Below are 112,503 nucleotides of genomic sequence, written 5' to 3'. Positions count from 1 at the left end.
GCTGCGGCTTACCAGGTCTGGGTGGCCTTGAACTTCTCGATACCCGCCTTGATACCGGCGTCGATCTCGTCGTTGAAGTCGCCCTTCACGTTGATCTTCGCCATCAGGTCGGCGTGATCGCGGTTGAAGTAAGCAATCAGCGCCTGCTCGAAGCTTCCGATCTTGTCGATTTCGACGTCGGTCAGGAAGCCACGCTCGGCCGCGTACAGCGACAGGGACATCTCGGCGATGGACATTGGCGCGTATTGCTTCTGCTTCATCAGCTCGGTAACGCGCTGACCATGCTCCAGCTGCTTGCGGGTCGCTTCGTCCAGGTCGGAAGCGAACTGCGCGAACGCAGCCAGTTCACGGTACTGGGCCAGCGCGGTACGGATACCACCGGACAGCTTCTTGATGATCTTCGTCTGAGCGGCGCCACCTACGCGGGATACCGACACACCGGCGTTGACCGCCGGACGGATGCCCGAGTTGAACATGCCCGATTCCAGGAAGATCTGACCGTCGGTGATGGAAATCACGTTGGTCGGTACGAACGCCGAAACGTCACCGGCCTGGGTCTCGATCAGCGGCAGCGCGGTCAAGGAACCGGTCTTGCCGGTGACAGCACCGTTGGTGAACTTCTCTACGTATTCCTCGGACACGCGGGAAGCGCGCTCCAGCAGGCGGGAGTGGAGATAGAACACGTCGCCTGGGTACGCTTCGCGTCCTGGCGGACGGCGCAGCAGCAGGGAGATCTGGCGGTAGGCCACGGCCTGCTTGGACAGGTCATCGTACACGATCAGCGCGTCTTCACCGCGGTCGCGGAAGTACTCGCCCATGGTGCAGCCCGAGTACGGCGCCAGGTATTGCAGGGCTGCCGATTCGGACGCCGAGGCGGCGACGATGATGGTGTTGGCCAGCGCGCCGTGCTCTTCGAGCTTGCGGACGATGTTGGCGATGGTGGACTGCTTCTGGCCGATAGCCACATACACACAGAAGACACCGCTGTTCTTCTGGTTGATGATGGCGTCGATGGCCATGGCGGTCTTGCCGATCTGGCGGTCACCGATGATCAGCTCACGCTGGCCACGGCCTACCGGGATCATGGCGTCGACAGCCTTGTAGCCAGTCTGCAGAGGCTGGTCTACCGATTTACGCCAGATTACGCCAGGCGCGACTTTCTCGACCGCGTCGGTTTCGGTGTGGCCCAGTGGGCCCTTGCCGTCTACCGGGTTGCCCAGCGCGTCCACGACGCGACCGAGCAGGGCCTTGCCCACCGGCACTTCGAGGATGCGGCCGGTGCACTTGGCGCTCATGCCTTCGGCCAGGGTGTTGTAGGCACCCAGCACGACGGCACCGACGGAGTCCTGCTCCAGGTTCAGCGCCATACCGAAGACGCCACCTGGGAACTCGATCATTTCGCCGTACATGACGTCGGTCAGACCGTGGATCCGCACGATACCGTCAGAAACGCTGACGACGGTACCTTCGTTGCGGGCCTGAGAGGTAACATCGAGTTGTTCGATGCGCCCCTTGATGATTTCGCTAATTTCGGAAGGATTGAGTTGCTGCATTGCTCTGCTGCCCCTTCAAACTCAAGATTTCAGTGCTTCGGCCAGTTGCGCGATCTTCCCGCGCACCGAGCCATCGATTACCAGGTCACCGGCGCGGATGACGACACCACCGATCAGGCTGGCATCCTCCGCAACGTGCAGTCGCACTTCCCGGCCGAGCCGTGCACTGAGAACCTTGGCGAGTTTGTCTTGCTGTTCTTGGTTCAATGCGAAGGCACTGGTGACTTCCGCATCCACGGATCTTTCCTGTTCGGCCTTGTACAGGTCGAACAGCGCCGAGATCTCCGGCAATAGCTGGAGACGCTCGTTTTCCGCGGCCACGTGAATGAAATTACGTGCCTGTGCATCAAACTTGTCACCGCACACCTGAATAAAGGCGGCGGCCTTTTCTGCGCTCGTCAGTCGCGGGGCCTTGAGCAGTCGCTGCATGGTGTCGTCTTGCGACACCGCTGCAGCCAGGCCGAGCATGGCTGACCAATTGGCCAGTTGCTGGTGGGCCTGCGCATGCTCGAAGGCCGCCTTAGCGTAAGGTCGGGCCAACGTGGTCAGTTCTGCCATGATCGCCCTCGCTTAAATTTCAGCAGCCAGTTTGTTTACCAGCTCTGCGTGCGCGTTCTGATCAACGGAAGACCCGAGGATCTTCTCGGCGCCAGTGACAGCCAGCAGGCCCACTTGGGCACGCAGCGCGTCCTTGGCACTGTTGAGTTCCTGCTCGATCTCAGCCGAAGCCTGCGCCTTCACGCGCTCAGCCTCGAGACGAGCCTGTTCACGGGCTTCGTCAACGATCTGGGCACTGCGCTTCTTGGCCTGCTCGATGATCTCGGCTGCCTGGGCCTTGGCTTCGCGCAGTTGTTGACCCGCTTTGTCTTGGGCCAATTCCAGGTCGCGAGCAGCACGGCTGGCAGCATCCAGGCCATCAGCGATCTTCTTCTGGCGTTCCTGCAGAGCCGCGATGACCGGAGGCCATACGCACTTCATGCAGAACCACACGAAAATGAAGAACGCAACGGACTGGCCTATCAGGGTTGCATTAATGTTCACGCCAACACCTCGCTCGTTCTTTGTACATCACACCCACTCACTCGGGAGTGAGTGATCAGCCAGCGATTTGACCAACGAAGGGGTTCGCGAAGGTGAAGAACAGAGCGATACCAACACCGATCATGGTGACGGCGTCGAGCAGACCAGCGACGATGAACATCTTGACTTGCAGCATGGGAACCATTTCCGGCTGGCGAGCAGCACCTTCCAGGAACTTGCCGCCCAGCAGGCCGAAGCCGATAGCGGTACCCAGTGCGCCCAGGCCGATCAGCAGAGCAACAGCGATAGCGGTCAGACCAACTACAGTTTCCATCTTTCCTCCCGACTTTTACGTCGTATTGGTTAGGTTTTCTTAGGTTTAAAGCGGTAAAGCAAGTTTTCACAGAGCCGTCACGGCACAGGCGCCGGGTTGCGGCTCTCTTCCCCAATGGCCGCTAGGCCACCGGGAAAGACTAAGACGCGCCAGACGAGCCTTAATGGTTATCTTCGTGTGCCATCGACAGGTAGACGATGGTAAGCATCATGAAGATGAAAGCCTGCAGCGTGATGATCAGGATGTGGAACACTGCCCACGCCCATTGCAGCGCAACCCCCAGGCCACTGAGCCAGAGCAGGCCGCTGCCGAACATCACGGCGATCAGGATGAACACCAGCTCGCCGGCGTACATGTTGCCGAACAGCCGGAGCGCCAGGGAGATCGGTTTGGCGATCAGGGTCACGAACTCGAGCAGGAAGTTGACCGGGATGAGCAGGATCTGCACGGCCATGTTCTTGCTGCTGAAGGGGTGCAGGGTCAGCTCGCCGATGAAACCGCCAAGGCCCTTGACCTTGATGCTATAGAAAATGATCAGCGCGAAGACCGAGAACGCCATGCCCAGCGTAGCGTTCGGGTCCGTGGTGGACACGGCGCGGAACGGGATCTCATGGTCGCCGGTCAGCTTGGCGGCGATCTGTGGAATCCAGTCCACGGGGATCAGGTCGATGGCGTTCATCAGGAACACCCAGGCGAAGATGGTCAGCGCCAGGGGAGCGATGACCGCGCTGCGACCATGGAAGCTGTCCTTCACGCTGCCGTCGACGAACTCGACGAGCACTTCGACGAAGTTCTGCAGACGGCCTGGCTGGCCGGACGTCGCCTTGCGCGCCGCCAGGCGGAACAGCAGGACAAAGATCAGGCCCAGGGCAACGGACCAGCCGAGGGTGTCGACGTGGAAAGCCCAGAAGCCCATGGCCTTGGCTTCCGCGGCGCTGTGGGCGAAGCCCCAGCTACCGTCAGCGAGCTTGCCGAAGGTCAGGTTCTGAAGGTGGTGCTGTATATAGCCCGAAGCGGTTTCTGCTGCCATGGTTGCCTCAAACGCCCTAAGGTCTCGAAAATCTTGTTCTCATGAGCAAGGGTGCGAACCAATTGACCACCTGGGTCAAGAAGAACACGCCGAACAGCGCCAGCGGCGCCAGTGGCTTCACCCCTACGAACGCCAGTGCGAACAGCACTGCCGTCAAAATCAGTTTGCCCGCCTCGCCGGCATAGAAAGACCGGACGATGGCTTGTGCCGCTCGGGCGCCGCTGAAGCGGAACGCCTTCATGGCGAAATAAACATTTGGCAACCAGCCAATCAGGCCCCCACACAAGCCTGAATACCCGCTGGTCGGACCCTGCCACTGCCAGAGCACCAGGGCAGCGACCAGAAGCGTGATCAATTGCGCAACGAGGACGGGGAAAACCACCCAACGATGGAAGGGCAAGCGGTTTGGCGTGCGGGTTTCCATCAACATGACTCCTCGGTGTCGGCCTGCCGTACATCGACGACTTGGCATAGAATGTGCCGACAAAATGCGCGCAGAGTATAGGGGCGGTTCAGCCCCTGTTCAACTGCCGGCGAGGCTTTTCCGACTGTTCACCCCAAACTCAATTGTTTCAGCGAATGTGGGCGAGGACGCCTTGCAGTTCATCTAGGGAGTTGTACCGGATCACCAGTTGCCCCTTGCCCTTCTGACCATGGCGTATCTGCACCGCAGAGCCCAGCCGCTCTGCCAGGCGCTGTTCCAGACGGGCAATGTCCGGGTCCATGCGGGAAGGCTCCTGGGGCGCCTGCGGAGCGCTCAGCCATTGGCGTACCAGCGCCTCGGTCTGGCGCACGGTCAGCCCACGTGCGACAACATGTCGCGCCCCCTCGAGCTGTCGCGACTCCGGTAAGCCCAGAAGCGCCCGAGCGTGGCCCATTTCCAGATCCCCATGCGCGAGCATGGTCTTGATGCCTTCCGGCAGGGTGATCAGTCGCATCAGGTTGGTTACCGTGGCACGAGACTTACCCACAGCCTCCGCTACCTGCTGTTGCGTCAGCTGGAATTCCTGTTGCAGTCGCTGCAATGCGATCGCTTCTTCCAACGGATTCAGGTCTTCGCGCTGGATGTTCTCGATCAAGGCCATGGCAATGGCGGCTTCGTCCGGCACTTCACGGACCATGGCGGGAATACGCTCCAGTCCGGCCTGCTGGCTGGCGCGCCAGCGTCGCTCGCCCGCGATGATCTCGTAACGTTCGTTACCGATCGGGCGCACCACGATCGGTTGCATGAGGCCCTGGCTGCGGATGGACTGTGCCAGCTCTTCCAGGGCCTGGGGATCCATGTCACGCCGCGGCTGATACTTGCCTCGCTGGATGACGTCCAGAGGCAGGTGCTGCAATTCCTTTGGGTCGACTTTTTCAGCCTGCGCTTCCAGCGCGGACGCCGTCGGCCCGCTCAGCAGTGCATCGAGGCCTCGGCCAAGCCCTCGTTTCTTCACAGCCATTGCTATTCCTTAAACCGCGGCAGCGGTACGAGCCTTTCGGCGTTGACGGCGAACCATTTCATTGGCCAGTTCCAGATACGCCAGCGCACCCCTGGACTGCTTGTCATACGCCAAAGCTGGCATGCCGAAGCTCGGGGCTTCAGCGAGGCGGATGTTGCGTGGGATTACGGTATCGTACAGCTGTTCACCGAAGTGGGCCTTGAGCTGCGCCGACACGTCGTTGATCAGGCTCAGCCTAGGGTCGTACATGGTGCGCAGGAGGCCTTCGATCTTCAGTTGTGGATTGATCGCGGCACCGATTCGCTTGATGTTGTCCACAAGGTCGCTGAGCCCTTCGAGTGCGAAGTACTCGCACTGCATGGGGATGATCACGCCGTCGGCTGCCACCAGGGCGTTGAGGGTCAGCATCGAAAGCGACGGCGGACAGTCGATCAGGATGAAATCGTAGTTTTCCCGGATAGGCGCCAGAGCATTGCGCAGGCGGCTTTCCTTCATCTGCATTTCAAGCAGGTTAACCTCGGCCGCGGTCAGGTCCCGGTTCGCCGGAAGCAACTGATAACCGCCGTGTTCTGAAAATTGCATGGCTTCGCCGAGGTCGCACTCACCGATGAGCAGGTCGTACACCGAACGCTCCAGCGCATGTTTATCCACACCGCTGCCCATGGTGGCGTTGCCCTGCGGATCGAGGTCGATCAGGAGCACTCGCCGTTTGGTGGCAACCAGTGAAGCCGCGAGGTTGATACAGGTCGTGGTTTTGCCGACCCCACCCTTCTGGTTCGCGATCGCGAATACCTTAGCCATTGTCGCTCGTGTTCCCCGTCATGCCTTGCGGCGCAGTATCAGTAAATGCCTTTGGCCCTGGCAACCAGGCACGGCCAGAGCATGCGCGCTATCCACTTCAAAGTCAGCAGGCAATGCTACCAGTTCTTCCGTCGGGTGCAGCCCTTTCATGGCCAGCCAGTGGCTGGCGGGATCGCCCAGATGGCGGGTCCAGTTGGCGAAGTCCTCCAGGCTACTGAAGGCCCGGGAAACGATCCCTTCATACGGCTGTGCCGGCTGATGAGCTTCGACCCGGCTGTGGACAACTTCCAGGTTCGGCAGTTTGAGTTCAAGCTTGACCTGGGTCTGGAAGCGCGTTTTCTTGCCATTACTGTCGAGCGTGGTGATACGTTTTTCCGGAAACATGATAGCCAGGGGGATGCCTGGCATGCCTCCTCCGCTACCTACATCCAGCCAACGTTGAGCCTGACCGATGTAGGGAACAACGCTCAAGCTGTCGAGCAGATGACGAGAGACCATTTCGTCCGGGTCGCGAACAGCGGTGAGGTTGTAGGCTTTGTTCCATTTGATCAACAGGGCCAGGTAGGCCAGCAGCTGTTCCTCTTGCTTTCCCGTCAATGCCAGGCCAAGGGCCTGGGCACCTGTGGACAACTCGTGACGCTGGTGGTCCGTGATGGTAACGCTCAAGCGCTGTGCTCCATTTCCCGCGCGGCGCCGCGCTTTTTCAGGTGAATCATCAACAGAGAGATGGCTGCTGGGGTCACGCCAGGTATGCGAGAAGCCTGGCCGAGGGTTTCCGGCCTGGCTTGGCTGAGCTTGGCCTGGATCTCCTTCGATAGGCCGGAGATGCCGGGATAATCGATATCCACAGGCAACTTGATATTCTCGCTGGCCCTGAGACGTGCGATCTCCTCTTGTTGACGCTCGATGTAACCAGCGTACTTCACCTTGATCTCTACCTGTTCAGCCACCTGTGGATCGATTTCAGGCGCGCCGGTCAATGCGGTAAGCCCGGCATAATCGATTTCAGGCCTGCTCAACAGGCTAAGCAGGTTGTACTCATGAGCCAGAGGGGTGCCGTAATGCTCGGCCACCGCCTGACCGGCGACCGTACCGGGCCGTACCCAGGTGGATTTGAGGCGCTGCTCCTCCCGCTCGATGGCTTCGCGCTTGGTACAGAACGCTGCCCAACGGGCATCGTCAACCAGACCCAGCCGGCGACCGGTTTCGGTAAGCCGCAGGTCAGCGTTGTCCTCTCGCAGAATCAACCGATATTCAGCCCGGGACGTGAACATCCGATAGGGTTCCTGGGTGCCCAGTGTGATCAGGTCATCCACAAGCACGCCGATGTAGGCTTCATCACGGCGCGGACACCACGTGTCCTGTCCTTTGGCTTTCAATGCGGCATTGGTGCCTGCGAGCAAGCCTTGCGCGCCTGCCTCTTCGTAACCGGTAGTGCCATTGATCTGGCCCGCGAAGAACAGGCCGGCGATCGCTTTGGTTTCCAGGCTGTACTTCAGGTCCCGCGGGTCGAAGTAGTCATATTCGATGGCATAGCCCGGACGCATGATATGGGCGTTTTCCATCCCGCGGATGGACCGTACGATCTGCAGCTGTACATCGAAGGGCAGCGAGGTGGAAATTCCGTTGGGGTAAAGCTCGTGGGTGGTCAGGCCTTCCGGCTCGATGAACACCTGGTGGCTGTCCTTGTCGGCGAAGCGGTGGATCTTATCCTCGATCGAAGGGCAATAACGCGGCCCTACTCCTTCGATCACACCCGAGTACATGGGCGAACGATCAAGGTTCGCGGCAATGATCTCATGGGTGCGCGCGTTGGTATGGGTGATCCAGCAACTGACCTGGCGCGGATGCATCTGTGCAGTGCCCATGAAGGACATCACTGGAATAGGCGTATCCCCAGGCTGCTCGGTCATGACCGAGAAATCCACAGACTTGCCATCGATGCGCGGAGGCGTGCCGGTCTTGAGACGACCGATACGAAGCGGCAGTTCACGCAGGCGCTTGGCCAAGGCAATGGATGGCGGATCTCCCGCCCGCCCGCCTGAATAACTGTCCAGTCCGATGTGGATAAGACCACCCAGGAAGGTACCGGCAGTCAATACCACTGAGTCGGCCAGGAAACGAAGGCCCATTTGAGTCACCACGCCCCGTACTTCATCCGCTTCGACGATGAGGTCATCACAGGCCTGCTGGAATATCCACAGGTTGGGCTGGTTCTCAAGGATATCGCGCACCGCGGCCTTGTATAACACCCGATCCGCTTGGGCGCGGGTAGCACGCACCGCGGGGCCCTTGCGGTTATTCAAGACCCGGAACTGTATACCGCCTTTGTCCGTGGCCAGTGCCATGGCGCCGCCGAGCGCATCGATTTCCTTGACCAGATGGCTTTTGCCGATGCCGCCAATGGCCGGATTGCAGCTCATCTGGCCAAGGGTTTCCACGTTGTGCGTGAGCAACAGGGTTTTCGCGCCCATACGCGCCGAAGCCAGTGCCGCTTCGGTACCTGCATGGCCTCCGCCGATGACGATCACTTCAAAACGGGAAGGGAAATCCACCACGCACCTCGTGCCTGTTCATATGGGTAATTGGGATAGCTGCGCAGTATAGGGAATTTGGCCTGTGGAAAGAAACCGCCTGTGCAAAAAATAGCCAGGTGTAGACAGACGGTGCCAACAGAAACATAAAAGAAGAGAAATTTATAAAAGCTTTATTTTTATGTTTATTCTTAGGCAGCCAGGTATCTGTGCATAAGCTATTCAAGCCCAGTAAATACAAGGCCTGCAAGGATGTGGAAAACTGTCGATAGGTAGGCTTGGGCGCTTTTGATAAGCTCGAATAAGTTGTGGATAGATTGAGCTTTATCCACACGAGCTTTTCAAGAACAGCTTTTGCCAGTGGTTATCAATAGAGCTTTTGCCCACTTATGCACAGGGCTCATTTTCAGGCGAGCAAAAAAAACCGGCCTTGTGGCCGGCTCTTTGGCAGCGCTGGATCATTTGCCGATACAGAAGCTTGTGAATATCCGACCAAGCAGGTCATCGGAAGTAAAGGCGCCGGTGATTTCGCCCAGGGCGTGCTGAGCCAAGCGCAAGTCTTCGGCCAGAAGCTCGCCAGCGGCAGCCTGCACCAGTTGAGACCGTCCATGGTCGAGATAGCGTTGCGCCTGACGCAACGCATCCAAGTGGCGTCTGCGAGCGCTGAAATGCCCCTCGGCGGTATGTTCGTAGCCCATGATGGTCTTGAGGTGGCTACGCAGCAGCTTCAACCCATGATGGTTGTCCAGCGCGCTCAAGGTCAGCGTGGCCTCGCCACTGGCGGCTACGTCCAGGCCTGTAGGCTCGCCGGAGAGGTCCGCCTTGTTACGCACGACGGTAATTTTGCTCCGAGGCGGCTCTCCATCCATGAATTCTTGCCAGAGGCCATGTGGGTCTGCGGCTTCAGGGCTATGAGAATCCACCACCAGCAGGATGCGATCGGCCGATTCGATGGCCTGCACTGCCCTTTCTACGCCAATGCGTTCAACGATATCCCCAGTGTTTCGGAGCCCCGCGGTATCGATAACGTGCAGTGGCATGCCATCGATGTGGATATGTTCCTTGAGCACATCCCGGGTGGTACCGGCGACATCTGTGACAATAGCCGCCTCGCGCCCGGCGAGCAGGTTCAGTAGACTGGATTTGCCAGCGTTGGGACGCCCGGCGATCACTAGAGTCATTCCTTCGCGAATGAGCGCGCCCTGGCCGGCTTCGCGTTGTACTTCGTTCAGGTCAGCACGCAGCGCATCCAAACGGGATAACACCAGCCCGTCACCCAGGAAGTCGATTTCCTCCTCGGGAAAGTCGATGGCCGCTTCCACATAGATTCGCAGTTGAACCAACCCTTCGGTCAATGCCTCGACCCGCTTGGAGAACGCGCCCTGGAGCGAGCGAACCGCATTGCGCGCTGCTTGCTCGGAGCTGGCCTCGATCAGGTCAGCGATGGCTTCGGCCTGGGCCAGGTCGAGCTTGTCGTTGAGAAAGGCGCGCTCACTGAACTCACCTGGGCGAGCAAGACGGCATCCAAGCGCCACGCAGCGGCGTAAAAGCATGTCGAGCACCACTGGCCCTCCATGGCCATGCAGTTCCAGGACATCTTCGCCGGTGAACGAATTAGGACCTGGGAAGAACAATGCCAAGCCTTCGTCCAGGTGCGTGCCATCCTCATCGTGGAAGGGCCCGTGATGCGCATATCGAGGCTGTAGCTCGCGGTGGGTGATGGCATTGGCCAGCTGCCGTGCCGTTGGCCCGGACACGCGTACGATTCCTACGCCTCCCCGTCCTTGGGCAGTGGCGATAGCGGCAATGGTGTCTTTGGAAAGGTTCATGAGTTATCCACTGTCCAGTAATGCAAACGCCCCTATGAAGGGGCGTCGGCAAAGCAAGTGTAGCGGGTCAGTTCGCCGCGCTGGCGTTGGCGCGCTCAATGTTCCGGGTAATGAACCACTGCTGCAGGATCGACAACGTGTTGTTGGTGATCCAGTAGAGCACGAGGCCGGCCGGGAACCAGAGGAAGAAGAAGGTGAAGACGATCGGCATCAACTTCATGACCTTGGCCTGCATTGGATCAGGCGGAGCCGGGTTCAGGCGCTGCTGAATGAACATGGTGGCGCCCATGATGATCGGCAGGATGAAGAACGGGTCCTTGATGGACAGGTCCGTGATCCAGAACATCCAGGGTGCCTGGCGCATTTCCACGCTTTCGAGCAGTACCCAGTAAAGGGCCAGGAAGACTGGCATCTGCACCACGATGGGCAAGCAACCACCCAGCGGGTTGATCTTCTCTTTCTTGTAAAGCTCCATCATCGCCTGGGACATCTTCTGGCGATCGTCGCCGAATTGTTCCTTCAGAGCAGCTAGACGAGGCGCTACCGCGCGCATGCGAGCCATGGACTTGTAGCTGGCGGCCGATAGCGGGAAGAACAGCAGCTTGATCAGGACTGTCAGGCAGATGATCGACCAGCCCCAGTTACCCAGCAGGCTGTGGATATGTTTCAACAGCCAGAAGATAGGCTGAGCGATGAACCAGAGGAAGCCGTAGTCCACGGTCAGTTCCAGGCCCGGAGACAAAGCCTTCAGTTTGTCCTGGACCTTGGGACCCGCATACAACGTGGCGCCGGTTTCAGCTTTGCCGCCCGGTGCGACCGTCATGGTGGGCCCGGTGAAACCAACGATGTAGTTACCTTGGCTGTCCTTGCGGGTCATGACATTGTTACTGTCATCCTTGGCAGGAACCCATGCTGTCACGAAGTAATGCTGGAGCCAGGCGACCCAACCACCCTGCACGGTCTCCTTGAACTGGCCCTTGTCGACGTCCTTCATGGCCACCTTCTTGTAGGGCTCTGAAGGTGTCCACAAGGCGGCGCCCAGGTAGGTCGCGGTACCGGTTGCCGTGCTGGACGAAGGATCGGAACTGGCGTCGCGCTTGAGCTGAGCGAACAGGTTACCCACCCAGGCCTGGTTGCTCTGGTTGTCGATCAGGTAGCTGACCTTCAGGTCATACTCGCCCCGCTGGAAACTGAAGCGCTTGATGTAATTGACCCCGCCCTGGCTATAGGAAAGGTCGACCACCAGCTCGTTCTGCCCATCAGCCAGTTGATAACTCGGCTTTGACGTACTGTACACAGGACGGCCGGCAGGTTGCACATCTGGACCATTGGCGCCGGTCAGGCCACTTTGAGCCAGGTAAACGCGCTCACCGCCGTTATCGAACAACTGGAATGGAATTTCCGGATGGTCTTGACGCCGAGGATATTTTGGCAGCGTCAGCTGAACGATGTCTCCGCCCTTTGGATCGATGGCCAGGTCGAGCACATCCGTACGGACGCGGACAAGTTCCTGGGTAGCGGGAGCGCTCGGGGTCATGGTCGCTACCGCGGGTGCAGCGGTGTCAGGCACATCCGAAGTAGTGGCATTGTTGCCAGGCGCTTGCGGCAGATCCGAAGGGATAGTTCCCTGGGTCGCGACGCTCTGGGTTGGCAATGCAGCCTGCCCGTAATCCTGGTTCCACTTCAGGACCAGAACGTAGGCCACGACCGCCAGGGCACCCATCAGGATCGTACGTTTTATATCCATGATTACTCGGCTATCGAATTATTACGAAGGGTGGACACGGGCGGGACGGGATCGAAACCGCCTGCATTCCAGGGATGGCAACGCCCAATCCGGCGGAGGGTCAGCCAGCTTCCACGCCAGACGCCGTGTTGGCTGATGGCTTCGTGGGCATAGCAGGAACAAGTGGGATAGAAACGGCAGTGGCTGGCCATCAGGGGGCTAATGGCATAGCGGTAAAACTGGATCGGAAGGAGGACCAGTTTACGCATCTTGGCTTTGCTGTTCCTTGGTGTCGGGCTGGACTGCTGGTCTCGTCTTTGCCAGACGCTTCCAGAGCTTGGCGAAATGCTGGTGCAACTCGGGGTTGTCGACATCACCCAGCCCCTTTCGGGCCACGATGACTATGTCCCAACCAGCCAATGCAGCCTGGTTGTGGCGAAAGGATTCGCGAATCACGCGTTTGATGCGGTTGCGCTGCACCGACAACTTGACACTTTTCTTGCCGATCACCAGCCCGAGGCGTGGATGATCGAGCTGGTTATCCCTGGCAAGGATCAGAAGACTCTTCCCCGGAACCTTGCCGGTCGGGGAGTCAAAGACTGCCTTGAATTGCTTCGGAACGAGCAGTCGCTTGTCCCGGCTGAAGTCCTGACTCACCTACCTGTGCCGGCAAATCAGACAGCCAGACGCTTACGGCCCTTGGCGCGACGACGCGACAGGACGGCGCGGCCGTTCTTGGTAGCCATGCGAGCACGGAAACCGTGGGTGCGAGCGCGCTTGATGGTGCTGGGTTGGAAAGTACGTTTCATGGAAGGTTACCTGGTTGGTCGGCTGGGCCCCAATGGCCCGGTTTTCAAGAGACCGGCGATTCTAGTGAAAGCCTGGGCTTAGGTCAATTTCCGACCAACCTTTCCTTACCTATAGCCGACATCCGGAGCACAGGAGGCCATGGCCACATCACAAATAAAAAAGAAGCGTATAAAAAGCTTTCTTGAAGAACTTATAAAGCTTGAGGAAGCCATCTCTTGTGGATAACCTGGCATGGGCCAGTAATTACGGGCTCCTGAGGCTTTTGAAAAGTTGTCCACAAGCTTGGCGCTTCCTGTTCTTCATGTGGATAAAAGCTGTGCATAAATTCGTCATTTTTCCACAGGGCACTTATCCACAAGGCTTAAGGGTCATCTGTGCACTGTGCTCCTTGTAAGTTTTCCACAAGGCTTATGGCGCCGGTTCCAATACGATGAATTGGTGACTTATCCCCTATGAACAGGGGCGTGCTAGCACCGCCTGCCGGTCCGATGTGGATAACTCCCGCTCCGATGGGTACAATGCTCAACGATCATTTGCCCTCTGGGCTCATCAATTTCTGGGGATTCCTGTGTCAGTGGAAATCTGGCAGCAGTGCGTGGAAATGCTCCGCGAGGAACTGCCTGCTCAACTGTTCAATACCTGGATACGCCCGCTTCAGGCCGAAGCGGAAGGCGACGAGCTGCGCATCTACGCTCCGAACCGTTTTGTTCTTGACTGGGTGAACGAAAAATACCTGGGCCGGCTTCTCGAACTCATGGGGGAACGGTTGGACGGGGCAGTTCCAGCGATTTCACTGCTCATTGGTAGCCGTCGTAGCTCTGCGCCCCGGGCTGCGCCCAGCGCACCCTTGCCTGCCGCTGCTTCCCAGGTTGTGTTGCCTTCTCAGGTGCCTGCTTCGGCCACGCTGTCGCCCGCTGCGCCTATCCCTGCTGTCGAGGCGTCTGAACCCGAGCCTTCTCGTGACAGCTTCGATGCCATGTCTGCCCCTGTCTCGGCACGTGGAGAGGCCCGCACCGTTCAAGTCGAGGGAGCGCTCAAGCACACCAGTTATTTGAACCGGACCTTTACTTTCGAAAATTTCGTCGAAGGCAAGTCCAACCAGCTGGCTCGTGCCGCTGCCTGGCAGGTCGCCGATAATCCCAAGCATGGGTATAACCCGCTCTTCCTTTATGGGGGTGTAGGCCTGGGTAAAACGCACCTCATGCATGCGGTGGGCAATCATCTGCTCAAAAAGAATCCGAACGCGAAGGTGGTGTACCTGCATTCGGAGCGTTTCGTGGCGGATATGGTCAAGGCTCTCCAACTCAACGCAATCAACGAGTTCAAGCGTTTCTACCGCTCCGTGGACGCACTGCTGATCGACGACATCCAGTTCTTTGCCCGGAAGGAGCGGTCGCAGGAGGAGTTTTTCCACACCTTCAATGCCTTGCTCGAAGGCGGGCAGCAGGTGATTCTGACCAGCGACAGGTATCCAAAGGAAATCGAGGGCCTGGAAGAACGTTTGAAGTCTCGTTTCGGATGGGGCCTGACCGTGGCCGTGGAGCCTCCGGAACTCGAGACCCGTGTGGCGATCCTGATGAAAAAGGCCGACCAGGCCAAGGTTGAGCTACCTCACGATGCGGCTTTTTTCATTGCCCAACGCATTCGATCCAATGTGCGTGAGCTGGAAGGAGCGCTCAAGCGGGTGATCGCTCATGCTCATTTCATGGGCCGTGACATCACTATCGAACTTATCCGCGAGTCGCTCAAGGACCTTCTGGCGCTGCAGGACAAGCTGGTCAGCGTGGATAACATCCAGCGCACTGTGGCCGAGTACTACAAGATCAAGATCTCTGATCTGCTTTCCAAGCGTCGTTCGCGGTCTGTAGCGCGGCCGCGTCAGGTTGCCATGGCGTTGTCCAAGGAACTGACGAATCACAGCTTGCCGGAAATTGGTGACGTATTTGGCGGACGGGACCATACGACTGTTCTTCATGCCTGTCGAAAGATCAATGAACTCAAAGAAACCGACGCGGATATCCGCGAGGATTACAAGAATCTGCTACGCACACTAACCACCTGATGCGTGTAGCCGCCATGTCAAAGGCCAGGAACTGACGCCATGCATTTTTCCATTCAACGTGAGGCTTTGCTCAAGCCCTTGCAACTGGTGGCCGGGGTTGTGGAACGCCGCCAAACGCTGCCTGTATTGTCCAATGTCCTGCTCGTCGTCCAGGGGCAGCAGCTGTCTCTGACCGGTACCGACCTGGAAGTAGAATTGGTCGGCCGCGTGCAGCTCGAAGAAGGCGCGGAACCCGGTGAAATCACTGTCCCGGCCCGCAAGCTCATGGATATCTGCAAGAGCTTGCCCAACGACGCGCTGATCGATATCCGCCTCGACGAGCAGAAGCTGCTGGTCAAGGCGGGTCGTAGCCGCTTCACGCTCTCTACCCTCCCAGCCAATGATTTTCCTACTGTTGAAGAAGGCCCAGGTTCGCTCACTTGTACCCTTGAACAGGGCAAGCTTCGTCGTCTTATCGAGCGTACCGGCTTTGCCATGGCCCAGCAGGATGTTCGCTATTACCTCAACGGCATGCTGCTGGAGGTATCTACCGGGCTTATCCGCGCCGTGGCTACCGATGGTCATCGTCTGGCCATGTGCTCGATCAGTGCCGACCTAGGTCAGGCAGACAAGCACCAGGTGATCGTCCCTCGTAAGGGTATCCTCGAGATGGCTCGCCTGCTCACGGACCAGGACGGAACTGTAAGTATCGTCCTGGGCGCTCACCACATCCGCGCTACCACCGGTGAGTTTACCTTCACCTCCAAGCTGGTCGATGGCAAGTTCCCGGACTACGAGCGTGTCTTGCCCAAAGGCGGTGACAAGCTGGTGCTCGGTGATCGGCAGGCTCTGAAGGAAGCCTTCAGCCGTACTGCTATTCTGTCCAATGAAAAGTATCGCGGCATCAGGTTGCAGTTGGCCAATGGGCAGTTGAAGATCCAGGCCAACAACCCTGAGCAGGAAGAGGCTGAGGAAGAAATCGGTGTTGACTATAACGGCGCCAACCTTGAGATCGGATTCAACGTCAGCTACCTGCTGGACGTCCTTGGCGTGATGACCACTGAGCAAGTCCGTCTGGTCTTATCTGACTCCAATAGCAGTGCCCTCCTGCAAGAAGCTGATAATGACGATTCCTCGTATGTTGTCATGCCAATGCGGCTCTGAGCCGACTGAATGTCACTTACTCGCTTGACGATCACCGGGGTGCGCAATCTGCACCCGGTGACTTTCTACCCCTCCTCTCGCATCAACCTCCTGTACGGTGCCAACGGCAGCGGCAAGACCAGTGTCCTGGAAGCTATTCATCTTCTGGCGCTGGCACGGTCTTTCAGAAGCCTGCGGTTGCAGCCGGTCATTCATTACGAGCAACCGAGCTGCACGGTCTTTGGACAGGTTGCATTCGAGCATGAGCGGGTTTGCAACCTGGGCGTGGAGCGTCAACGCGACGGTGATTTCACCATTCGTATTGATGGCGAGAACGCTCGGAGCACTGCCCAGCTGGCGGAAGTGATGCCCGTCCAACTTATCAATCCAGACAGTTTCAAGCTTCTGGAGGGTTCTCCCAAGGTCCGTAGACAGTTCCTCGATTGGGGTGTGTTCCACGTGGAACAAAGATTTCTTGGAACTTGGCAGCGCCTGCAGAAGGCGCTGAAGCAGCGTAACTCGTGGCTGCGGCATGGTACACTGGACTCCGTTTCCCAAGCCGCATGGGACCGCGAGTTATGCCTGGCAAGCGCTCAAATCGATGATTTCAGGCGCAATTATATTCAGTCACTCAAGCCGGTATTCGAGCGTACTCTTGCGGTGCTGGTGGATCTTCCAGGGCTCGTCCTCAGTTATTACCGGGGCTGGGATAAAGATCGGGAACTAGGTGAGGTACTGGCAGGTTCTCTGGCACGAGATAGACAGCTAGGTCATACCCACTCAGGCCCTCAACGTGCCGATCTCAGGCTCCGACTCGGTGGCCATAATGCAGCAGACATTCTTTCCCGTGGCCAGCAGAAGCTCGTCGTATGCGCGCTTAGAATTGCCCAGGGCCATTTATTAGGGCAAGCGAGGCGAAGCCAGTGCGTCTACCTTGTGGATGACCTGCCATCCGAACTCGACGAGAAGCATCGTAAAGCCCTGTGTGGGCTACTCGAAGAATTGAATTGTCAGGTGTTTATCACCTGCGTAGATCAAGAAGTGCTGAGCGATGATTGGAGTGAAGACACCCCACTCGCGTTGTTCCACGTGGAACATGGTCGTATCGCTCAGCTCGCGAAACATCAGGAGTGACCATGAGCGATAACCAAACGTATGACTCCTCAAGCATCAAGGTACTGAAAGGACTTGATGCCGTTCGCAAGCGTCCTGGCATGTACATCGGTGACACCGATGACGGTAGCGGCCTGCACCACATGGTTTTCGAAGTACTCGATAACTCTATCGACGAAGCGTTAGCCGGCCATTGTGACGACATCACCGTTACCATCCATCCGGATGAGTCCATCACGGTTCGGGATAATGGCCGTGGCATTCCGGTCGATGTACACAAAGAGGAAGGCGTTTCAGCGGCAGAGGTCATCATGACCGTGCTGCACGCCGGGGGTAAATTTGACGACAACTCCTATAAAGTTTCAGGCGGCCTTCATGGGGTTGGGGTATCGGTTGTAAACGCGCTCTCCGAGTCGTTGTTATTGACGGTGCGCCGTAGCGGAAAGATCTGGGAACAGCACTACGTCCATGGTGTGCCTCAGGCGTCCATGAAGGTGGTAGGTGACAGCGAAACCACTGGAACCGAAATTCACTTCAAACCGTCGGCCGAAACCTTCAAGAACATCCATTTCAGCTGGGACATTCTTGCCAAGCGTATTCGAGAACTCTCGTTCCTCAACTCCGGAGTCGGTATCTTTCTCAAGGATGAGCGCAGCGGTAAAGAGGAATTCTTCAAATACGAAGGTGGACTGCGCGCGTTCGTTGAGTATCTGAATACCAACAAGACCACCATAAACCAGCAGGTCTTCCACTTCACGGTACAGCGTGAGGATGGCGTGGGTGTCGAAATCGCTTTGCAATGGAACGACGGTTTCAACGAAAACCTGTTGTGCTTCACCAACAACATTCCCCAGCGCGACGGTGGTACGCATCTGGTGGGCTTCCGTTCCGCGTTGACTCGAAACCTGAACGCCTATATTGAGCAGGAAGGTTTGGCGAAGAAGAACAAGGTGGCCACCACCGGTGATGACGCTCGCGAGGGGCTCACCGCCATCATCTCGGTCAAGGTGCCTGATCCCAAATTCAGCTCGCAGACCAAAGACAAGCTGGTGTCGTCGGAGGTCAAGACAGCCGTCGAGCAGGAAATGGGTAAGTACTTCTCTGACTTCCTGCTGGAAAACCCCAACGAAGCCAAGGCTGTCGTAGGCAAAATGATCGATGCGGCCCGCGCCCGGGAAGCCGCGCGCAAGGCTCGTGAGATGACGCGCCGAAAAGGCGCCTTGGATATCGCCGGACTGCCTGGGAAGCTGGCCGACTGTCAGGAGAAGGATCCTGCTTTGTCTGAACTATACCTGGTGGAGGGTGACTCCGCCGGAGGTTCGGCCAAGCAAGGCCGGAACCGTCGGACACAGGCTATCCTGCCTCTGAAAGGCAAGATCTTGAACGTGGAAAAGGCACGCTTCGACAAGATGATCTCCTCGCAAGAGGTCGGTACGCTCATCACCGCGCTGGGCTGCGGCATTGGTCGTGATGAGTACAACATAGAGAAGTTGCGTTATCACAACATCATTATCATGACCGATGCGGATGTCGACGGCTCGCACATCCGTACCCTCCTGCTCACGTTCTTCTTCCGGCAACTGCCGGAGTTGATCGAGCGGGGTTATGTATATATTGCCCAGCCCCCGCTCTACAAAGTGAAGAAAGGCAAGCAGGAGCAGTACATCAAGGACGACGAGGCCATGGAGGAATACCTCACCCAAACGGCCTTGGAGGATGCCAGCCTGCACCTCGGTGAGGAGGCTCCGCCTGTGAAAGGCGAAGCGCTTGAGAAGCTGGTCAATGATTACCGAATGGTGATGAAAACCCTCAAGCGGCTGTCGCGGCTGTATCCACAGGAAATCACCGAGCATTTCGTTTACCTTCCAGCCGTATCAGTGGAGCAACTAGCCGATCAGGCGGCGATGAATGAATGGCTGGTACGGTTTGCCGAGCGCTTGAAGACTTCGGAGAAGTCCGGTCTGGCCTACAAGGCGACGCTTCGCGAAGACCGGGAACGTAGCCTGTGGCTGCCAGAAGTGGAAATGATCTCCCATGGATTGGCCAGTTATGTAACCTTCAACCGTGATTTCTTCGGTAGTAACGATTACCGCACGGTAACGGCCCTGGGAGCGCAGCTGAGCAGCTTGCTGGACGATGGGGCGTATGTACAGCGCGGTGAGCGCAAGAAGCCCGTAGGAGAGTTCAAGGAGGCTCTGGACTGGCTGATGAATGAGACGGCCAAGCGCTATACCATTCAGCGCTATAAGGGGCTCGGAGAAATGAACCCTGATCAGCTGTGGGAAACCACCATGGACCCCACTGTACGTCGTATGCTCAAAGTAACCATCGAAGACGCGATTGCTGCCGATCAGATCTTCAATACTCTGATGGGGGATGCGGTAGAGCCGCGTCGAGACTTCATTGAGAGCAATGCGCTGGCAGTGTCGAACCTGGACTTCTAAGCCACATTCTCTCCTCCCTCCCCTGCCCTTGACTGGGCAAGCAAACCCCGGCTCGTATCGGGGTTTGCTTTTTGAATGACACAGTCAAGACGCCTGCCGTGTCAGGCGTTGTTCAGATCGTCCCGTATAGTCACTTTTGGGCTCCCAGGCCAAGTGCCCGTAATGTCGAGATGCATCTCCCCCTTCGGCCATTGGCCTAGTGGCATATCCCAAGACATCACCCGCTTTTCATCCCTGAGCACGCCTTTGAAGACAAGCTCAAGGGTCATCCTCGTGGCCGACAGAGGTATGTCTGCGAATGCACCAGAAAGACCGCCTGTAATGGTAATCACCGGTTCCTGATGCCGTTTGCCATTGAGGTAGTAGCTCAGCTTCGCCTTCACCACATAGGTGGTGATCTTGCTTGCCTTGCTATCGAGATAGATCGCCAGGCGCTCTACCCTACATCTCCAGCTGGGCAGCAAGGTAGTGCCTTCGAATGAGGAAAAGGCAAATGCGATAGGAATCACTGAGGACGGCACCGTACCTTCGGCAGCGGGCCAAAGGTGTTTGTCCAGAGAACGGGTTTCGCGGCCATACCCATAGGAAGCCTTGAGCCTCCCGGCTGGGCCTTTATCTCCAAGGAGCGCATGAAGACCCTCTGCTGTACCACCGAGGGTGTAGCTGGCGTCCTGCTCATTCGCGCCCAGGTTGACACCGCTATTGGCATAGACAACACCGGTGATGACTCCGAAGCCTTGAACAATGCGACCGTCTCGAGCAAAACCAACCTTTTGTGCCTGCCGAAGGAGCCATTCATATTGCCCGCTAAGCACACCGAGATCGCTGATCACTGATTCATGAGCGATAGCAAACTCTGAAACCAATGACTGTTTTTTCTGGAATTTCCAGGTGTAAGCAAGCTCGGGCTTTACCTTCAAACCGGTATTCGGATCGACGAAGGCAGCTTCTGCCCGAGCATCGGCTTGGTGACGTGACACACCCTCACTGGACAGCTTCCAGGTAGAAGACGCCGCTCTATCTAAAAAACGTGCTTGCGGCACCGCTTCGGCAACCAGCTTGAAGCTACCGCTCGAGGGGTCGAGTACCCCCACTGCTCCGGTTTGCAGATGAGGCGCCAGGGCCCAGTTTCCCCAAAGGTCGGGCCGACTTCCGCGGATAAGATGAGTAAAGCGTTTATTCCATTCAGACATGGCGCTCTCCTTGCGCTGTTAAAGGCGCACCCAAGCTATCGCTCAACTGGGCGCAAAAAGAGCTGGAACCGCTTCCGCCAACCTTCCTAGCCACCAATTACCAAGCCATTGGCTGGCAGAGGAAGCGCGGTTTTGTAGCGCACCTGCTTGAGCGCAAAGCTGGAGCGAATATTGGCCACGCCCGGGAAGCGCGTGAGGTGGTTAATGATGAACCGCTCCAACGCATGTATATCGGGCACCAGCACCCTGATCAGGTAATCGGCATCTCCACTCATGAGATAGCACTCCATTACCTCCGGACGTTGGGAAATGGCCTCTTCAAAGCGCGCTAAGGCGCCTTCTACCTGTTTCTCAAGACTGACGTGAATGAAGACATTCACATGCAGGCCGAGCATTTCGGGAGCCAACAAGGTGACCTGTTGCTTGATCAACCCGAGCTCCTCCATCACCTTGACTCGGTTGAAACAAGGTGTAGGTGTCAGGTTGGCCGCTTTGGCCAATTCTGCATTGGTAATACGAGCATTGCTCTGCAGAGCATTGAGAATGGTGATGTCGGTTCGATCAAGTTTACGCATGGGATTACCTGTCTAGAAAGCGGTATAACGACCAGTGATCTCATCCGGCCACTATGCCCAGCTACTGGAAAAGGGTCGAAACAGAATGTGTTACGTAATACGTTAAATAAATTAATGTCTCTAAACCTTGGGATTTGGCAAAAAAATTAGAACAGTAGTACGTAATCAAGCTTCCATTAGGACGGCGGCCTCGGTATTGCAGAGTTCCATGAGGAAATCCCAGACAATCCGTAGGCGTACTGACTTGTGAAGCTCCTTGCGCGTACTGATCCAGTAGGTACGCTGAATAGCTTCGCCGGGAAGTACCCGTTGCAGTAGAGGGTCTCTAGCCGCCATGTATTGAGGGAGCACAGCGATGCCAAGCCCTGCATGGGCTGCCTGTTGCTGGGCCAGGACACTTGTGCTTCGGTAAACCACATTGGCAGCGCGACAGAAGCTGTTGATAAGTAGAAGCTGTTGGCTGAAAAGCAGATCATCCACGTACCCAATCCAGCTGTGCTGGCTTAGGTGTTCACGCTGCTCTAGCCGGGGCGCTTTCGCCAGATAGGCTGGGCTGGCATACAGGCCCAAACGGTAATCGCTGAGTTTGCGAGTGATCAGTACATCAGCGTCCGGACGCTCCAAATGGATACTGATTTCAGCTTCTCGGTTAAGGATGCTCACGAACCGGGGGACGGCCACCATTTCAACCTGCAGGCCAGGGTAACGGCTGAATAGCTGGGGCATGCGGGGAGTGAGGAAACAGACACCGATGCCCTCGGCTGTGCCGAGGCGAATCTTGCCCAGCGGCATGATGGCCTGGGTGATCTCCTCTTGGGCCAGCAGCGCGGTGTTCTCCATGGCTTCGGCGTGCCTGAGCAAGGCCTGGCCCGCCGGGGTGAGCTCATAGCCTTGGGCCTGCTGAACGAAGAGGGCCACACCCAAGTGATGCTCGATCCGCTCGATATGTCGCGCCACGGTGCTATGGGTGGTATTCAAGCGCTTGGCAGCGGTCAGCAGCCGTCCGCTGCGCTGAAGCTCCAGAAAAAAACGCAGGTCATCCCAGTCGAACATGGCCGCTCCGTTATTTATCGTTGTAAATCAGCAGGCTGTTTCGGTGTGCAAAATCGCACAGGCAGTGGGCGAAAACTATCGTTTTCAAAACGCCTTCAATCAATACCATTAGGGTTCAACAACAAGAAAAAACGCGAGGCTAACCCATGGCACCCGCTCAAGAGTCCTATGACTACATCATCGTTGGCGCCGGCCCGGCGGGTAGCTTGCTGGCCAATCGTCTTTCAGCTGACCCCTGTTGCCGTGTGCTGCTGCTCGAAGCGGGGAGGCCTGATAACTATGCCTGGATTCATATACCGGTCGGATATCTGTTCTGCATCGGCAATCCTCGAACCGATTGGTGTTTCAAGACGCAGCCTCAAACAGGGCTGGCTGGCCGGACGTTGAATTACCCCCGAGGAAAGGTGCTGGGAGGCTGCTCATCCATCAACGGGATGATCTATATGCGCGGCCAGGCGCTGGATTACGACAACTGGGCGGCCGCTGGCAACGAAGGATGGAGCTGGCAAGACGTGCTGCCGCTGTTCAAGAAGACCGAGCGGCATATGGGAGGTGAAAATGCCTGGCATGGCGCAGAGGGAGAATGGCGCGTAGAGCACCAGCGCTATCGCTGGCCTATCCTCGATGCTTTTCGAGCAGCGGCTGAGCAGTCGGGAATTGCGCCTGTGGACGATTTCAATCGTGGCGATAACGAAGGCTGTGGATATTTCCAGGTGAATCAAAAGGCCGGCGTTCGTTGGAACGCTTCCAAGGCTTTCCTGAAACCTATACTCAGTCGACCGAACCTGCGCGTACTCACCCAAGTAACTGTGGATAACGTGCTTCTGGAGGCGGGGCGCGCCATCGGCGTAAGCGCCGTGTGGCTTGGTGCGCGGCATGTGTTCAAAGCGCGGCGGGAAGTAATTCTTACCGCCGGCTCGATCGGCTCTCCGGCCATCCTGCAACGCTCAGGCATAGGGCCGCGGTCGTTGCTGGAACGGCTGAACATACCGGTACGCGTGGATGCCCGGGAGGTCGGCGGCAATTTGCAGGACCACCTGCAGTTGCGTCTGATCTATCAAGTATCCAATGTGCGCACGCTTAACCAGGTTGCCAACAGCCTATGGGGTAAATGCGGCATGGGGCTGCGTTACCTCTATGATCGCAGTGGCCCCCTGGCGATGGCGCCAAGCCAGCTAGGCGCCTTCGTACGGTCCGATCCCGGCCAACCGAGCGCCAACCTCCAATACCATATACAACCGCTGTCACTGGATCGATTCGGAGAGCCCTTGCATCGGTTTCCGGCCTTCACCGCTTCGGTGTGCAATTTGCGCCCGAAAAGCCGGGGCCGGGTGGAAATCACCAGTGCGGACCCAAGCCACGCGCCATCGATCGATCCGAACTACCTGAGCCACCCGGACGATCTGAAGGTAGCGGCTGACGCCGTGCGCCTTACCCGTCGCATTGTCCAGGCGCCGGCATTGCAGCCTTATGCTCCCAAGGAATACCTGCCTGGAGCCGAGCTGAGCACCGAAGACGATCTACAAAAAGCAGCGGGCGCCATTGGAACGACTATATTTCATCCCGCGGGCACCTGCCGCATGGGGCCGGACGTAGCCTCGGTAGTGGACCCTCAACTGCGGGTACGAGGCGTACGTGGCCTGCGAGTCGCCGATGCCTCGATCATGCCCGCCATTGTCTCGGGCAATACGTGCACCCCCACGTTGATGATTGCGGAAAAGGCCGCGCAATTGTTGATGCAAGCCAAACCGGAAGGGTTGGCCAGTGCTCCTCGAGGAGCCAGGGAGGTACTCACCGAATACTGAGGTACAACGCGTAACAGCGTCCTGGCGCAGTCTTCCAGGGCGAACAGTGGAAAAAAATAACAATCACTGTGCCCTAAGGGCCGAGGACAAGACAATGACGGACTACATTGAGCCGCAAACCGTCCATGCGGTGACTACCACGGCACGGGAGGAACGCAAGATCATCTTCGCGTCATCCCTGGGGACGGTTTTCGAGTGGTATGACTTCTTCCTCTACGGCGCCTTGGCTGCCGTTATCAGCAAGCAATTCTTCGCCGGTGTCAACGACACCACAGCCTTCATCTTCGCACTCATGGCCTTTGCCGCCGGGTTCCTGGTCAGGCCCTTCGGCGCGCTGGTGTTCGGTCGATTGGGCGACATGATCGGCCGCAAATACACCTTCCTGGTCACCATCGTCCTCATGGGCGTTTCCACCTTTGCCGTCGGCCTCTTGCCGACCTATGCGAGCATAGGTATCGCCGCGCCGGTCATCCTGATCGTGCTTCGCATGCTGCAGGGTCTGGCCCTCGGAGGGGAATACGGCGGCGCGGCGACTTATGTCGCCGAACACGCCCCGGCGAACAAGCGCGGCCATCACACTGGATGGATACAATCCACCGCGACCCTGGGCTTGCTGTTGTCCCTGCTGGTGGTCGCCGCATGCCGGTACATCAGCGGGGATCAATTCGAAACCTGGGGCTGGCGCCTGCCGTTCCTGCTGTCCATCGTACTGCTGGGAATATCCACCTGGATTCGCATGAGCCTGCATGAATCCCCTGCCTTCACAAAAATGAAAGCCGAAGGCAAGACCAGCAAGGCACCCATACGCGAGTCCTTCGGTTCGTGGGCAAACCTGAAAATCGTGCTGACGGCCCTGTTCAGCATCAACGCCGGGCAGGCGGTAACCTTCTATACCGCCCAGTTCTACGTGATGTTCTTCCTTACCCAGATGCTCAAGCTAGACGCGGCCCAGGCCAATAACCTGATGATCGTCAGCGTGCTCATAGGCGCGCCCTTCTTCGTCTTCTTTGGTTGGCTATCGGACCGTATCGGACGCAAGCCCATTCTGATGACAGGGCTGCTTCTGGCTACGCTGTGCTATTTCCCACTGTTCAAAGCATTGAGCCAGTACGCCAACCCGCAAATCGCCCAAGCGAGCCAACAGGCGCCGATCACAGTGCTGGCTGACCCGGCGACCTGTACCTTCCAGTTCGATCCGGTAGGCAAGGCTCGCTTCGACAGCCCTTGCGACAAAGTGAAGACGCTATTGGTCAAGGCAGGCGTACCCTACAGTTCCCAGGCGGCGGAAGCCGGTAGCCCCGTCGTGGTGACCGTGGGTCAGACCCGCTTGGAGGGCTATGATGAAACCGCCCTTCGGGGCGCCATCACCGCAGCCGGTTACCCGACCAAAGCCGAACCAGCCCAAGTGAACCAGCCTATGGTGGTCGGGATCATCGTGGCGCTCATCCTGATCGCGACCATGACCTACGGTCCATTGGCCGCCGTCATGGTTGAACTGTTCCCTACCCGGATCCGCTATACGTCCATGTCCTTGCCCTACCATATTGGTAATGGTTGGTTCGGGGGCTTCCTGCCGACGGTGTCTTTCGCGCTGGTGGTCTATACCGGAGATATCTATTACGGACTTTGGTACCCGATTCTGGTAACCGCGGTGAGCCTGGTAGTGGGCTTGATCGCTCTGAAGGAAACACGGCACGTGGATCTCGACAAAGCATGAACGAGCGCGCCGGCATCATGCCGGCGCGCTCCTTAAAAAGTTATGCACGTTTTTCGGGTCAATCAGGCTTTTTGGATTAAGCTTGTTATTCAATCGGTTGCGTCATTATCGAGCAATCCTTTCGAAAAACTGCTCACAAGTTATCCACAGCTAGAGGGCTTTCGAGGTATCCACCGAGGCTGGGGAAACCAGCGCTCCCATCGATCGCTGGGCTTCGGTAATCCACGCAGCGGCCCGGTCGTTAAGCTCAGCGGTCGCGCGCGGCCCGCTACCTTCAGCGAACATGGGCGGCCCAATCATCACCTCGATGATTCCCGGGCGTTTGCCCCAACCATCCCGGGGCCAGAACTTGCCTGCATTATGAGCGATCGGTAGCACAGGCAAGCCCGCGTTGACTGCCAGCGCAGCGCCGCTACGGGTGAACTTACCCACAGTTCCGTAAGGCACCCGGGTGCCTTCAGGGAAAATAAGTACCCACACGCCATCCTTTAACAGTACATCGCCCTTGCTGGCGACTTCCCGCAGGGCTTCTTTGGGATTCTCCCGGTCGATGGCGATCGGACGCAACATCGCCATGGCCCAGCCGAAAAAGGGAACATACAGCAGCTCTTTTTTCAGGACCTGGCTCAGCGGCTGGAAATATGCCGAAAGGAAGAAGGTCTCCCAAGTACTCTGGTGATTGGAGAGGATGACACAGGGAGTGGCCGGCACGTTTTCGGCGCCTGTGACCTTGACGTCGATACCCAGGAACAGGCGAGTCAGCAGCAAGGCGAACCGGCACCAGTAAACATTGATGAAGCGGTAGCGGGCAGGGAATTTCAGGAAAGGGCAGACGAAGAAACCGAGCGTGCACCACAGGAGCGCGCTCAAGCCCAACAAGCAGTAGAAAATGGCGATGCGAATGGCCAGCACTGTGGACATGAATAGGTTACCGTGCGGGGCCGGCCCCGTTGATGAGTGACACTTGCCCCAGGCCGGCGCCAGGTTCAGGGGGCAGTGGCGGTGTGGATAAGTGCACTGGCCACAGAAGCCAGGTTGTCGAAAACCAGCGTGCCGGGGGGCAAGGGCTCTTTGGCGGTCTTTTCACCTTTGCCGGTGCGAACCAGGACGGGCTGAGCGCCCACTGCCAAGGCCGCGGCGAGATCGCTCGAAGTATCCCCGACGAACCAGATGCCCTCGAGCGCTACCCCATAGTGCCTGGCGATACGTCGTAGCATTCCTGGCTGCGGCTTGCGACATTCGCAGCCTTGCGAGGGGCCATGGGGGCAGTATTCGATTACCCCCATTTCGCCGCCCGCCTCGGCCACGAGGGCCCTTAACCGTGCATGCATGGCATCCAGGGTTTCCAGCGAGTAATACCCGCGTGCAATACCGGACTGGTTGGTGGCCACCGCCACGGCCCAGCCTGCCTGGTTCAGCTGGGCGATTGCCTCGATCGAGCCCGGAATCGGTATCCACTCTTCCACGGACTTGATGTAGGCGTCGGAGTCCTGGTTGATGACGCCGTCTCGATCGAGGATGACCAGCTTGACCATCAGCCCAGTACCGAGATGTCAGCCACGCCTAGGAACAGACCGCGCAAGCGGGCCAGCAGCGCATAGCGGTTGGCTCGCACGCTTGGGTCTTCGGCATTGACCATCACTGCTTCGAAGAAGGCGTCCACAGGCTCGCGAAGAGCTGCCAAGCGGGTCAAGGCTTCGTTGTACTGACGTGCCTGGGCCATGGGTTGCACGGCATGGTCGGCCTGCTGGATCGCCGAATACAGCGAGAATTCATGGGCGTTGTCGAAGTACTTGGGTTCGACCTGGCTGGCGACCGCGCCTTCGGCCTTGCCCAGAAGGTTGGACACCCGCTTGTTCACCGCCGCCAGGGCTTCGGCTTCAGGCAGCCGGCGGAACGCCTGCACCGCTTGTACCCGCTGGTCGAAGTCCAGCGCCGAGCCTGGTTTGAGGGCACGCACGGCCAGGTAGCTGGCCACATCCACGCCCTCGTCTTCGTAGCGCGCGCGCAAGCGATCGAAGATGAATTCGAGCACCTGATCGGCCAGCGTGGCGGAATCCACCTTGCCGGCATACAGGGCAACGGAGAACCCGACGGCTTCTCCCAGATCCAGATCCAGCTGTTTTTCGATCAGGATGCGCAGTACTCCCAAGGCAGCTCGACGCAGCGCGTACGGGTCCTTGCTGCCGGTAGGAAGCATGCCGATGCCGAAGATGCCCGTCAGGGTGTCGAGCTTGTCGGCGATGGCCACAGCCGCGCCAGTCAGCGTCTGCGGCAACTCCGCGCCGGCGCCGCGGGGCATGTACTGTTCGTTCAGTGCCAGGGCTATGTCTTCGGCTTCGCCATCATGCTGGGCATAGTAATAGCCGGCGATCCCTTGCATCTCCGGGAATTCGCCGACCATCTCCGTGGCCAGGTCGCACTTGCTCAACAGGCCGGCGCGTGTAGCGCGCTGGGCATCGCCGCCGATGCGCGGCGCAATGAATGCCGCCAGCTTGGACACGCGAACGGCCTTGTCGTAGACGCTGCCCAACTGCGCCTGGAACACTACGTTCTGCAAGCGCTCGTTGAAGCTTTCCAGGGATTGCTTCTTGTCCTGGTTGAAGAAGAATTCGGCGTCAGTCAGGCGAGGCCGCACGACCTTCTCGTTGCCCTCGACGATCTGACGCGGATCGCGGCTTTCGATATTGGCGACGGTAATGAAGCGTGGTAGCAGCTTGCCGTCGGCGTTCAGCAGGCAGAAGTACTTCTGATTGTCCTGCATGGTGGTGATCAGGGCTTCCTGAGGAACCTGCAGGAAGCGCTCTTCGAAAGAGCACACAAGCGGTACAGGCCACTCGACCAGCGCGGAAACTTCATCGAGCAGGGTCGCAGGCACGACCGCTGTACCTTCCTGCTGTACAGCCAGTTCATCCACGCGCTTGCGGATGATCTCACGGCGCTCCTGGAAATCGGCCAGTACGTAGGCCTTGCGCAGGTCGTCGGCATAGCTGGCCGGAGAGCTGATACGCACGGCTTCCGGATGGTGGAAACGGTGCCCGCGGGAGTCACGCCCGGCCCGCTGGGCCAGCAGCGTGCAGTCGACCACGTTGTCGCCGAACAGCATCACCAGCCATTGGGTCGGCCGCACGAATTCGTCCTTGCGCACACCCCAGCGCATGCGCTTGGGGATGGGCAGGTCGTTGAGCGAGTCTTCGACGATGGTCGGCAACAGGCTCAGCGTGGGCTTGCCAGTGATGGTCTGGCTATAGCGCAGCTTGGGGCCGCTCTGGTCGATCTCGGAAATGTCCACGCCGCATTTGCGCGCGAAGCCCAAGGCTGCCTGGGTCGGGTTGCCGTCGGCATCGAAGGCCGCCTGGCGAGGTGGGCCATCCAGGTTCACGCTGCGGTCGGCTTGTTGCACGTCCAGGCCGCTGACCAGCACCGCCAGGCGACGAGGCGCGGCGTAATACCGGCTGGCGCTGTAGTTCAGGCCGGCGCTGGCCAGGCCCTTCTGGATACCGGCCAGGAAGGCTTCGCCCAGGGTTGCCAGGGCTTTGGGTGGCAGCTCTTCGGTGCCCAGTTCAACCAGGAAATCTTGCGCACTCATTGTGCTGCCTCCAGCTTAGCCAACACTTCATCTCGCAATTCAGGGGTTGCCATGGGGAAGCCCAGGCGCGCCCGCGCCTGCAGGTAGCTCTGCGCCACGGCGCGGGCCAGGGTCCGCACGCGAAGGATGTAGCGCTGGCGCTCGGTGACCGAAATCGCCCGGCGCGCATCCAGCAGGTTGAAGGTGTGCGAAGCCTTGAGCACCATTTCGTAGGTCGGCAATGGCAGCTGCAGCGCGATAAGCCGATTGGCTTCGCTTTCATAGAAGTCGAACAGCTCGAAGAGCTTGTCTACGTTGGCGTGTTCGAAGTTGTAGGTGGATTGTTCCACTTCGTTCTGGTGGAACACGTCGCCATAGGTCACCTTGCCAAAGGGACCATTGGTCCAGACCAGGTCATAGACCGAATCCACGCCTTGCAGATACATGGCCAGGCGTTCCAGGCCATAGGTGATCTCTCCGGTGACCGGGTAGCACTCGATACCGCCTACCTGCTGGAAATAGGTGAACTGAGTCACTTCCATGCCGTTGAGCCATACCTCCCAGCCCAGGCCCCAGGCGCCTAGGGTTGGCGATTCCCAGTTGTCCTCGACGAAGCGCACATCGTGCACGGTCGGGTCCAGCCCGATATGGCGCAGGGAGCCCAGGTACAGTTCCTGGAAGTTCTCCGGGTTGGGCTTGAGCACGACCTGGAACTGGTAGTAATGCTGCAGGCGGTTGGGGTTTTCGCCATAGCGACCATCGGCGGGGCGGCGACTGGGCTGCACATAGGCGGCGTTCCAGTTTTCCGGGCCTACGGCGCGCAGGAAGGTCGCGGTGTGAAAGGTGCCCGCGCCCACTTCCATATCGTAAGGCTGAAGCACCACGCAACCTTGCTCCGCCCAGTACTGTTGCAGGGCCAGAATCAAGTCTTGGAAGGTACGCACGGCTGGCGTAGGCTGGTTCACAAATTCACCTGTATCTTGGGCTGCGAATGTAAAAGGCGGAAGTATAACCCGAATCGCCGCGCTCACTAGGTCCTGCACGAAATAGGAAACATCACCGCCAGGGCCGCTTCTTTTCCCCATTTGCCTGGAGCCTTATGCAGCGCTGTTACTGGTGCACCTCAGACCCCCTCTATCAGGCCTACCATGATCACGAGTGGGGCGTGCCGTTGCGTGACCCGCAGCGCCTGTTCGAGCTGCTCGTGCTCGAAGGTTTCCAGGCCGGATTGTCATGGATCACCATTCTCAAGAAGCGCGCACGCTACCGTGAAGTGCTGTTCGGCTTCGATGCTCGGCGGCTGGCAGCCATGACCGACGCTGAAATCGACATACGCATGCAGGACCCGGGCATCATCCGCAACCGAATGAAACTCAACGCAGCCAGGCAAAATGCCCAGGCCTGGTTACGCCTGGAAGACCCAGTAGCCTTACTTTGGTCTTTCGTAGGTGGAGCGCCACTGATCAACCACTTCGCCAGCCGCGCCGAGGTTCCGACCCAGACGCCCCAGGCTCAGGCCATGAGCAAGGCCTTGAAGAAGGCCGGCTTCAGTTTCGTGGGCCCGACCATCTGCTATGCCTACATGCAATCGAGCGGCATGGTGATGGACCACACCACCGATTGCGGGTGTTATCCACAGCTGAGCCAGGCGCGCTCAGGCGAGACGGCGCCGGGCTGAGGTAGAATGCTCGGCTCCATAGCAAGGGAAACGAATTGTGGAAAAGTTAAAGGGCGCCTTGATGGTGGGCTTGCTCAAGGCGTTCGCCTTGTTGCCCTGGCGCGGCGTGCAAGGGGTAGGCGCGGCGATCGGCTGGCTGATGTGGAAGCTTCCCAACCGCTCGCGTGACGTAGTGCGTATCAACCTGGCCAAGTGTTTTCCGGAATTGTCAGCCACCGAGTGTGAACGGCTGACCGGTGCGAGCCTGAAGAACATTGGCCGTTCGTTCACTGAGAGCGCCTGCGCCTGGATCTGGCCGCCCGAGCGGTCTCTGGCGCTGATCCATGAGGTCGAGGGGCTGGAAGTGCTGGAGCAGGCCCTGGCCACCGGAAAGGGGGTAGTAGGGATCACCAGCCACCTGGGTAACTGGGAAGTGCTCAACCATTTCTATTGCAGCCAGTGCAAGCCGATCATCTTTTACCGCCCGCCCAAGCAGAAAGCGGTGGATGAGCTTTTGCGCAAGCAGCGGGTACAGCTTGGCAACCGCGTGGCGCCTTCGACCAAGGAAGGCATCCTCAGTGTGATCAAGGAAGTGCGCAAGGGCGGTCAGGTAGGCATCCCGGCGGATCCGGAGCCCGCCGAGTCAGCCGGCGTGTTCGTGCCCTTCCTGGGTACCCAGGCCCTGACCAGCAAGTTCGTGCCCAACATGCTCGCCGGCGGCAAGGCGGTGGGGGTGTTCCTGCATGCCGTGCGCCTGCCGGATGGCTCGGGTTTCCGGGTCATGCTCAAGGCTGCGCCCGAGGACATGTACAGCACGGATGTGGAAGTCGCCGCCGCAGCCATGAGCCGGGTGGTGCAGGACTACGTCCGGGCTTATCCGGACCAGTACATGTGGAGCATGAAACGCTTCAAGAAGCGACCTCCAGGCGAGGCGCGCTGGTATTGAACTTCAAGAGAGCCCTACGCTGAGTAGGCTCTCAGCTTCACGTTGTACGTCTATCATTTCTCACCGACATTATGTATGAGAGGTAATCTCCCACAGTGATAATGGATGTGGCGCCTGCTACATAGAACCATAGATTTGGGAAATTGCGTTCCCAAGCTGTGAAAATTATAGCTATAGCCAATCCCGCTAGAGGTAATCTAATAGCTATCCGAATGGAATATATAGATTTTCTATTCCTGTTTTTTATAGCCAACACTATGATCAGTTCAGTCAAGGCATAAAAGAACAGGCTGACCGAGCCAAAGAAAGCAAATTCTATCAATAAGAAATTCACATTATCCATACCGTAGGTAATACGATAGGGATCGAATGCTAAGCTCGAATCGACGCGTACTGCCTCAAGTAAAGAAAGCCAGCTAACTATTACCAGAGTCGGTGTAGATACCCACCTGATGAAAGTAGTCATGCTGGCTTCCTCGCTTTAATTGTTATTTAGATTGTGTGAGATTGGAATAGACCCTGGCATGTGGATTTCATAGGGCACGGCTTGTATGTTTTCGCCAACCAATCTTCCGGCAGTGGTTACAGCTTCGGTGAAGACCGTCCTATGCGTACTAGCATTGAAATCATACACATCATGGTAGGCACGTACTTCACCGGTGAAGGTTACAAGACCTGACTCATGGCGTACGACCTGCCCTGTGGTACGCAATGTAATGTTACCAAGAATAAGCATGGCGATCTTCGAGTCAGCGCCTGTGTCATAGCCGAAACTCACATCAACATTAGTTATGCCTGGCCCCGCCAAATTGATAGCTTGCTTGAGCATCGGCAGCTTTTCCACGGTGGGTTGAATACCAGTCTTTTCCAAACGCCAAGTCATTGGCGTTCCATTTCCCAATAAGTAGTGAGCATAGGCCTTCAATACTGAAATAACACTTCCTGACAACTCGGTTTCGGACGTCAGCTGCGGTGTCGCATGTAAGTCCAAAGTATTCGCTCGTGCCCGGCCCGCTTTCCATGTTTCAGCGAGTGACATCTGAGGATTAAAGCATTGAAGGTAATCGGCATGATGTGCTGTTACCAAATCATGTTTCAAGGGCTCGACCAGCGAATAGGGAGGTCTGGCGAACTTCACGGTTTCCAACAACTTGGAAAACATTTGAAGACAGAGACCTTGGGTGTAGGCCTGGTCTCGTTGCGCTCGAGCTTGCATCTGCACGACAGCAGGATGTCCCATGGCTGGCCTAACATCGGGATTGGGCGAAGGCCCTATCCCGATGGGGGATGCTGTTACGGGAATTGGCGGTAAATAAACCTGCGACATGTTCCTTCTCCTTCTTATCCACGCCCAACGGGCGTTATCAAGGATGTTATGGAGCGCGGCACCATATCGGACTTATTTAAATCTTGAGTTTCCTCAAAAATACGCTCATTTCCTTCTGCGCTTGTTTATCTCCCTTGACGTCGGCCGCTTCCATGCCATGTTCCCATGCCTGCCTAGCGTCAGGAAAATTGCCCGTGATTTTATATGCCTTGCCCAACAGCTTCCATGCGGCCGAATAGGTCGGGTCCTGAACCACGCACTGGCGCAGGTGTTCGATGGCACGCTCGGTATCGCCGGCATCCAGATAACCCTTGCCAAGGCCGAAGCGCAGCAGTGGGTTATCCACACCCTTGGCGAGCATTTTTTCCAGTGACTCGATCATGGCTTCTCCTAGAAGAACGTCAGGCCTACGTGGAACAGTTTCTCCACATCCCGGATGTACTTCTTATCCACAACGAAAAGGATCACATGGTCTCCGCTTTCAATCATCGTGTCTGCGCGAGCGATGATGACTTCCTGGTCGCGGATGATGGCCCCGATGGACGTGCCGGGCGGCATGCTGATCGCCGACAAGGCGCGGCCTACCACCTTGCTTGAGCGCGCGTCGCCATGGGCAATGGCTTCGATAGCTTCGGCTGCTCCGCGACGCAGGGAGTGCACGCTCACGATGTCGCCACGTCTGACATGAGTCAGCAAACTGCCAATGGTCGCCAGCTGCGGATTGATGGCGATGTCGATCTCCCCGCCTTGCACCAGGTCGACGTAGGCGGCGTTGTTGATCAGGGTCATTACCTTGCGCGCCCCCAGGCGCTTGGCCAGCAGCGACGACATGATATTGGCCTCGTCGTCGTTGGTCAGGGCAACGAAGATATCCGCGTCGGCGATACTTTCTTCCACCATCAGGTCCCGGTCCGACGCGCTGCCCTGAAGTACGACCGTGCTGTCCAGGGTATCGGACAAGTAGCGACAGCGGGCCGGGTTCATTTCGATGATCTTGACCTGATAGCGGCTTTCGATCGCTTCGGCCAGCCGTTCGCCAATATGGCCGCCACCCGCGATCACTACCCGCTTGTTGCCTTCATCCAGCCGACGCAGTTCGCCCATCACTGCCCGAATGTCTGCGCGGGCGGCAATGAAGAAGACTTCGTCATCGGCTTCGATCACCGTGTCGCCGCGGGGCATGATGGGACGGTCCTTGCGGAAGATGGCCGCTACCCGGGTTTCCACATTGGGCATGTGATGACGGATCTGGCGAAGCTGCTGCCCTACCAGCGGGCCGCCATAGTAGGCACGTACCGCCACCAGCTGGGCCTTGCCCGCGGCGAAGTCGATTACCTGGAGCGCGCCGGGGTGTTCGATCAGACGCTTGATGTGATGAGTGACCACTTGCTCGGGGCTGATCAGCACATCCACCGGGATCGCCTCGTTGGCGAACAGGCCTGCCTGGGCCAGGTAAGCCGCTTCGCGGACCCGGGCGATGCGCCGCGGGGTATGGAACAGGGTGTAGGCCACCTGGCAGGCGACCATGTTGGTTTCATCACTGTTGGTCACAGCCACCAGCATGTCGGCGTCGTCCGCGCCAGCCTGGCGCAGTACGCTGGGGAAGGACGCCTTGCCCTGTACGGTGCGGATGTCGAGGCGGTCGCCGAGGCTGCGCAGCCGTTCGCCGTCCGTGTCGACGACGGTGATGTCATTGGCCTCGCCCGCCAGGTGCTCGGCCAGGGTACCACCCACTTGGCCAGCCCCGAGAATGATGATTTTCACGGTCAGTTCGCTCAGCGGCCGCCCGTGGCGGCAATTTTCATGAGTTTGGCGTAATAGAAGCCATCGTGCCCGGCGGTTTGCGGGAACAACTGTCGCCCATGAGCCTGGCGCTCGCCCGCCTCCAGGGCCAAGTCCAGTTCCCGAGCCCCGGGGGTACGTTGCAGGAAGGCCGCGATAGTGTCGGCGTTTTCCGGAGGCAGCACCGAACAGGTGGCGTAGAGCAGTACTCCCCCGACCTCCAGGGTACGCCAGAGCGCATCCAGCAACTCACCCTGTAGCGCGGCGAGGGCAGGAATATCATCGGCCTGGCGGGTCAGCTTGATATCTGGATGGCGACGGATAACTCCCGTGGCAGAGCAAGGCGCGTCGAGCAGGATACGCTGGAAGGGTTTGCCGTCCCACCAGGCGGCAAGGTCGCGCCCATCGGCGGCCTTGAGCTCGGCGGCCAGGCCCAGGCGGGCAAGATTTTCTTCGACCCGCGCCAGCCGCTTGGCCTCTAGGTCGATGCCAAGCACATGGCCCAGCCCGGGCATACGCTCGAGCAAGTGACAGGTTTTACCACCCGGGGCACAGCAGGCATCGAGCACGCGTTGCCCTGGCTTGAGATCCAGCAGGCCCGCCGCCAGTTGCGCGGCTTCGTCCTGGACACTTACCCAGCCATCGGCGAAGCCCGGCAAACGGGTGACGTCGGTAGCGCTGGCCAGGGTGATGCCGTCCTCGCTGAAATGGCAGGCGCTGGCGGCTACCCCACTAGCTTCGAGTTGCTTCAGGTAAGCGGCCCGGCCCACGTGCCGGGCATTGATCCTGAGGGTCATGGGCGGATGGTCATTGTTCGCCGCGCAGATCGCTTCCCATTTATCAGGCCAGGCAGCCTTCAGGGTTTTCTGCAACCAGCGTGGATGGGCCGTGCGCGCTACCGGGTCGCGTTCCAGGCTTGTCAGCAGCGCCTCCCCTTCCCGTTGGGCGCGGCGTAATACGGCATTGAGCAAACCCTTGGCCCAGGTTTTCTTCAAGGCCGTGGCGCCGTCCACCGTCTCCGCGATGGCCGCATGGGCGGGAATGCGGGTGTAGAGCAACTGATAAAGACCGGTGAGCAGTAGCGCATAAAGGTCCGCGTCCGCTGCCTTGAACGGCTTTTGCAACAGTTGCTCGGCCAGCAGCGCCAAGCGGGGTTCCCAACGGGCGGTACCGAAGGCAAGCTCCTGGGCCAGGCCACGATCCCGTGGGTCTACCCGCTCCAGTTGAGGAGGAAGGGCGCCGTTGAGCGAGGCCTTGCCATTGAGCACGGCGGCCAGCGCCCGGGCCGCGGCGAGGCGCGGGGTCATTGGCCCAGTACCGAGCCAACCGTGAAGAACTCACGACGGCTGTTGTACAAGTCAGTGAAGGCCAGCGGCTTGCCGCCGGGCAACTGAAGGCGAGTCAGGCAGAGCGCGCCTTCGCCGCAGGCCACGGTCAGCCCGTCCCTGCCGACGGCTATGACCTGGCCAGGGCCGCCGGCCCCGTTTACCTCATGGGCGGCCAGTACTTTCAACGATTCGCCGCGCAACAGGCTGTGGCTGACCGGCCAGGGGAAGAACGCCCGTACCTGGCGGGCCAGCTCATGGGCGGGACGTGTCCAGTCCAGGCGAGCCTCATCCTTGTGAAGCTTGTGGGCGTAGGTCGCCAATGCATCATCCTGGCGCTCGCCAGCGAGTGTGCCCGCCGCCAGCTGCGCGATGGCCTCGACGACGGCAGGTGGCCCCAGGCGGGCCAGACGGTCGTGAAGGCTGCCACCGGTATCGTCAGGGCTGATGGGCGTAGTGACCTTGAGCAGCATGGGGCCAGTATCAAGCCCTGCCTCCATTTGCATTACCGTTACCCCGCTTTCGGGATCACCGGCTTCTATCGCGCGCTGGATAGGTGCCGCGCCCCGCCAGCGGGGCAGCAGGGAGGCATGGCTGTTGATGCAACCCAGGCGTGGAATGTCCAGTACTACCTGGGGCAGGATCAAGCCATAGGCCACCACCACCATAAGGTCGGGCGCCAGCGTGGCCAGCTCAGCCTGGGCTTCGGGGTTGCGCAAGGTCACCGGCTGGTACACCGGGATGCCATGGGCCACAGCCAGCGCCTTGACCGGGCTGGGCATCAATTTCTGGCCACGACCGGCGGGACGGTCAGGTTGGGTATAGACAGCGACCACCTCATGCTCGCCGCCGAGCAGGGCCTTCAGGTGTTCAGCCGCGAATTCCGGAGTACCGGCAAAGACTAGGCGCATGATGCTCCCTTTGAAATGGAAAGGGCTTGCCGAAGCAAGCCCTTGGGCTGGGTCCATACGAACCCGCGGCCGATCACGCCTGTTGGCGGTGCTGCTTCTCGAGCTTTTTCTTGATCCGGTCGCGCTTGAGCGAAGACAGGTAGTCGACGAACAGCTTGCCGTTGAGGTGATCGCACTCATGCTGGATGCATACCGCCAGCAGGCCCTCGGCGATCAGCTCGAAGGGCTTGCCATCGCGGTCCAGCGCCTTGACCTTGACCTTCTGCGGCCGGTCGACGTTTTCGTAGAAGCCGGGAACGGACAGGCAACCTTCCTGGTATTGGTCCATCTCGTCGGTCAGCGACTCGAACTCGGGATTGATGAATACCCGAGGTTCACTACGGTCTTCGCTCAGGTCCATGACCACGACCCGCTTGTGCACGTTCACCTGGGTGGCTGCCAGCCCGATGCCGGGCGCTTCGTACATGGTTTCAAACATGTCGTCGATCAGCGTGCGCAGCTCGTCGTCCACCACCGTGACCGGCTTGGCGATGGTACGCAGGCGCGGGTCCGGAAATTCGAGGATGTTTAAAATAGCCATATGCTTTAGTGCTGCACTGTAAGGTAAAGTCAGTGGAAGGGCGCCGAGCGCTTGTCGAGCAGCCGCTGCTCATGGAAAGCCCCACGGCCGGCAAGGCTCGGACGATGCCGCGGCGGGGTTTGACGAATGCGTACATGATAAAGGGATTCACGGCATGAGGAAATCATTACTCGCCCTGGTACTGCTGGTCGGCTCGGCCCTGGCCAACGGCCAAAGCCTGTTGCGCGACGATCATCCCGAGCGCTATACCGTGGTGCAAGGCGACACCCTGTGGGACATCGCCGGCAGATTCCTCAACGAGCCCTGGCAGTGGCCGCGCATCTGGCGTGGCAATCCGCAGGTCACCAACCCGAACCTCATCTACCCAGGGGACTCGCTCGTGCTGAGCATGGTCAATGGCCGACCCCAGGTGTCGCTCGAGCGGGGTGCTTCCCGAGGTACCCTCAAGCTCTCGCCTCATATCCGGGCTACGCCAGTGGCCGAAGCCATTCCCAGTATCCCGCTGGGCGCGATCAGTGCCTTCCTGATCAGCAACCGAATCGTCGATGATGCCGCCGCTTTCGAGACCGCCCCTTACATCGTAGCGGGTAATCAGGAGCGGGTACTTAGCGGCATGGGGGATCGGATCTACGCGCGAGGCCAGTTCGAACCTGCCCATACGGGGTATGGGATATTCCGCCAGGGCAAGGTGTATACCGACCCCGAAACCCAGGAAGTACTGGGCATCAACGCCGACAATATCGGTAGCGGCGAAGTAATCGCGGTGGAAGGCGATATCGCTACCCTCGGCCTGCAGCGTTCCACCGCCGAGGTTCGCCTGGGCGACCGCCTGTTCACCAGCGAAGAACACCCGATCAACTCACTGTTCCTGCCAAGCCCACCGAACGGTCCGGTGGAGGGCCATATCATCGACGTTCCCCGTGGAGTCACTCAGATCGGCAAGTACGATGTGGTCACCCTAAACAAAGGCCAACGCGACGGTCTGGAAGAAGGCAATGTGCTTGCCATCTACAAGACAGGTGAAACTGTGCGAGACCGGATCACCGGAGAACAGGTGAAAGTGCCGGATGAACGCGCCGGGCTGTTGATGGTGTTTCGCACGTATCAGAAACTGAGCTATGGTCTGGTGCTGAGTGCCACCCGTTCCCTGGCGGTACAGGATAAGGTTCGCAACCCTTAAGCACGCCAGAGGTTGCCTGGCCAGAAGTTACCAACACAGTTATCCACAGGATATGCATCCGGTGGAGGCTTAGATCAAGGATGATCGCATGCCATTGTTCTCTTCCAGGCTCACGCCGCCGGCAGAGCTTGAAGCGCGACTGCGCCTTCACCAGTTGCCCAAGGTGGGCGCTATCCATTTCCGTGCATTGATAGATGCTTTCGGTTCGGCCAGCGCGGCCCTGAGCGCGCCAGCGTCTGCCTGGCGCTCCCTGGGCTTGCCCCAGGCTACCGCCGAGGCGCGCCGCAGCCCTGAGGTGCGTGACGGCGCGCTTGCTGGGCTACGTTGGCTCGAAACGCCAGGCCATCACCTGGTGGCGTTCGATAGCCCGGCATACCCTGCCCTATTGCAGGAAATCCCCAACCCGCCACCCTTGCTCTTCGTGGCGGGGAACCCGGCATTGCTTGAAAGCCCCCAGCTGGCCGTCATTGGCAGCAGGCGCGCGTCACGACCCGGCCTGGATACCGCCCGGGCCTTTTCCACTACCCTGGCGCAGGCCGGGTTCGTGGTGACCTCGGGCCTGGCATTGGGCATCGATGGCGCCGCGCACCAAGCCGCGCTGGATATCGGCGGCGGTACCATCGCTGTGCTCGGTAGCGGGCTGGAACATATTTATCCACAGCGGCATCTCGGCTTGGCCAGGCGCATCGCGGAGCAAGGTGGCGCACTGGTATCCGAGTTTGCGCTGGGCACGCCGCCCGCGCGTGAGCACTTTCCCCGGCGCAACCGTATCATCAGCGGGCTTTCGCTGGGCGTGCTGGTGGTCGAGGCCAATTTGGCCAGTGGCTCGTTGATTACCGCACGGCTGGCAGCGGAACAAGGCCGTGAAGTATTCGCCATTCCTGGTTCGATTCACCATCCTGGCGTCAAGGGCTGTCACCGGCTGATCCGCGAGGGCGCCCAGCTGGTGGAGTCGGTTCATGACATTCTGGAAGGCCTGCGTGGTTGGCACGGCCCGCTGCCAGCCCTCCCCAGCCAGCCGCCAGTCAACGGTCGAAGTGACGCCCTGCTTCGTCAGCTCCAGGCTGCCCCGCAAAATGCCGAGCAACTGGCCGCGAGCCTGGAGTGGCCACTGCCCAAGGTGCTGGCTGCGCTGACCGAGCACGAACTGGCGGGCAATGTCGTTTGTGAAGCCGGGCGTTGGTTTGCCCGCTGCGCCTAGTTACACTTCCCGCATCGATCGCTGGAGGATGGCAAATGGAAAGCAGTTGGCGTGTGCAACAAGCCGCCCGGGAAATACGTGCCGGCGCGGTGATTGCCTACCCAACCGAGGCAGTATGGGGCCTGGGGTGCGACCCGTGGAACGAGGACGCGGTCTATCGTCTGTTGGCGATCAAGGGCCGCTCGGTGGCCAAGGGTGTGATTCTGATCGCGGACAACATTCGCCAGTTCGATTTTCTCTTCGAAGACTTCCCCCAGGCCTGGATGGACCAGATGGCCAGTACCTGGCCAGGGCCCAACACCTGGCTGGTACCGCATCGGGATCTTCTTCCTGCCTGGATCACGGGCAAGCATGACAGCGTGGCGGTGCGCGTAAGCGACCATCCGCTGGTACGCGAACTTTGCGCGCTGGTAGGGCCGTTGGTGTCCACTTCCGCCAATCCGCAAGGGCGGCCCCCAGCGCGTAGTCGTCTGCGCGTGGAGCAATACTTCCGCGGCGAGGTGGACGTGGTGCTCGGTGGGGCACTTGGCGGGCGCAAGAACCCCAGCGTGATCCGCGATCTGCGCACGGGCGAAGTCGTGCGCCCCTGACCCAACGGCGGGTGCCGCCCCGGAGGTGGCACCCCCAGGGCTCAAGGAAGCAATACGGTGGAGCCGGTGGTCTTGCGACCGGAAAGATCCCGGTGGGCCTGGGCCGCCTCGTCAAGACGATAGCGTTGGTGGACTTCCACCTTGACCTTGCCGCTGGTCACCATCTCGAAGAGTTCGTCGGCCATGCCTTGGAGGGCGCCTGGTACCGCATAGGTACCCAATGTTGGCCGAGTGACGTATAGCGAGCCTTTACTGGCAAGCACCCCCAGGTTCACTCCGGTTACCGCGCCTGACGCGTTGCCGAAGCTGACGAGGAGCCCGCGCGGGGCGACGCAGTCCAGCGAAGTTTCCCAGGTGTCCTTGCCTACCCCATCGTAAACAACCGGGCATTTCTGGCCATTGGTCAATTCAAGCACACGCTCGGCTACGTCCTCGCGGCTGTAGTCGATCACTTCCCAGGCCCCCGCGGCTTTCGCTTTCTCCGCTTTTTCCGCGGAACCTACGGTAGCGATGACCTTGGCGCCAAGGGCAGAAGCCCATTGGCAGGCCAGCAGCCCCACGCCACCGGCGCCAGCGTGGAACAGGATGGTTTCCCCGCTTTGCAGCCGGTAGGTCTGGCGCAACAGGTACTGGACAGTCAGGCCCTTGAGCATCATCGCGGCGGCCTGCTCGAAGCTGATGGCTTCAGGCAACTTGACCACGACACTGGCTGGCAATACATGCACGTCGCTATAAGCGCCCAATGGCCCACCGGCATAGGCTACCCGATCACCGACCGACAGGCTGGTGACCTGGCTGCCAACAGCCTCGATGACGCCCGCGGCCTCGGTGCCCAGCCCGGAAGGGAAGCCCGGTGCTGGATACAGCCCGCTGCGATAATAGGTATCGATGTAGTTCAAGCCGATGGCATGGTTACGTACTCTAATTTCGAGAGGGCCGGGCTCGCTGGGCTTGAACTCCACCAGTTCGAGCACTTCAGGACCGCCGTTGCTGGAAAACTGAATCCGCCTTGCCATCGGGTATTTCCTCGCTCTGTCAGGTTGATTGGCCTATCGGACGCCTTTCCATAGACCGGCGTCAACTGTCCAGGCGATAAGCAATGCTATGCTACGCGCCGATTTGGCCGGGCCGTCGACTCGGCCCTTGGCGTGTTTCGTCCATGAGGTAACCGATGAACAGTCGCACCGAGGCCGTGAAGGCCTATCTGCTCGAGCTGCAAGATCGCATCTGCAAGGCGTTGGAAGACGAAGATGGCGATGCTCGTTTCCTTGAGGAAGCCTGGACGCGGCCGGCAGGGGGCGGTGGCCGTACCCGGGTCATCGACAATGGCGCGGTGCTGGAAAAAGGTGGAGTGAATTTCTCCCATGTTCATGGCACTAGCCTGCCGCCTTCGGCCAGTGCCCACCGTCCCGAGCTGGCGGGCCGCAGCTTCGAGGCACTTGGCGTTTCCCTGGTGATGCACCCGCACAACCCGCATGTGCCCACCTCTCACGCCAACGTACGCTTCTTCATTGCCGAGCAGGAGGGGCAGGAGCCAGTATGGTGGTTCGGTGGAGGCTTCGACCTGACGCCTTACTATGCTCATGAAGAAGACTGTGTCCATTGGCACCAGGTGGCCGAGCGCGCCTGCGCGCCTTTCGGCCAAGATGTGTATCCGCGTTACAAAGCCTGGTGCGACCGCTATTTCCATCTCAAGCATCGCAACGAGCCTCGCGGTATCGGCGGATTGTTCTTCGACGACCTCAACAGCTGGGACTTCGACACCAGCTTCGCCTTCATGCGTGCGGTAGGCGACGCTTACCTGGAGGCCTGGCTGCCTATCGTCAGGCGTCGTCGCGACATGCCCTGGACCGAAGCACAGAAGGCATTCCAGGAATACCGTCGGGGTCGCTACGTGGAATTCAACCTGGTCTATGACCGTGGCACGCTGTTTGGGCTGCAGTCAGGTGGGCGTACCGAGTCCATCCTGATGTCGCTGCCGCCTCGGGTCCGTTGGGGCTATGACTGGAAGCCGGAGCCGGGCAGCGAAGAAGCGCGCCTGACCGACTATTTCCTGCAAGATCGTGACTGGCTGGGTACAGACCGGGTCACCGACCTACAACCCTGAGGGCTGTCATGGACAAGTACGTAGTGTTCGGCAATCCCATCGGCCACAGCAAGTCGCCGGTCATCCACAGGTGGTTCGCCGAACAGACCGGGCAACGCATGGAGTACAGCCCGTTGCTCGCTCCGCTGGACGGTTTCGCCGATGCGGCCCGCGCCTTCTTCGTCGAGGGCCTGGGCGCGAACGTCACCGTGCCTTTCAAGGAGCAAGCCTGGCAACTGTGCGACGTTCTGACGCCTCGCGCCGAGCGAGCCGGGGCGGTCAACATGCTTAGCCGACTGGACGATGGGCGTCTGCGTGGAGACAACACTGACGGCGAGGGGCTGGTCAGAGACCTGCTGAACAATGGCGTGGGCCTGGAAGGCGCGCGCATCCTGTTGCTCGGCGCGGGCGGAGCGGCCCGCGGCGTGATCGAGCCTCTGCTGGAACAGCGCCCCGCACAACTGACCGTCGCCAACCGCACCCTGGAAAAGGCTCAAGTCCTGGCGCAAGCATTCGCTGAACTCGGGCCGGTCAATGCGCTTTCCCTCGAGCGCTTGGAAGGCCCGATGGATCTGATCATCAATGCCACCGCCGCAAGCCTGGCCGGAGAGGTTCCGCCGCTGCCTGCATCAGTGATCGCGGCCGGCCGTACAGTGTGCTACGACATGATGTACAGCGCCGGCCAGACACCTTTCAACGCTTGGGCTCAAGCCCAGGGTGCGTCCAGGACCATCGATGGGCTGGGCATGCTGGTGGAGCAGGCCGCGGTGGCCTTCCGATACTGGCGAGGCGTCGAGGTCGCGACCGCCCCGGTCCTCGCCGCGCTACGCGGTTCATAAAAGGCCGAAACGTCCGAATCGGCCTGACAGCTGGCGATTCTAACCGGCATCAATGGCCTATCCGCCAGCTTTCGCCGGCGCTATAGCCCCTTCGCAACGACGGGCAGGGCTTCCTTGCCGTCGGCGGTCTTGACACCTTTCAGCCATGCCTCGAGCACCTCGGGGTGGGCTTTGAGCCAGGCCCTGGCCGCTTCGCCATTGCTGATCTTCTTGTCGACCACCTCGGCCATGACCGCGTTCTCCATGTCCAGGGTGAATCGCATCTGGCCGAGGAAGCGGGCAACTTCCGGGCAGGCTTGAGCGTAGCCGTTGCGCGTCACCGTATAGACCGACCCGCTGTCGCCGAAATACGCCTCACCCCCGGTGAGGTAATGCATCTTGAGCTTTACGTTCATAGGATGGGGCGTCCATCCCAGGAAAGTGATGAAGCGCTGTTTCTTCACCGCCCTGTCTACTTCCGCGAGCATGGCTTGTTCGCTGGACTCCACCAGCTTCCATTGTCCCAGGTCGAAGTCGTTCTTCTTGATCATGTCCTGGATGGACTGGTTGGCCGGCGCGCCCGAGCCGATGCCGTAGACCTTGCGATCGAATTTTTCGGCGAAGCGATTCAGGTCCTTGAAGTCGTGTACGCCAGCGGCATAGACATAGTCCGGTACCGCGAGGGTGAACTCGGTGCCTTCGAGGTTCTTCGCCAGGCGGGTCACTTTGCCCGTGGCGATGAACTGGTCATCGAACCCTTTCTGTGCCGGCATCCAATTGCCCAGGAATACGTCTACCTGGCCGTCCCGCAAACCGCCATAGATGATCGGCACCGCCAATGAGTCGACTTTGGCGGAATAGCCTATGGCTTCGAGTACCAGGCCGGCCAGGGCATTGGTGGCAGCGATGTCGCTCCAGCCTGGGTCCGCCATCCGTACCGGGCTGCAGGCGTCGGCGGCTTGGACCGAGAAACTCGCCCCGGTCAGGCTGGCGAGCAGGATCATCGTGGTCAAGGACTTCATGGTCTTCCCCCTTCGTTTTCGTTTGAGTGGCAGGGTTGCGGAAAACGCGCCTTGCGCTCCAGATCGTCCAGGTCGATGTGGTTGCGCATGTATTGCTGACTGGCATCTACCAGAGGCTGGTGATCCCAGCTCTTCAGCGTACCCAAGGCCAAGGCCTGGGCGACGAACCGGCGGCGACGCTGGCTCGCCAGAACCTGGCGGTGAATCTGTGGAATGTCCCACCTGGCCCGTGATTCATTGAGAAAGGCGTTGTATACCTCGGCATAGTCGGGCGAGCCCGCCAGGTTCTCTCGTTCGGCCGGGTCGTTGACCAGGTGATAGAGCAGGCAGGGATCGGCTTCACTGTAGATGAATTTGTAATCGCCCCGCCGAATCATCATCAGCGGGCTGGTGGTGCCTTCGGCCATGTATTCGCCATACACCTCGTCGTGGCCCTGCTCGCCGCGCAGATGGGGCATGAGTGAGCGCCCGTCCAAAGGAAGGCCTGGCTCGACCTGCCCTCCGGCCAGTTCCACCAAGGTCGGCAACAGGTCGACCGTGGAGATGCTGGCGTCAACCCGGGCTGCGGGGAATTGCCCGGGCGCCCAGATGAACAATGGCACCCGGGCGGCCATCTCGAACCAATGCATCTTGTACCAGAGGCCGCGCTCGCCCAGCATGTCGCCATGGTCGCCGCTGAACACAATCACGGTGTCATCAAGCAAACCTGCCGCTTCCAGCACGGCCACCAGCTCGCCTACCTGATCGTCGATGTAACTACAGGCGCCGAAGTAAGCGCGCCGTGCGTCGCGGACCTTATGTTCGGGCAAGGGCTTGCCCCAGAGGTCGTAGACCCTGAGCAGCCGTTGCGAATGGGGGTCTTGCGACTCCTGGGGAACAAGGTTTCGGGGCAGCGGAATCTCCGTATCGGCGTACCGATTCCAGTAAGCCTGGGGAATCGCATAGGGGTCGTGCGGGTGAGTCATGGACACCGTGAGGCAGAAGGGCCGACCGTCTGCCTTGCGAACATGGTCATAAAGGTACTGCCGCGCCCGGAAGACCACTTCTTCGTCGAAGTCCAGCTGGTTGGTACGCACACAAGGGCCAGCTTGCAGCACCGACGACATGTTGTGGTACCAGCTTGGCCGGGTGTCCGGTTCATCCCAGTTCACTGCCCAGCCATAGTCGGCTGGGTAGATGTCACTGGTGAGCCGTTCTTCATAGCCATGAAGTTGGTCCGGACCACAAAAATGCATCTTTCCACTCAATGCAGTGTGGTAGCCCAGGCGGCGCAAGTAATGAGCATAGGTAGGCGTGTCCGCGGGGAACTCCGCTGCGTTGTCATAGGCGCCGATACGACTGGGTAATTGGCCGCTGACCAGTGTGAAGCGTGAGGGCGCGCATAGCGGGCTGTTGCAGTAAGCGGAGTCGAATATCACTGCTTCCTCTGCCAATCGCGCCAGGTTAGGCAGCTTGAGCACCGATGGCCCATGGAAAGGCATCAGCGGAGCAGCCATCTGGTCGGCCATGATGAACAGGATGTTCTTGCGCTTCGTCGAAGACCGGCGTTCCATAGGGGCTCCTTATGCCAACTCGTCTTGGTTCAGGATGTGCCTCCTATCATGGGCTCGTAAATCCCGCCTGGCCTAATGCCTAGGATAAGTAAGCCTTATGCTTGACCGCCTCGGAGCCTTGTCGCTGGATACGCTGCGCACTTTCGAGTCCGCCGCTCGCCAACGGAGTTTTACCGCCGCCGCCATGGAGCTGGGTACTACGCAACCTGCTATCAGCCAGCAAATCAGGCGCTTGGAAGAGCAATTGCAGCTGCGCCTGTTCAACCGGGTATACCGCGGCATCATCCTGACCGAAGCCGGTGAACGTTTGTTCCAGCATGTCAGCGATGGCCTGGCCAGCCTGGAGCATGGTTTGCTCGAGGCGACCAGCCGTGGACAGCGGGAGGTCCTGCAGGTAGCGACTGACTTCGCCTTCGCGGCGTACTGGTTGATGCCACGTCTGCAGCGCTTCCACCAGGCGCATCCGCACGTCGATGTGAGTATCGTCACTGGCGAGCGAACGCACGGCATGCTGCGCAGCGATACGGACATCGCTATCCAGTTCGGTGACGGTCGCTTCCCAGGCCATGGACAAAGCCACTGGCTGTTCAACGAAGAAGTGTTTCCGGTGTGCAGCCCCAGCTTGCTCAAGGAATGCTCACGGCCCTTGCCTTTGCCCACCCTGCCCCGTCTACCCTTGTTGCACCTGCGCGGCCACCAGGCCAATCGCTGGTTCGATTGGGAGCGATTGTTCCGGGCCGTTGGCCTTGCGGTGACGCCCATGGCGGGCCAGTTGCGCTTCGATAACTACACCTTGCTCATCCAGGCCGCCATTGGTGGCCAAGGGGTAGCCATCGGTTGGCGCCACCTGGTAGACGATCTTATCGCACAGGGCTTGCTCTGCCGGCCTGTCGACGAAAGCGTGCGCTCGGAACTGGGTTATTCCTTATGGCTACCCCTACGCAAGCGACGCGGGCGCATGATCGATCACTTCGTCGATTGGTTGTTGGCGGAGCGTCTGGCATGAGCCCCGAAGCCGAGGCCGGCGTCTGGACAATCGAAGCGCGGGCTTTTCGCCTCGCCCGTTGGTGCAGTCATAATTTCTGGGTCTTGCGGGGGCCGACCGGTACCTGGCACGGGGAATTGCATGGCCTGGCCACTGACCGACGCAGTGGACGCCCGGTGCCTATCGGGTATGCTCGCCGGCATGGGCTGCAAGCCTGGCATTTCCGGCCTGGCCAGGCCTGGACCCTGTGCCGGCCCGCCCAGCGCAGGATCACGGTGGTGCAAGGTAATGCCAGCGACATCCTTGAGCGCTGGAACCGGGCCGTGGCGATGGTGGCCCAGATCAACCGGCTGGATCTGGACTACCCCCGCTGCGGCCTGGGATGGCGAGGGAAATGGGCCAACAGCAACTCCGTCTTCAGCTACCTGGGGCGGGCGATGGGGCTTACACCGCCCCGCTTTGTCGGCTTGTGGCAACCGGGGCTGGGCCGCCCGATCTTCCTCGACTGAAGCGGCTCAATTCAGTACGCCATTGAGAATCTCGTAGACGATGCCCGTACCGACGGCGATCAGCACCACGTCTGTGCCCAGTCGGCGCCATTCGTAGCCATCGTAGTGCGGTAGGTGAGCCAGCGCGGCGCGATCGAGACGGTGGCCATAACCCGGCGGCAGAGGTCGGCCCTTGGCAATCTGGATACCGGGCGGCAAAGGGGTGCCGCGGCCAAAGTCGGTGCGGTGCTCACGGATGCTATCGCGCACCGGGCCAAAGTCTTGCGGCGGGCGCCCACCCTTGGCCTGCTTTCCAGCCTGGCCCGGTTGGCCGTTCTGACCATGGGCATTGCCGTGGCCGTTGCCCTGGCCATGCTGCTGCGGGCCCCCGTGCTGGTCGTCCGGGCCGGGAGCGGCCTCGGCCAGGGGCAAGCCCAAGACGATGAAAGTGCTCAGGGCGGCGGCGATGAGCGAACGGGGAGCATGCATGGGGAGATCCTCTACGACAAAAAAGGGAGCGAACATCGCTCCCTTGTTCTTGCCGGTTAGTCCGTCAAAACCGTAGGCAATTCCTCTGTATCAGGAACTTTACCTTGGGGTTCGAGCACCGCGTACGCCCTCGGCCAGTGCCCTGCACAGGCTGAGTACGTCATCGACTGCCTGGGCTTGGCTAGGTGCCTGGGCGATCTTGTCCACCAGTGCCGAACCCACGACCACGCCGTCCGCCAACCGGGCGATGGCAGCAGCCTGCTCGGGCGTGCGAATACCGAAGCCCACGCTTATTGGCAGCGAAGTATGCCTGCGCAGGCGTGCAATGGCGGCGCTGACCTGGTCGCTGGTAGCTGAGCCGGCCCCAGTTACCCCGGCTACGGATACGTAGTAGACGAACCCGGAGCTACGCTCGAGTACGCGTGGCAAGCGGCTGTCATCCGTGGTCGGGGTAGTCAGGCGGATGAAGTCGATTCCGGCCGACTGGGCTGGAGTTGCCAGTTCAGCGTCGTGCTCCGGCGGCAGGTCGACGATGATCAAGCCATCCACGCCGGCTTCCCGCGCCTGGGCCACGAAAGCCTCGACGCCGAAGCGGTGGATCGGATTGTAGTAACCCATCAGCACCAGCGGCGTGGTGGTGTCCGTTTCCCGGAATGCGCGGACCATGTCCAGGGTTTTGAGCAGGGTCTGGCCAGCCGCCAGGGCGCGCAGGGTTGCCAGTTGGATAGCGACGCCGTCCGCCATGGGATCGGTGAACGGCATGCCCAGCTCGATCACATCGGCACCGGCGGCGGGCAGGCCCTTGAGAATCTGCAAGGAAGCGTCGTAGCCCGGGTCGCCGGCGGTTACGAAAGTCACCAGGGCGGCGCGACCTTCGGTCTTGACCTGGGCGAAGCGTTGTTCGAGACGGCTCATGCCTGGGCCTCCTGGGCGGCCATGTGGTTCATTACGGTTTGCATGTCTTTGTCGCCCCGACCGGAGAGGCATACCACCATCAAGTGGTCCCTGGGCAAGGTGGGTGCGCGGCGAATGGCTTCGGCCAGGGCGTGAGCGGTCTCCAGGGCCGGAATGATGCCTTCGGTTCGGCAGGTGAGATGGAAGGCTGCCAGGGCTTCGTCATCGGTGATGCTGACGTACTGCACCCGCTTGATCTCATGCAACCAGGCATGCTCCGGCCCGATGCCAGGGTAATCCAGCCCTGCCGAGATGGAGTGCGCGTCGGTGATCTGGCCATCGGTGTCTTGAAGCAGATAGGTGCGGTTGCCGTGGAGCACGCCCGGTACGCCGCCATTGAGGCTGGCGGCGTGCTTGTCGGTATCCACGCCATGGCCCCCGGCCTCGACACCGATGATTTCGACACTGGCATCGTCCAGAAAGGGGTGGAACAGCCCCATGGCGTTGGAGCCGCCACCCACGCAGGCGACCAGGCTGTCTGGCAGGCGGCCTTCCTTCTCCTGCAACTGCTCGCGGGTCTCCTTGCCGATGATGGACTGGAAGTCCCGTACCATGGCGGGGTACGGATGCGGGCCGGCGACTGTTCCGATGAGGTAGAAGGTGTCTTCCACATTGGTGACCCAGTCGCGCAGGGCCTCGTTCATCGCGTCCTTCAAGGTACCGGTGCCGGCGGTTACCGGAACGATCTGGGCCCCCAGCAGGCGCATGCGGAATACGTTGGCCTGTTGCCGCTCGATATCGGTGGCACCCATGTAGATCACGCAAGGCAAGCCGAAGCGCGCCGCCACGGTGGCAGTGGCCACGCCATGCATGCCCGCGCCGGTTTCGGCGATCAGGCGCTTCTTGCCCATGCGCTTGGCCAACAGTACCTGGCCGATACAGTTGTTCACCTTGTGGGCACCGGTGTGGTTGAGCTCTTCGCGCTTGAAGTAGATCTTGGCGCCGCCGCAGTGCTCAGTCAGCCGCTCGGCGTAATACAGCGGGTTGGGCCGGCCGATGTAGTCGCGCTGGAAATACGCCAGCTGTTCGAGAAACGCCGGGTCCTGCTTGGCGGCCTCGTATTCACGAGCCAGGTCCAGCACGAGGGGCATCAGGGTTTCGGCGACGTAGCGGCCGCCGAAGGCGCCGAACAAGCCGTTGGCGTCGGGGCCGTTGCGCAGGGTTTGAGCGGTCATGGGAGCTTTTCCGAAGCGAGGACAGATGGCTAGACTGTAGCCGCGACAGGCGCCGCTGAAAACCGATAAGATTGCAGCAACCTGTAAGGAAAACTCACAGATCATGATCCGCCACCTGCCCTCGCTCAATGGCCTGCGCGCGTTTGAAGCCACTGCCCGCCTGGGTAGCCTGACCCAGGCGGCGCGGCACCTGAATGTGACCCATGGCGCCATCAGCCGCCAGTTGAAACTGCTGGAAGCTGAGCTAGGGGTAGCCTTGTTCAGCAAGGAAGGACGTGGCCTGAGGTTGACCGACGCCGGGCTACGCTTGCGCGACGCATGCAGCCAGGCATTCGACAGTCTGCGTACCGCCTGCGTCGAACTGGCCGCCGATCAGGCCGACGCGCCCTTTGTGCTGGGGTGTTCGGGAAGTCTGTTGGCCCGCTGGTTCATTCCGCGCCTGGGGCGCTTGAACGCGGACCTGCCCGACCTGCGTTTGCATTTATCGGCCGGGGAAGGCGATCTCGACCCTCAAAGCCCGGTCCTGGATGCCTTGCTGGTGTATGCCCAGCCGCCCTGGCCAGCCGAGGTACAGGTACATGAGCTGTTGGCGGAGCGCGTAGGGCCAGTGGTCAGCCCCCACTACCGAGGTTGCGCCGCCCTGCTCGGCGCGCCGCCCGCGGCGGTCTTCGAGGAAACCTTGCTGCAGACCGACTCGCGGCCACAGGCCTGGCCGGCCTGGGCGCGGGCCCATGACCTGGATATTGCAGGGTTGAAGTTCAGCCAGCGCTTCGAGCACTTGTACTATCTGCTCGAAGCCGCGGTGGCCGGCTTGGGTGTGGCGATCGCACCCCACGCCCTGGTAGCGGATGACCTTCAGGCGGGGCGGTTGGTCGCCCCTTGGGGGTTCAGCCAGACGCAAGCCAGCCTGATGCTGTGGGTGCCACGCAGGCGCGCCGGCTCACGGGCCGAGCGCTTGGCCCAGTGGCTACGCCAGGAGTTGGCGCGGCAAGCGGATCAGTGGGAGCGCTTGCAGAGCAGGTAGGCGGCGAGCAGGCCGACGGCGCCGATAGCGATGCCCGCGGTGGTCAGCGGATGCTCCTGAGCGTATTCCTTGGTGGCCAGGCCGGTCTCACGGGTTTTCACCTTGACGTCTTCATAGACGTCGGCCAGCAGGCTGCGCGAGTGCTTGAGCGCGGTTTCGGCGTTCGCCTTCAGTGCTTTCAAGGTCTTGCGCGATTCCTCCGAAGCATCGCCCTTCAGGCTTTCCAAAGAGCGCAGCAGGCTTTCGATTTCAGCTTCCATGCTTTGCAGCGAGGCTTTACGCAGCGAGGTATTGGCCATGGTTCACTCCTGGCGGATGGTTGCGGTGTTTAGGTCCGACTGCGCCGCTTCGTAAAAGTGCGGCGGCTCTGAACTTTTGACCCCGCTCCGCGCACAGATGTAAACGGAGCCATCAGCCCATTGCCGATGGTACTGCCACTGACCGAGGAGCTGCATATGAGCGACCATCACACGTACAAGAAAGTGGACCTGGTAGGGTCTTCCACCGTCAGCATCGATGATGCGATCAAGAACGCCATCGCCGAAGCCGCCAAGACCATTCAGAACCTGGAGTGGTTCGAAGTGACCGAAACCCGCGGTCACATAGAAAACGGCCAGGTCGGGCACTTCCAGGTCACATTGAAGGTAGGCTTCCGTATCACCAATAGCTGAGTGGCACCTGGAAGCCACCCGCGTCGAGCACAGGGCCGCCCTGGCGCCTGGCTGGTTTGAATCGACTCAAAGGAACCTGAACGATGAAACGATTGATGTTGGCAACGCTCCTCATGGGGCTGGCAGGCAGCGCTCTGGCCGCGGGCAAGCCCTGCGATGAACTCAAAAGCGAAATCGACGCGAAGATCAAGGCCAAGGGCGCGGCCAGCTACACCCTGGAGGTCGTGGACAAGGGCGGTGCGGCCGACGGCAAGGTGGTCGGGACGTGCGAAGGTGGTACCAAGGAAATCGTTTACAAGCGGTAGTCGCTTCAACGCCCTGGGGCCAGGCGAGCCGCCTGGCTGGCAGGGCGTCCTGGCAAGCGCCCTAGCCTTTCATCAATTGCGCCAGCAGCTCGTATGAGCGCAGCCGATCGGCGTGCTCGTAGAGATCGCAGGTGAAGATGAGCTCATCGGCCTGGGTTTGCTGTAACAGTACCTCCAGCTTGGCGCGGATCTTCACCGGGCTGCCAATCATCGCCATGCCCAGGAAACTGCCCACGGCGTCTTTCTCATGAGGCAACCACAGGCCATGCATGCTCTCCACTGGAGGTTGCAGCATCAGGCTCTGGCCGCGAATAAGGTTGAGAATGCGCTGGTACACCGAAGTGGCCAGGTAGTCGGCACGCTCGTCGCTGTCCGCCGCCACCAGGGGAATGCCCAGCATGACGTAAGGTTTGTCGAGATAGGCAGAGGGCGTGAAGTGGTCGCGATAGATGCGAATGGCTTCATGCATCAGGCGCGGGGCGAAATGCGAGGCGAAGGCATAAGGCAGGCCCCGCATGCCCGCGAGCTGAGCGCTGAACAGGCTCGACCCCAACAGCCATACCGGTACTCGAGTGCCGGTGCCAGGTACGGCGATCACCCGTTGGTCAGGGGTGCGTTCGCCCAGGTACCCCAGCAACTCTTCGACATCCTGTGGGAAATCATCGGCACTGCCGCTTCGCTCGCGGCGCAGGGCTCGTGCTGTCATCTGATCGGAGCCGGGCGCGCGTCCAAGGCCTAGATCGATGCGCCCTGGGTACAGGCTTTCCAGCGTACCGAATTGCTCGGCGATGACCAGCGGCGCATGGTTTGGCAACATGACACCACCAGAGCCTACCCGGATGGTCGAGGTGCCCCCGGCCAGGTAGCCCAGCAGCACGGAGGTGGCCGAACTGGCGATCCCATCCATGTTGTGATGTTCGGCTACCCAGAATCGGTTATAGCCAAAGCGCTCCAGGTGCTGGGCCAGGTCCAGGGAATTGCGCAGGGCCTGGGCGGGCCCGGTTTCCTGGCGAACCGGCACCAGGTCCAGCGCAGAATATTTGATGTCACTCAAGGCTTTCATAACTGCTCCAGAAACAGACACCCCCGCGCCGTTTTCCTGTGGGGGACACATTGAACTCTTTGTAACGCTTTCGCAAATCTGTGCTGAACTTGCGCTGGCGGCCTGGCCTCTCACAACGAGACGTTACCCACTACTTGAGGAAGCGAGCGATGATCAAGACAGCATCAGCGGTATGGAAAGGCAGCCTGAAGGACGGCCAGGGTGAAATCTCTACTGAAACCGGCGTGCTTAAAAGCGCTCCCTATGGTTTCAAGGCCCGCTTCGAAAACGGCCCTGGCACTAACCCTGAAGAGCTGATCGGTGCGGCCCATGCCGGCTGCTTCTCCATGGCCCTGTCAATGATTCTTGGCGAGGCGAACCTGACAGCCGAGCGCATCGACACCACCGCTCAAGTCACCCTGGATAAGCAAGATGACGGCTTCGCCATTACCAAGGTTCATTTGATTCTCAAGGCGAGCGTTCCCGGCGCCAGCGATGAGCAGTTCCAGGCGCTGGCGGCCAAGGCCAAGGCCGGCTGCCCGGTATCCAAGGTACTCAAGGGCGCCGAGATCACCCTCGACGCCACGCTGGTCTAAGCGAATGCATGCCTTAACAGGCACGGGCATGGTGATGGCCGGGGCACTTGCCTTGGCCGTCAGCGTTCCGATAGCCGCGGCACCGAGGGATTGTGCCGAACTCAAGGCCGAGATCGAAGCCAAGATCCAGGCGCAAGGCGTAGTGGCCTACACGCTGGAAGTTGTACCCGCCGCCGAAGCCACCGACCCGAGCATGATCGTGGGTAGCTGCGAGTACGGCACTCGCAAGATCATCTACCAGAAGAACGATACCTGATCGACATCTTTCCCTGACTAGAACAGGCAGTTGACTTGCCGCTCGGTCGCCAGGGTGGCACCTTGGGCGTCATACAGGAAAGCGAAGGTCTGCAGGCCGAGGTTACGCGCTTCCAGGCGGTAGCGCTGGCCGGCCTTGAAGTTGTCGTAACGCAGGTCAACGTAGCAGATACGCTCCGAGGGTTGCCCCATGGGCAGCGAGGCGGTGGTCACCTCATAATCGAAGCGAACCCGAAGTTCGTGAGCGCCAGGGCGCACCTGAAAGAAGCGGCCATCCTCCAGGCGCTGCCCATCCAGGCGCTCGGCCATCACCATCTTGCCGGTACGGGTGAACATCTGGACCCAGGCCTGGGCTGGATCCGGCGTGGGCACTGGCGTGTTGCTACAGGCGCCAAGCAAGGCGAAAAGAACGAACGGAAGGTTGCGGCGCATAGGTCAGGTCTCGATTGGGCCCTGTCAGCATACGCCGCCATGTGAATTCATGCGCGCTGGCAGCCCGCCGGTCGCGCGCGTCCGACCAACCGGCTCTGCTCATCATAGAGCTTGGCCCAGGGCGTAAAGCCCAGGCTGCCGACTTCGAGGCGATAGCGTTCACCGGCATTGAAGCCTTGATATTTGATGTTCAACTGGCAGTCGCGTTGCAGCGGCTCGGCCTGGGGACCAATGTTGTCGGGAGTGACGGTAAATTGATAGCGCACAGTGAGCTCATGGCTACCTGGCTGAACCTCGAAGTAACGAGAATCTTCCAAGGCTTGGGCATCGACCGTCTGCGCATGCAGGCTATCGTCCTTGGGCATGTGAAGGTCTACCCATGCCTGGTTGGGGTCCGGTTTGGGCAAGCCCATGCAGCCGCCGAGGCTGACTAAGGCGACAAGCAACAGGATTGTACGCATGAAAGGTGCTCCAGCAGGCATGATAAGGACCTCGGACCAGGCCCTGTGAGGCCACTTCAAGGCGACCTGACGCATGTTCGGATTTATTTTCTGGCGTTCGCGCCACGGCCCTCTCGACCGTCTTTCCAGGCTGTTGGTTCCCATGGCAGGGTGTTTTCTGCTCGGCGGTTGCTCTACCCTGGACTACTACCAGCAGCCGGCACGTGGCCAGTTCGCCTTGCTTCGCGCGCGCGAACCGGTCACACAGACAATCGCCGATCCCCGCACTACACCAGCCTTGCGTGCCCGACTGGTCGACGCCCAGCAGGCACGGACCTTCGCCAGTGAACAGCTAGGCCTGCCAGACAACCGTAGCTATCGTCTGTATGCCGACATTCACCGGCCCTACGTAGTGTGGAACCTGTTCGCGACGCCCGAATTTTCCCTTGAGCCGGTGCAACACTGTTTTCCCATCGCTGGCTGCGTGGCCTACCGTGGCTATTACGAGCAAGGACGCGCCCGTGGCGCGGCGGCGCTGATGCGCTTGCAAGGACTGGATGTATACCTCGGTGGGGTCGAGGCCTATTCCACGCTGGGATGGTTCGATGACCCGATCCTCAGCTCCATGGTGGGCTGGGACAGCGAACGCCTCGCCAGCCTGATCTTTCATGAACTGGCGCATCAGCTGATCTATGCGCCGGGGGATACCTCTTTCAATGAATCCTACGCCACCTTCGTTGAACGGGAGGGTACCCGCCAATGGCGCCGCGCGCGTGGTCTGCCTTCGGTCGAGCAAGCTCCGGAAGAAAAGCGGGACGTCTTCGTTCAACGGGTGCTTGGGTTGCGCGACCGCCTCGGCATGCTATACGCCCAGCCCATGGCGTCCACGTTGATGCGAGCCCGGAAAGCCGCCTTGATCGAACAGTTTCGCCAAGACTACCGGCAGTTGCGGGACAGCCTGTGGCAAGGAAAGGGGCCGTACGACGCTTGGGTGCAAGGGCCTATCAACAATGCCAAGCTGCTCCCGTTCGGTCTGTACGACCAGTACGTTCCAGCCTTTGCCCGGCTCTACGAGCGCGCCGGACAAAACTGGCGAGCCTTTCATGAAGCGGTTCGCAGCCTCGCCGGACAATCCGCTGAAGCGCGACAGCGAGCGCTACAGGCGCTGCTCGCTGAAGGCTCGGTGTAGGGCCGCAAGGGTGGCGAAATGGAATTCAGGCGCTTCGGCTTCCAGTTCCTCAAAGCTGCCGAAGCCGTAGCCGACCGCTACAGCGGCAAGGCCGTTGCGACGCGCCCCGATCAGGTCGTGCTTGCGATCACCGATCATCAGGGTATCGCTAGGGTCCAGCCCTTCGACTTCGAGCAGGTGGGCGATCAGTTGGACCTTGTCGGTACGGGTGCCATCCAGTTCGCTGCCGTAGATCAGCTTGAAATGCTGGTCGAAGCCAAAGTGCCGGGCGATCTCGCGGGCAAAGGCCCAGGGCTTGGAGGTCGCCACGAACAGAGTACGTTCCTGGGCGCGTAGCAGATCGAGGAGTTCAATGACGCCTTCGAACATCTCGTTCTCATACAGACCAGTGACCTTGAATCGCTCGCGATAGAAATTTACTGCTTCCCAGGCGCGTGCCTCGTCGAACCCATAGAACTGCATGAAGGCTTCTAGCAACGGCGGGCCGATGAAATGCTCCAGCTTGCACAGGTCGGGCTCGTCGATGCCGAGTTTGGCCAGTGCATACTGGATGGAGCGGGTAATGCCCTCGCGCGGGTCGGTGAGGGTGCCGTCCAGGTCGAAGAGAACATTGTGATAGCGCATCAACGGGCCTCGGGCTGGCATCGATCGAAGCCTTCGGCCAGGTGCTGGTCCTTGAGCTTGACGTAGTTGCCAGCGGTATAGGTGAAGAAGCTGCGCTCCTTCTCGGTCAGCGGCCGCACCTGTTTCACCGGGCTACCCACGTACAGAAAGCCGCTTTGCAGGACCTTGCCAGGCGGCACGAGACTGCCGGCACCTATGATCACGTCGTCTTCGACCACGGCGCCATCCATCACCGTGCTGCCCATGCCGACCAGGATGCGGTCGCCCAGAGTGCAGCCGTGCAGGATCACCTTGTGGCCAATGGTGACGTCATTGCCGATTACCAAGGGAAAGCCCTTTTCGTTGTAAGGCCCGGCATGGGTGATGTGCAGCACGCTGCCGTCCTGCACGCTGGTGCGTTGGCCGATCCGAATGCGGTGCATATCGCCGCGGATGACGGTCAAAGGCCAGACGGAGCTATCCTCGCCGATATGGACATCGCCGATGACTACCGCACTGGCGTCTACAAAGGCTCCTGGCCCGACCACGGGGCTGTGCCCTGCGAATGTGCGAATCACGATAGTCTCCTTCTGTACCGACAATAGGCGCCACCGATGCTGCGGTGACCGTTGATTGTAATTAAGATGAACCAGTGTTTCTTCTCCAAGCCAAGGTATGTGACCGTGACCGAGACCAATCCGCTGCTCCAGCCCTACGATCTGCCGCCCTTTTCGGCGATTCTGCCCGAGCACGTTCAGCCGGCGATCGAGCGCATTCTCGCGGATAACCGCGCCCAGGTCAGCGCCATTCTCGAGCGCCAAGGCAGCGAGCCCAGTTGGGAAGGGCTGGTACTGGCCATGGACGAGCTCAACGACCGCCTCGGTGCGGCCTGGAGCCCGGTCAGCCACCTCAATGCAGTGTGCAACAGCCCTGAGCTGCGCCAGGCCTACGAGGCTTGCCTGCCCGCCTTGAGCGCCTACTCCACCGAACTGGGCCAGAACCGCCAGCTGTTCGAAGCCTTCCAGGCACTGGCGGCAAGCCCCGCCGCCCAGGGATTCGACATGGCCCAGAAGACCATCCTGGAACATTCGCTGCGAGACTTCCGCCTTTCCGGCATCGACCTGCCGGCTGAACAGCAACAGCGCTATGCCGAGGTGCAGAGCAAGCTCTCCGAGCTAGGCAGCAAGTTCTCCAACCAACTGCTCGACGCCACCCAGGCCTGGACCAAGCTGATAACGGACGAGCAGGCGCTGGCAGGCCTGCCGGAATCGGCGCGCGCGCAGATGGCGGCCGCCGCTCAGGCCAAGGGCTTGGAAGGCTGGCTGATTACCTTGGAGTTCCCCAGCTACTATGCGGTGATGACCTACGCCGAAGATCGCGCTCTGCGCGAGGAGGTCTACCGGGCCTACTCGACTCGCGCCTCCGACCAGGGGCCCAATGCCGGCCAGTTCGATAACGGGCCGGTGATGAACGAAATCCTCGACCTGCGTCAGGAACTGGCCAGGCTGCTGGGCTTTGGCAACTACGCAGAACTGAGCCTGGCCACCAAGATGGCCGAATCCAGCGACCAGGTGCTCGGGTTCCTGCGTGACCTGGCCCAGCGCAGCAAGCCGTTCGCCGCTCAGGACCTGGAACAGCTCAAGGCTTTTGCTGCCGGGCATGGTTGCCCGGATCTGCAAAGCTGGGACAGTGGCTTCTATGGGGAAAAGCTTCGGGAGCAGCGCTATAGCGTTTCCCAGGAAACCCTGCGTGTCTATTTCCCCATCGACAAGGTGCTCGACGGGCTGTTCGCCATCGTGCAGAAGCTCTACGGCATCGAAATCGCGGAGCTGTCCGGCTTCGATAGCTGGCACCCGGACGTACGTCTGTTCGAGATCACGGAAAACGGCCAGCATGTGGGGCGCTTCTTCTTTGACCTCTACGCGCGCGCCAACAAGCGCGGCGGCGCCTGGATGGACGGTGCCAAGGACCGTCGGCGCACAGTCGATGGCCGCCTGCAAAGCCCGGTCGCCAACCTGGTCTGCAATTTCACCCCAGCGGTACCTGGCAAGCCAGCGCTGCTGACTCACGACGAGGTGACCACCCTCTTCCATGAGTTCGGTCATGGCCTGCATCACTTGCTCACTCGCATCGAGCATGCTGGAGTGTCCGGCATCAACGGCGTGGCCTGGGATGCGGTAGAGCTGCCGAGCCAGTTCATGGAAAACTGGTGCTGGGAGCCCGAAGGCCTGGCATTGATGTCTGGCCATTACGAAACTGGCGAGCCGTTGCCCAAGGACCTGTTGGACAAGATGCTGGCGGCGAAGAACTTCCAGTCCGGCCTGATGATGGTGCGCCAGCTGGAGTTCTCGCTGTTCGACTTCGAGCTGCACGTCAGCCACGGCGACGGGCGCACTCCGCTTGAGGTGCTCGAAGGCATCCGCGATCAGGTGTCGGTCATGCGGCCACCGGCGTACAACCGCTTCCCCAACAGTTTCTCGCACATCTTTGCCGGTGGTTATGCCGCGGGCTATTACAGCTACAAGTGGGCCGAGGTACTTTCGGCGGATGCCTTCTCCCGCTTCGAGGAGGACGGTGTGCTCAACCCCGAAACGGGGCGGGCATTCCGTGAAGCCATTCTGGCGCGGGGAGGTTCCCAGGCGCCTCTGGTACTGTTCAAGGATTTCCGCGGCCGAGAGCCATCCATCGATGCGCTGCTGCGTCACAGCGGCCTGGTGGAAGGCGAGGCGGCGTGATGGAGGCTGTGGTGAGCAAAACCAAGAAGCGGTTCATCGCCGGGGCGGTTTGCCCGGCCTGTAGTGAAATGGACAAGTTGATGATGTGGAACGAAGACGACGTTCCTCATCGTGAATGCGTGGCCTGCGGCTATTCCGATACCCTCAATGCCCAGGGCCAGTCCATTCCTCGTGAGTTGGGCACCCGAGTGAACCAGGCCGAAGCCAAGCCCAAGCCGAAGGTGCAGACCGTGCAGTTCTTCCCCAACCCCAAGTTGAAGAAGTGACGTCTGCCCGGTGGGAGTCAGCGCCAGCTGGCGAAATCGGCTTCAAACCGTCCCACCATGGAAGTCAGCCGGCGTGAAAACGCTCCATGCTGTTGCTCAAGTGCAGCAGCATGGCTGCTCGGGCGGCGTCGGCGTCTTGTCGTCGAATGGCGGCATAGATGGCTTCGTGTTCAGCCTGGGCCATGCGCCCCAGTACCGTGAAATCCTCGCCGCCGCGCTCCTGGTGGTTGAGCTGGGTGCGTGGAATGAGCGCGGCGCCCAGGTGCAGGAGCATCTCTGCAAAGCAGTCATTCCCGGTGGCCTGGGCGATAAGCAAGTGGAACCGGCGATCAGCTTCCACACAACTGTCGTTGTTGGCCAGCAAGTTTTGGTAATCGTCCAGCGCCTCGCGCATCTGTGACAGTTGAGCTTCGCTGCGCCGCCGCGCCGCCAGTGCCGCCGCCTGAGTTTCCAGGCCCATGCGTAGCTCCAGCACGCTACGCACGTTGGTCAGGGTAGCGACGTTGAGGCGCATGCCAGCCTGGGGCACGCGCTCCATCACAAAGGTACCCACACCGTGCCGAGTCTCTACCAGCCCGGCGGCCTGGAGTTTGGACAAGGCTTCACGCACCACTGTGCGGCTCACGCCATGCTCGCCAACGATGGCCGTTTCTGAAGGCAATTTCTGCCCCATAGGGTAATCGCCGCGAAGAATGCGCTGGGTCAGCTCATTGACCAGGTCGTGTGCCAGGTTGGGCGCGCGGCGTCGAGTGGCTTGTTCGCTATGGGAAGGCATGTCGCAAGTCCGATGCATGAGATGGTCATCTTAACATCCACGAGCGCAACGGGCTTGTTGTATGACAACACACCTTTAACCCTGGGGGTCCTTGGTGTTTTTACGGTATACGCCCAGCGTAATGGGTCAAAGGATTGTAGCGTTGGGAAACCAGTTGTATGATGTCTATCAGCGTAGGGGTCGTTTAGCCCTGATCGCGGTTTGAGGCGCAACGCGCCCTACCCCGCATAAAAATAACAGTGGGAGTATCAATGTGAGCAATTCGAAGGTGGTCGCCGGCTCCGGCGAAATCGACACAGTGCTGGCTCGTGCCGTGGCGAAGGTGAAGCAGCGCGTGCTTCCGCTGTTCGTCATCATGTTCATCGTCAACTACATTGACCGGGTGAACATTGGCTTTGTCCGCACGCATCTTGAACACGACCTGGGTATCGGTGCCGCGGCTTACGGATTAGGCGCCGGGCTGTTCTTCATTGGCTATGCCTTGTTCGAAGTCCCTTCCAATATCCTGCTCCAGCGCATAGGCGCCCGTTTGTGGCTTACCCGTATCATGTTCACCTGGGGCATCGTAGCTACGCTGATGGCCTTCGTGCAGAACGAAACTCAGTTCTACATCCTGCGCTTCTTGCTGGGCATCGCCGAAGCAGGCTTCTTTCCAGGCGTGATCTACTACTTCACCCGGTGGTTGCCCGGTGTCGAGCGTGGCAAGGCCATCGCCATATTTCTCAGCGGCTCGGCCATCGCCTCGTTGATTTCCGGCCCCTTGTCCGGCGCATTGCTGGGCATCGAGGGCCTGAACCTGCGCGGCTGGCAGTGGATGTTCCTGATCGAAGGGCTGGCATCAGTGTTCCTGTGTTTCATCGTGTGGTTCTGGCTCGATTCGCGGCCCCATGATGCCAAATGGCTCAGCCGAGATGAGCAGGACGCGCTGGTACAGGCCATCGACCAGGAGCAACGCGAGCGCGAGGCACTCGCCACCGTGAAACCGACCATGGGCCAGTTACTCAAGGACGGACAGATCCTGCTGTTCTGCCTGTTGTACTTCTGCATTCAGCTGACCATCTATGCCGCGACCTTCTGGCTGCCCAGCATCATCAAGAAAATGGGTGACCTCAGCGATTTCCAGGTGGGCCTGTTCAACTCGATTCCCTGGCTGATTTCGATCATTGCCATGTATGCCTTTGCCGCCGCTTCTGGCAAATGGCGCTTCCAGCAGGCCTGGGTTGCCTGTGCCCTGCTCATCGCCGCGTTGGGAATGTTCCTGTCCACCACGGGCGGCCCGATCTTCGCCTTCGTGGCGGTATGCTTCGCCGCCATTGGCTTCAAATCCGCCTCCGCGCTGTTCTGGCCGATCCCTCAGGCTTACCTGGATGCGCGAATCGCTGCGGCGGTCATCGCGCTGATCAACTCCCTCGGTAACCTGGGGGGCTTCTTCGCGCCAGCCACCTTCGGTTTCCTGGAACAACAAACCGGTTCCATCGTTGGTGGCCTGTATGGCTTGGCCGGCACCTCGATCCTGGCCGCCATACTGGTGTTCTTCGCCAAGACCCGCCCCGGCGCTCAGCCGCCCTTGAACCAGCCAGGCGCGGGTACCGCCCTGGGCAAGCCTCACTGAGACTACGGAACCTGACAAGGACATGACCATGAACGATCTTTCCCGAACGGCCGGCCAGGCCCCCGTCGTCACTGACCTGCAAGTGATTCCAGTGGCTGGGCATGACAGCATGCTGCTCAACCTCAGCGGCGCGCATGGACCCTTCTTTACCCGTAACATTGTGATCCTCAAGGACAACGCCGGGCATATCGGCGTTGGCGAAGTGCCTGGTGGCGAGCGTATCCGTGAAACCTTGGAAGACGCCCGCGCGCTGGTGGTCGGCCAGCCCATCGGCCAGTACCAGCAGATCCTCAATCGCATGCGCGAGGCCTTCGCGGCGCGGGACAGCGCCGGCCGTGGGTTGCAGACCTTCGACCTGCGCATCACCATTCATGCGGTAACCGCCATGGAAGCGGCCCTGCTCGACCTGCTGGGCCAGTTCCTCGACGTGCCAGTGGCCGCGCTTCTGGGCGAAGGGCAGCAGCGCGACGCGGTGAAGATGCTGGGTTACCTGTTCTACATCGGTGATCGAGGGCAGACCACCCTCGGCTACCGTAGCGAAGACGGCCCTGACGACTGGTTCCGCCTGCGCAACGAAAAGGCCCTGACGCCGGAAGCGGTGGTCCGCCTGGCCGAAGCCGCCCAGGCCCGCTATGGCTTCAACGATTTCAAGCTCAAGGGTGGCGTGTTGCGCGGTGAGGAAGAAATCGAAGCGGTCACCGCTTTGGCCGAGCGTTTCCCCCAAGCCCGTATCACCCTGGACCCGAACGGCGCCTGGTCGTTGAAGGAAGCCATACGCCTCTGCCGAGACCAGCATCATGTGCTGGCCTATGCCGAAGATCCCTGCGGAGCGGAAGACGGTTACTCCGGCCGTGAAGTGATGGCTGAATTCCGTCGTGCGACCGGCCTGCCCACCGCAACCAATATGATTGCCACGGATTGGCGGCAGATGGGCCATGCCATCCAGTCCCAAGCCGTGGACATTCCGCTGGCGGACCCGCACTTCTGGACCCTACAAGGCTCCGTTCGAGTGGCCCAGATGTGCAACGATTGGGGTCTGACCTGGGGCTCGCATTCGAACAACCATTTCGATATTTCCCTGGCCATGTTTACCCAGGTGGCAGCGGCGGCACCGGGCGAGATCACTGCCATCGACACGCACTGGATCTGGCAGGACGGTCAGCGTCTGACCCGCGAGCCACTGCAGATCGTCAATGGCCATGTCGCCGTGCCGAAGAAGCCAGGCCTGGGTGTGGAAATCGACATGGACGCCGTGGCCAAAGCCCATGAGCTGTACAAGGGAATGGGTTTGGGTGCTCGCGACGACGCGGTAGCGATGCAGTTCCTGATCCCGAACTGGCGCTTCGATAACAAGCGGCCTTGCCTGGTGCGCTAGGCGACAAGGGGCAGTACCAAAGGGCGGAGCAGGTCTATACTGGTTTTTCATACAGTATAGGGCCTGTTCCATGTTACCCAGAGCTCCCCAGCGCGGCCGCGGTGCGGTCAGCAATCCGGACAACCGTTTTCACAGACAACGCTCGGTGCTCGAGGATGATGGCTGGCATCAGGAAGTGCCAGCCAGCGTCCACACCGAGGTCCGTATCGAAGCGGCGAAAACCATCATCACCCGCAACAGTTCACCGGATATCCCCTTCGATCGCTCGATCAACCCCTACCGAGGCTGCGAGCACGGTTGTATCTACTGCTTTGCCCGCCCTACCCATGCCTATTGGGACATGTCACCGGGGCTGGATTTCGAAACGCGCCTGATCGCCAAGACCAACGCTGCGCAACGGCTGGAGGAAACCTTGGGCAAACCGGGTTACCGGTGCGCGCCCATTGCCCTGGGCGCCAACACCGACCCTTACCAGCCTATCGAACAGGACTGCCGCATAACCCGGGAGCTGCTGGAGGTTTTGCTGCGGTATCGCCACCCTGTAACCGTCACGACCAAGGGCGCGATGATATTGCGTGACCTGGACATCCTTCGGGAATTGGCCAGCCTGCGCCTGGTGCGAGTCATGATCAGCCTGACGACACTGGACAACGACCTCAAGCGTACCTTGGAACCACGGGCCGCGGCGCCTGGGGCGCGTTTGCGAGCCATACGGGTGCTGGCTGAAGCAGGGATACCCGTAGGGGTAATCTGTGCGCCTGTCATTCCGGCCATCAACGATCATGAGCTCGAAGCCATGATCCAGGCCGCCGCGAAAGCCGGGGCGAGCAGCGCCCATTATGTGTTGCTGCGCTTGCCGCTGGAGGTAGCGCCGCTGTTCGAGGAATGGTTGCGTGTTCATTATCCGCAACGGGCGAACCATGTTCTCAGCCTAATTCGGCAAAGCCGGGGTGGTGAACTCTATGACGCACGCTTCGGTGAGCGCATGAAGGGAGAAGGTGTTTTTGCCCAGATGGTTGCCAGGCGCTTTGCCCATGCTGTCAAGCGGGCCGGCTTTCAAGCACGTGCTGACGATGGCCTGGATTGCCATGCGTTCAGCCCACCGGGGCAGCAACTGTCACTGCTTTAAGCTTTGAAATAGGAGTTGGCTGTTGAATATATAGAGCAGTAAGCAGACTGCCAGCATTTAATGTTATTTAGCTATTAGTCCATCAGTCCGGAAGTCCTTTATGTCTGGATAAGGACACTTAAGCTTTGATTAAGGTCAAGATATTAGTTTGAGAATTGTCTCATTCGGTCACACTTTGTTTAATACCTGGGTGAAAGCTTTCAGTGTAGGATTTTTCTCCACCCCTTGTGGGGCGAGTCTTACCGTCAAGAGGATCAAGCATGGATTCGATGGATCAACCCCTCCCCGACCCGGCCACTGTCGACGAAAGCGCTGAGCAGTCGCTGCAACGTATCGTCAACGGCTTCCGCCATTTCCACCAAGAGGTGTTTCCGGAACAGCAGGCGCTTTTCAAGAAGCTGGCCACGGCGCAGCGGCCGCGTGCCATGTTCATCACTTGCGCGGATTCGCGGATCGTGCCCGAGTTGATCACCAATAGTTCCCCTGGTGATCTGTTCGTGACCCGTAACGTCGGTAACGTGGTCCCTCCCTATGGCCAGATGAACGGGGGCGTTTCCACCGCGCTTGAATATGCGGTGATGGCGCTTGGAGTCCAGCATGTGATCATCTGCGGCCACTCCGATTGCGGCGCGATGCGGGCCGTGCTGAACCCGGACAGCCTGGAAAAGATGCCGACCGTAGCCGCCTGGCTGCGCCATGCCGAGGCGGCGAAAACCGTGGTGCACGAGAACTGCAATTGTGGTTCGGAGGCCGAGACCATGGCGGTGCTTACCGAGGAAAACGTTATCGCTCAGCTTCGCCACCTGCGCACCCACCCCTCGGTGGCCGCGCGCATCGCCAGCGGTCAGTTGTTCATCCACGGCTGGGTATACAACATCGAAACCAGCGAAATCAAAGCCTACGATGCCGAGCAGGACTGCTTCCTGCCGCTGGACAGCCCTGATACCCCTAGCGCGACGCCCAAGGGACGCTTCTAGGAATGCAGCACACGTAGACCACCGCTGCCCGTCGATGGGCCATGCCTAATGGATCAGTGATTACAGGCCAGGGTTGAACGCCATCTTCGATGAAGTTCTGGCCGCTTCCGTTTTCAATAAGAACAATCAAAAACGGGTACTTCCTGCAGGAATTGGATGAAGCTGGCGAAGCGGCTGCGTGCCGCATTCGCCAGTTTCGCTGTCCCGCATTCGACGTGCCTGTTCATAACGGTCCGGCCACGGCCTGAAGTAAGTTCAGGAGAGCAACGTGACTATTACGCAAATAAAAGCGGCTTTGCCGCGCGAGCTGATGGCTTCGGTAGTGGTATTTCTGGTAGCGCTGCCGTTGTGCATGGGTATTGCCATTGCCTCCGGCGTGCCGCCAGCCAAAGGGTTGATCACCGGCATCGTGGGCGGCTTGGTCGTCGGCTTCCTGGCAGGCTCGCCCCTTCAGGTCAGCGGGCCTGCCGCCGGGTTGGCGGTATTGGTATTCGAGCTGGTCCGCCAGCATGGGCTGGGAATGCTGGGCCCGATCCTGGTACTGGCCGGTGGGCTACAGTTGCTGGCCGGGCGCTTCAAGCTCGGCTGCTGGTTCCGGGTCACCGCGCCTGCCGTGGTGTATGGAATGTTGGCGGGGATCGGCATATTGATCGTGCTTTCGCAGATCCACGTCATGCTGGATCAGGCGCCCCAGCCTTCGGGGATGGCCAACCTGCTGCAATTTCCAGGCGCGGTGGGGGATGCCCTGCCTACCTTGGGCGGAGGATTAGGCTGGCAAGCCGGCCTCCTGGGCTTGTTGACCATTGCCATCATGTGGACGTGGGAGAAGCTACGTCCGGCACGGTTGCGTTTCATTCCGGGCGCCTTGCTGGGGGTCACCGCCGCTACGGTGATCAGTCTGCTGCTACCCCTCCAGGTCAAGCGGGTGCAGGTGCCTGAAAACCTTGCTGAGGCCATCGACTGGCTCACCCCTACCGACCTGATGGCGCTGGCTGATCCCGCCGTGCTGATCGCGGCCGTGGCCCTGGCATTCATCGCCAGCGCCGAAACGCTGTTGTCTGCCGCCGCGGTAGATCGCATGCACAGTGGTCCGCGCTCGGACTTCGACCGCGAGCTGTCTGCCCAGGGCGTGGGCAACATGCTCTGCGGTGTGCTGGGTGCCTTGCCCATGACCGGGGTGATCGTACGCAGCTCGGCCAATGTCCAGGCTGGGGCGCAAACCCGTGCCTCGGCCATTTTCCACGGCCTCTGGCTGCTCGCCTTCGTGCTTTTGCTCTCGACAGTGTTGCAGAGCATTCCAGTGGCTAGCCTGGCCGGTGTGCTGGTGTTCACGGGTGTGAAACTGGTGGATTTCAAGGCCTTCCGTGGGCTGGGTCGTTATGGCCGCATGCCGATGTTCACCTATGCCGCAACAGCGCTGGCCATTGTGTTCACTGACTTGCTGACCGGCGTGTTGCTGGGCTTCGCCCTGACCCTGCTCAAGTTGGCGCTGAAAGCCTCTCGCCTGAAGATCGCTCTGATACCCTTGGGCGAAGGTCAGCTGGAGCTGCGCCTGACGGGCGCGGCCACCTTCCTGAAGGTGCCGGCGCTGACCAAGGCCCTGGCCAGCATTCCCCCCGGCAGCCATGTGCACGTGCCCCTTGGCGGCTTGAGTTACATCGATCACTCATGTCTGGAGCTACTGGAAGATTGGGGCCGCGCCAATCAGGCCAGCGGCTCGCGCCTGACCATCGAAACCCGTGGGCTCAAGCGCAGGGTCGAGGGTCGCCTGCGCACAACCACCGGCCTGAGCGCGAGCGGGTAAGGCCGGCGCCTCAGGCGATATCCAGCCCCACGCCCAGTTGGCGGGACAGGCAGGGCCAGCGTTTCCAGGCCGCGCCCGTCTCGGGGCTGGTGAGCCTGTCCTTGTAGGCCTGGACAGTGTCCTGCTCGAAGGCTTCGTCATCGAGCAGCTGGTCCATGGAGTGATGCACCACCTCGTCCAGTTGATTGGCGAAGGGCTCGCCGATCAGATTGTGGGCGATCAGGTTCGCCACTGTGGTATCTACCGGAATCAGCGGCTGGGAAAAGTGACGAATATAAAGGTCGTTGACCTCTTCCACCAAGCGATGGGCCAGGTAGGCTTCATCCAGCAGGCCGTCCATGCCGTCATGGCCGTTCAGGATAGCGGGCGGCTGCAGAAAGTATTCCGTGGCGATGTTGAGTACAGGATGGATTTGCGCGGCTATGCCAGCGTCTATGGCCACCTGGGCCGCCGCATCGATAAGGTCCGGCACCTGCTGGATGTATGCGTCAACGAAGCGCGGGAGCAAGGCATCGTCGCTCATGGGCGCTTCAGCGAAGGTGATCGAATGATGCAAATTCGAACGGTGCTCCTCCAGGTGCCGGGCCAATTGCCCGGTTCGCTGTTCATGTGCATGGGCGCGGTCGATCAACTCGCGTATGGCGGCGGTATTCATGGTGTCTCCAGCTAAACATGACGCAAAGCCCCTACGATAGTCGCGGCCCAGCGCTGAATAAGATGAAATTGTCATAACCATGGCCTGGTTATTTCATTAGGTTATGTCATATGGCCAGTACTGATTGCTCGCGCGAGGTTGCGCCTCGCCCTTCAGCCTTTTAGCGTAGCGGCTTCTGCCTCGGGAGCTGAACATGACTCGTCTGGAAAAAACGGCCGCTGCTGTCATTACTGTAGCTGCCCTGGGTGCAGGTTGGGCGGTTGAGCGGATGCTCAGCCAGGAAGGCCCTGATGAACGTACCGAGTTGGTCGAGGCCGGGATCATCCTTCTGCCTCAGGGCCGCGCCGTGCCGACCGTCACCATGACGAACCAGGATGGACAGGCGGTCGCCATGGATCAGCTCAAGGGCGCCTGGAGCCTGCTGTTCTTCGGCTATACGTTCTGCCCGGACATCTGCCCCACTACATTGGCGCAACTGCGCGAGATCAAGCGCAAGCTCTCGCCTGAAATTGCGGGGCGGCTGCGGGTGTATTTAGTCAGCGTCGACCCCCATCGGGATACGCCAGAGCAGCTCAAGAACTACCTGAGCTATTTCGATCCAGGGTTCGTTGGCTTGACCGCGCCTGAGGACGTTCTGACGCAGTTGTCCACGGGCCTGAGCATCCCCTACCTCCCCGCTGACACAAGCAAGCCCAACTACACCGTACAGCACAGCGGCAACCTGGCGGTGATTGGCCCTGACGGTCGGCTACGCGGTTTCATCCGCGCGCCTTTCGATTCGTCCCAATTGCTGCGGCGGCTGCCGCAGCTGGTCGAGGGAAGTTAGTTCAAAAGGCGGGCAAAACCGCGCCCTTGTATTTATCCAGAATGAACTGCCTGAGCTCAGGGCTGTGCAGCGCCGTGGCCAGCTTCTGCATGGCCGGGCTGTCCTTGTTGTCCGGACGGGCCACCAGGATGTTTACATAGGGCGAATCATTGCCTTCGATGACCAGGGCGTCATGGGCCGGATCCAGCTTGGCCTCGAGGGCATAGTTGGTATTGATCAGGGCCAGGTCCACCTGAGTCAGCACACGTGGCAGCGTGGCGGCTTCCAGTTCGCGGATCTTCAGATCCTTCGGATTCTCGATAACGTCCTTGGGTGTTGCCAGGATATCCCGCGGATTCTGCAGTTTGATCAGGCCGGCGTTCTGCAGCAGCAACAGGGCCCGCCCACCATTGGTGGCATCGTTGGGAATGACCACGTTGGCACCGCCAGGCAACTCGGCCAGGGTCTTGTACTTGCTCGAGTAGGCGCCCAGCGGCTCCAGGTGAACGCCGGTGACCGCGAGCAGATCAGTGCCCTTGCCATTGTTGAACTCGTTCAGATACGGCTGGTGCTGAAAGAAGTTGGCGTCCAAACGCTTCTCGGCGACCTGAACGTTGGGCTGCACATAATCGGTGAAGACCTTGATGTTGAGGTCTACCCCTTCGGCGGCCAGGACGGGTTTGACGAACTCAAGGATTTCGGCGTGGGGTACCGCCGTGGCGGCCACGGTCAGGGTTTCATTGGCCTGGGCGGCAAGCGAGAACACGGCGGCGAAGGCCGCAAGCAATTTTTTCATGGAAAGGCTCCTGCGGGCCGCAATCGGCGGCCACGCTTATTTACGGGAAAAATGAACGACCAGGCGATCGCCGATGCTTTGAAGGATCTGCACCAGCACCAAAAGCAGGATGACAGTGACTATCATCACATCCGTCTGGAAGCGCTGGTAACCGAAGCGGATGGCCAGGTCGCCCAAGCCGCCGGCACCGACTACGCCCGCCATCGCGGTATAGGACACCAGAGTGATCGCCGTTACGGTAATGGCCGCGAAAATCCCCGGCCGGGCTTCGGGCAGCAACGCATTGAGGATTATCTGGCGGGTAGTGGCGCCCATGGCCTGGGTCGCCTCGATGATGCCTCGATCCACTTCGCGCAGGGCAGTTTCCACCAGCCGCGCGAAGAATGGCGTAGCCCCTACCACCAGGGGAGGGATGGCCCCGGCTACGCCAAGCGAGGTGCCAGTGATCAGCACCGTGAAGGGGATCATGACGATCAGCAGGATGATGAACGGCAGCGAGCGCAGTACGTTCACCAGGAACGATAGCAGGGCATAGACCCGACGCTCCTCGAAAAGCTGCCGGGGCCCGCAGAGGAAGAGCAGCACGCCCAATGGCAGGCCCAGGATGACGGTGAACAGCAGCGAGCCGCCCAGCATCAAAAGGGTATCGACCGTGGCCAGCCAGATTTCGGTCCAGTCCACATTGGCGAAGAAATCCATCAGCGCAGTACCTCCATATGAACGTCGGCTTCAGCGAAGCGGGCGAAGGCCGCCTCCAGATCCCCGCCGGTCACGGCCAGGGTGAGCTGGCCATAAGGGGTATCCTTGATACGGTCGATGCGCCCGGCCAGGATGCTGTAGTCCACTCCGGTTTCGCGGGCCACGGTTCCCAGCAGGGGGGCATAGGTGGCTTCACCCTGGAAGGTCAGGCGCAGGATGCGCCCGGGCACATGGGCGAAGTCGTCGCGCTGTTCGTTTTCATCCACGTGCTCGTCTTCCTGCACGAAGCGCTTCGTGGTGGGGTGCGTGGGGTGCAGGAACACATCCGCGACAGGGCCCTGTTCCACGATCCGCCCGGCATCCATCACCGCTACCTGGTCGCATACCCGGCGGATCACGTCCATCTCATGGGTGATCAGTACAATGGTCAGGTTCAGCTCGCGGTTGATCTCGGCCAGCAAGCGCAGCACCGACGCCGTGGTTTGGGGGTCGAGCGCGCTGGTGGCTTCGTCGCACAGCAGGATCTTCGGCTGGGTCGCCAGCGCGCGGGCGATACCCACCCGTTGCTTCTGCCCGCCGGACAGCTGTGCGGGATACTTGCGGGCGTGCTCGCTCAAGCCGACCCGTGCCAGCAGGCCCTGGACGCGGGTGTCGATATCCTTGGAGGACAACTCCCCGGCCAGGCGCAGGGGCAGGGCCACATTGTCGGCCACGGTCTTGGAGGCCAGCAGGTTGAAATGCTGGAAGATCATGCCGACCTGCTGGCGCAACTGGCGCAGGCGATCGGCGCCATAAGCGGTTACATCCTCATCATCGATGAAGATGGCGCCGCCACTGGGTTGCTCCAGGCGATTGATCAGGCGCAACAGAGTGCTTTTGCCGGCGCCGGAGTGGCCAATGAGGCCGAAGACCTGGCCGGAAGGGATGACGAGCCGGGTAGGATGCAGCGCGGGAATGTCCCGCCCGGCTACCCGGTAGGTCTTGTGGACGTCTTGAAACTCGATCACGGGTCACCTGCGTGCCGCGCGCCGGGTGGGCGCATTGGGGCGGTTAGCCAAAACCGCGCATTTTAACCTGAGCGTGGCTCGGCTTGAGAATTTCTTTCGAGGACGCACCGAGGCGTACTGTCGCGGCTTGAGATTGATCAGAAGAAGCCTGGCGCAGCGAAGCCGTTATCCAGGGCGGTTGCGCCGTAAGCCCGCCCTGGAGTCGCGCTCAGGGCTTGGCGGGGCTCAGGATCACGATCGCCGGTTGCTTGCGCTCGATACGATGGGTGAGCTTCCATTCCAGCCCGGGCGCGCGGCGCATGACGCGCTTGCGCAACAGGGCTTCAAGCCACGGAATATCGGCCTGACGAGGCGCCTGTACCACGACATCGCACCGGTAATTGACAATGTCGCTGGTGAGGTCGTCCAGTTGAGCCCACAGCTGACGTTGATCCTGGGTTGCCAGGATCACCGGCGTACTGTTGGCGGTAGGGTCGATCAACCGTGCGATCGGCTTGGCTTCAGCGGCCTTGAGCGCCGCTTCGGCCTTTTCCAGTTCAGCCTTGCGGGCCTGGGCGATAGCGCCATTGACGCCACCCGTGAGCGCAGGCGCCTGAGGCATCAGGGCGCGGGCACGAGCCAGGGCGGTCGCGGCCGCGTTCACGTCACCCTTCTGCAATACGATCTGGCTGCGTTTGAGATAAGCCTCGGCGAGCTGGCGCTGAGCGGTCTCCAGCTGGGGATCATCCGGGGTTTGCGCTTGCAGGGCGGCAAGTTGATCCTCGGCCGTGGCCAGTTCATTGCTGTCAATGCTCTGTCGCAGCACTTCCAGGGCCGAGGGTGGTGGCGCCGACGCAGGCACGGGTGGCGCGCTCTGACAACCGGCAAGCACCAGGGAACAGGCTACGATCAGCAGACAACGAGACGTCAAAAGCTTCATTGCGCCACTCTCTTTATGGGCAAAATCGAGCAAGTCTACACGCCGGATGCCCACCGGAAAAAGCCCCCTGCCTTCATGCCCGCCGCGGCAAGGTGTAACTGACAAGGAACAATGCTGCGGCACTGACCACGATGGACGGTCCGGCCGGCGTATCCTTGAACCAGGACATCGCCAGCCCCGCCAGTACCGCCAGGACGCCCAGCAGGCTGGCTCCCAGCGCCATGTGCTCAGGTGACCTGGCATGGCGTTGCGCGGCCGCAGCCGGAATGATCAGTAGCGAAGTGATCAGCAGCACCCCGACGATTTTCATCGCCACGGCTATCACGATAGCGATCAGCAGCATCAGGGCCAGACGCAGCCCCGCCACGGGCAAGCCTTCCACCCGAGCCAGCTCCTCGTGCACCGTAATGGCAATCAGGGGGCGCCAGAGCAGGCTCAGCAAGACCAGTACCAGCGCGCTGCCGCCCAGTATCCAGCCCAGGTCCGCCGGACTCATGGCCAGCAGGTCGCCGAACAGATAGCTCATCAGGTCGATGCGCACGTCACGCATGAAACTTAGCGCCACCAGCCCCAGAGACAGGGTGCTCGGCGCCAGGATGCCCAGCAGCGTGTCCGAAGCCAGGGGCTGGCGTTGCTGCAAGGTGACCAGCACGACCGCCAGGATCAAGCAGCCGAGCGTAACGGCCAAGGTAGGGCTGATGTCTAGTGCCAGGGCGAGGGCTACGCCCAAGAGCGCGGCATGGGACAGCGTATCGCCAAAATAGGCCATGCGCCGCCAGACCACGAAGGCACCCAGAGGGCCGGCGACAATGGCAAGCGCCAAGCCAGCCGCCAGGGCGTAAAGAAGAAAGTCAGCCATGATTGCAATGGGCTCCATGTGCCTGGGGCTGGCCGCCAATGACCTCTCCATGCAGGGTATGGGCATGGTCGTGATGATGGTGGTACACCGCCAGGCCTGGCGCGTAGTCGCCGAAGAGCTCGATGAAGGCTGGGTCGCCGCTGACCTGTTCCGGATGACCGGAGCAGCACACATGACGGTTCAGGCAGACCACCTGGTCGGTGGTGCTCATCACCAGGTGCAGGTCGTGGGACACCATCAGTACCCCGCAGCCATGGCGATCGCGCAGGCGCGTGATCAGCCGGTACAGCTCTACCTGGCCGGCGACATCCACCCCCTGGACAGGCTCGTCCAGTACCAACAACTGCGGCTCACGCAGCAATGCCCTGGCCAGCAACACACGCTGCAGCTCGCCACCGGAAACGCTTTGTACCGGCTTGTCGATGACCTGGGCCGCTCCTACCTCGGTCAGCGCGGCCTCGGCCCGGGCGCGGTTCACGCCTGGCAGCAGGCGCAGGAAGCGCACGACCGAAAGTGGCAAGGTGGGCTCGACCTGAAGCTTCTGTGGCATGTACCCCACCCGCAGCCGAGGCTGACGCCAGACCGAGCCGCTGTCTGGCTGCAACAGGCCAAGCACCGCCCGTACCAGGGTCGTCTTGCCCGCCCCGTTCGGGCCGATCAGGGTTACGATTTCGCCTGCGCTTACCTGGAGATCCACGCGGTCCAGCGTGGCCTGACCGTCGAAAGCGACGCTGACCTGCTCCAGGCGCAGCAACGGCTCGCTCATGGGGCCGCTGCCTTGCAATTGCTGCATAGGCCGACGACTTCGACCGTTTGGGTTTCAACGCTGAAACCGACCGTGCTGGCGCCTTCGTTGATCGCCTGGGTGATGCCGGACTGTTCCAGTTCCACAGCGATATGGCATGTCCGGCAGATCAGGAACTGTCCCTGGTGCGCATGCTCGGGATGAACGCAGCCCATGAACGCGTTGAGCGACGCGATGCGGTGGACCAGACCATTGTCGAGCAGGAAATCCAGAGCGCGGTAAACCGTGGGCGGCGCGGCGCGGCGGCCGTCCTGCTCGCTCAGCACAGCGAGAATGTCGTACGCGCCAAGCGGCTTATGGCTCTGCCACACCAGTTCAAGCACGCGACGGCGCAGCGCGGTCAGGCGCAGCCCCTTCTGCTGGCAGAGGGTGTCGGCTTCGGTCAGCGCCGAATGAACGCAATGGGAGTGGTCATGGGGACGGTGGGCCAGCGGCGTAGTGAACATGAGCGGGACGCATCGGTTGAGAGACGTTATTATGTTACTCCTTTTCAGCCGCTCTGGGGTGCCTGCCGTGTCTCGGCTTTTCGTATGGATGATTTGTAGCGGCCTGGGCCTGGCCTTCAGTCCGTTGGCCAATGCCCAGCTTTCAGTGCTGACCAGCATCAAGCCGGTTCAGTTGATCGCCGCCGCGGTGCAGGACGGCCTGGGCAAGCCAGACGTACTGCTGCCACCAGGGGCGTCCCCTCACCATTACGCGTTGCGCCCATCCGATGTACGCCAGGTCGGCTCGGCCGACCTGGTGTACTGGATCGGGCCGGACATGGAAGCCTTCCTCGCCAAGGCCCTGACGGCCCGCAAGCAGCCGAGCGTGGCCCTGCAGACCCTGCCAGGCCTGCATTTGCGTCATTTTGGCGAGGAAGGTGATGCGCATGCGGATGATCATGGCGGCCAAGGCCACGCGGACGACCATGGTGATGAGCACGACGAGCATGACCACGATCATCGTCCAGGCTCACTGGACGCCCACCTCTGGCTCGACCCGGCCAACGCTTCGGTGATCGCGGAAAAAATGGCGGCGGATTTCGCCCAGGCCGACCCGGCCAATGCCGCCCGGTACCAGCAGAACCTGGCAAGCTTCAAGCAACGTCTGGCCACGCTGGATGGCGAACTTCGTCAACGTTTGGCAGGCGTGGCTGGCAAACCGTTCTTCGTGTTCCATGAGGGCTTCGATTATTTCGAACAGGCTTATGGCCTGAAGCACGCTGGGGTGTTCAGCGTGGCGGCGGAGGTACAGCCTGGGGCGGCGCATGTGGCAGAGATGCGGGCTCGCTTGAGCGGGGCCGGCAAAAGCTGCGTGTTCAGCGAGCCCCCCGCGCGGCCGCGGCTGGCCGAAACCTTGACTGCCGGGCTGCCGGTGCGCCTGGCGGAACTCGACCCGCTTGGGGCGGCGGAAATAGCCGACGCGCGAGGCTATGAACAGTTGCTGCGACGTTTGGCCGACAACCTGGCGGATTGTCTGGAAGCCCTATGATGCTTCGTTGAGCCGGGCTCCAGGCCCGGCTGGCGAAATCATTCAGTAAGCGGCAGGGCTACGGTCGCCACCTGGCGCTGGGACAGCCGTTGCTCGAATTCGGCCGGATCGTGAATGAGAACATCCCGCCCCGCGAAGGACTGCGCCGCGATCAGTCGCGACAGCCAGAAGCGGACGCAGGCGATGCGCAATAGCACCGGCCACAGTTCGGCTTCGGCGCGGGTAAAGGGTCGCAGCCTCCCATACCCGGTGAGCAAGGCCATGGCCAGTGTCGGCTGCAGGGTCCCGTCAGGTGCCGAACACCAGTCGTTCAGGCTGATGGCCACGTCGTACAGCATGGGCCCCGCGCTGGCGTTGTAGAAGTCGATGACGCCGGTCAGCCGGGTGCCTTCGAACATGGCGTTGTCGCGGAAAAGATCCCCGTGCACGTTGGCCATGGGTAATGCCAGGATGGCTTCGCGCTGCTCGCGAATTTCCTGTAGCGCCAGGTTGAGCAAGGTTGCGGCCGAGGTTTCCATGCCATGGACCAGGCGTTCTCCCTCGCGCAGCATCCAGGTCATGCCGCGATCGGTGCGCCTATGCAGGATGCGATCGCGCGTGGCCAGATGCAGCCGCGCCAGGAGCGCTCCCAGCTCGCTGCAGTGCTCGGCGCTGGGCGTGCTGATGTGCTTACCGGCCAGTCGAGGCTGGAGCAAGGCAGGTTTACCGGCAAGTTCGCGCAGTGCCACGCCATCGGTACCCGGGATGGCGAAGGGTACCGGTAGCTGCGCCTGATGGAGTACCTCCAGCAGCTCGACGAAAAACGGCAGGTCCTGGGCCGGCCCCCGCTCCACCAGGGTCAGCACATATTCGCCCTTCTCCAGGCTGACGAAGAAATTGCTGTTTTCGGTACCTGCGGCTATGCCTTGGAAGTCACGCAGCCGGCCCAGGTCGTAGGCTTGGAGAAAGGTTTCCAGTTGTGGGCGCGACAGCGGGGTAAAGACGGACATGGTCGTTCAGGGCCTGAAGCGGCGCCAGCTAGCCAGCGCCTGGTTGAAATTAGCCGCGCGAGTCTACCACTTGAAGATTTCCCATTGGGGAATGAGCATGTCGGGCTGATCCGAACGGATGAAGTTCGGACTGGTACCGTCGGCGCGCACCAGGAAGTAAGGCTTGCCGTGCTTGGGAGTGACTTTCACGGCATAGAGGAATCCGTTCTGGCGATATTCCTGAATCATCTTGTCGCCTTCCTGGCGGATGGTCACGTCCGGGTCCGCGGAGGGGGCATCGTCCGCCGCCATTACCGCCAGCGGAGCGGCAAGCAGGATCGAAGCGAGCATCAGGCGTTTGAGCGAGCGCATGGTAACCTTGTCCCTTTGTGGTCGGCTGAGCCGCCATAGTAACGCCGGCCTCGCGCCACTTGAAATGTATCTGCGCATCGGCGAGCCGTATTGAACACCGGCTCCAATTGCCTATCTACAAGCGGTAGGCCTGGAGGTGGGCCCACGCCTGCGATGCTACCGCGCGCCCCGGCTCCGCGCAGACCCCTACGTCCAAAAGGTTGATCCTGCTTATGACCCAAGCGCCCCTCGTTCTGGTAGACGGTTCTTCCTACCTGTACCGCGCCTTCCATGCCCTGCCCCCGCTGACCACGTCCAAGGGGCTGCCCACCGGGGCGGTGAAAGGGGTGCTCAACATGCTGCGCAGCCTGCGACGGCAATACCCGGACAGCCCCTTCGCCGTGGTCTTCGATGCCAAGGGCGGCACGTTCCGCGATGAGCTGTTCGCCGAGTACAAGGCCAACCGCCCCAAGATGCCCGATGACCTACGGGTGCAAGTGGAGCCACTGCACGCCTCGGTGCGCGCCAGCGGCTATCCGCTGCTCTGTGTCGACGGGGTGGAGGCGGACGACGTGATCGGCACCCTTGCGCGCATCAGCGCCGCTCAAGGCCGGGATGTCGTCATCTCCACCGGTGACAAGGACATGGCTCAACTGGTGAACCAGCACATCACCCTGGTCAACACCATGACCGGCACTGTGCTGGACATCCCCGGCGTACGTGAAAAGTTCGGCGTGGGGCCAGAGCACATCATCGACTACCTGGCCCTGATGGGTGACAAGGTGGACAACATCCCCGGCGTGCCTGGCGTAGGTGAAAAAACGGCCCAAGGCCTGCTGCTGGGTATTGGCGGCGGCCTGGCCGAGCTCTACGAGAACCTGGACAAGGTCCCGGCGCTGCCCATCCGAGGCGCCAAGTCGTTGCCGGCCAAGCTTGAAGAGCATCGCCAGATGGCGTTTCTTTCGTACGAGCTGGCGACCATCAAGACCGACGTGGTGCTGGACGTTGCTATCGAAGACCTCATGTGCGGCGAGCCGGATCGGGAAATGCTCGCGGCGCTGTACTCCGAACTGGAGTTCAAGGGCTGGCTCGAAGAGCTCAAGCGCGAGGCCCCGGCTGTGGAGGGCGTGCCGCCGGAAGCTCCGCCAGCGCCTGCCGCCGAAGTGAAATACGAAACCATCCTTGAACAGGTCGACTTCGAACGCTGGCTGGAGAAGCTGGCAAAGGCGCCGTTGTTCTCGTTCGACACCGAAACCACAGGGCTGGATGCGCAGATTGCGGAACTCGTGGGGCTGTCGTTCGCCGTAGCGCCTCACGAGGCTGCTTATATCCCCCTCACTCATTCGTACATGGGCGTGCCTCGCCAGCTCGACAGGGATCAGGTATTGCGTGCGCTCAAGCCCTTGCTGGAAGACCCGGCCAAGCCCAAGGTGGCCCAGCATGGCAAGTACGACATCAACATACTGGCCAACTGTGCCATCGGCGGTGACCTGGACGAAGGCATTCAAGTCCGCGGGCTGGCCTATGACACGATGCTGGAGTCCTATGTGCTGGATTCCACCGCCACACGTCATGACATGGACAGCCTGGCGGCCAAATATCTGGGGCACCAGACGATCCTGTTCACCGACGTAGCCGGCAAGGGAGCCAAGCAGTTGACCTTCGATCAGGTGCCACTGGAGCTGGCCGGCCCCTATGCGGCCGAGGATGCCGATGTCACCTTGCGCCTGCACCAGACCCTGGCGCCCCGCCTGGCAGCCATACCAAGCGTCGAGCGTGTGCTGCGGGAAATCGAAATGCCGCTGGTGCCCGTGCTCGCCCGGATGGAGCGAAACGGCGCCCTGGTGGATGCGGCGCTCCTTGCGGTGCAGAGCGCGGAATTGGGCGAGAAGCTGATGGCCCTTGAACAAGAGGCCTATGCCATTGCCGGAGAAACCTTCAACCTGGGCTCGCCCAAGCAATTGGGTGTGATCCTGTACGAAAAGCTAGGCATGCCGGTGATCAGCAAGACTGCCAAGGGCCAGGCCTCTACGGCCGAGGCCGTATTGGCGGAACTGGCCGAGCAGGACTATCCCCTGCCCAAGGTCCTGATGCAATACCGTACCCTGAGCAAGCTCAAGAGCACCTATACCGATAAGCTGCCCGAACAGATCAACCCTCGTACCGGGCGTATTCATACCTCGTACCAGCAGGCGGTAGCAGCTACCGGCCGCTTGTCTTCCAGCGACCCGAACCTGCAGAACATTCCGATCCGTACCGCGGAGGGTCGGCGCATTCGCCAGGCATTCATCCCCGCGCCTGGCTACAAGCTACTGGCGGCGGACTACTCGCAGATCGAGTTGCGCATCATGGCGCACCTGGCACAGGATGCCGGCCTGCTGCATGCCTTCCAGAATGACCTGGACGTGCACCGGGCAACGGCAGCCGAAGTGTTCGGTGTGGCGTTGGAAGCGGTGACCCATGACCAGCGGCGCAGCGCCAAGGCGATCAACTTCGGATTGATCTACGGGATGAGCGCGTTCGGCCTGGCCAAGCAGATCGGGGTAGATCGCAAGCAGGCCCAGGATTACATCGACCGCTACTTCACCCGATACCCGGGTGTCCTGGGCTACATGGAGCGCACGCGCGCCCAGGCGGCGGAAAAGGGCTATGTGGAAACGCTTTTCGGCCGCCGGCTGCATGTGCCCGATATCAACGCGAAGAACCCTGCCCTGCGTCGTGGCGCCGAGCGGGCCGCCATCAACGCCCCGATGCAAGGGACGGCCGCGGATATTGTCAAGCTTGCCATGATCGCAGTGCATGGATGGCTTGAGAGCAGCGGCCTGGATGCGCGGATGATCCTCCAGGTTCACGACGAACTGGTGCTGGAAGTGCGTGAGGATCTGGTCGAGCAGGTGCGTGAGCAGATCCAGCCACACATGGCCGGAGCTGCCAGCCTGGCAGTGCCGCTGCTGGTGGAAGTCGGTGCAGGCAACAACTGGGACGAGGCGCACTGACCCGCAGCCATTGAGTTTATGAAACCTCATCGTTATTGCGATTAATTTGCAACAGTGAGGAACTAAACCTGTGAATCGGCGCTCAGAGCATCTGAATGGCTGCGAAGCCCTTCGATGCTCCTATGTTGTGTTAAGTGTTGGCAGATATCCGGCCCGCCATAGGCGGCACCGGTACTTGAACCCCGAACTTCGCCCTCCCCATATGAAGTTTGGGGTTTTTTTTGCCTGAACCCGTTCGCAGAAGGCTTGGCCTCAGAGCGCTTCGCCCTGCTCTGGCTCAGGCATCAGCCCCAACCAGCCGGCAAGTACTTCATAGGCTTCGTCCAGGCCGCTGCGCTTGGGGGCGGAGAACAGCTGGATGCTCACCGAGGGGCCCCAGCCCTTGCGAATCTCGGACTGCACCTTCAGCAAGGTGTTCTTCGCGGCGCCATAGGTCAGTTTGTCAGCCTTGGTCAGCAGGATATGCATGGGCATGCCGCTGGCCACGGACCAGTCCAGCATCATGTTGTCGAAGTCGGTCATGGGATGGCGAACGTCCATGAGCAGAATGATGCCCTTGAGGCTTTCGCGGCTGCCCAGGTAGGCCTCCAGATGCTTTTGCCAATGCTGCTTGAGCGGGATGGGTACCTTCGCATACCCGTAGCCGGGCAGGTCGACCAGGCGGCGACTGTCATCCAGGCGGAAGAAATTGAGCAGCTGGGTACGACCAGGGGTTTTGGAGGTACGGGCCAGGCTGGCGTGGGTCAGGGTATTGAGCGCGCTGGATTTACCGGCATTGGAGCGGCCGGCGAAGGCGATTTCATAACCAGCGTCGGGCGGACACTGGTCCACTTTCGCGGCACTGAGCATGAAGGAAGCTTGCTGGCAAAGGCCAAGCACGGGGTTCTTGAACGACATGAGAATCCTGGACAATCGAGACGCCTTTGGCGTAATGGTCGGCAGTATATCGCCTTGGGTAATGGACTGTCGTTGCCACGCGGCAGGCCTCTGGTTACAACCTTCAACGCTTTGTTACTTGCCATGACCGCTCGAGCCATGTATTCAAGGCCATCCTTTCATGCCCAGGAGTTAAGCATGCGTAATCTGTTCATCGGCGCGGTATTGGCGCTGGCCAGCCTGTTCGGCGTTGCCGCCCACGCGGATGACACCCAGGGCGGCAAGCCGTACACCGTCCTGGAAAGCCCCGTGCCTGTGGCCCAGCCCGGCAAGATCGAAGTGGTGGAGCTGTTCTGGTATGGCTGCCCGCACTGCTATGCCTTCGAGCCGACCATCAACCCCTGGGTCGAAAAGCTTCCCGCCGATGTTCATTTCGTCCGCATTCCGGCCATGTTCGGCGGCATCTGGGACGTACACGGCCAGATGTTCGTGACCCTGGAGGCCATGGGCGTGGAACACAAGGTCCATACCGCCGTGTTCGATGCCATCCACAAGCAACACAAGATGTTCAAGACCCCCGAGGAAATGGCGGACTTCGTCGCTGCCCTTGGCGTGGACAAGACCAAGTTCCTGGAAACCTACAATTCCTTCGCGGTGAAGGGCCAGGTCGCCAAGTACAAGAAACTTGCGGCGGACTACGGCGCCACCGGCGTGCCCACCATGATCGTGAACGGCAAGTATCGCTTCGATCTCGGTTCGTCGGGCGGCCCTGAAGAAACCCTCAAAGTGGCCGATACACTGATCGAGAAAGAGCGAGCGGCCAAGGGCGCCGGCCAATAAATCCCACCGCTCGGCTTTCCACGTACCCTCGGCCCCGAGGGTACGCCTGATCTGATCCTGACCTTGCGCGCCGGCCTCGTTTGCCCATGACCGATGAAGCTCAGCGCTGGAAAGAAAAATACCTCAAGAGCATCGAAGACCAGGAAAAGCTGGAGCGCCGCTGGAACGCTCGGCTCGACCTGCTCCGTCTCGGCCTGGTGCGTAGCACCCTTGCCGCCGAGGGCTCGGACAAGGCGGTAGACCAGTGCATGAAGGAAATGCGTGAGGTAGTGCGCAGCGACAATATGGACGCTGCCCTGGCTCAGCTGATCCCTCGCCTGGAGCGTACCGTGCTCGATTCCGAGCAACGCCGTGAAGCCCGGATGGCGCAGGTCGCTACCGCCCTCAATACCCTTGTGGACCAATTGCAGACCTTGCCGCTATCACGGGAAACCGCCAAACCCCTGAAGAAATTCGCCCATGGTCTGGAAAAGCGCATAGGACAATCGCGCGAGCTTCCCCTGTTGCTGAGCGAACTGAGCGCGTTGCAAGGCGCCGCGCTGACTTCCCTGGGCCCGGTAGCCAATCCTGCCAGGCCTGGCCTGCTAGAGCGCTTGTTCGGGCATCGGGACGAGCCGAGCATCGAACCTGAGGCGTTTCTGACCGTCGCGCCCGTGGCAAAAGCCGAAACCGAAACCGAAACCGAAACGGAGTCGGCAATGTTACCTGCCGACTCGCCCACGGTAGCCGACGCGCCTGCCGCGGACTCAACGGAACCGGCGGCGCGAGTCGAGGTGCCGTTGCATCCTCAGCCCGACCCGCTCACCGCGCAAGTGCCCCCGGAGATTGAGCTCGCGCCTGTCACTGCCTCGCTGGATACCATCGTCGTCGAGCCCTTGATGGCATCCTCTACGATCGACTCTGCTGCCGAAGAGGATCCGGAACCTGAACCGTCGGAAGTCGACGCGTCCAGCCCGACGGTGGAAACCGAACCAGCGGTCACCCCGCATGTGCTTGTCGAGGCTGCGCCCGAATCCTGCCCGAAGGTCGCGCTGATGCCCGCCGCGCTGGATATCCTGCCGTTGCCGCTGAGCCTGGCCGAAGCGCTGAGCGCGGACCCCGAGGCGCAGGCCGAAGGCTATAGCCTGGCGGCGCATGCCGAGCCTACCTACAGCTCGGTGGCCACCCATATTGAAAGTACTTTGTTGAAAATGCTGGATGATCTGGTGCTTCCGCAGAAGCTGTTGGAAAAAGCAGATTCCATGCGAGAGCGGCTTGACCATGGCCTTAACTGGTATGAGCTGTTGCCTCTATTGGACGACCTGGCGGCCATGGTGTTGGCCATCAGTGACAATGGGCAGCAGGAGCTACAGCGCTACCTCGAGCAGATCAATGAACGGCTGGCGTGGTTCCATGGCCAGCTCCAGGTAGCCAGCCTGGACCATGCTGAAAGCCAGGACCAGGCGCGCCAGTTCGACACGGAACTGCGCGAGCAGGTAGGTGGGCTGCATGAAAGCGTGGCCGCCACTGCCGATGCCGATGGCCTCAAACGCTTGCTGGAGTCGCGCCTCGATGGCTTGCTGGGCTCGGTGGATGAGCATCGCCGCAGGCGCGAGGCCCGTGAGCAGGAAGTTGCCGAGCGTATGCGTGGGCTGTCCGAGCGTGTGGCGAACATGGAGCGGGAGGCCGAAACCCATCGCAACGTGCTGGAGGAGCAACGGCAGAAGGCGCTGTTGGACCCACTCACCGGCCTGTCCAACCGCGCCGGCTTGAGCGAGCGCCTCGAGGCGCTTGCTGGTAGGCTTCCGGAGGACGATACGCCAGTCCAGCTGGCGATCATGGACCTGGATCATTTCAAGTCGATCAATGACGGCTACGGCCACCTGGCGGGCGACCGTGTGCTGAAGATCGTGGCCGATCAGCTGCGCCGACAACTGCGTGAGGGTGATTTCTTGGCCCGCTTCGGCGGTGAAGAGTTCGTGGCGCTGTTTCCTGGCGCCACCCCGGAAGTCGCCAGCCAACTGCTGGAAAAGATGCGCCAGGTCATCGAGGCCTGTCCCTTCCACTTCAAGGGCATGCGGATCGTGGTCACGGTGTCGGTGGGCACTACGGCCGTCAAGCCACGGGAGTCCACGGAAACAGCCCTCAAACGCGCGGATCAGGCCCTGTATCGGGCCAAGGACAGCGGGCGAAACCGTATCGAGCGAGCCTGAGCCGCCACTGTGGCGGAGTTATGTAAACTGACACCCTGTTTTCTGCCTTGCGATGATCATGAAACTGCGAAACCTCGCCGGACTGGCCATAGCGTTGTGGTTGAGCGGCTGCGCCAGTGGGCTGCGCCTGGATACCAGCCATCCTTCAGCCAACTATGACAGCCGTGTGCAGTTCGTAGTCCTGCACTACACGGCTGCCCCTCTGGACCGCTCCCTTGCCCTGCTTACCCATGGGCAAGTCAGTGCGCATTACCTGATAGGAGATGGACCGGCCACCATTTACCGGCTGGCCGATGAGCGATACCGCACCTGGCATGCCGGTGAAAGCGAATGGGACAGCCGCACCTGGCTGAACTCATCCTCCATTGGGATTGAAATCGTCAACCCCGGCTACATAGACACGCCCACCGGCCGCGAGTGGTATCCCTACAGCGAAGCCCAGGTTCAGGCAGTGCTGGCACTGCTACGCGACATCCGTACCCGCTATCGCCTGGAGCCGCGCTACGTCGTCGGTCATAGCGATATCGCCCCCTTGCGCAAGCTGGACCCCGGCCCGCTGTTTCCTTGGCAGCGATTGGCCAAGGAAGGCTTCGGCCTTTGGCCGGACGCAAGGGCTGTCAGCCGTGCCAAGGTCCATTTCGAGATGAGCCCGCCCAGCATGGCCTGGTATCAGGAGCAACTGGCGAAAATAGGCTATGGAGTAAGCCGCAGCGGGGTTTTGGACGTGACTACCCGCCATGTGCTGGCCGCGTTCCAGATGCATTACCGGCCGAGTCGCTTCGATGGCGCGCCGGATGCCGAGACCGCCGCGATTCTGCAGGTACTGGCCGGCATGATCTGACGGCCACAGGCGTCGCCTAGACCGGCAGCGCCATATAGAACTGCGTGCCTTGCCCCGGACGGGAATACACGCCCATGCGTCCGCCGTGGAGTTGCACGATCTCCTTGCACAGGGCCAGGCCCAGGCCGGCGCCGCCCTTCTTGCGACCTACCTGCACGAAGGGTTCGAAGATGCGGCCTTGCTGGCCATAGGGGATACCCTCGCCGCTGTCCTCGACGCTGATGATTACCCTTTCGGCGTGGCGCCGGGCCTGTAGTCGAATATGACCATTGCTGGGGGTGTGCCGCAGAGCGTTGTCGATCAGATTGTCGAGTACCCGGTCCAGCTGAGCTTCATCGGCATGCAGCCGAGGCAGGTTCTCTGCGTGCTCAAGGGCCAATGTTATGCCCTGAGCGACCGCGGCGTCGCTGAAGCGATCCTTGGCGCGGCTGAGCAAGTCATCGACCACGCAAGGCCCCAGGGTCAGCTTCTGCAGTCCGCTCTGGTAGCGAGAAAAGTTGAGCAGGTCGTTGATCAGCTGCATCAATCGCTGCATTTCTTCATTGACGGTTTTCAGCAAGTCGGCTTCACGTGAATTGGCTTCGAACCGTACCCGTTCCTGGAGCAAGCCAAAGGCCATGTGCATACCGGTGACCGGAGTGCGCAGTTCATGGGAAGCCCGCAGTACGAACTCGCTGCGTACACGTTCGAACGCGCGTTGCTCGGTGACGTCATGCAACACCATGACCGCGCCCAGGATATCGCCCTGAACGTGGCTGACCGGGGTCAGGCTGTAGGACAGCAAACGGGTTTCCCCGTCCACTTCGAACTCCAGGTCATCCGGCGCCCGCTCAAGAGAGCCGCCGCGCAGCACGGTCTGTAGCTGAACATCCAGATCAGGCTGGTCCAGGGCGGTTCCCAGGCTCAGGCCCTTGCGATCACTGTCCCACCCCAGCTGTCGTTGCGCCACTGGGTTGAGGTGTTCCAGCAAACCCTGGCGGTCGATCATCAGGAGGCCGTCATCGATGCTGTCCAGCACTGCCTGCATCCGTTGCTGGCCGGCGATCAACTCGTTGACGTTGGTCGCCTGATGATTGCGCAACGCATCGGCCATGGTTGCGAAGCGCTGGCTCAGGCGGTTCATTTCGGGGCTGGCCGAAATCGGTAGAGTCACGTCATAGCGGCCATGGCTGATGTCATCGGCGGCGAGGGCCAGCGCCTCGATCGGTTCACCGAAGCGGCGAGCGATCCGGTGCGCCGTGATGAAGCCGACGCACAGGATGGCGACGCCTACCAGACCCAGCAATGCTGAGATCCACATGGCATGATCATGGGCGACCTGCTGATTGGCGCTGATGGCAATCAAGGACTGCTTGTGGCCCGCGATCAGGTCGTTGCGCACCTTGTTGAAGGCTTCGCTCAATCGGTTATCGGCGCGTGGATCCGCCCCGGTTAAGACTATTTCGCGAAAACGTTCGGCGAACCCTTGGTAGTCCTGCGCGATGCGTTCGAACTGCTCGGCTTGTTGTGGGGGAGCTTTCGCCTGCGCCTGGGTCAGCGCGGCCTCGAATTGCACCCGCGATGCTTCGAAGCGCTCGAGGGCAGGCTTTTCCGCCCACGCCATCGCCAGCTGATCGCCGAGCAGCTGACGCAGGTTCAGGCCGCTTTCCAATACATGAAAACTTCCCTGGAGCAGCCCCTGCTGGCTGGCCGCCATCTGCGTAACACTGACCAGTCCCAGCACCAAACCCAGCAAGGCGACCGTCATCAACGCCGATATGCTGAGAAAGAGTCGAGTGCGTAACTTCATCCAGGGCATCACAGGTTGTATTGCTTGCGTTTACGGTAAAGCGTGGACGCGTCTATGCCTAATGTCCTGGCGGCCTGGTCGAGGGTATCGCTGTTGGCCAGCACGGCCCCGATATGTGCCTTTTCCAATTCATCGAGACTTAGGGCAGCTCCAACGCGGGGAGCGTTATTGACCGGCTGCTCGGCCATTCCCAGGTGGCTGACTTCGACGCGTTCCTGCGGACAGATGATGCTGGCTCGCTCGATCACGTTGCGCAGCTCACGAATGTTGCCAGGCCAGCGATAGTTGAGCAGTGCTGAACGCGCCTCCTCGCTGAACGTGCGCGCCGGGCGCGCGTACTCCTTGACAAAGCGGGCCAGGAAACGGTCGGCTAGGGTGAGGATGTCCTCGCTGCGCTCGCGCAAGGGCGGCAGGTGCAGGGTAATGACGTTAAGACGGTAAAGCAGGTCTTCACGGAAGCGCCCTTCCTTGACCATGTCTTCAAGGTTCAGGTTGGTCGCCGCCAGGATGCGCACATCGGCGCGGCGGGTGACCGGATCGCCCACGCGTTCATATTCCTTGTCCTGAATGAAGCGCAACAGCTTGGGCTGCAACGCCAGCGGAAAGTCACCTATCTCGTCCAGGAACAGCGTACCGCCGTCAGCCTGGTTGACCCGCCCCAGGGTGCTCTCGCTGGCGCCAGTGAAGGCGCCACGACTATGGCCGAACAGCTCGCTCTCCATCAGGTCGGCGGACAGCGACGGGCAGTTGATGGTGACACAGGCCTTCTTGGCGCGCTTGCTCCAACCATGGATAGCCCGCGCCAGCTCCCCCTTGCCGGTACCGGATTCACCCAGGATGAGAATGTTGGCGTCCGTATTGGCGACCTGACGTGCCGTTTCCAGCACAACCATCATGGCCGGGCTGTGGGAATCAAGCCCGTCCTTGGGCTTGCGGATCTGGCCTTCCAGCGCTTCGAGCCGCTGGGACAATTGACGCACTTCCAACTGCTTGGCCGTGGCCAGGCGAAGCTGATCCGGGCTGCAAGGCTTGACCAGGTAATCGGCCGCGCCCGCCTGGATGGCATCCACAGCCGTATCCACGGCCGAGTGGGCGGTAACGATCACTACGCGCATCCAGGGGGCCTGGGTACGCATCTGGGCAAGCACGTCCAGACCGTTGTCCTCGCCCAGGCGCAAGTCCAGGAAGCAGAGGTCGAATACCTGGCGCTGCAGCAAGGTTTCAGCCTGGGCCGCGCTGATGGCGGTGGCGACGCTGTAGCCTTCGTCTTCGAGGCAATAGCGGAAGGTGCGAAGAATGGCCGCTTCATCATCAACCAGAAGGATACGGCCTTGATGATCCGCACCAGATTCCATGTTCCTACGCTCCTAAATTAAAGATCTTCTCTTAGTCCGAGAATTATCGGTCAAGTTGCAAGGTCAATTCTGAACGATTTCACCCTTTGCCGGGTAGCGCTGGCTGCGTTGCCCTTCGGTTCGATCCGCCTGGGAGACCTCATGACGCAAAACCGCTTAGCTGCCAGGGCACCGTTAGTCAGCGCCCTGGCCAGCCTGCTCATGCTTTGTAGCGCTACGTCGGCCTGGGCCGACACCCGCCAGGATGCCTGGAACGAGGGCGCGGCCAGCACGGCCATCAGCCTGAACAGTCGCCTGGCCAACGACAAGATACAGGTCAAGGTCAGTGATGGACGCCTCAGCCTGACCGGCGAGGTAGAGGGTGAAGAGGACAAAGCCTTGGCCGAGCGCCTGGCCCAGGCCGTTGCCAGGGGGACTTCCGTGGATAATCGGCTGGTTGTCAGCCCGGCTCTTGGAGAGCGGCCACCGGTCAAATCGCCTCGGCTGATCGAGCTCGATGACCTGACACTGGCGACTACTCTTGAGGCGCGTTTGCATTGGAGCGTGGATACCGCCTCCTCGGCCATTCACGTAAAAGTCGAGGGTAGCGTGGTCACCCTTACGGGTCAGGCAGCGACCGCCGAAGCTAAAACCTGGGCCGGGAGCCTGGCGGAGCATACTACCGGGGTGATCGTGGTGAATAACCTGGTCAGCCTGCGAGCGGCGGATACGAGCACGACCATGGCCGAGAAACAGGCGGCGGTTACCGAGGCCGGGATAAGCGATGCCTGGATCGGAAGTAAGCTAGCCAGCAGCTATCAGTACGAGCGGGGCCTGGATGCATTGCGGATCGATATCAAGGTAAGCGAAGGCATCGTCCGCCTGAGTGGTGAAGTCGACAGTCAGGCCGAGGAGGACCGGGCAGCGGACCTTGCCCGACATCTACGGGGCGTTAGGGGTGTAGATACCGACCTTTTGAAGGTTGCCATGACCACGTCACGATAGTATTTAATTGCCATCATGCAATTCGCCCGAGACGAAGCGGGACATCGTGCAGCTTGCGCGTGTTCCCTTTGTTATTTTCGGCCGCAAACCCCTGTAATTTAAGGTTTTTCCTACGTAAGCGAAGCTGGCACGACCTCTGCAATATCTCCTAACAAACGCATCCCACTGTGATGCCGATCGAATTTGGAGGGGTCATCATGAAACAGTCAGGTCAACGCTCTGCTTCGGTCTCGCCTACTTCCGGCCATACCCTTCGCCAGACCCTGTTCGCTTCCCTGGCCCTGATGCTCACCCTGCTAGGCGCCCAGCAATATCATTATTGGAACCAGCCGGCCGAGCCGTTGATCCATACCTTGCACTCGATGCAAGCACCTGCTCTCAGTGCGGTGAGCGCATCCGGCAGCCAGGCCGTTGGCCTGCAGCCAGTGGAGCAAAGCGACCAGTATCAACGCCCCGCCGAAGCACATTGGGTGTTTTGACGCGGCGCTACGGATTACAACCTAGAGGAGATTCACCATGCTGAGTTGGGCTATCACGTTCCTGATCATCGCTATCATCGCCGCTGTACTGGGCTTCGGTGGCATCGCCGGCACCGCCGCAGGTATCGCCAAGATACTGTTCGTTATTTTCCTGGTGCTGTTCGTGGTGTCCTTCTTCTTCGGCCGCCGTGGGCGCCCGTGACATGAAAGGCTGGTTGCGTGGTATAGCTCTGGTTGCCACAGCCGCCGCTACCAACGCTTGGGCGGATAACGATGGCCAGGAGCGAGCCAGTAACCTCATTGCAACAGACACGCAGTACCGTCATGCCTGGCAAGAAGCCGTGCGGAAAGAAGAACGCCTTCCCGACTGGGTCTTGAACTTGTCCGGAGCTTCTTCGCCGATGACCGCCGTCATGGAAGACGGCGAAAAGTATTTGGTTGGGCCAGTATGCGAGCGCGCTGACGAATGCCTGCACAACCGCGTACTGGTGGCGTTCAGCTGGGACAAGGCCAAGGCCTACGCGCTATGGGTGAAGGTCCCCACGGCACTGCCCGAGGACAAGACGCCATCCAGGCACGCTGATTATCGCTGGCTGGGCAGCCCCGACGAGGGTGTCCAGGCCATGCTGAGCGAGCGGCTCAAGAGCGAACCTGGCTGGTATTGAGGTTCCTCGGCGATCACTGCAGTACCTGTACAGCCTGAAGAGGGCTGCTACATGACCAAGGGGCCGGGATGCTCTGGTGGTAGTTTCGCCGGAGTGACCTAGGAGTACAGGGAGTGCTTCCCATCGGGGCCGGGTCAGGTAATAAGCCTCATTGCACGCCGGGCGATCACGCCCCACGCGCAATGGGGCTTTTTCATGCCCATTTGTCACCACCTGTCTTTTCGCAAGAATGTTCAGCGGCGTTCGGAAAGCCGAACGGCAGGGGCAACGCGTTCGAAATACGTAATGTCCGAGCCCTTGAGTACCGAGTCAATATTGCTGAAGTCTTGTTCGGTATTCCGAATTTGGTAAGAAAAGGTTCTTTTCGCCTACAATGTACGCTCTTTTCCATGCCGATCCGGCATGGGCTAGCCGGTTATGGCATTAGACGGCAAGTGGCCATATCTGAATAGTTCGCTCCTTTTGCTGGCAGAAGGTCTGACCCCAGGCCAGCGCCCCATCGGTATGTCAATCGACATGGCCTCGATGAACCTGACAAGAAGAGTTGATAATGACAAAGCCAAAACTCAGCCTGGCGTGGCAAATTCTCATTGGCTTGGTGCTCGGTATTGCCCTGGGTGCCACCCTGAACCATTTCAGCGCCGAAAAGGCCTGGTGGATCAGTAACGTACTGCAACCCGCGGGTGACATCTTTATCCGGTTGATCAAGATGATCGTCATCCCTATTGTCATTTCTTCGCTGATCGTCGGTATCGCGGGTGTGGGCGATGCCAAGAAGCTCGGTCGCATTGGCTTGAAAACCATCATCTATTTCGAGGTTGTCACCACCATTGCGATCCTGGTCGGCCTGCTACTGGCGAATCTGGTTCATCCCGGCAGTGGTATCGACATGAGTACCCTGGGAACAGTGGACATTTCTCAGTACCAGAAAACCACGGCCGAAGTGCAACATGACCACGCCCTGGTGGCCACCCTCTTGAATCTGATTCCCTCGAACATCTTCGCGGCAGTGGTGCGTGGTGAAATGCTGCCGATCATTTTCTTCTCGGTGATCTTCGGGCTCGGACTTTCCAGCCTCGCGCCGGAAACTCGAGAGCCGCTGGTACGTACCTTCCAGGGCATCTCTGAAACCATGTTCCGCGTGACGCACATGATCATGAACTACGCCCCCATCGGCGTATTCGCCTTGATCGCCGTGACCGTTGCCAACTTCGGCTTCGCCTCGTTGCTGCCCCTGGCTAAGCTGGTCGTGCTGGTATATGTCGCCATCCTGTTCTTCGCCCTGGGCGTGCTGGGGCTGATTGCCCGGCTGTTCGGTTTTTCCGTGCTCAAGCTCATTCGCATCTTCAAGGATGAGCTTATCCTGGCGTACTCCACCGCCAGTTCGGAAACCGTGCTGCCTCGCGTCATCGAGAAGATGGAGGCCTACGGCGCGCCGAAAGCCATCAGCAGTTTCGTAGTGCCTACCGGCTACTCCTTCAACCTGGATGGCTCTACCCTGTATCAAAGCATCGCGGCGCTATTCATCGCGCAGTTGTACGGGATCGACATGAGCATCGGTCAACAGATCCTGCTGGTGCTGACCTTGATGGTCACCTCCAAAGGAATTGCAGGCGTGCCGGGGGTATCCTTCGTGGTATTGCTGGCGACCCTGGGCAGTGTCGGCATCCCGTTGGAAGGCCTGGCCTTCATCGCTGGTGTGGATCGCATCATGGACATGGCCCGCACAGCCCTGAACGTGATCGGCAATGCCTTGGCAGTGTTGGTAATTTCCCGTTGGGAAGGCATGTACGATGACGCCAAGGGCGCCCGCTATTGGAGCTCCCTGCCCCATTGGCGCAGCCGGGAGGCGGCGCTGACCTCGGCCCGGCGCAGCGAGGCCTGAGCCTGCTACAGCCTGGCCGGGCCCATAGCCTGCCCGCTCGCGGCCGACTATCATGCCCCCTTCGCTGAAGGGGGTATGCAATGCTCAACGGCCTATGGCTCGGCTTTTTCCTGGTAGCGGCGGTAGCTGCCCTGGCGCAATGGCTGGTGGCAGGCAACGCCGCAGTATTCGCCAGCATGGTGGAGGCCATCTTCGCCATGGCCAAGCTGTCGGTCGATGTGATGGTGCTACTGTTCGGCACCCTCACTCTCTGGCTGGGTTTCCTCAAGATCGCTGAAAAAGCCGGCATCGTCGATGCCCTGGCTCGCCTGCTTGGTCCGCTGTTCGCGCGGCTGATGCCCGAGGTGCCGCGCGGGCACCCTGCCCTTGGCCTGATCACCATGAATTTCGCGGCCAACGCTCTTGGCCTGGACAATGCCGCCACACCTATCGGCCTGAAGGCGATGCGTGCGCTGCAGGAGCTGAACCCCCGCCCCGACGAGGCCAGCAATGCGCAGATCCTTTTCCTGGTACTCAACGCCTCATCACTGACCCTGCTGCCGGTCACCATTTTCATGTACCGCGCCCAGCAAGGCGCCCCGGACCCAACCATGGTGTTCCTGCCTATCCTGCTGGCCACCAGCGGCTCCACCCTGGCCGGGCTGCTGTCAGTCGCCCTGATGCAGCGCCTGCGCCTCTGGGACCCCGTAGTGCTGACTTATCTGTTGCCAGGGGCGCTGATACTGGGCAGCTTCATGGCATTCCTCGCCGGCCTGTCAGCCACGGCCGTGGCCAGCTTGTCCTCCTTGCTGGGCAACCTGACGCTGTTCGGCCTGATCATTGCCTTCGTCACGGTCGCGGCCCTGCGTCGGGTCGCTGTCTATGAAGCTTTCGTGGAGGGTGCCAAGGAAGGCTTCGACGTGGCCAAGGGCTTGCTGCCTTACCTGGTGGCGATGCTAGTGGCCGTTGGCGTGTTGCGTGCCTCGGGTGCCCTGGACCTGGCGCTCGAAGGAATCCGCCACGGAGTGCAGTGGCTGGGCCTGGATACCCGTTTCGTCGACGCGTTGCCCACGGCGTTGGTCAAGCCCTTCTCGGGCAGCGCGGCCCGAGCGATGCTGATCGAAACCATGCAGGCCAAGGGAGTCGACAGCTTCCCGGCACTAGTGGCGGCCACCATCCAGGGCAGCACGGAAACGACCTTCTACGTATTGGCCGTCTACTTTGGTGCTGTAGGCATCCAGCGAGCGCGCCATGCAGTGGGCTGTGCCCTGTTCGCCGAACTGGTGGGCGTACTCTGCGCCATTGCCGTGTGCTACTGGTTCTTTGCCTGACCGGCCGCGCCATCGTCGGTAATGGTGAAGCGCAGCGCGCCTATGATCTGGCCGTCTTCGGTTTCCACTCGTACCTTCCAGTGGCCGCTGGGGTCGGCCGGGAAGTTCTGCTTGCGCGTCCAGGCGCGGTAACCTTCCTTGCGCCCTCCATGGATATCCAGGGCGATGCGATCGACCTCGTTTCCGTCGAACTCCCAGACATGGAAGATGCGCTCTTCCAGTCCGCGCGGCGCATTGATCGCGGTGTAGGCATACACGCCGTTGCGTGCCTGGCCAACGGTCAGGGTATCCAGGCTCTGCCCCGGAGTGCGGTTCTGATTGTCCAGGCTCAGGGTCACCGCATCTTCGGTCATCCACAGGGTTGCTGGCGGAACCCAGGTACGTAGCAGCCAGCCGGCGGCGCCGATTCCCAAGGTAAGGGCCACCAGCCCCAGGGCCCGGCGCCAATGGTGCAGGGGTACGCTGGTGGCGAGGCTGGGAAACGAGAGCAGCATTGCCACGCCAAGGGCGATCTTGAAGGTCTCGGCGGTGGTCAGGTGCAGAATGATCGGCATCGCCGTAAGCAAGGCGGCGAACAAGGTGAAGGTATGCATGGCCAGGAACAGCCAACGCCTGGGCGCGACCCAGCGGTAGTACAGCGGATCTGTGATCGATACCAGGCCGGCCAGTGCGAGCAGGCCAGTGAATACCAGCTGGCCGCTGTTCCAGGTGGTGGTCACGAAAAAGAACGGCAACACGAAGAACAGGCTTTCCTGGTGGATCATCTGCGTGGCGTAGCGCAGCAGCGGCTGTGGTATTTCGCGCTTGAAGAACCGGCTGAACAGACGGTTGAAGCTGTTTTCCAGCATCAGCCATACCCAGCTGACCAATAGCAGGATGGCGATCGGGCTCGCCAGCTTCGCTTGGCGGTCCACCAGCACGAAGCTGCCAATGCCTGAGCAGAAGCCGAAGGCGGCGACAATGCCGGGGTAACGCTTGATCAGTTCGATGATTCTGGTGACGAAAGGAGGCAATGACTTCATGAGCGGGGCACAGGCGGGACGTCATGCAAGCATAGCGAGTTCATCGGCGCCGCGCTCGCTTGGCGGCAGGACGCCGGTGACGAACCAGGGCAATGCCAGCCCCAACGATCAGAACAAGCCCAAGCACTGCCGCCGCCGTGAGTATCAAGGTCAGGGTGGTGTAGCTGAACAAGGGTTTTTCGATCCGCAGGTAGCCAGGGTCCGCCAGCATCTTGCGCAACGCTTCGTTAGCCTGGGCGAGGCTGACCTGGCGCAAGGCGCGGGCCGGGTCGGCGAAGCGGCCGTCTTCATAATCAGCCAAGGCGCCCCAGTAATAGTCCGCCAGCCCACTGTTGCCCTGGGTCGCCCAAGCCAGGTGAGCAATGGCGGCGGCCTTGAGGCGTGCGAAGGTGGCACTGTCCAGGCCGTTGTGCTTGAGCTGCTCGAGCATGTCGGCCATGGCAGCCTTGGCATGATCCACATCGTCGCGGTCCAGGTCCGCGTTGAGGCTTATCAGCGTGGTATCGCCAAACGGCTCGTTCTGGCTGCCGGGGCCATAGGATAGTCCGAGTTCCAGGCGCAGCTTCTGATACAGAGCCCAATCCAGGTACCCTTGCAGTAGGTCCCATACGCCGGCTGGCAAGGTGTCGTCGTCCGGCTCGATGAAATACCAGTGAAGCTTGGCGGTGTCCCCGGCCCAGCCCTGGGTCAGGATGCGCTCTCGGGCGGCCGGTCGTCGTTCCAGGGTAAGGGCCGGGTGTTCGCTGGGCAGTACCGAAGCCAACTCTCCATAGGTTCGGTCCAGGTAGGCGGGCAGCAACTTGTCCAGTTCGCCGACCACGATCAGGGTCATGTTGTTGGGCGCATACCATTGCGCGCGTACCTGCCGAACCTGATCGAGGGTCAGGCCCGCCGCCGAGGCGCGGTCGGCACAGCGCAGGCCCATTTCGATGGCCAGCTGGTTGCTGGCGTCCTTGCCAAGGTCCTGATGGTCCAGCCAGCGTTGCAGATGAGAATAATGCCCGCCGTCTTCGCGCTCGACGATGCGCCTGGCGGTTTCCAGGCGCGCTTCGGTGAGCTCGGTGCGGGTTACCGCGCTCAGCAGCAGGTCCAGTACCTTGCGTTGGTTGTGCGCCGGCGCTTCGACCACGAAGGTGGTGTCCGTTTCGCTGGTAAACGCATTCCACTCACCGCCCAGGGCCTGCATGCGCTCCTCCAGGCCGCCTTCGCCGGAATCGTCCACGCCACTGAACAGCAAATGCTCCAGCAGGTGAGGCAGCTCTTGGTGTGCACAATCGAAGTCGCTGAAACCTACGCCTACCACCAATCTAATAGCCACATGCCCTCGTTCCGTCCCCGGTTTGAGCAATACCTGCAGGCCATTGGGCAGCAGGTAGCCCTCGACCTGGAGACGGTCCAGAGCGACTGCGGGCAAGCACAGCAAGAGCAGGCAAGCGAACAACGTACAGCGCATCGAGGCTTCCTTGCGGCAGCGGAAAAGCAGAGTAGCCGGCGTTGCCGACCTTGCTAGAGACTGCGCAGCCGCTGGGCCGTTCACAGCGGCTGCGTTGGCAATACCTCGTCGTCGGCAAGCAAAGCGCCTGTATCACCGGTACCCAGAACGGCGTAGGCGCTGCCGCAGAACAGCGAATTGAGGCGCTTCATGTCCGCGATCAGCTCCAGGTGCAGTGAACTGGTTTCCAGGCTCTGCACTACCTTGTGTTGCAGACGGCTGACGTGAGCATGGGTAAAACGCCGCTCCTGGGCACGGAAACGACGTTTTTCCCGCAGCAACTGACGAGCGCTCGCTTCGTCCCGGCTCAGAAACACGTTCAGGCCCAGACGCAGGTTGCTCGACAATTGGGCATGCAAGCTGGCGAGTTCTTCCAGGCCTACGTCCGAAAACGAGCGCCTCTGCGAGGTCTTCTGCTGCTGGACCTTGCGCAGCATGCGCTCGATGAGGTCGCTGGCCAGGTTGAGGTTGACCGCCAGTTCAATGATTTCCGCCCAGCGCTGGCTGTCCTGGTGAGAGAGGTCTTCCCGGGGCATCTGGGCCAGATACAGCTTGATGGCGCTGGACAAGGCTTCAGCCTCGTCACTTAAGGTGCGTACCTCCTGGGTTACCGCCGTCTGCGCGCCGCGCAGGACATTGAGCATCGCGCCCATGAGGCTATCGATGAGGTCGCCCAGACGCAGGGTCTCGCGTACGGCATTGGCCAGGGCCAGGCTCGGGGTATCCAGCGCGGTGGGGTCAAGATGACGAGGCGTCGCCCGCCCGCCGGTATCAGGTCGCCCTGGCAGCAGGGTTTCGCACAGGCGCGCCATGAGGGTGGTGGTCGGCAGCAGGACCAGGCAACGTACGCTGTTGTAGAGCACGTGGAAGCCGATCACCATGCTTTGCGTGTCCAAGGCCAGGCTGTCCATCCAGGCAACCAGCGGGCCGAGCAGCGGAATGATCACCAACAGGCCCACCAGCTTGTATAGCAGGCTCCCCAAGGCGACCTGACGCCCTGGCGTGTTCTGCATGTTGGTGGAGATGAATGCCAGCAGACCACTGCCGATATTGGCCCCGATCACCAGGCCCACCGCTACCGGCAGGCTGATTACCCCGGCTTCGGCCAGGGTGGCGGTCAGCAGCACGGCCGCCAGGCTGGAATAGGACACCATGGCGAAGAGCGCGCCCACGAGGGCATCGAGCAGGATGTCACCGGTCAGCGAGCCGAACAGTACCTGCACGCCCTTGGCCTGGGTAATGGGTGTGGCCGCCTCCACGATCAATTGCAGTGCCAGGATGATCAAGCCCAAGCCGATGCCGACTCGGCCCAATTGACCGAGTCGGGTCTGCTTGCGTGAAAGGAAGAACACCACACCCAGGAAGATGAACAGCGGCGACAGCCAGGATAGGTCGAACGTGAGCACTCGGGACATGACCGCGGTGCCCACGTCGGCGCCCAGCATGATTGCCAGGGCGGGAGTGAGGCTCATCAGGCCTTGGCCAACGAATGAAGTGGTCAGCATGGCGGTCGCATTGCTGCTCTGCACCACGGCTGTAACCAGGATGCCCGCTACAAAGGCCAGTGGCCGCCTGGCGATGTTCTGGCCCAGCAGACGTCTCAGGGCCGTGCCGTAGACACGCAGGATGCCGGTGCGCACGATGTGAGTGCCCCACACCAGCAAGGCGACTGCTGAGAGAAGGTCGAGCAGGGTGAGCATGTATGGCGACCTCCCTGGTTACGCCCCGGTACTCACACCCGGGGCCTGTGCCAGAGGTGAGCATGGCACAGGCCAACTTGAAACAAAATGGTAACATTTACCTGGCGACGGCTTTGGGGCCTTGGCCGCGCCAGGCCTTGGTCATTCTGCCTGCTTTCGCTTTTTCGCCATGCTGGTACGCATCTTGATGTTCACCGCTTCCACCGCCAGGGAGAACGCCATGGCGAAGTACACATAGCCCTTGGGCACGTGCACATCGAAGGCTTCGCCGATCAGTACAGTGCCTACTACCAGGAGGAAAGACAGGGCCAGCATCTTCAGGGAAGGGTGAAGATCGATGAAGCGGCTGATGGTGCCCGAGGCCAGCATCATCACCAGCACGGCCACGATGATGGCCGCGATCATTACTGGAACATGGGACACCATGCCCACGGCCGTGATCACCGAGTCCAGGGAGAACACGATGTCGATGATGGCGATCTGAATAATGGTGTAGAGGAAATTTCCGCCCTTGCCGGAAGGCTCGTCACTGCCTTCTTCCTCGCCCTCCATGCCATGGTAGATCTCCTGCGCGCTCTTCCATAGCAGGAACAGGCCGCCGAAGAACAGGATAAGGTCACGCCCGGAAATACCCTGGCCGAAAATCACGAACAGATCCGTGGTCAGGCGCATTACCCAGGTAATGGAAAGCAGCAGCATGATCCGGGTGACCATGGCCAGGGCCAGGCCGAACAGGCGAGTACGGGCCTGCATATGCTTGGGCATCCGGCTGACCAGGATCGAAATCATGATGATGTTATCGATGCCCAGCACGATTTCCAGCGCCGTCAGGGTGAAAAAGGCAACCCAGAGTTCCGGGCTGGTCAACCATTCCATTTAACGATTCCTTTGCAAGCAGGCGCGCCCGTGGCGCGCGCGTATGACGAATGAGGGTTTAGAGACTTCCGGCCAGCGGAAAGATCCCCATGGCCAGGGCGGCGAACATTATGCACAGGCATACCACCACTGCCCACTTCAGGGTGAAGCGCTGATGGTCGCCGAACTCAATGCCGGCCAGGGCCACGAGCAAGTAGGTGGAGGGCACCAATGGGCTCAGCAGGTGAACCGGCTGGCCCACGATGGAGGCGCGGGCCATCTCCACTGGGGAGATACCATAATGCGCCGCCGCTTCGGCCAGCACTGGCAATACGCCGTAGTAAAACGCGTCGTTGGACATGAAGAAGGTGAAAGGCATGCTGGCCAAGGCAGTGATCACTGCCAGGTAAGGGCCAAGGGCGTCGGGAATTACCCCTAGCAGGCTCTTGGACATGGCGTCTACCATGCCGGTGCCGGACAGGATACCGGTAAAGATGCCAGCGGCGAAAATCAGCCCTACCACCGCCAGTACGCTGCCAGCGTGGGCGGCGACGCGGTCTTTCTGTGCCTGCAGGCACGGGTAGTTGACGATCATGGCGATGCTGAAGGCGACCATGAAGAGCACTGGCAGCGGCAGCAGGCCGTTGACCAGCGCCACCATCAAGGCCGCGGTCAGCGCGCCGTTGAACCAGATCAGCCTGGGCCGCCGGGCCTCGGGGAACTGAGAAACGCTGATTTCGCTGGAGGGCAGCTCGTCACCTGGCAAATGCAGTTCGCCCAGGCGCGCGCGTTCACGCTTGCCGTACCACCAGGCGATGGCCAGGATGCCCAGTACCCCGGCGACCATGGCCGGGATCATCGGTACGAAGATATCGGAGGGGTCCACATGCAGGGCGCTGGCGGCGCGCGCCGTGGGGCCGCCCCAGGGTGTCATGTTCATCACGCCGCCGGCCAGGATGATCAACCCGGCCATGATACGCGGGCTCATGCCCAGGCGGCTGTACAACGGCAGCATGGCCGCGCAGCAGATCATGTAGGTAGTGGCGCCGTCGCCGTCCAGCGACACCACCAGGGCAAGTACCGCGGTGCCTACCGACACTTTCAGCGGGTCGCCCTTGACCAGCTTGAGGATCTTGCGTACCGCCGGGTCGAACAGCCCGGAGTCGATCATCAAGGCGAAGTACAGGATGGCGAACATCAGCATGACACCCGTGGGCGCCAGCTTGCTGATGCCTTCGAGCATCATGGGGCCGATCTTGCTGGCGAAGCCGCCGAACAATGCGAACAGGATGGGAATGATGATCAGGGCGATCAGGGCGGATAGTCGTTTGGTCATGATCAGGAACATGAACGTCACGACCATGGCGAAGCCAAGGAAGGTGAGCATAACGCGTCTCTTGTTGTTGTCTTATAGAGGGACGGGCGCGAGCGAGCGCGACCTGTTGACGCAGATGCTAAGCATCCTGGCTTTCGCCTGGCTTTCAGTGACGCTGCTTGAAACAAATGGCCTGGCCCTGAGCAGTGAACAGGCCATGGTTGCCGTCGAATTCACCTGCTTGCCCGGTTCATTCAAGGAGGTCAGGGCAGTACAAGCCCACCCGCGGCCTTATGCAGTTCGCGCAGATGCTCGCCAATGGCTTTGAGATTGGCCTCGCTGGCTGCGATGGCCTCGGCGCGCTCAGGCGTCAGCAGGGCGCGCACTTCCTTGTCCAGGTCCCCGCTCAGGGACTGTAGTTGTCGCTGCCGTTCGCTGGATACCTGTTTCAGACGCTGCCATTCCGCTTCCTGGGGCAGACCATAGCCGTCGCTGCCCAGAAGCTCGGCCGGGCGGCTCAGGAACCCGCTGTTGGCAAGAATGGCCTGCAAGGTTTGATTAGCGTTCGCCACGCTGTGGTCACCTTGGTCGCGGGCGCCCAGGTAACGCTGCTTCACTTCTTCTTGTGCCAGCAGCAATTGCCGCCGATACCCGGCCTGCTCCAGCAGCAGCAAGGCGGCGCTGGCGCGTAGGTCGGCGCGGTCGAACCAGGCGCGTCGGCTGGCAGCTGGCTGTTCAAGCCAGGCTTCTACCGTGGCTTGGGGGACAGGCAGTTGCTGCCTGAGGACGCTGAACATCGCCTGGTAGCGATCACGGAAAGAATCGAAGAAATAACCGCGCCGCAGCGCCTCGCGTTTGTCGTCCAGTACGCTGGCATCCGCCAGGCCGCGACCTTCCAGCACTTTGAGCAGGCCGTTGGGGACGATGCTGTCCAGGCCTTGCAGGCGAGGGTCCCGGGTGCCCGCGCGAAGTAATTTCAGGGTTTCTACCGCACAGTTGTTGGAAAGGAAGTAGTAATTGCCATCGTAGCTCCAGTGCATCTGGGCCGCGTGCCTGACGAGCGCTTCGATCTCGCTCCGGCTGAGCTTGAGTGGTACCGAGGCAAGGCTGCGCAGCTCGGTCTTGGTGTATTCATCGATCACCTGGGCCAACGGAAGAACGAACAGGCGCGACGGATACGCACCGTTGAGGCCTCCCCAGGTGGATAGTTGTACGTCATCGACGAATGCCCGGTAGGACAGCACCAGGCTGTATTCCAGGTCCAGGCGGCAATCCGGCCCGCGAGGGCGGCCTGGGGCACAGATCACCAGGCGCAGCATGCTGTGGCCCCACCGGCTCACCCAGTTCTGGTTGGCCTCAGCCAGCAGGTAGTCGACCTCGTAGACCCGTTCCGGGTCGATCATGCCCAGAGGCTCGCGACCGAAATCACTACCCGCGTTGAGGAAGGGCAGGCTTGTCGGACATTGGGCGGTTTTGGCCGGAGCCCAGTCGAAATGATTTCGCAGATAGGCGTACAGCTCCGGGCGCCGACAGGGGTAGGTAGGGTCCAGCAGGAAGTACTCCATGTTGACCGCGAGGAATTCCTTGGGGCTGCTGGTCTCGTACAGGTCGGGGCTGCGCGCGACCTGGCGGTTGGCCTGCTCCCGGGCACCGCGTCGGCCTACGGCCTGGGGCCATCCCGCCAAGTCCAACAAGCGGGGGTCGTCGCTGAGCGTGAAGCGCCTCGCTGTCTGGCCTCTGCATGCGTCGGTCAGGCCTATATTTCCCAGGCTCGCTTCCTGTTGACGACAGCGGGCGATCAGGCTGCGCTCGTCCTTCGACCAGAGGCGGGCGCGGTCATACAAATGGGACAGTTCATGCAGGACAGTGGCCAGCAATTCGACCCGCACCGTGCCATGAGGTCGTCCCGTCTGCCGGGTAGCCGCACTGCCATCGGCGAGGCTGGGCAGCAGCCTGCGGTTGAGTTCGAGCGAAGATACCAGGGAGGCCTGGCCGTAGGCCGAGACAGGCATCTGGTTGGTCCAGCGTACCCTGATATCGCGATCCAGGGCTTGCACGAAGCGGGGTGGCAGGGCAGCGTATGCCTCGTCCAGCAACGCCTGGGTGGCGCTGCTTTCAGCGGGCGTCAGGCCGGCTGTGTCCAGCGTGAGCTTCAGATCGGCCATGGCCGATAAACTGAACAGGGCAAGGCCGCCGGCGAGCAGCCAGGCGGCCAAGGCTCTCACAGTGCAAGAATGGCTTCAGCGAGGGCCTGGTCACTGGCGTTGCGAGCCTCGGGCAGCTGCGCTCGCAAGGTGACGAACGCGGATTCCAGCTGGGCGCCACGGATTTCCCCCTGGCTGGCCACATAGCTGGCGGCATCGTCCTTGGCTTGTAGTACGACCTTGGCGTCGCGAATGGACGTGGTGGTGTCCGAGGTGAAATCGATCGAGCGTCCAAATGCGCGGACAATGATGTTACTGGTTTGTTGCAACGTATGAGCCTGCGCCACGTCGGCCAGGGCGACCAGCCCCAAGGTGGCGGCGATCAACAACTTGTGCATCGGTATCTCCGGGTAAAGCGGGGGGCGGAAGGGTAACCTATTGGACGAGAATCGCCTGGGCCAGTTCAAGGTCGTTGGCGTTCATGCCAGGGGTTGACTGCCGCAGCGCCGCAAGGGCTGCCTCAAGCCTGACGCCCCGTATCTGGCCATTACTGGCAACGAACGCCGCGGCATCGTCACGGGCTTCGACGATTACCTTCTTGTCGAAAGGCGCCGTCGTCACCTGGCTGGTGACGTAGCCACTGATGACGACCCCTTGGGTGCTGGTGTCGAACCCGTAAGCCGTGCTCCAGGACAATAAGGCGAGAAGCGAAAGCAGGTAGCGCATGAATCTCTGAAATAGCATCGAGCGAAGCGGCAAGGCTAACCCAAGCGCGGGTATGGGGGCTAGACCGCGTATGGCCGCGCCCGGCATTTCATAACCTGATTATCCTGCAATGATTGCTTCTGCCCACTGCGTATCCGTCGCCTGTACCTCAGGTAATTGCTCGCGCAGGAAGGCCAGCGCACTTTCCAGGCGTACGCCTCGAATCGCTCCGTCGCTCGCGACGAAGCTGGCGGCATCATCGCGTGCCTGCTGCACGACCTTGTTATCCCGCAGTGAGGAAGACAGATCGGACGTGGTATCAGTCGTTGCATCGATCGCCCGCACGAGCGCGTCAGTGGTCACAACGAAACTGGAAGCTTGGGTGACGGGAGCGACAGACACAGTGGTCAGGGCCGCGAGAAAAACCAAGGTTTTGATGGACCGCATGGCATGGCTCTCCAGGAGGCAGCCAAGGATAAGTGGCTGCGAGCCGTGTATTAGAGCGTCTTTTAAGAAGAGGTTCCAGAGCAATACAGTTTTAAAAAATTATTATTTAATAGAAACTGTATTTCCCAGGTAACAAAAAACCCGCCGAGGCGGGCTTTTTATGTTGAGAGCTTTAGCGCCAGAATGGTTTGCTCAGCTCTTCGTAGCGCTGTGCTTCGCTGATGCCCGCATCGGCCAGCAGGCGGGCATCCAGGCGAGCCAGCTGATGGCGGCTAGCGAGACGACGCTGCCAGAGGCTCAGGTTAGCGAGGATTCGCAATGGCAGCGAAGCGGTGTTGGAGCGGTTAGCATCGTTGAAGCGCAGGTCGGAACTCAGGGTACGTTCCATGGTGAACATCCTTCCGCTTGTGGCGGGATTCAAGTGTGATCTGAAGATGGGCAAATGATGCGCCTGCGCGATGGAAAATTATATGTACAGTTGAGTGACAAGACGGCTATTCAGTTATCTGTTTAGGCCGACTGTACTGCTCATCTTGGTGCATACTGTACTGCATCGCCCTATTTTTGTGCATTCAAGGCAAGAAGCTTGTCGGGTTCGTCTGAAAGGTAGGGCTGATGAGCAGTACAGTTGAACAGTTCAGCATTATTGATTGCATGGAGGACGGCAGCGGGAGACGGCCCGGGTGGGTTCAGCCCAACGTGCAGATCGGCAACATCCGGCCGGTTTCTTCCGCATTGATATGCCAGCCAAGCGCTTCACGAAGGATATGCGGCGTATGTCCTCCATTGGCACAGGCGGCATGAAAATAACTATCCAGGGCCTGCCGGAAGCTGGGATGAACACAGTTATCGATGATTACCCGGGCACGCTCCCTTGGCGCCAGGCCACGTAGGTCAGCCAAGCCTTGTTCCGTCACCAGGATATCCACATCGTGCTCGGTATGGTCCACGTGACTGACCATGGGCACGACACTGGAGAGCGCGCCGCCCTTGGCTATGGACTTGGTGACAAAAATGGCCAGGTGCGCGTTGCGAGCGAAATCTCCAGAACCGCCAATGCCATTCATCATGCGGGTTCCGGCTACGTGCGTGGAGTTCACGTTGCCATAGATGTCGAATTCCAGCGCAGTATTGATGCCGATAATGCCCAGGCGCCGGATCACTTCAGGATGGTTGGAGATTTCCTGAGGACGCAAGACCAGCCGGGATTTGTACCGCTCCAGATCGTTGAATACCTGCTCATGCCGGCGAGCGGACAAGGTAATCGAGCTGCCGGATGCGAAGCTGAGCTTGCCGGCGTCGAACAGGTCGAAGGTCGAGTCCTGCAATACCTCCGAATACATGGTCAGGTCATGGAAGGGGGAGTCGAGCAGCCCATGCATGACAGCGTTGGCAATGGTGCCGATGCCTGCCTGTAAAGGCATCAGCTTGTGGGTAAGGCGGCCGTGCTTCACTTCCTGGCAGAAAAAGCTCACCAGATGGTCGGCGATTGCCTTGGTGTCCGTGTCAGGGGGCAATACCGTGGAATTGGAATCAGGCTGGTTGCTGATGACGATGGCTGCGATCTTTGCCGGATCGAGGGGGATGGCGATTTGACCTATACGGTCGTCGCAGGCTACGACGGGGATAGGCGTCCGGCTAGGACGGTAAGTCGGGATATAAATGTCATGCAACCCTTCTAGCGCCAATGGCTGGGCCAGGTTTATCTCCACGATCACCTGACGGGCAAGGATGGCGAAGCTCGCTGAGTTGCCTACCGAAGTAGTCGGCACGATATGCCCCTGTTCGGTGATGGCCACGGCTTCGATCACTGCCAGATCGACCGGCTTGATCTGTAGGTTGCGCAACTGCTCGACCGTTTCCGACAAGTGCTGGTCAATGAACATCACCTTGCCGTCATTGATGGCCTTGCGCAGGGTGCTGTCCACCTGGAAAGGCATACGGCGGGCAAGTACCCCCGCGTCGGTGAGTTGTTTATCCAGATCGTTGCCAAGGCTGGCCCCGGTCATCAAGGTGATCTGCAGAGGGTCGAGCCGAGCCCGATCCGCCAACGCTTGAGGTACGGCCTTGGCCTCGCCGGCGCGGGTGAAGCCGCTCATGCCCACGGTCATGCCATTCTCGATCAGGGCAGCGGCTTGGGCGGCAGGCATTACCTTGTCGTGGAGGGAGGGCAAACGAATACGGTCGGGGTACATGGCAGGTCTCACGCGCGGGATTCAGGTTGCGAAGTCTATGCAACCTGAGCCCCGCGTGGCCTTCGACAAAGGTCGAAAGAACCGCTCTGGAAGGCGCATTCCAGCGTAAAACAGTATTGCGCGAGAGGTAACGATGCCGGCCTGAAAGGTCGCCTGGGCCGGAGCCTAAGCGGCTATTCCACCGCCTTGACCATGTCTTCGATCACCTTCTTCGCGTCACCGAAGACCATCATCGTCTTGTCCATATAGAAGAGCTCGTTGTCCAGCCCGGCGTAACCGCTGGCCATGGACCGTTTGTTGACGATGACGGTACGCGCCTTGAACGCTTCAAGGATAGGCATGCCGGCGATCGGCGACTTGGGATCGTTCTTGGCGGCCGGGTTGACGACATCGTTCGCGCCCAGCACGAGCACTACATCAGCCTGGCCAAACTCAGAGTTGATGTCCTCCATCTCGAAGACCTGGTCGTAAGGCACCTCGGCCTCAGCCAGCAGGACGTTCATATGCCCAGGCATGCGGCCCGCGACAGGGTGGATCGCATATTTCACCGTTACGCCTTTATGGGTGAGTTTTTCAGTCAGTTCCTTCAGCGCGTGTTGGGCCCGCGCCACGGCCAGACCATAACCCGGCACGATGATCACGCTATCGGCATTGCCAAGAAGGAAGCTGGCGTCGTCAGCCGAGCCCGATTTGACCGGGCGCGCTTCCTGATGGCCGGCGCTGGCCGCTTCCGCCGCGCCGCCGAAGCCGCCGAGGATTACGTTGAAGAAGGACCGGTTCATGGCCTTGCACATGATGTAGGAAAGGATCGCCCCGGAAGACCCGACCAAAGAGCCTGCGATGATGAGCATGGCGTTGTTCAGGGAAAAGCCGATGCCAGCGGCAGCCCAGCCTGAATAGCTGTTGAGCATGGAAACCACCACCGGCATGTCGGCGCCACCGATGGGGATGATGATCAGCACGCCCATGACGAACGCCAACGCCAGCATCAACGCGAATGCGGTGTGGTTGCCCGTGAAGGTAAAGGCCAGGCCCAGTGCCACCGTGAGTAGGCCAAGCAACAGGTTGAGCTTGTGCTGGCCGGCGAACTGTACAGGCGCGCCCTGAAACAGGCGGAACTTGTATTTGCCGGAAAGCTTGCCGAAGGCGATCACCGAGCCGGAAAAGGTAATTGCACCTATGGCCGCGCCCAGGAACAACTCGAGGCGGTTGCCGGTAGGGATAGGGTCGCTCAACTGAGCGACTATGCCCAGCGATTGCGGCTCGACCACCGCGGCGATGGCGATGAACACCGCCGCCAGGCCGATCATGCTGTGCATGAAAGCGACCAACTCAGGCATCTTGGTCATTTCAACCCGGCGCGCCATGATCGCTCCGGCGCTGCCACCCAACAGCAGGCCAAGCAGCACATAGCCCAGCCCCAGGGGGGCGAGCTCCGTCCCCAGCTTGAAGATGAGTACGACCGTGGTCAACACGGCCAGGCCCATGCCCAGCATTCCAAAGAGGTTGCCCCGACGGGACGTGGTCGGGTGGGACAAGCCTTTCAATGCCTGGATGAAGCAGACCGAGGCGACCAGGTAAAGCAGGGTGATCAGGTTCATGCTCATCAGCTGTCGGCTCCAGGCTTGGCTTTCTTCTTGAACATTTCCAGCATGCGGCGCGTGACCAGGAAGCCGCCGAACACATTGACCGCCGCCAGCGCTACCGCTGCGGTGCCCATGAATTTGCCCAAAGGCGTGACAGTAAGGGCGGCCGCCAGCATGGCGCCGACGATGACAATGGCGGAGATGGCATTGGTAACGGCCATCAGAGGGGTGTGCAGTGCGGGCGTAACGTTCCAGACCACGTGATAGCCCACGTAGATGGCCAGCACGAAGATGATCAGGTTGTAGATACCGTGGGAAATCAGCAGATCGTCCATCTATATGACCCTCAAGGTTGTTTGCGCAGCAGTTGGCCATCGCGGCACATCAGGCAAGCCGCGACTATGTCGTCTTCCAGGTTCAGCTCCAGGGCGCCTTCCTTGGTCAAAACGAGCTTGAGAAAATCGAGCACGTTGCGGGCATAGAGGGCCGAGGCGTCCGCCGGCACCTGCGCCGCCAGGTTGGTAGGGCCAACGATGGTGACGCCATGCGCAGTCACAGCCTGGTCGGCGACGGTCAGCGGGCAATTGCCGCCTTGTGCGGCGGCCAGGTCCACCACCACCGCGCCGGACTTCATCTGGGCAACGGTTTCCGCGCTGAGCAGGGTTGGCGCCTTGCGGCCAGGTATCAGCGCGGTGGTGATGACAATGTCGGCCTGCTTGGCGCGCTCGTGCACTGCCTGGGCCTGGCGCTGCATCCAGCTGGCAGGCATGGGCCGCGCGTAGCCTCCCACTCCTTGGGCGCATTCGCGTTCTTCATCCGTTTCGTAGGGCACATCGATGAATTTGGCCCCTAGCGATTCGATCTGCTCCTTCACTGCAGGACGCACATCGGAGGCTTCGATCACCGCGCCTAGGCGCTTGGCGGTGGCTATGGCTTGAAGTCCCGCGACGCCTGCGCCCAGTACCAGTACACGGGCGGCCTTTACCGTACCGGCCGCGGTCATGAGCATAGGCATGAAGCGAGGGTAGTAATGGGTGGCCAGCAGTATTGCTTTATAGCCCGCGATGTTGGCCTGGGAGGAGAGCACATCCAGGCTTTGGGCTCGTGAGGTGCGCGGTGCTGCCTCCAGAGCGAAGCCTGTCACGCCGCGTTCGGCCAGGCGCGCCAACCCGTCATCATCGAACGGGTTGAGCATGCCGATCACCACCGTGCCGCGGGCCAGTCTGTTCAGCTCGTCCGCGCTAGGTGGCAGTACCTTGAGCACTATTTCCGCCCCGAAGGCCTGCGTGGCCGTCCCCATCACGGCGCCGGCTGCTTCATAGGCTGCGTCAGGCAGGCTGGCCTTGATGCCAGCCCCGGCTTCGACGACCACGCTATGTCCTGAGGACACCAGCTTCTTCACGGTTTCTGGAGTAGCCGCTACCCGGGTCTCGCCGAGGTGGGTTTCAAGTGGAACGCCTATGCGCACAATGTTTCTCCTGATTGAAACTCGCTGTTCGAATCCCATTTTCAAAGCAAGACTGATCGCCCTGAGTTAACAAGGTAAGGCGCTCTTTATTGCTTGAGCGCATTCTGCATAGGCGAGGCGGCGACGGCAACCGTTAATATCCAGGCGACAAGCTAGGTGCTTGTTTATAAAAGCGAAGTCGTGTTTTTAAAGTGATCAGGCAAACAGTAGAGGCGGCGCAAAGGAGGCGGTTAATTTGGCTGCAAGCCTTGTGATACGGGCGGTCTAGGGTTGACTGGATAGTCTCTTCCTGGCTTGTTCGTCAGCAGTGGAAGAAAAGGAAGTTATAGCTGCCATGCCTATCTTTCATTCGAGAAAAAGTTATAGCAGCTAGTCTTTCAGGGAATACGAATGAGCACTTTCCAATAACCAGTCCCTGAATGCTTTCAGCGACCGGGACTCAACTTTCCTTTCCGGGATCACGAGGTGATAGGCGCGGGTGTCAGAGAAAGCATGAGGATGTGCGACCACCAACTCTCCCCGGTTGAGTTCCTGCTCAATCAAGAAAGGGGGAATCAAGGCCACTCCCATCTGGTGAATGGCGGCTTGAGCCAGCATGGAGAACAGTTCGTAACGTGGCCCCGTCATATCTCGACCAATCTGCAGCCCGAGCGAGCTGAACCAGTGCCGCCACGCATACGGCCGGGTGGTCTGCTGCAACAGAGGCAATTCAGCCAGCTTGCCAGGCTCGGTCAGGGGTAAGCCCTGAATAAGCGCGGGGCTGCATACCGGCACCGATTGTTCACCCATCAGGCGATAGGCTCGGGTGCCAGGCCATTCGCCGTCGCCGAAATAGACGGCGGCATCGTAGGGGGTATCGGCGAACAGGAAAGGGCGGGTGCGGTTGGTCAGATTGACAGTGACTTGGGGGTGAAGCGCCTGGAATGCCTTGAGTCTGGGAAGCAGCCATCGGGTACCAAAGGTAGGAACCACGGCGAGCTCCAGAGATACAGCACCCTGATGCCCCATGACCGATAGCGTGTCCCGCTCTACGGCATCAAGCTGAGCGGCAACCTGGCGGCTGTAGGAAAGGCCGGCTTCGGTCAATTTCACACCCCGCCTCGAACGACGGAAAAGCTCCACGTTCAGGAAGCCTTCCAGGGCAGCGATCTGTCGACAGACCGCACCTTGGGTCAACGACAATTCACCAGCGGCCTTAGTGAAACTTTCATGCCGGGCGGCGGCTTCGAAGCAAACCAGAGCGGCTGTGCTAGGGATCTTTCTGCGCATGACTCATGACCAATCCTTGTAGTCAGGCCTTTTTGCTCGTTTCGAAGTGAGAAATCAACACAACCCTTTGCATAAACCTCGTTTGAGTCCGCTAGCTATCGCATCTAGGCTTGGTTGACTGTCATCGATTTCAAGGACCCAGGCCATGGCCACCAAAGCGAGCTTCAACTGGATCGATCCTTTGCTCCTGGACCAGCAGCTTTCCGAGGAAGAGCGCATGGTCCGCGATAGCGCGGCGCACTTCGCCAGCGCCCAATTGACTCCAAGGGTATTGGAGGCCTTCCGCAATGAACGCACCGATCCGGCGATTTTCCGCGAGATGGGGGGCATGGGCCTGCTGGGTGCCACGATTCCGGAAGTCTATGGAGGCAGCGGCCTGAATTACGTCTGCTATGGGTTGATCGCGCGGGAAGTGGAACGGGTCGACTCCGGGTACCGTTCCATGATGAGTGTGCAGTCCTCACTGGTCATGGTGCCTATCAACGAATTCGGTACCGAAGCGCAAAAGCAGAAGTACCTGCCCAAGCTCGCCAGCGGCCAGTGGATCGGCTGCTTTGGCCTCACCGAGCCTGACCATGGCTCCGACCCGGGTTCAATGGCGACCCGGGCCAAGCGGGTAGAGGGAGGATATCGGCTGAGCGGCAGCAAGATGTGGATCACCAACAGCCCGATCGCCGATGTGTTCGTTGTATGGGCCAAGGATGACGCTGGCGATATTCGTGGCTTCATCCTGGAAAAAGGCTGGACGGGCCTGAGCGCACCTGCAATCCATGGGAAGGTGGGCCTGCGAGCCTCAATCACAGGCGAGATCGTGATGGATAATGTATTCGTGCCCGAGGAAAACGCTTTCCCTGATGTACGAGGGCTCAAGGGCCCCTTCACTTGCCTGAACTCGGCCCGCTATGGCATTTCCTGGGGCGCCCTCGGGGCGGCTGAGTATTGCTGGCACACCGCGCGTCAATACACCCTTGATCGCCAGCAGTTTGGCCGGCCACTGGCCGCCAACCAGTTGGTTCAGAAAAAGCTGGCAGACATGCAGACGGAGATCACCCTCGCGTTGCAAGGTTGTCTACGCCTGGGGCGGATGAAAGACGAGGGCACGGCCGCGGTGGAAATCACGTCCATCATGAAGCGCAATTCCTGCGGCAAGGCGCTGGACATCGCGCGCATGGCGCGCGACATGCTCGGGGGCAACGGTATCTCGGACGAATTCGGCGTGGCGCGCCATCTGGTGAACCTGGAAGTGGTCAACACCTATGAAGGCACCCATGATGTCCATGCCTTGATCCTGGGCCGCGCGCAAACTGGCATCCAGGCTTTCTACTGAGGAGCGGCCCATGGGAGCGTTATCGCACCTCAGGGTCCTGGACCTTTCTCGCGTATTGGCGGGACCTTGGGCTGGCCAGATATTGGGCGACCTAGGGGCGGAGGTCATCAAGATCGAGCGCCCCGGCACAGGCGATGATACACGGGCATGGGGGCCGCCCTATCTGAAGGATGCGGCTGGCCTGAGCACTGGCGAGGCGGCCTATTACCTGGCAGCCAATCGCAACAAGGCATCGGTGACCATTGATTTCACCCACCCCGATGGTCAGCAATTGGTTCGCCAACTGGCGGAGCGTTCAGACATCCTCCTGGAGAACTTCAAGGTGGGGGGGCTGGAGGCTTACGGCCTGGACTATGAGAGCCTGAAGGCGATCAACCCCAGGCTTATCTACTGCTCCATCACCGGATTCGGGCAAACCGGCCCGTATGCCAAGCGGGCCGGGTACGACTTCATGATCCAGGGCCTAGGTGGGCTTATGAGCCTGACTGGCCGGGCTACAGGCGAAGCTGGAGAGGGGCCGGTGAAGGTTGGCGTGGCCGTTACCGACATTCTGACCGGGCTGTATGCCACAGTAGGGGTGCTTGCTGCGTTGGCCGAGCGTGAGCGCAGCGGGCAGGGGCAATATATAGATACGGCCTTGCTGGACGTTCAGGTGGCCTGCCTGGCCAACCAGGCCATGAATTACCTTACCACCGGGGTGGCGCCACGCCGGTTGGGGAATGCCCACCCCAATATCGTGCCCTACCAGGATTTTCCCACCGCCGATGGCGACATCATTCTAACGGTGGGCAATGACCAGCAATTCCGCAAATTCGCCAAGGTAGCCGAGTGTGAGCACTGGGCAGATGACCCTCGCTTCGCCACGAACGCGGCCCGGGTGGCGAACCGGGCAGCGTTGATACCAGCGATACGGCAGGTCACCGTCTTCCGAACTACTCAAGAGTGGGTGCGGGCACTGGAGGGAGCAGGAGTACCCTGCGGGCCCATCAATGACTTGTCTGAAGTGTTCTCGGATCCTCAGGCACTGGCGCGCGAGCTTGTGGTGGACATGCATCACCCGCTTGCCGGTTCCCTCAAGCAGGTTGCCAGCCCGTTGCGGCTATCGCGTACGCCGGTTAGCTATCGACGGCCGCCGCCTTTATTGGGCGAGCATACTGCGGCAGTGCTTTCCGAAACCCTTGGGCTCGGAGCGGAGCGCCTGGCTGAATTGGCGGCTGCCAAGGTGATTTGAACTTATCCAAAATAAGTGTTGACGGCGTTTCGAAACCCCTTATAATGCGCCCCACTTCCAGCGACAACGGAACGGCAAACTCCTTGAGAATCAACGAGTTAGCGGTTCAGGTAAGCAGGAAGTGGCTTCGATCTCCGGATCGAACGCGGTGAAAAAGGTGGTTGA

112 protein-coding genes are annotated in these 112,503 nt (G+C 60.5%); 42 read left to right on the top strand and 70 right to left on the bottom strand.

Annotated features, from left to right (window positions below; all coding sequences use genetic code 11):
• Window positions 1-8: 8 nt before the first annotated feature.
• The 15 genes from atpA to rpmH all read right to left on the bottom strand — a co-directional run bounded on the left by atpA (window position 9) and on the right by rpmH (window position 13,081).
• Complete coding sequence (gene atpA / locus ACP691_RS13165; RefSeq protein ID WP_040260397.1) at window positions 9-1,553, bottom strand: F0F1 ATP synthase subunit alpha; 1,545 nt, start codon at window positions 1,551-1,553, stop codon at window positions 9-11.
• A gap of 21 nt (window positions 1,554-1,574) precedes the next feature.
• Window positions 1,575-2,111, bottom strand: a complete 537-nt coding sequence (locus ACP691_RS13160) for a F0F1 ATP synthase subunit delta (RefSeq protein ID WP_426150907.1) — start codon at window positions 2,109-2,111, stop codon at window positions 1,575-1,577.
• A 12-nt stretch (window positions 2,112-2,123) separates the two neighbouring features.
• Window positions 2,124-2,594, bottom strand: coding sequence for a F0F1 ATP synthase subunit B (locus ACP691_RS13155; protein WP_426150909.1), 471 nt, complete (start codon window positions 2,592-2,594; stop codon window positions 2,124-2,126).
• Window positions 2,595-2,649: 55 nt separating this feature from the next.
• Window positions 2,650-2,907: a F0F1 ATP synthase subunit C gene (gene atpE, locus ACP691_RS13150; RefSeq protein WP_003097235.1), complete on the bottom strand. Its 258-nt coding sequence runs from the start codon at window positions 2,905-2,907 to the stop codon at window positions 2,650-2,652.
• A gap of 160 nt (window positions 2,908-3,067) precedes the next feature.
• Window positions 3,068-3,937 (bottom strand): F0F1 ATP synthase subunit A, encoded by an 870-nt coding sequence (gene atpB, locus ACP691_RS13145; protein ID WP_426150913.1) that lies wholly within the window; start codon window positions 3,935-3,937, stop codon window positions 3,068-3,070.
• A gap of 16 nt (window positions 3,938-3,953) precedes the next feature.
• Window positions 3,954-4,361, bottom strand: coding sequence for a F0F1 ATP synthase subunit I (locus ACP691_RS13140; protein ID WP_426150915.1), 408 nt, complete (start codon window positions 4,359-4,361; stop codon window positions 3,954-3,956).
• Window positions 4,362-4,509: 148 nt separating this feature from the next.
• Window positions 4,510-5,382 carry a ParB/RepB/Spo0J family partition protein gene (locus tag ACP691_RS13135; protein ID WP_426150917.1) on the bottom strand — a complete coding sequence of 291 codons (873 nt, stop codon included), beginning with the start codon at window positions 5,380-5,382 and terminating at the stop codon, window positions 4,510-4,512.
• Between the two features lie 9 nt (window positions 5,383-5,391).
• Entirely contained in the window at window positions 5,392-6,183 is a 792-nt protein-coding gene (locus ACP691_RS13130) for a ParA family protein (RefSeq protein WP_040260403.1), read from the bottom strand.
• 18 nt (window positions 6,184-6,201) lie between these two features.
• Window positions 6,202-6,837 (bottom strand): 16S rRNA (guanine(527)-N(7))-methyltransferase RsmG, encoded by a 636-nt coding sequence (gene rsmG / locus ACP691_RS13125; RefSeq protein WP_426151127.1) that lies wholly within the window; start codon window positions 6,835-6,837, stop codon window positions 6,202-6,204.
• A gap of 8 nt (window positions 6,838-6,845) precedes the next feature.
• Complete coding sequence (gene mnmG / locus ACP691_RS13120; protein WP_426150919.1) at window positions 6,846-8,738, bottom strand: tRNA uridine-5-carboxymethylaminomethyl(34) synthesis enzyme MnmG; 1,893 nt, start codon at window positions 8,736-8,738, stop codon at window positions 6,846-6,848.
• 437 nt (window positions 8,739-9,175) lie between these two features.
• Window positions 9,176-10,546, bottom strand: coding sequence for a tRNA uridine-5-carboxymethylaminomethyl(34) synthesis GTPase MnmE (mnmE, locus tag ACP691_RS13115; RefSeq protein ID WP_426150921.1), 1,371 nt, complete (start codon window positions 10,544-10,546; stop codon window positions 9,176-9,178).
• Between the two features lie 67 nt (window positions 10,547-10,613).
• Entirely contained in the window at window positions 10,614-12,293 is a 1,680-nt protein-coding gene (gene yidC / locus ACP691_RS13110) for a membrane protein insertase YidC (RefSeq protein WP_426150923.1), read from the bottom strand.
• Window positions 12,294-12,295: 2 nt separating this feature from the next.
• Window positions 12,296-12,541, bottom strand: coding sequence for a membrane protein insertion efficiency factor YidD (gene yidD / locus ACP691_RS13105; RefSeq protein ID WP_426150925.1), 246 nt, complete (start codon window positions 12,539-12,541; stop codon window positions 12,296-12,298).
• The gene (gene rnpA / locus ACP691_RS13100; protein WP_426150927.1) at window positions 12,534-12,929 is read right to left on the bottom strand and encodes a ribonuclease P protein component; all 396 of its coding nucleotides are present in this window, start codon (window positions 12,927-12,929) and stop codon (window positions 12,534-12,536) included. The genes yidD and rnpA overlap by 8 nt, the downstream gene beginning before the upstream one ends.
• 17 nt (window positions 12,930-12,946) lie before the next feature.
• Entirely contained in the window at window positions 12,947-13,081 is a 135-nt protein-coding gene (gene rpmH / locus ACP691_RS13095; RefSeq protein WP_002551315.1) for a 50S ribosomal protein L34, read from the bottom strand.
• 569 nt (window positions 13,082-13,650) lie between these two features.
• Between rpmH and dnaA the strand changes: the two genes are divergently transcribed.
• The 4 genes from dnaA to gyrB are packed head-to-tail and all read left to right on the top strand — an operon-like array spanning window position 13,651 to window position 19,823.
• Window positions 13,651-15,144 (top strand): chromosomal replication initiator protein DnaA, encoded by a 1,494-nt coding sequence (dnaA, locus tag ACP691_RS13090; RefSeq protein WP_426150930.1) that lies wholly within the window; start codon window positions 13,651-13,653, stop codon window positions 15,142-15,144.
• Between the two features lie 39 nt (window positions 15,145-15,183).
• Window positions 15,184-16,287 (top strand): DNA polymerase III subunit beta, encoded by a 1,104-nt coding sequence (gene dnaN / locus ACP691_RS13085; protein ID WP_040260412.1) that lies wholly within the window; start codon window positions 15,184-15,186, stop codon window positions 16,285-16,287.
• A gap of 9 nt (window positions 16,288-16,296) precedes the next feature.
• Window positions 16,297-17,400 (top strand): DNA replication/repair protein RecF, encoded by a 1,104-nt coding sequence (recF, locus tag ACP691_RS13080; RefSeq protein ID WP_426150932.1) that lies wholly within the window; start codon window positions 16,297-16,299, stop codon window positions 17,398-17,400.
• 2 nt (window positions 17,401-17,402) lie between these two features.
• Window positions 17,403-19,823 carry a DNA topoisomerase (ATP-hydrolyzing) subunit B gene (gene gyrB / locus ACP691_RS13075; RefSeq protein WP_426150934.1) on the top strand — a complete coding sequence of 807 codons (2,421 nt, stop codon included), beginning with the start codon at window positions 17,403-17,405 and terminating at the stop codon, window positions 19,821-19,823.
• Window positions 19,824-19,924: 101 nt separating this feature from the next.
• Here the strand turns inward: gyrB and ACP691_RS13070 are convergent, their stop codons facing one another.
• The 3 genes from ACP691_RS13070 to ACP691_RS13060 form a co-directional block, all read right to left on the bottom strand.
• Window positions 19,925-21,016: a hypothetical protein gene (locus tag ACP691_RS13070; protein WP_426150936.1), complete on the bottom strand. Its 1,092-nt coding sequence runs from the start codon at window positions 21,014-21,016 to the stop codon at window positions 19,925-19,927.
• An 86-nt stretch (window positions 21,017-21,102) separates the two neighbouring features.
• Window positions 21,103-21,591: an Lrp/AsnC family transcriptional regulator gene (locus ACP691_RS13065; protein WP_426150938.1), complete on the bottom strand. Its 489-nt coding sequence runs from the start codon at window positions 21,589-21,591 to the stop codon at window positions 21,103-21,105.
• 165 nt (window positions 21,592-21,756) lie between these two features.
• Window positions 21,757-22,644 (bottom strand): LysR family transcriptional regulator, encoded by an 888-nt coding sequence (locus tag ACP691_RS13060; RefSeq protein ID WP_426150940.1) that lies wholly within the window; start codon window positions 22,642-22,644, stop codon window positions 21,757-21,759.
• A gap of 146 nt (window positions 22,645-22,790) precedes the next feature.
• Between ACP691_RS13060 and ACP691_RS13055 the strand changes: the two genes are divergently transcribed.
• Complete coding sequence (locus ACP691_RS13055) at window positions 22,791-24,449, top strand: GMC family oxidoreductase (protein ID WP_426150942.1); 1,659 nt, start codon at window positions 22,791-22,793, stop codon at window positions 24,447-24,449.
• A gap of 94 nt (window positions 24,450-24,543) precedes the next feature.
• Window positions 24,544-26,166, top strand: coding sequence for an MFS transporter (locus ACP691_RS13050; RefSeq protein ID WP_426150944.1), 1,623 nt, complete (start codon window positions 24,544-24,546; stop codon window positions 26,164-26,166).
• Window positions 26,167-26,316: 150 nt separating this feature from the next.
• Here the strand turns inward: ACP691_RS13050 and ACP691_RS13045 are convergent, their stop codons facing one another.
• The 4 genes from ACP691_RS13045 to glyQ form a co-directional block, all read right to left on the bottom strand.
• Window positions 26,317-27,087 (bottom strand): lysophospholipid acyltransferase family protein, encoded by a 771-nt coding sequence (locus tag ACP691_RS13045; protein WP_426150946.1) that lies wholly within the window; start codon window positions 27,085-27,087, stop codon window positions 26,317-26,319.
• Between the two features lie 65 nt (window positions 27,088-27,152).
• Entirely contained in the window at window positions 27,153-27,701 is a 549-nt protein-coding gene (gene gmhB, locus ACP691_RS13040) for a D-glycero-beta-D-manno-heptose 1,7-bisphosphate 7-phosphatase (protein WP_426150947.1), read from the bottom strand.
• Window positions 27,701-29,755, bottom strand: a complete 2,055-nt coding sequence (glyS, locus tag ACP691_RS13035; protein WP_426150949.1) for a glycine--tRNA ligase subunit beta — start codon at window positions 29,753-29,755, stop codon at window positions 27,701-27,703. The genes gmhB and glyS overlap by 1 nt, the downstream gene beginning before the upstream one ends.
• The gene (gene glyQ / locus ACP691_RS13030) at window positions 29,752-30,699 is read right to left on the bottom strand and encodes a glycine--tRNA ligase subunit alpha (protein ID WP_426150951.1); all 948 of its coding nucleotides are present in this window, start codon (window positions 30,697-30,699) and stop codon (window positions 29,752-29,754) included. Before glyQ ends, glyS begins: the two co-directional genes overlap by 4 nt.
• A 134-nt stretch (window positions 30,700-30,833) precedes the next feature.
• On the opposite strand from glyQ, the gene ACP691_RS13025 reads away from it, so the two are divergent.
• Both ACP691_RS13025 and ACP691_RS13020 read left to right on the top strand, forming a co-directional pair.
• Entirely contained in the window at window positions 30,834-31,412 is a 579-nt protein-coding gene (locus ACP691_RS13025) for a DNA-3-methyladenine glycosylase I (protein ID WP_426150952.1), read from the top strand.
• A 37-nt stretch (window positions 31,413-31,449) separates the two neighbouring features.
• Entirely contained in the window at window positions 31,450-32,337 is an 888-nt protein-coding gene (locus ACP691_RS13020; protein WP_426150954.1) for a lysophospholipid acyltransferase, read from the top strand.
• A 37-nt stretch (window positions 32,338-32,374) separates the two neighbouring features.
• On the opposite strand, the gene ACP691_RS13015 is transcribed toward ACP691_RS13020, so the two are convergent.
• From ACP691_RS13015 to def, 7 genes are all read right to left on the bottom strand, one after another.
• Window positions 32,375-32,803 (bottom strand): hypothetical protein, encoded by a 429-nt coding sequence (locus tag ACP691_RS13015; RefSeq protein ID WP_426150956.1) that lies wholly within the window; start codon window positions 32,801-32,803, stop codon window positions 32,375-32,377.
• 15 nt (window positions 32,804-32,818) lie between these two features.
• On the bottom strand, window positions 32,819-33,664 hold the full coding sequence (locus tag ACP691_RS13010) for a lipid II-degrading bacteriocin (RefSeq protein ID WP_426150958.1): 846 nt from the start codon (window positions 33,662-33,664) through the stop codon (window positions 32,819-32,821).
• A gap of 76 nt (window positions 33,665-33,740) precedes the next feature.
• Window positions 33,741-34,046 carry a tetratricopeptide repeat protein gene (locus tag ACP691_RS13005; RefSeq protein ID WP_426150960.1) on the bottom strand — a complete coding sequence of 102 codons (306 nt, stop codon included), beginning with the start codon at window positions 34,044-34,046 and terminating at the stop codon, window positions 33,741-33,743.
• An 8-nt stretch (window positions 34,047-34,054) separates the two neighbouring features.
• Window positions 34,055-35,428 carry a Trk system potassium transporter TrkA gene (gene trkA / locus ACP691_RS13000; protein ID WP_426150962.1) on the bottom strand — a complete coding sequence of 458 codons (1,374 nt, stop codon included), beginning with the start codon at window positions 35,426-35,428 and terminating at the stop codon, window positions 34,055-34,057.
• 11 nt (window positions 35,429-35,439) lie between these two features.
• The gene (gene rsmB, locus ACP691_RS12995) at window positions 35,440-36,753 is read right to left on the bottom strand and encodes a 16S rRNA (cytosine(967)-C(5))-methyltransferase RsmB (protein WP_426150964.1); all 1,314 of its coding nucleotides are present in this window, start codon (window positions 36,751-36,753) and stop codon (window positions 35,440-35,442) included.
• Window positions 36,750-37,682, bottom strand: a complete 933-nt coding sequence (gene fmt, locus ACP691_RS12990; protein WP_426150966.1) for a methionyl-tRNA formyltransferase — start codon at window positions 37,680-37,682, stop codon at window positions 36,750-36,752. The genes rsmB and fmt overlap by 4 nt, the downstream gene beginning before the upstream one ends.
• 73 nt (window positions 37,683-37,755) lie before the next feature.
• Window positions 37,756-38,262, bottom strand: a complete 507-nt coding sequence (gene def / locus ACP691_RS12985) for a peptide deformylase (protein ID WP_040260434.1) — start codon at window positions 38,260-38,262, stop codon at window positions 37,756-37,758.
• Between the two features lie 154 nt (window positions 38,263-38,416).
• Between def and ACP691_RS12980 the strand changes: the two genes are divergently transcribed.
• The 3 genes from ACP691_RS12980 (at window position 38,417) to ACP691_RS12970 (ending at window position 41,233) form a co-directional block, all read left to right on the top strand.
• Complete coding sequence (locus ACP691_RS12980) at window positions 38,417-39,442, top strand: LysM peptidoglycan-binding domain-containing protein (protein ID WP_426150968.1); 1,026 nt, start codon at window positions 38,417-38,419, stop codon at window positions 39,440-39,442.
• 88 nt (window positions 39,443-39,530) lie between these two features.
• Entirely contained in the window at window positions 39,531-40,643 is a 1,113-nt protein-coding gene (dprA, locus tag ACP691_RS12975) for a DNA-processing protein DprA (RefSeq protein ID WP_426150970.1), read from the top strand.
• A 35-nt stretch (window positions 40,644-40,678) separates the two neighbouring features.
• Complete coding sequence (locus ACP691_RS12970; protein ID WP_040260437.1) at window positions 40,679-41,233, top strand: L-threonylcarbamoyladenylate synthase; 555 nt, start codon at window positions 40,679-40,681, stop codon at window positions 41,231-41,233.
• Window positions 41,234-41,274: 41 nt separating this feature from the next.
• Here the strand turns inward: ACP691_RS12970 and ACP691_RS12965 are convergent, their stop codons facing one another.
• A complete protein-coding gene (locus tag ACP691_RS12965; RefSeq protein WP_426150972.1) occupies window positions 41,275-42,249 on the bottom strand; it encodes an NADPH:quinone reductase in 975 nt (324 codons plus the stop codon).
• 155 nt (window positions 42,250-42,404) lie between these two features.
• Between ACP691_RS12965 and hemF the strand changes: the two genes are divergently transcribed.
• Window positions 42,405-43,340, top strand: coding sequence for an oxygen-dependent coproporphyrinogen oxidase (hemF, locus tag ACP691_RS12960; protein WP_426150974.1), 936 nt, complete (start codon window positions 42,405-42,407; stop codon window positions 43,338-43,340).
• Window positions 43,341-43,348: 8 nt separating this feature from the next.
• Window positions 43,349-44,158: a shikimate dehydrogenase gene (gene aroE, locus ACP691_RS12955; protein ID WP_426150976.1), complete on the top strand. Its 810-nt coding sequence runs from the start codon at window positions 43,349-43,351 to the stop codon at window positions 44,156-44,158.
• Between the two features lie 80 nt (window positions 44,159-44,238).
• Here aroE and choX read toward each other — a convergent pair whose 3' ends face one another.
• Window positions 44,239-45,159, bottom strand: coding sequence for a choline ABC transporter substrate-binding protein (gene choX / locus ACP691_RS12950; RefSeq protein WP_426150978.1), 921 nt, complete (start codon window positions 45,157-45,159; stop codon window positions 44,239-44,241).
• Window positions 45,156-46,712 (bottom strand): choline-sulfatase, encoded by a 1,557-nt coding sequence (gene betC / locus ACP691_RS12945; protein ID WP_426150980.1) that lies wholly within the window; start codon window positions 46,710-46,712, stop codon window positions 45,156-45,158. Before betC ends, choX begins: the two co-directional genes overlap by 4 nt.
• 97 nt (window positions 46,713-46,809) lie before the next feature.
• Between betC and ACP691_RS12940 the strand changes: the two genes are divergently transcribed.
• Both ACP691_RS12940 and ACP691_RS12935 read left to right on the top strand, forming a co-directional pair.
• Entirely contained in the window at window positions 46,810-47,718 is a 909-nt protein-coding gene (locus ACP691_RS12940) for a choline sulfate utilization transcriptional regulator (RefSeq protein ID WP_426150982.1), read from the top strand.
• The gene (locus ACP691_RS12935) at window positions 47,715-48,206 is read left to right on the top strand and encodes a hypothetical protein (RefSeq protein WP_426150983.1); all 492 of its coding nucleotides are present in this window, start codon (window positions 47,715-47,717) and stop codon (window positions 48,204-48,206) included. The genes ACP691_RS12940 and ACP691_RS12935 overlap by 4 nt, the downstream gene beginning before the upstream one ends.
• A 6-nt stretch (window positions 48,207-48,212) precedes the next feature.
• Here ACP691_RS12935 and ACP691_RS12930 read toward each other — a convergent pair whose 3' ends face one another.
• From ACP691_RS12930 to trpB, 3 genes are all read right to left on the bottom strand, one after another.
• The gene (locus tag ACP691_RS12930) at window positions 48,213-48,674 is read right to left on the bottom strand and encodes an anti-virulence regulator CigR family protein (protein ID WP_426150985.1); all 462 of its coding nucleotides are present in this window, start codon (window positions 48,672-48,674) and stop codon (window positions 48,213-48,215) included.
• Window positions 48,675-48,773: 99 nt separating this feature from the next.
• Entirely contained in the window at window positions 48,774-49,589 is an 816-nt protein-coding gene (gene trpA / locus ACP691_RS12925) for a tryptophan synthase subunit alpha (protein WP_426150987.1), read from the bottom strand.
• Window positions 49,586-50,803 (bottom strand): tryptophan synthase subunit beta, encoded by a 1,218-nt coding sequence (gene trpB, locus ACP691_RS12920; protein WP_426150989.1) that lies wholly within the window; start codon window positions 50,801-50,803, stop codon window positions 49,586-49,588. Before trpB ends, trpA begins: the two co-directional genes overlap by 4 nt.
• A gap of 55 nt (window positions 50,804-50,858) precedes the next feature.
• Between trpB and ACP691_RS12915 the strand changes: the two genes are divergently transcribed.
• A complete protein-coding gene (locus ACP691_RS12915) occupies window positions 50,859-51,827 on the top strand; it encodes a LysR family transcriptional regulator (protein WP_426151129.1) in 969 nt (322 codons plus the stop codon).
• Here the strand turns inward: ACP691_RS12915 and ACP691_RS12910 are convergent.
• Window positions 51,800-52,126: a DUF883 family protein gene (locus ACP691_RS12910; protein WP_426150991.1), complete on the bottom strand. Its 327-nt coding sequence runs from the start codon at window positions 52,124-52,126 to the stop codon at window positions 51,800-51,802. The genes ACP691_RS12915 and ACP691_RS12910 overlap by 28 nt on opposite strands.
• A 156-nt stretch (window positions 52,127-52,282) precedes the next feature.
• Here ACP691_RS12910 and ACP691_RS12905 point away from each other — a divergent pair, with 156 nt between their 5' ends.
• Together ACP691_RS12905 and ACP691_RS12900 are read left to right on the top strand one after the other, a co-directional pair.
• The gene (locus ACP691_RS12905; protein ID WP_040260574.1) at window positions 52,283-52,498 is read left to right on the top strand and encodes a dodecin; all 216 of its coding nucleotides are present in this window, start codon (window positions 52,283-52,285) and stop codon (window positions 52,496-52,498) included.
• Between the two features lie 83 nt (window positions 52,499-52,581).
• Window positions 52,582-52,803, top strand: a complete 222-nt coding sequence (locus ACP691_RS12900) for a DUF1161 domain-containing protein (protein WP_426150993.1) — start codon at window positions 52,582-52,584, stop codon at window positions 52,801-52,803.
• A gap of 61 nt (window positions 52,804-52,864) precedes the next feature.
• On the opposite strand, the gene ACP691_RS12895 is transcribed toward ACP691_RS12900, so the two are convergent.
• On the bottom strand, window positions 52,865-53,866 hold the full coding sequence (locus ACP691_RS12895) for an LLM class flavin-dependent oxidoreductase (protein ID WP_426150995.1): 1,002 nt from the start codon (window positions 53,864-53,866) through the stop codon (window positions 52,865-52,867).
• A 149-nt stretch (window positions 53,867-54,015) separates the two neighbouring features.
• On the opposite strand from ACP691_RS12895, the gene ACP691_RS12890 reads away from it, so the two are divergent.
• Together ACP691_RS12890 and ACP691_RS12885 are read left to right on the top strand one after the other, a co-directional pair.
• A complete protein-coding gene (locus ACP691_RS12890; protein WP_040260457.1) occupies window positions 54,016-54,441 on the top strand; it encodes an OsmC family protein in 426 nt (141 codons plus the stop codon).
• A gap of 28 nt (window positions 54,442-54,469) precedes the next feature.
• Entirely contained in the window at window positions 54,470-54,697 is a 228-nt protein-coding gene (locus ACP691_RS12885; protein WP_426151131.1) for a DUF1161 domain-containing protein, read from the top strand.
• A 17-nt stretch (window positions 54,698-54,714) separates the two neighbouring features.
• Here ACP691_RS12885 and ACP691_RS12880 read toward each other — a convergent pair whose 3' ends face one another.
• Both ACP691_RS12880 and ACP691_RS12875 read right to left on the bottom strand, forming a co-directional pair.
• A complete protein-coding gene (locus ACP691_RS12880; RefSeq protein ID WP_426150997.1) occupies window positions 54,715-55,128 on the bottom strand; it encodes a hypothetical protein in 414 nt (137 codons plus the stop codon).
• A gap of 47 nt (window positions 55,129-55,175) precedes the next feature.
• Window positions 55,176-55,589: a hypothetical protein gene (locus ACP691_RS12875; protein WP_426150999.1), complete on the bottom strand. Its 414-nt coding sequence runs from the start codon at window positions 55,587-55,589 to the stop codon at window positions 55,176-55,178.
• Between the two features lie 73 nt (window positions 55,590-55,662).
• On the opposite strand from ACP691_RS12875, the gene ACP691_RS12870 reads away from it, so the two are divergent.
• Window positions 55,663-56,757 carry an aminopeptidase gene (locus ACP691_RS12870; RefSeq protein ID WP_426151001.1) on the top strand — a complete coding sequence of 365 codons (1,095 nt, stop codon included), beginning with the start codon at window positions 55,663-55,665 and terminating at the stop codon, window positions 56,755-56,757.
• Here ACP691_RS12870 and ACP691_RS12865 read toward each other — a convergent pair.
• Window positions 56,725-57,381, bottom strand: a complete 657-nt coding sequence (locus ACP691_RS12865) for an HAD family hydrolase (RefSeq protein ID WP_426151003.1) — start codon at window positions 57,379-57,381, stop codon at window positions 56,725-56,727. The genes ACP691_RS12870 and ACP691_RS12865 overlap by 33 nt on opposite strands.
• Window positions 57,381-57,941 carry a gamma carbonic anhydrase family protein gene (locus ACP691_RS12860; RefSeq protein WP_426151133.1) on the bottom strand — a complete coding sequence of 187 codons (561 nt, stop codon included), beginning with the start codon at window positions 57,939-57,941 and terminating at the stop codon, window positions 57,381-57,383. Before ACP691_RS12860 ends, ACP691_RS12865 begins: the two co-directional genes overlap by 1 nt.
• A gap of 102 nt (window positions 57,942-58,043) precedes the next feature.
• Here ACP691_RS12860 and prlC point away from each other — a divergent pair, with 102 nt between their 5' ends.
• Together prlC and ACP691_RS12850 are read left to right on the top strand one after the other, a co-directional pair.
• Window positions 58,044-60,095 (top strand): oligopeptidase A, encoded by a 2,052-nt coding sequence (gene prlC, locus ACP691_RS12855; protein ID WP_426199710.1) that lies wholly within the window; start codon window positions 58,044-58,046, stop codon window positions 60,093-60,095.
• Window positions 60,095-60,361, top strand: a complete 267-nt coding sequence (locus ACP691_RS12850) for a YheV family putative zinc ribbon protein (RefSeq protein WP_187375315.1) — start codon at window positions 60,095-60,097, stop codon at window positions 60,359-60,361. The genes prlC and ACP691_RS12850 overlap by 1 nt, the downstream gene beginning before the upstream one ends.
• 64 nt (window positions 60,362-60,425) lie before the next feature.
• Here ACP691_RS12850 and ACP691_RS12845 read toward each other — a convergent pair whose 3' ends face one another.
• Complete coding sequence (locus tag ACP691_RS12845; protein ID WP_426151007.1) at window positions 60,426-61,136, bottom strand: FadR/GntR family transcriptional regulator; 711 nt, start codon at window positions 61,134-61,136, stop codon at window positions 60,426-60,428.
• A 253-nt stretch (window positions 61,137-61,389) separates the two neighbouring features.
• Between ACP691_RS12845 and ACP691_RS12840 the strand changes: the two genes are divergently transcribed.
• From ACP691_RS12840 to ACP691_RS12820, 5 genes are all read left to right on the top strand, one after another.
• Window positions 61,390-62,748: an MFS transporter gene (locus tag ACP691_RS12840; protein WP_426151009.1), complete on the top strand. Its 1,359-nt coding sequence runs from the start codon at window positions 61,390-61,392 to the stop codon at window positions 62,746-62,748.
• Between the two features lie 28 nt (window positions 62,749-62,776).
• A complete protein-coding gene (gene gudD / locus ACP691_RS12835) occupies window positions 62,777-64,123 on the top strand; it encodes a glucarate dehydratase (RefSeq protein WP_426151011.1) in 1,347 nt (448 codons plus the stop codon).
• A 70-nt stretch (window positions 64,124-64,193) separates the two neighbouring features.
• Window positions 64,194-65,252, top strand: coding sequence for a PA0069 family radical SAM protein (locus tag ACP691_RS12830; RefSeq protein ID WP_426151013.1), 1,059 nt, complete (start codon window positions 64,194-64,196; stop codon window positions 65,250-65,252).
• 260 nt (window positions 65,253-65,512) lie between these two features.
• A complete protein-coding gene (locus ACP691_RS12825) occupies window positions 65,513-66,229 on the top strand; it encodes a carbonic anhydrase (protein ID WP_040260469.1) in 717 nt (238 codons plus the stop codon).
• 310 nt (window positions 66,230-66,539) lie between these two features.
• The gene (locus tag ACP691_RS12820; protein WP_426151136.1) at window positions 66,540-68,033 is read left to right on the top strand and encodes a SulP family inorganic anion transporter; all 1,494 of its coding nucleotides are present in this window, start codon (window positions 66,540-66,542) and stop codon (window positions 68,031-68,033) included.
• Between the two features lie 10 nt (window positions 68,034-68,043).
• Here the strand turns inward: ACP691_RS12820 and ACP691_RS12815 are convergent, their stop codons facing one another.
• On the bottom strand, window positions 68,044-68,688 hold the full coding sequence (locus tag ACP691_RS12815; protein WP_040260471.1) for a hypothetical protein: 645 nt from the start codon (window positions 68,686-68,688) through the stop codon (window positions 68,044-68,046).
• Between the two features lie 193 nt (window positions 68,689-68,881).
• Between ACP691_RS12815 and ACP691_RS12810 the strand changes: the two genes are divergently transcribed.
• Window positions 68,882-69,514, top strand: coding sequence for an SCO family protein (locus tag ACP691_RS12810; RefSeq protein WP_426151016.1), 633 nt, complete (start codon window positions 68,882-68,884; stop codon window positions 69,512-69,514).
• Window position 69,515: 1 nt separating this feature from the next.
• Here the strand turns inward: ACP691_RS12810 and ACP691_RS12805 are convergent, their stop codons facing one another.
• From ACP691_RS12805 to ACP691_RS12775, 7 genes are all read right to left on the bottom strand, one after another.
• A complete protein-coding gene (locus ACP691_RS12805) occupies window positions 69,516-70,289 on the bottom strand; it encodes a MetQ/NlpA family ABC transporter substrate-binding protein (protein WP_426151018.1) in 774 nt (257 codons plus the stop codon).
• Window positions 70,290-70,325: 36 nt separating this feature from the next.
• Window positions 70,326-70,988, bottom strand: a complete 663-nt coding sequence (locus ACP691_RS12800; RefSeq protein WP_040260474.1) for a methionine ABC transporter permease — start codon at window positions 70,986-70,988, stop codon at window positions 70,326-70,328.
• Window positions 70,988-71,995: a methionine ABC transporter ATP-binding protein gene (locus ACP691_RS12795; protein WP_426151021.1), complete on the bottom strand. Its 1,008-nt coding sequence runs from the start codon at window positions 71,993-71,995 to the stop codon at window positions 70,988-70,990. The genes ACP691_RS12800 and ACP691_RS12795 overlap by 1 nt, the downstream gene beginning before the upstream one ends.
• A gap of 208 nt (window positions 71,996-72,203) precedes the next feature.
• A complete protein-coding gene (locus ACP691_RS12790) occupies window positions 72,204-72,914 on the bottom strand; it encodes a PA5502 family lipoprotein (RefSeq protein ID WP_426151023.1) in 711 nt (236 codons plus the stop codon).
• 73 nt (window positions 72,915-72,987) lie between these two features.
• The gene (gene znuB, locus ACP691_RS12785; protein ID WP_426151025.1) at window positions 72,988-73,773 is read right to left on the bottom strand and encodes a zinc ABC transporter permease subunit ZnuB; all 786 of its coding nucleotides are present in this window, start codon (window positions 73,771-73,773) and stop codon (window positions 72,988-72,990) included.
• Entirely contained in the window at window positions 73,766-74,539 is a 774-nt protein-coding gene (znuC, locus tag ACP691_RS12780) for a zinc ABC transporter ATP-binding protein ZnuC (RefSeq protein WP_426151027.1), read from the bottom strand. The genes znuB and znuC overlap by 8 nt, the downstream gene beginning before the upstream one ends.
• A complete protein-coding gene (locus tag ACP691_RS12775) occupies window positions 74,536-75,024 on the bottom strand; it encodes a Fur family transcriptional regulator (RefSeq protein WP_426151029.1) in 489 nt (162 codons plus the stop codon). Before ACP691_RS12775 ends, znuC begins: the two co-directional genes overlap by 4 nt.
• 88 nt (window positions 75,025-75,112) lie before the next feature.
• Here ACP691_RS12775 and znuA point away from each other — a divergent pair, with 88 nt between their 5' ends.
• Window positions 75,113-76,051, top strand: coding sequence for a zinc ABC transporter substrate-binding protein ZnuA (znuA, locus tag ACP691_RS12770; RefSeq protein WP_426151138.1), 939 nt, complete (start codon window positions 75,113-75,115; stop codon window positions 76,049-76,051).
• Window positions 76,052-76,089: 38 nt separating this feature from the next.
• Here znuA and ACP691_RS12765 read toward each other — a convergent pair whose 3' ends face one another.
• Complete coding sequence (locus ACP691_RS12765; protein ID WP_426151031.1) at window positions 76,090-77,040, bottom strand: homoserine kinase; 951 nt, start codon at window positions 77,038-77,040, stop codon at window positions 76,090-76,092.
• A 63-nt stretch (window positions 77,041-77,103) separates the two neighbouring features.
• Entirely contained in the window at window positions 77,104-77,391 is a 288-nt protein-coding gene (locus tag ACP691_RS12760; RefSeq protein ID WP_426151033.1) for a DUF2782 domain-containing protein, read from the bottom strand.
• Between the two features lie 212 nt (window positions 77,392-77,603).
• Here ACP691_RS12760 and polA point away from each other — a divergent pair, with 212 nt between their 5' ends.
• Window positions 77,604-80,366: a DNA polymerase I gene (gene polA / locus ACP691_RS12755; protein ID WP_426151035.1), complete on the top strand. Its 2,763-nt coding sequence runs from the start codon at window positions 77,604-77,606 to the stop codon at window positions 80,364-80,366.
• A 252-nt stretch (window positions 80,367-80,618) separates the two neighbouring features.
• Here the strand turns inward: polA and yihA are convergent, their stop codons facing one another.
• Window positions 80,619-81,263 carry a ribosome biogenesis GTP-binding protein YihA/YsxC gene (gene yihA, locus ACP691_RS12750; protein WP_426151037.1) on the bottom strand — a complete coding sequence of 215 codons (645 nt, stop codon included), beginning with the start codon at window positions 81,261-81,263 and terminating at the stop codon, window positions 80,619-80,621.
• Window positions 81,264-81,440: 177 nt separating this feature from the next.
• Here yihA and ACP691_RS12745 point away from each other — a divergent pair, with 177 nt between their 5' ends.
• The 3 genes from ACP691_RS12745 to ACP691_RS12735 all read left to right on the top strand — a co-directional run bounded on the left by ACP691_RS12745 (window position 81,441) and on the right by ACP691_RS12735 (window position 85,115).
• The gene (locus tag ACP691_RS12745) at window positions 81,441-82,082 is read left to right on the top strand and encodes a thiol:disulfide interchange protein DsbA/DsbL (protein WP_426151039.1); all 642 of its coding nucleotides are present in this window, start codon (window positions 81,441-81,443) and stop codon (window positions 82,080-82,082) included.
• A gap of 86 nt (window positions 82,083-82,168) precedes the next feature.
• A complete protein-coding gene (locus tag ACP691_RS12740) occupies window positions 82,169-84,274 on the top strand; it encodes a diguanylate cyclase (RefSeq protein WP_426151041.1) in 2,106 nt (701 codons plus the stop codon).
• Window positions 84,275-84,332: 58 nt separating this feature from the next.
• Complete coding sequence (locus ACP691_RS12735; protein ID WP_426151043.1) at window positions 84,333-85,115, top strand: N-acetylmuramoyl-L-alanine amidase; 783 nt, start codon at window positions 84,333-84,335, stop codon at window positions 85,113-85,115.
• Between the two features lie 16 nt (window positions 85,116-85,131).
• On the opposite strand, the gene ACP691_RS12730 is transcribed toward ACP691_RS12735, so the two are convergent.
• Together ACP691_RS12730 and algB are read right to left on the bottom strand one after the other, a co-directional pair.
• Window positions 85,132-86,904 (bottom strand): ATP-binding protein, encoded by a 1,773-nt coding sequence (locus tag ACP691_RS12730; protein ID WP_426151044.1) that lies wholly within the window; start codon window positions 86,902-86,904, stop codon window positions 85,132-85,134.
• An 8-nt stretch (window positions 86,905-86,912) separates the two neighbouring features.
• On the bottom strand, window positions 86,913-88,259 hold the full coding sequence (gene algB / locus ACP691_RS12725) for a sigma-54-dependent response regulator transcription factor AlgB (RefSeq protein ID WP_426151046.1): 1,347 nt from the start codon (window positions 88,257-88,259) through the stop codon (window positions 86,913-86,915).
• A 141-nt stretch (window positions 88,260-88,400) separates the two neighbouring features.
• Between algB and ACP691_RS12720 the strand changes: the two genes are divergently transcribed.
• The 6 genes from ACP691_RS12720 to ACP691_RS12695 all read left to right on the top strand — a co-directional run bounded on the left by ACP691_RS12720 (window position 88,401) and on the right by ACP691_RS12695 (window position 93,582).
• Window positions 88,401-89,243, top strand: a complete 843-nt coding sequence (locus tag ACP691_RS12720; protein WP_426151048.1) for a BON domain-containing protein — start codon at window positions 88,401-88,403, stop codon at window positions 89,241-89,243.
• A 197-nt stretch (window positions 89,244-89,440) separates the two neighbouring features.
• The gene (locus ACP691_RS12715; RefSeq protein WP_426151050.1) at window positions 89,441-89,722 is read left to right on the top strand and encodes a hypothetical protein; all 282 of its coding nucleotides are present in this window, start codon (window positions 89,441-89,443) and stop codon (window positions 89,720-89,722) included.
• A gap of 37 nt (window positions 89,723-89,759) precedes the next feature.
• Window positions 89,760-89,924: a DUF1328 domain-containing protein gene (locus tag ACP691_RS12710; protein ID WP_040260491.1), complete on the top strand. Its 165-nt coding sequence runs from the start codon at window positions 89,760-89,762 to the stop codon at window positions 89,922-89,924.
• A 1-nt stretch (window position 89,925) separates the two neighbouring features.
• Window positions 89,926-90,387, top strand: coding sequence for an inhibitor of vertebrate lysozyme family protein (locus ACP691_RS12705; RefSeq protein ID WP_426151052.1), 462 nt, complete (start codon window positions 89,926-89,928; stop codon window positions 90,385-90,387).
• Between the two features lie 550 nt (window positions 90,388-90,937).
• On the top strand, window positions 90,938-92,272 hold the full coding sequence (gene gltP / locus ACP691_RS12700; RefSeq protein ID WP_426151054.1) for a glutamate/aspartate:proton symporter GltP: 1,335 nt from the start codon (window positions 90,938-90,940) through the stop codon (window positions 92,270-92,272).
• Between the two features lie 80 nt (window positions 92,273-92,352).
• Complete coding sequence (locus ACP691_RS12695) at window positions 92,353-93,582, top strand: nucleoside recognition domain-containing protein (protein WP_426151056.1); 1,230 nt, start codon at window positions 92,353-92,355, stop codon at window positions 93,580-93,582.
• On the opposite strand, the gene ACP691_RS12690 is transcribed toward ACP691_RS12695, so the two are convergent.
• The 15 genes from ACP691_RS12690 to ACP691_RS12620 all read right to left on the bottom strand — a co-directional run bounded on the left by ACP691_RS12690 (window position 93,564) and on the right by ACP691_RS12620 (window position 109,780).
• The gene (locus ACP691_RS12690) at window positions 93,564-94,604 is read right to left on the bottom strand and encodes a DUF5924 family protein (RefSeq protein ID WP_426151058.1); all 1,041 of its coding nucleotides are present in this window, start codon (window positions 94,602-94,604) and stop codon (window positions 93,564-93,566) included. The genes ACP691_RS12695 and ACP691_RS12690 overlap by 19 nt on opposite strands.
• Before the next feature lie 40 nt (window positions 94,605-94,644).
• The gene (locus tag ACP691_RS12685) at window positions 94,645-96,057 is read right to left on the bottom strand and encodes a M16 family metallopeptidase (protein ID WP_426151060.1); all 1,413 of its coding nucleotides are present in this window, start codon (window positions 96,055-96,057) and stop codon (window positions 94,645-94,647) included.
• 80 nt (window positions 96,058-96,137) lie between these two features.
• Window positions 96,138-97,796 (bottom strand): Na/Pi cotransporter family protein, encoded by a 1,659-nt coding sequence (locus ACP691_RS12680; protein WP_426151062.1) that lies wholly within the window; start codon window positions 97,794-97,796, stop codon window positions 96,138-96,140.
• A 141-nt stretch (window positions 97,797-97,937) separates the two neighbouring features.
• Entirely contained in the window at window positions 97,938-98,672 is a 735-nt protein-coding gene (locus ACP691_RS12675) for a TerC family protein (protein ID WP_040260498.1), read from the bottom strand.
• Window positions 98,673-98,730: 58 nt separating this feature from the next.
• Window positions 98,731-100,038 (bottom strand): CitMHS family transporter, encoded by a 1,308-nt coding sequence (locus ACP691_RS12670; protein ID WP_426151065.1) that lies wholly within the window; start codon window positions 100,036-100,038, stop codon window positions 98,731-98,733.
• Window positions 100,039-100,229: 191 nt separating this feature from the next.
• A complete protein-coding gene (locus tag ACP691_RS12665; RefSeq protein ID WP_426151067.1) occupies window positions 100,230-102,191 on the bottom strand; it encodes a DUF4105 domain-containing protein in 1,962 nt (653 codons plus the stop codon).
• Window positions 102,188-102,508, bottom strand: a complete 321-nt coding sequence (locus tag ACP691_RS12660) for a DUF2388 domain-containing protein (protein WP_040260502.1) — start codon at window positions 102,506-102,508, stop codon at window positions 102,188-102,190. The genes ACP691_RS12665 and ACP691_RS12660 overlap by 4 nt, the downstream gene beginning before the upstream one ends.
• Before the next feature lie 37 nt (window positions 102,509-102,545).
• A complete protein-coding gene (locus ACP691_RS12655) occupies window positions 102,546-102,836 on the bottom strand; it encodes a DUF2388 domain-containing protein (RefSeq protein WP_426151069.1) in 291 nt (96 codons plus the stop codon).
• Between the two features lie 99 nt (window positions 102,837-102,935).
• The gene (locus ACP691_RS12650) at window positions 102,936-103,262 is read right to left on the bottom strand and encodes a DUF2388 domain-containing protein (protein ID WP_426151071.1); all 327 of its coding nucleotides are present in this window, start codon (window positions 103,260-103,262) and stop codon (window positions 102,936-102,938) included.
• Window positions 103,263-103,434: 172 nt separating this feature from the next.
• Window positions 103,435-103,650: a DUF1127 domain-containing protein gene (locus ACP691_RS12645; protein ID WP_426151073.1), complete on the bottom strand. Its 216-nt coding sequence runs from the start codon at window positions 103,648-103,650 to the stop codon at window positions 103,435-103,437.
• 301 nt (window positions 103,651-103,951) lie between these two features.
• Entirely contained in the window at window positions 103,952-105,457 is a 1,506-nt protein-coding gene (locus ACP691_RS12640) for an acetyl-CoA hydrolase/transferase family protein (protein ID WP_426151075.1), read from the bottom strand.
• 173 nt (window positions 105,458-105,630) lie between these two features.
• A complete protein-coding gene (locus ACP691_RS12635; protein WP_426151077.1) occupies window positions 105,631-107,064 on the bottom strand; it encodes an NAD(P)(+) transhydrogenase (Re/Si-specific) subunit beta in 1,434 nt (477 codons plus the stop codon).
• The gene (locus tag ACP691_RS12630; protein WP_040260508.1) at window positions 107,064-107,378 is read right to left on the bottom strand and encodes an NAD(P) transhydrogenase subunit alpha; all 315 of its coding nucleotides are present in this window, start codon (window positions 107,376-107,378) and stop codon (window positions 107,064-107,066) included. Before ACP691_RS12630 ends, ACP691_RS12635 begins: the two co-directional genes overlap by 1 nt.
• Window positions 107,379-107,389: 11 nt before the next feature.
• Entirely contained in the window at window positions 107,390-108,511 is a 1,122-nt protein-coding gene (locus ACP691_RS12625; RefSeq protein WP_426151079.1) for a Re/Si-specific NAD(P)(+) transhydrogenase subunit alpha, read from the bottom strand.
• 369 nt (window positions 108,512-108,880) lie between these two features.
• Window positions 108,881-109,780, bottom strand: a complete 900-nt coding sequence (locus ACP691_RS12620) for a LysR family transcriptional regulator (RefSeq protein ID WP_426151081.1) — start codon at window positions 109,778-109,780, stop codon at window positions 108,881-108,883.
• Between the two features lie 145 nt (window positions 109,781-109,925).
• Here ACP691_RS12620 and ACP691_RS12615 point away from each other — a divergent pair, with 145 nt between their 5' ends.
• On the top strand, window positions 109,926-111,107 hold the full coding sequence (locus ACP691_RS12615; RefSeq protein WP_426151083.1) for an acyl-CoA dehydrogenase: 1,182 nt from the start codon (window positions 109,926-109,928) through the stop codon (window positions 111,105-111,107).
• Between the two features lie 10 nt (window positions 111,108-111,117).
• Entirely contained in the window at window positions 111,118-112,338 is a 1,221-nt protein-coding gene (locus ACP691_RS12610) for a CaiB/BaiF CoA transferase family protein (protein WP_426151085.1), read from the top strand.
• Window positions 112,339-112,503: the final 165 nt, after the last annotated feature.

The organism is Pseudomonas sp. DC3200b2, from assembly GCF_049895785.1.
Classification (GTDB): Bacteria; Pseudomonadota; Gammaproteobacteria; order Pseudomonadales; family Pseudomonadaceae; genus Aquipseudomonas; species Aquipseudomonas massiliensis.
The sequence above is the reverse complement of the archived record's forward strand: the minus strand, read 5'-3'. Positions and strand labels throughout refer to the sequence as shown.

Coding starts and splice junctions, on each gene's coding strand:
- atpA (WP_040260397.1), bottom strand. CDS start 1,553: ATGCAGCAACTCAATCCTTCCGAAATTAGCGAAATCATCAAGGGGCGC.
- ACP691_RS13160 (WP_426150907.1), bottom strand. CDS start 2,111: ATGGCAGAACTGACCACGTTGGCCCGACCTTACGCTAAGGCGGCCTTC.
- atpE (WP_003097235.1), bottom strand. CDS start 2,907: ATGGAAACTGTAGTTGGTCTGACCGCTATCGCTGTTGCTCTGCTGATC.
- atpB (WP_426150913.1), bottom strand. CDS start 3,937: ATGGCAGCAGAAACCGCTTCGGGCTATATACAGCACCACCTTCAGAAC.
- ACP691_RS13140 (WP_426150915.1), bottom strand. CDS start 4,361: ATGGAAACCCGCACGCCAAACCGCTTGCCCTTCCATCGTTGGGTGGTT.
- ACP691_RS13135 (WP_426150917.1), bottom strand. CDS start 5,382: ATGGCTGTGAAGAAACGAGGGCTTGGCCGAGGCCTCGATGCACTGCTG.
- ACP691_RS13130 (WP_040260403.1), bottom strand. CDS start 6,183: ATGGCTAAGGTATTCGCGATCGCGAACCAGAAGGGTGGGGTCGGCAAA.
- mnmE (WP_426150921.1), bottom strand. CDS start 10,546: ATGAACCTTTCCAAAGACACCATTGCCGCTATCGCCACTGCCCAAGGA.
- yidC (WP_426150923.1), bottom strand. CDS start 12,293: ATGGATATAAAACGTACGATCCTGATGGGTGCCCTGGCGGTCGTGGCC.
- yidD (WP_426150925.1), bottom strand. CDS start 12,541: ATGCGTAAACTGGTCCTCCTTCCGATCCAGTTTTACCGCTATGCCATT.
- rpmH (WP_002551315.1), bottom strand. CDS start 13,081: ATGAAACGTACTTTCCAACCCAGCACCATCAAGCGCGCTCGCACCCAC.
- dnaN (WP_040260412.1), top strand. CDS start 15,184: ATGCATTTTTCCATTCAACGTGAGGCTTTGCTCAAGCCCTTGCAACTG.
- recF (WP_426150932.1), top strand. CDS start 16,297: ATGTCACTTACTCGCTTGACGATCACCGGGGTGCGCAATCTGCACCCG.
- gyrB (WP_426150934.1), top strand. CDS start 17,403: ATGAGCGATAACCAAACGTATGACTCCTCAAGCATCAAGGTACTGAAA.
- ACP691_RS13070 (WP_426150936.1), bottom strand. CDS start 21,016: ATGTCTGAATGGAATAAACGCTTTACTCATCTTATCCGCGGAAGTCGG.
- ACP691_RS13065 (WP_426150938.1), bottom strand. CDS start 21,591: ATGCGTAAACTTGATCGAACCGACATCACCATTCTCAATGCTCTGCAG.
- ACP691_RS13060 (WP_426150940.1), bottom strand. CDS start 22,644: ATGTTCGACTGGGATGACCTGCGTTTTTTTCTGGAGCTTCAGCGCAGC.
- ACP691_RS13055 (WP_426150942.1), top strand. CDS start 22,791: ATGGCACCCGCTCAAGAGTCCTATGACTACATCATCGTTGGCGCCGGC.
- ACP691_RS13050 (WP_426150944.1), top strand. CDS start 24,544: ATGACGGACTACATTGAGCCGCAAACCGTCCATGCGGTGACTACCACG.
- ACP691_RS13045 (WP_426150946.1), bottom strand. CDS start 27,087: ATGTCCACAGTGCTGGCCATTCGCATCGCCATTTTCTACTGCTTGTTG.
- gmhB (WP_426150947.1), bottom strand. CDS start 27,701: ATGGTCAAGCTGGTCATCCTCGATCGAGACGGCGTCATCAACCAGGAC.
- glyS (WP_426150949.1), bottom strand. CDS start 29,755: ATGAGTGCGCAAGATTTCCTGGTTGAACTGGGCACCGAAGAGCTGCCA.
- ACP691_RS13025 (WP_426150952.1), top strand. CDS start 30,834: ATGCAGCGCTGTTACTGGTGCACCTCAGACCCCCTCTATCAGGCCTAC.
- ACP691_RS13015 (WP_426150956.1), bottom strand. CDS start 32,803: ATGACTACTTTCATCAGGTGGGTATCTACACCGACTCTGGTAATAGTT.
- ACP691_RS13010 (WP_426150958.1), bottom strand. CDS start 33,664: ATGTCGCAGGTTTATTTACCGCCAATTCCCGTAACAGCATCCCCCATC.
- ACP691_RS13005 (WP_426150960.1), bottom strand. CDS start 34,046: ATGATCGAGTCACTGGAAAAAATGCTCGCCAAGGGTGTGGATAACCCA.
- rsmB (WP_426150964.1), bottom strand. CDS start 36,753: ATGACCCCGCGCCTCGCCGCGGCCCGGGCGCTGGCCGCCGTGCTCAAT.
- fmt (WP_426150966.1), bottom strand. CDS start 37,682: ATGCGCCTAGTCTTTGCCGGTACTCCGGAATTCGCGGCTGAACACCTG.
- def (WP_040260434.1), bottom strand. CDS start 38,262: ATGGCTATTTTAAACATCCTCGAATTTCCGGACCCGCGCCTGCGTACC.
- ACP691_RS12980 (WP_426150968.1), top strand. CDS start 38,417: ATGAGGAAATCATTACTCGCCCTGGTACTGCTGGTCGGCTCGGCCCTG.
- dprA (WP_426150970.1), top strand. CDS start 39,531: ATGCCATTGTTCTCTTCCAGGCTCACGCCGCCGGCAGAGCTTGAAGCG.
- ACP691_RS12970 (WP_040260437.1), top strand. CDS start 40,679: ATGGAAAGCAGTTGGCGTGTGCAACAAGCCGCCCGGGAAATACGTGCC.
- ACP691_RS12965 (WP_426150972.1), bottom strand. CDS start 42,249: ATGGCAAGGCGGATTCAGTTTTCCAGCAACGGCGGTCCTGAAGTGCTC.
- hemF (WP_426150974.1), top strand. CDS start 42,405: ATGAACAGTCGCACCGAGGCCGTGAAGGCCTATCTGCTCGAGCTGCAA.
- aroE (WP_426150976.1), top strand. CDS start 43,349: ATGGACAAGTACGTAGTGTTCGGCAATCCCATCGGCCACAGCAAGTCG.
- choX (WP_426150978.1), bottom strand. CDS start 45,159: ATGAAGTCCTTGACCACGATGATCCTGCTCGCCAGCCTGACCGGGGCG.
- betC (WP_426150980.1), bottom strand. CDS start 46,712: ATGGAACGCCGGTCTTCGACGAAGCGCAAGAACATCCTGTTCATCATG.
- ACP691_RS12940 (WP_426150982.1), top strand. CDS start 46,810: ATGCTTGACCGCCTCGGAGCCTTGTCGCTGGATACGCTGCGCACTTTC.
- ACP691_RS12935 (WP_426150983.1), top strand. CDS start 47,715: ATGAGCCCCGAAGCCGAGGCCGGCGTCTGGACAATCGAAGCGCGGGCT.
- ACP691_RS12930 (WP_426150985.1), bottom strand. CDS start 48,674: ATGCATGCTCCCCGTTCGCTCATCGCCGCCGCCCTGAGCACTTTCATC.
- trpA (WP_426150987.1), bottom strand. CDS start 49,589: ATGAGCCGTCTCGAACAACGCTTCGCCCAGGTCAAGACCGAAGGTCGC.
- trpB (WP_426150989.1), bottom strand. CDS start 50,803: ATGACCGCTCAAACCCTGCGCAACGGCCCCGACGCCAACGGCTTGTTC.
- ACP691_RS12910 (WP_426150991.1), bottom strand. CDS start 52,126: ATGGCCAATACCTCGCTGCGTAAAGCCTCGCTGCAAAGCATGGAAGCT.
- ACP691_RS12905 (WP_040260574.1), top strand. CDS start 52,283: ATGAGCGACCATCACACGTACAAGAAAGTGGACCTGGTAGGGTCTTCC.
- ACP691_RS12900 (WP_426150993.1), top strand. CDS start 52,582: ATGAAACGATTGATGTTGGCAACGCTCCTCATGGGGCTGGCAGGCAGC.
- ACP691_RS12895 (WP_426150995.1), bottom strand. CDS start 53,866: ATGAAAGCCTTGAGTGACATCAAATATTCTGCGCTGGACCTGGTGCCG.
- ACP691_RS12890 (WP_040260457.1), top strand. CDS start 54,016: ATGATCAAGACAGCATCAGCGGTATGGAAAGGCAGCCTGAAGGACGGC.
- ACP691_RS12885 (WP_426151131.1), top strand. CDS start 54,470: ATGGTGATGGCCGGGGCACTTGCCTTGGCCGTCAGCGTTCCGATAGCC.
- ACP691_RS12880 (WP_426150997.1), bottom strand. CDS start 55,128: ATGCGCCGCAACCTTCCGTTCGTTCTTTTCGCCTTGCTTGGCGCCTGT.
- ACP691_RS12875 (WP_426150999.1), bottom strand. CDS start 55,589: ATGCGTACAATCCTGTTGCTTGTCGCCTTAGTCAGCCTCGGCGGCTGC.
- ACP691_RS12870 (WP_426151001.1), top strand. CDS start 55,663: ATGTTCGGATTTATTTTCTGGCGTTCGCGCCACGGCCCTCTCGACCGT.
- ACP691_RS12865 (WP_426151003.1), bottom strand. CDS start 57,381: ATGCGCTATCACAATGTTCTCTTCGACCTGGACGGCACCCTCACCGAC.
- ACP691_RS12850 (WP_187375315.1), top strand. CDS start 60,095: ATGGAGGCTGTGGTGAGCAAAACCAAGAAGCGGTTCATCGCCGGGGCG.
- ACP691_RS12845 (WP_426151007.1), bottom strand. CDS start 61,136: ATGCCTTCCCATAGCGAACAAGCCACTCGACGCCGCGCGCCCAACCTG.
- gudD (WP_426151011.1), top strand. CDS start 62,777: ATGAACGATCTTTCCCGAACGGCCGGCCAGGCCCCCGTCGTCACTGAC.
- ACP691_RS12830 (WP_426151013.1), top strand. CDS start 64,194: ATGTTACCCAGAGCTCCCCAGCGCGGCCGCGGTGCGGTCAGCAATCCG.
- ACP691_RS12825 (WP_040260469.1), top strand. CDS start 65,513: ATGGATTCGATGGATCAACCCCTCCCCGACCCGGCCACTGTCGACGAA.
- ACP691_RS12820 (WP_426151136.1), top strand. CDS start 66,540: ATGGCTTCGGTAGTGGTATTTCTGGTAGCGCTGCCGTTGTGCATGGGT.
- ACP691_RS12815 (WP_040260471.1), bottom strand. CDS start 68,688: ATGAATACCGCCGCCATACGCGAGTTGATCGACCGCGCCCATGCACAT.
- ACP691_RS12810 (WP_426151016.1), top strand. CDS start 68,882: ATGACTCGTCTGGAAAAAACGGCCGCTGCTGTCATTACTGTAGCTGCC.
- ACP691_RS12805 (WP_426151018.1), bottom strand. CDS start 70,289: ATGAAAAAATTGCTTGCGGCCTTCGCCGCCGTGTTCTCGCTTGCCGCC.
- ACP691_RS12800 (WP_040260474.1), bottom strand. CDS start 70,988: ATGGATTTCTTCGCCAATGTGGACTGGACCGAAATCTGGCTGGCCACG.
- ACP691_RS12790 (WP_426151023.1), bottom strand. CDS start 72,914: ATGAAGCTTTTGACGTCTCGTTGTCTGCTGATCGTAGCCTGTTCCCTG.
- znuB (WP_426151025.1), bottom strand. CDS start 73,773: ATGGCTGACTTTCTTCTTTACGCCCTGGCGGCTGGCTTGGCGCTTGCC.
- znuC (WP_426151027.1), bottom strand. CDS start 74,539: ATGAGCGAGCCGTTGCTGCGCCTGGAGCAGGTCAGCGTCGCTTTCGAC.
- ACP691_RS12775 (WP_426151029.1), bottom strand. CDS start 75,024: ATGTTCACTACGCCGCTGGCCCACCGTCCCCATGACCACTCCCATTGC.
- znuA (WP_426151138.1), top strand. CDS start 75,113: ATGATTTGTAGCGGCCTGGGCCTGGCCTTCAGTCCGTTGGCCAATGCC.
- ACP691_RS12765 (WP_426151031.1), bottom strand. CDS start 77,040: ATGTCCGTCTTTACCCCGCTGTCGCGCCCACAACTGGAAACCTTTCTC.
- ACP691_RS12760 (WP_426151033.1), bottom strand. CDS start 77,391: ATGCGCTCGCTCAAACGCCTGATGCTCGCTTCGATCCTGCTTGCCGCT.
- polA (WP_426151035.1), top strand. CDS start 77,604: ATGACCCAAGCGCCCCTCGTTCTGGTAGACGGTTCTTCCTACCTGTAC.
- yihA (WP_426151037.1), bottom strand. CDS start 81,263: ATGTCGTTCAAGAACCCCGTGCTTGGCCTTTGCCAGCAAGCTTCCTTC.
- ACP691_RS12745 (WP_426151039.1), top strand. CDS start 81,441: ATGCGTAATCTGTTCATCGGCGCGGTATTGGCGCTGGCCAGCCTGTTC.
- ACP691_RS12740 (WP_426151041.1), top strand. CDS start 82,169: ATGACCGATGAAGCTCAGCGCTGGAAAGAAAAATACCTCAAGAGCATC.
- ACP691_RS12735 (WP_426151043.1), top strand. CDS start 84,333: ATGAAACTGCGAAACCTCGCCGGACTGGCCATAGCGTTGTGGTTGAGC.
- ACP691_RS12730 (WP_426151044.1), bottom strand. CDS start 86,904: ATGAAGTTACGCACTCGACTCTTTCTCAGCATATCGGCGTTGATGACG.
- algB (WP_426151046.1), bottom strand. CDS start 88,259: ATGGAATCTGGTGCGGATCATCAAGGCCGTATCCTTCTGGTTGATGAT.
- ACP691_RS12720 (WP_426151048.1), top strand. CDS start 88,401: ATGACGCAAAACCGCTTAGCTGCCAGGGCACCGTTAGTCAGCGCCCTG.
- ACP691_RS12715 (WP_426151050.1), top strand. CDS start 89,441: ATGAAACAGTCAGGTCAACGCTCTGCTTCGGTCTCGCCTACTTCCGGC.
- ACP691_RS12710 (WP_040260491.1), top strand. CDS start 89,760: ATGCTGAGTTGGGCTATCACGTTCCTGATCATCGCTATCATCGCCGCT.
- ACP691_RS12705 (WP_426151052.1), top strand. CDS start 89,926: ATGAAAGGCTGGTTGCGTGGTATAGCTCTGGTTGCCACAGCCGCCGCT.
- gltP (WP_426151054.1), top strand. CDS start 90,938: ATGACAAAGCCAAAACTCAGCCTGGCGTGGCAAATTCTCATTGGCTTG.
- ACP691_RS12695 (WP_426151056.1), top strand. CDS start 92,353: ATGCTCAACGGCCTATGGCTCGGCTTTTTCCTGGTAGCGGCGGTAGCT.
- ACP691_RS12690 (WP_426151058.1), bottom strand. CDS start 94,604: ATGAAGTCATTGCCTCCTTTCGTCACCAGAATCATCGAACTGATCAAG.
- ACP691_RS12685 (WP_426151060.1), bottom strand. CDS start 96,057: ATGCGCTGTACGTTGTTCGCTTGCCTGCTCTTGCTGTGCTTGCCCGCA.
- ACP691_RS12680 (WP_426151062.1), bottom strand. CDS start 97,796: ATGCTCACCCTGCTCGACCTTCTCTCAGCAGTCGCCTTGCTGGTGTGG.
- ACP691_RS12675 (WP_040260498.1), bottom strand. CDS start 98,672: ATGGAATGGTTGACCAGCCCGGAACTCTGGGTTGCCTTTTTCACCCTG.
- ACP691_RS12670 (WP_426151065.1), bottom strand. CDS start 100,038: ATGCTCACCTTCCTTGGCTTCGCCATGGTCGTGACGTTCATGTTCCTG.
- ACP691_RS12660 (WP_040260502.1), bottom strand. CDS start 102,508: ATGCACAAGTTGTTGATCGCCGCCACCTTGGGGCTGGTCGCCCTGGCC.
- ACP691_RS12655 (WP_426151069.1), bottom strand. CDS start 102,836: ATGCGCTACCTGCTTTCGCTTCTCGCCTTATTGTCCTGGAGCACGGCT.
- ACP691_RS12650 (WP_426151071.1), bottom strand. CDS start 103,262: ATGCGGTCCATCAAAACCTTGGTTTTTCTCGCGGCCCTGACCACTGTG.
- ACP691_RS12645 (WP_426151073.1), bottom strand. CDS start 103,650: ATGGAACGTACCCTGAGTTCCGACCTGCGCTTCAACGATGCTAACCGC.
- ACP691_RS12640 (WP_426151075.1), bottom strand. CDS start 105,457: ATGTACCCCGACCGTATTCGTTTGCCCTCCCTCCACGACAAGGTAATG.
- ACP691_RS12635 (WP_426151077.1), bottom strand. CDS start 107,064: ATGAGCATGAACCTGATCACCCTGCTTTACCTGGTCGCCTCGGTCTGC.
- ACP691_RS12630 (WP_040260508.1), bottom strand. CDS start 107,378: ATGGACGATCTGCTGATTTCCCACGGTATCTACAACCTGATCATCTTC.
- ACP691_RS12620 (WP_426151081.1), bottom strand. CDS start 109,780: ATGCGCAGAAAGATCCCTAGCACAGCCGCTCTGGTTTGCTTCGAAGCC.
- ACP691_RS12615 (WP_426151083.1), top strand. CDS start 109,926: ATGGCCACCAAAGCGAGCTTCAACTGGATCGATCCTTTGCTCCTGGAC.
- ACP691_RS12610 (WP_426151085.1), top strand. CDS start 111,118: ATGGGAGCGTTATCGCACCTCAGGGTCCTGGACCTTTCTCGCGTATTG.